The 115,343-nt window shown below is 42.9% G+C and carries 142 protein-coding genes and 1 pseudogene (2 of these 143 cut by a window edge); 8 read left to right on the top strand and 135 right to left on the bottom strand.

Features of this window, described 5'->3' with window-relative positions; genetic code table 11:
• The 4 genes from PXY01_RS00495 to PXY01_RS00510 all read right to left on the bottom strand — a co-directional run.
• On the bottom strand, positions 1-924 hold the 5' portion of the coding sequence (locus PXY01_RS00495) for an amino acid permease (RefSeq protein ID WP_127566181.1). Its footprint begins 735 nt before the window's first position; 924 of the gene's 1,659 nt are visible here — the first part of the coding sequence; it begins with the start codon at positions 922-924; its stop codon lies off the left edge, out of view.
• Between the two features lie 194 nt (positions 925-1,118).
• Positions 1,119-1,742 carry a response regulator gene (locus PXY01_RS00500; RefSeq protein WP_164744252.1) on the bottom strand — a complete coding sequence of 208 codons (624 nt, stop codon included), beginning with the start codon at positions 1,740-1,742 and terminating at the stop codon, positions 1,119-1,121.
• A gap of 86 nt (positions 1,743-1,828) precedes the next feature.
• Positions 1,829-2,440 (bottom strand): DUF3298 and DUF4163 domain-containing protein, encoded by a 612-nt coding sequence (locus PXY01_RS00505; protein WP_127566185.1) that lies wholly within the window; start codon positions 2,438-2,440, stop codon positions 1,829-1,831.
• A gap of 128 nt (positions 2,441-2,568) precedes the next feature.
• Complete coding sequence (locus PXY01_RS00510) at positions 2,569-3,294, bottom strand: phosphonate ABC transporter ATP-binding protein (RefSeq protein WP_127566187.1); 726 nt, start codon at positions 3,292-3,294, stop codon at positions 2,569-2,571.
• Between the two features lie 224 nt (positions 3,295-3,518).
• Between PXY01_RS00510 and PXY01_RS00515 the strand changes: the two genes are divergently transcribed.
• Positions 3,519-3,740 carry a hypothetical protein gene (locus PXY01_RS00515; protein ID WP_127566189.1) on the top strand — a complete coding sequence of 74 codons (222 nt, stop codon included), beginning with the start codon at positions 3,519-3,521 and terminating at the stop codon, positions 3,738-3,740.
• Between the two features lie 67 nt (positions 3,741-3,807).
• Here PXY01_RS00515 and PXY01_RS22165 read toward each other — a convergent pair whose 3' ends face one another.
• Entirely contained in the window at positions 3,808-3,945 is a 138-nt protein-coding gene (locus PXY01_RS22165; RefSeq protein WP_164744253.1) for a hypothetical protein, read from the bottom strand.
• A 139-nt stretch (positions 3,946-4,084) separates the two neighbouring features.
• On the opposite strand from PXY01_RS22165, the gene PXY01_RS00520 reads away from it, so the two are divergent.
• The gene (locus PXY01_RS00520; RefSeq protein WP_174721786.1) at positions 4,085-4,828 is read left to right on the top strand and encodes an HAD family hydrolase; all 744 of its coding nucleotides are present in this window, start codon (positions 4,085-4,087) and stop codon (positions 4,826-4,828) included.
• A gap of 96 nt (positions 4,829-4,924) precedes the next feature.
• Here the strand turns inward: PXY01_RS00520 and PXY01_RS00525 are convergent, their stop codons facing one another.
• From PXY01_RS00525 to pdhA, 11 genes are all read right to left on the bottom strand, one after another.
• Complete coding sequence (locus PXY01_RS00525; protein ID WP_127566193.1) at positions 4,925-7,264, bottom strand: type IA DNA topoisomerase; 2,340 nt, start codon at positions 7,262-7,264, stop codon at positions 4,925-4,927.
• A gap of 71 nt (positions 7,265-7,335) precedes the next feature.
• Positions 7,336-8,490: a hypothetical protein gene (locus tag PXY01_RS00530; RefSeq protein ID WP_127566195.1), complete on the bottom strand. Its 1,155-nt coding sequence runs from the start codon at positions 8,488-8,490 to the stop codon at positions 7,336-7,338.
• A gap of 69 nt (positions 8,491-8,559) precedes the next feature.
• A complete protein-coding gene (locus PXY01_RS00535; RefSeq protein ID WP_127566197.1) occupies positions 8,560-8,880 on the bottom strand; it encodes a hypothetical protein in 321 nt (106 codons plus the stop codon).
• Between the two features lie 146 nt (positions 8,881-9,026).
• Positions 9,027-10,514, bottom strand: a complete 1,488-nt coding sequence (locus PXY01_RS00540) for a glutamate synthase subunit beta (protein ID WP_127566199.1) — start codon at positions 10,512-10,514, stop codon at positions 9,027-9,029.
• 233 nt (positions 10,515-10,747) lie between these two features.
• Positions 10,748-11,236, bottom strand: coding sequence for a dihydrofolate reductase (locus tag PXY01_RS00545; protein ID WP_127566201.1), 489 nt, complete (start codon positions 11,234-11,236; stop codon positions 10,748-10,750).
• A 38-nt stretch (positions 11,237-11,274) separates the two neighbouring features.
• Complete coding sequence (locus PXY01_RS00550; RefSeq protein ID WP_127566203.1) at positions 11,275-12,231, bottom strand: thymidylate synthase; 957 nt, start codon at positions 12,229-12,231, stop codon at positions 11,275-11,277.
• A 96-nt stretch (positions 12,232-12,327) separates the two neighbouring features.
• Positions 12,328-12,834 (bottom strand): acyl-CoA thioesterase, encoded by a 507-nt coding sequence (locus PXY01_RS00555; protein WP_246027746.1) that lies wholly within the window; start codon positions 12,832-12,834, stop codon positions 12,328-12,330.
• 114 nt (positions 12,835-12,948) lie between these two features.
• Positions 12,949-14,364, bottom strand: coding sequence for a dihydrolipoyl dehydrogenase (gene lpdA / locus PXY01_RS00560; protein WP_127566205.1), 1,416 nt, complete (start codon positions 14,362-14,364; stop codon positions 12,949-12,951).
• Positions 14,365-14,368: 4 nt separating this feature from the next.
• Positions 14,369-15,676 (bottom strand): dihydrolipoamide acetyltransferase family protein, encoded by a 1,308-nt coding sequence (locus PXY01_RS00565; protein WP_127566207.1) that lies wholly within the window; start codon positions 15,674-15,676, stop codon positions 14,369-14,371.
• A gap of 49 nt (positions 15,677-15,725) precedes the next feature.
• On the bottom strand, positions 15,726-16,703 hold the full coding sequence (locus PXY01_RS00570; RefSeq protein WP_127566209.1) for an alpha-ketoacid dehydrogenase subunit beta: 978 nt from the start codon (positions 16,701-16,703) through the stop codon (positions 15,726-15,728).
• A 36-nt stretch (positions 16,704-16,739) separates the two neighbouring features.
• Complete coding sequence (gene pdhA, locus PXY01_RS00575; RefSeq protein ID WP_373864267.1) at positions 16,740-17,810, bottom strand: pyruvate dehydrogenase (acetyl-transferring) E1 component subunit alpha; 1,071 nt, start codon at positions 17,808-17,810, stop codon at positions 16,740-16,742.
• A 292-nt stretch (positions 17,811-18,102) separates the two neighbouring features.
• Here pdhA and PXY01_RS00580 point away from each other — a divergent pair, with 292 nt between their 5' ends.
• Positions 18,103-18,834: an alpha/beta hydrolase gene (locus tag PXY01_RS00580; protein ID WP_127566213.1), complete on the top strand. Its 732-nt coding sequence runs from the start codon at positions 18,103-18,105 to the stop codon at positions 18,832-18,834.
• A 192-nt stretch (positions 18,835-19,026) separates the two neighbouring features.
• Here PXY01_RS00580 and PXY01_RS00585 read toward each other — a convergent pair whose 3' ends face one another.
• The 7 genes from PXY01_RS00585 to PXY01_RS00615 all read right to left on the bottom strand — a co-directional run bounded on the left by PXY01_RS00585 (position 19,027) and on the right by PXY01_RS00615 (position 26,816).
• A complete protein-coding gene (locus PXY01_RS00585; RefSeq protein ID WP_246027747.1) occupies positions 19,027-19,851 on the bottom strand; it encodes an ATP-binding cassette domain-containing protein in 825 nt (274 codons plus the stop codon).
• Positions 19,827-22,322, bottom strand: a complete 2,496-nt coding sequence (locus PXY01_RS00590) for a hypothetical protein (protein ID WP_127566220.1) — start codon at positions 22,320-22,322, stop codon at positions 19,827-19,829. Before PXY01_RS00590 ends, PXY01_RS00585 begins: the two co-directional genes overlap by 25 nt.
• A gap of 24 nt (positions 22,323-22,346) precedes the next feature.
• A complete protein-coding gene (locus tag PXY01_RS00595; protein WP_127566222.1) occupies positions 22,347-23,546 on the bottom strand; it encodes a TolB-like translocation protein in 1,200 nt (399 codons plus the stop codon).
• A gap of 134 nt (positions 23,547-23,680) precedes the next feature.
• Positions 23,681-24,073, bottom strand: a complete 393-nt coding sequence (locus PXY01_RS00600; protein WP_164744254.1) for a hypothetical protein — start codon at positions 24,071-24,073, stop codon at positions 23,681-23,683.
• 570 nt (positions 24,074-24,643) lie between these two features.
• Entirely contained in the window at positions 24,644-25,129 is a 486-nt protein-coding gene (locus PXY01_RS00605) for a low molecular weight protein-tyrosine-phosphatase (RefSeq protein ID WP_127566226.1), read from the bottom strand.
• Positions 25,126-25,911 (bottom strand): trimeric intracellular cation channel family protein, encoded by a 786-nt coding sequence (locus tag PXY01_RS00610; RefSeq protein WP_307719359.1) that lies wholly within the window; start codon positions 25,909-25,911, stop codon positions 25,126-25,128. Before PXY01_RS00610 ends, PXY01_RS00605 begins: the two co-directional genes overlap by 4 nt.
• Before the next feature lie 128 nt (positions 25,912-26,039).
• Positions 26,040-26,816 carry an MBL fold metallo-hydrolase gene (locus PXY01_RS00615; RefSeq protein ID WP_174721787.1) on the bottom strand — a complete coding sequence of 259 codons (777 nt, stop codon included), beginning with the start codon at positions 26,814-26,816 and terminating at the stop codon, positions 26,040-26,042.
• A 187-nt stretch (positions 26,817-27,003) separates the two neighbouring features.
• Between PXY01_RS00615 and PXY01_RS00620 the strand changes: the two genes are divergently transcribed.
• Positions 27,004-27,495, top strand: coding sequence for a C40 family peptidase (locus PXY01_RS00620; protein WP_127566660.1), 492 nt, complete (start codon positions 27,004-27,006; stop codon positions 27,493-27,495).
• A 142-nt stretch (positions 27,496-27,637) separates the two neighbouring features.
• Here PXY01_RS00620 and PXY01_RS00625 read toward each other — a convergent pair whose 3' ends face one another.
• The 13 genes from PXY01_RS00625 to PXY01_RS00685 all read right to left on the bottom strand — a co-directional run bounded on the left by PXY01_RS00625 (position 27,638) and on the right by PXY01_RS00685 (position 43,319).
• A complete protein-coding gene (locus tag PXY01_RS00625; RefSeq protein ID WP_127566228.1) occupies positions 27,638-28,996 on the bottom strand; it encodes a HAMP domain-containing sensor histidine kinase in 1,359 nt (452 codons plus the stop codon).
• The gene (locus PXY01_RS00630) at positions 28,993-29,691 is read right to left on the bottom strand and encodes a response regulator transcription factor (RefSeq protein ID WP_127566662.1); all 699 of its coding nucleotides are present in this window, start codon (positions 29,689-29,691) and stop codon (positions 28,993-28,995) included. Before PXY01_RS00630 ends, PXY01_RS00625 begins: the two co-directional genes overlap by 4 nt.
• Positions 29,692-30,111: 420 nt before the next feature.
• The gene (locus PXY01_RS00635) at positions 30,112-31,665 is read right to left on the bottom strand and encodes an ABC-F family ATP-binding cassette domain-containing protein (protein ID WP_127566230.1); all 1,554 of its coding nucleotides are present in this window, start codon (positions 31,663-31,665) and stop codon (positions 30,112-30,114) included.
• 112 nt (positions 31,666-31,777) lie between these two features.
• Positions 31,778-33,376, bottom strand: coding sequence for a serine/threonine-protein kinase (locus PXY01_RS00640; RefSeq protein ID WP_127566232.1), 1,599 nt, complete (start codon positions 33,374-33,376; stop codon positions 31,778-31,780).
• 211 nt (positions 33,377-33,587) lie between these two features.
• Positions 33,588-34,625: an SAM-dependent methyltransferase gene (locus PXY01_RS00645; protein ID WP_127566234.1), complete on the bottom strand. Its 1,038-nt coding sequence runs from the start codon at positions 34,623-34,625 to the stop codon at positions 33,588-33,590.
• Positions 34,622-35,410: an ABC transporter ATP-binding protein gene (locus tag PXY01_RS00650; RefSeq protein WP_127566236.1), complete on the bottom strand. Its 789-nt coding sequence runs from the start codon at positions 35,408-35,410 to the stop codon at positions 34,622-34,624. Before PXY01_RS00650 ends, PXY01_RS00645 begins: the two co-directional genes overlap by 4 nt.
• 27 nt (positions 35,411-35,437) lie before the next feature.
• On the bottom strand, positions 35,438-35,812 hold the full coding sequence (locus tag PXY01_RS00655) for a cyclic-phosphate processing receiver domain-containing protein (RefSeq protein ID WP_127566238.1): 375 nt from the start codon (positions 35,810-35,812) through the stop codon (positions 35,438-35,440).
• Positions 35,794-36,630 (bottom strand): deoxyribonuclease IV, encoded by an 837-nt coding sequence (locus PXY01_RS00660; RefSeq protein WP_127566240.1) that lies wholly within the window; start codon positions 36,628-36,630, stop codon positions 35,794-35,796. The genes PXY01_RS00655 and PXY01_RS00660 overlap by 19 nt, the downstream gene beginning before the upstream one ends.
• A gap of 1 nt (position 36,631) precedes the next feature.
• On the bottom strand, positions 36,632-37,447 hold the full coding sequence (locus PXY01_RS00665; protein ID WP_127566242.1) for an Fpg/Nei family DNA glycosylase: 816 nt from the start codon (positions 37,445-37,447) through the stop codon (positions 36,632-36,634).
• Positions 37,448-37,486: 39 nt separating this feature from the next.
• Complete coding sequence (locus tag PXY01_RS00670; protein ID WP_127566244.1) at positions 37,487-38,296, bottom strand: HAD-IIA family hydrolase; 810 nt, start codon at positions 38,294-38,296, stop codon at positions 37,487-37,489.
• The gene (locus PXY01_RS00675) at positions 38,293-39,387 is read right to left on the bottom strand and encodes a Gfo/Idh/MocA family protein (protein ID WP_127566246.1); all 1,095 of its coding nucleotides are present in this window, start codon (positions 39,385-39,387) and stop codon (positions 38,293-38,295) included. The genes PXY01_RS00670 and PXY01_RS00675 overlap by 4 nt, the downstream gene beginning before the upstream one ends.
• A gap of 249 nt (positions 39,388-39,636) precedes the next feature.
• On the bottom strand, positions 39,637-41,037 hold the full coding sequence (locus PXY01_RS00680) for a ribonuclease H-like domain-containing protein (RefSeq protein ID WP_127566248.1): 1,401 nt from the start codon (positions 41,035-41,037) through the stop codon (positions 39,637-39,639).
• Positions 41,034-43,319 carry a DEAD/DEAH box helicase gene (locus PXY01_RS00685; protein WP_127566250.1) on the bottom strand — a complete coding sequence of 762 codons (2,286 nt, stop codon included), beginning with the start codon at positions 43,317-43,319 and terminating at the stop codon, positions 41,034-41,036. The genes PXY01_RS00680 and PXY01_RS00685 overlap by 4 nt, the downstream gene beginning before the upstream one ends.
• Before the next feature lie 207 nt (positions 43,320-43,526).
• Here PXY01_RS00685 and tlp point away from each other — a divergent pair, with 207 nt between their 5' ends.
• Positions 43,527-43,748, top strand: coding sequence for a small acid-soluble spore protein Tlp (gene tlp / locus PXY01_RS00690; protein WP_127566252.1), 222 nt, complete (start codon positions 43,527-43,529; stop codon positions 43,746-43,748).
• Positions 43,749-43,844: 96 nt separating this feature from the next.
• On the opposite strand, the gene rnz is transcribed toward tlp, so the two are convergent.
• The gene (gene rnz / locus PXY01_RS00695; protein ID WP_127566254.1) at positions 43,845-44,771 is read right to left on the bottom strand and encodes a ribonuclease Z; all 927 of its coding nucleotides are present in this window, start codon (positions 44,769-44,771) and stop codon (positions 43,845-43,847) included.
• 181 nt (positions 44,772-44,952) lie between these two features.
• A complete protein-coding gene (metH, locus tag PXY01_RS00700; protein WP_127566256.1) occupies positions 44,953-48,393 on the bottom strand; it encodes a methionine synthase in 3,441 nt (1,146 codons plus the stop codon).
• A gap of 159 nt (positions 48,394-48,552) precedes the next feature.
• Here metH and mtnD point away from each other — a divergent pair, with 159 nt between their 5' ends.
• On the top strand, positions 48,553-49,095 hold the full coding sequence (mtnD, locus tag PXY01_RS00705; RefSeq protein WP_127566258.1) for an acireductone dioxygenase: 543 nt from the start codon (positions 48,553-48,555) through the stop codon (positions 49,093-49,095).
• Between the two features lie 75 nt (positions 49,096-49,170).
• On the opposite strand, the gene PXY01_RS00710 is transcribed toward mtnD, so the two are convergent.
• The 5 genes from PXY01_RS00710 to PXY01_RS22680 all read right to left on the bottom strand — a co-directional run bounded on the left by PXY01_RS00710 (position 49,171) and on the right by PXY01_RS22680 (position 52,567).
• Positions 49,171-49,956: an HAD family hydrolase gene (locus PXY01_RS00710; RefSeq protein WP_127566260.1), complete on the bottom strand. Its 786-nt coding sequence runs from the start codon at positions 49,954-49,956 to the stop codon at positions 49,171-49,173.
• A 50-nt stretch (positions 49,957-50,006) separates the two neighbouring features.
• Entirely contained in the window at positions 50,007-50,510 is a 504-nt protein-coding gene (locus PXY01_RS00715; protein ID WP_127566262.1) for a hypothetical protein, read from the bottom strand.
• Positions 50,511-50,562: 52 nt separating this feature from the next.
• The gene (locus PXY01_RS00720; RefSeq protein WP_127566264.1) at positions 50,563-51,555 is read right to left on the bottom strand and encodes an aldo/keto reductase; all 993 of its coding nucleotides are present in this window, start codon (positions 51,553-51,555) and stop codon (positions 50,563-50,565) included.
• A gap of 87 nt (positions 51,556-51,642) precedes the next feature.
• Positions 51,643-51,843, bottom strand: a complete 201-nt coding sequence (locus PXY01_RS00725) for a DUF896 domain-containing protein (RefSeq protein WP_127566265.1) — start codon at positions 51,841-51,843, stop codon at positions 51,643-51,645.
• Positions 51,844-52,171: 328 nt separating this feature from the next.
• Entirely contained in the window at positions 52,172-52,567 is a 396-nt protein-coding gene (locus PXY01_RS22680) for a LysM peptidoglycan-binding domain-containing protein (protein WP_246027748.1), read from the bottom strand.
• 188 nt (positions 52,568-52,755) lie between these two features.
• Here PXY01_RS22680 and lexA point away from each other — a divergent pair, with 188 nt between their 5' ends.
• Positions 52,756-53,379 carry a transcriptional repressor LexA gene (lexA, locus tag PXY01_RS00735; RefSeq protein ID WP_127566666.1) on the top strand — a complete coding sequence of 208 codons (624 nt, stop codon included), beginning with the start codon at positions 52,756-52,758 and terminating at the stop codon, positions 53,377-53,379.
• A gap of 225 nt (positions 53,380-53,604) precedes the next feature.
• On the opposite strand, the gene glnA is transcribed toward lexA, so the two are convergent.
• The 86 genes and pseudogenes from glnA to PXY01_RS22515 all read right to left on the bottom strand — a co-directional run bounded on the left by glnA (position 53,605) and on the right by PXY01_RS22515 (position 110,994).
• Complete coding sequence (gene glnA, locus PXY01_RS00740; RefSeq protein ID WP_127566267.1) at positions 53,605-54,933, bottom strand: type I glutamate--ammonia ligase; 1,329 nt, start codon at positions 54,931-54,933, stop codon at positions 53,605-53,607.
• A gap of 99 nt (positions 54,934-55,032) precedes the next feature.
• Positions 55,033-55,443 carry a MerR family transcriptional regulator gene (locus tag PXY01_RS00745; RefSeq protein ID WP_127566269.1) on the bottom strand — a complete coding sequence of 137 codons (411 nt, stop codon included), beginning with the start codon at positions 55,441-55,443 and terminating at the stop codon, positions 55,033-55,035.
• Positions 55,444-55,506: 63 nt separating this feature from the next.
• Entirely contained in the window at positions 55,507-56,790 is a 1,284-nt protein-coding gene (locus tag PXY01_RS00750; protein ID WP_127566271.1) for a methionine gamma-lyase family protein, read from the bottom strand.
• 5 nt (positions 56,791-56,795) lie between these two features.
• A complete protein-coding gene (gene hflX / locus PXY01_RS00755) occupies positions 56,796-58,106 on the bottom strand; it encodes a GTPase HflX (protein WP_127566273.1) in 1,311 nt (436 codons plus the stop codon).
• A gap of 25 nt (positions 58,107-58,131) precedes the next feature.
• A pseudogene (locus tag PXY01_RS00760) lies at positions 58,132-58,584 on the bottom strand (AAA family ATPase); the annotation flags it as partial.
• Complete coding sequence (locus tag PXY01_RS00765; RefSeq protein WP_127566275.1) at positions 58,511-60,223, bottom strand: recombinase family protein; 1,713 nt, start codon at positions 60,221-60,223, stop codon at positions 58,511-58,513. The gene PXY01_RS00765 and the pseudogene PXY01_RS00760, both read right to left, overlap by 74 nt.
• A 212-nt stretch (positions 60,224-60,435) precedes the next feature.
• Positions 60,436-61,089 (bottom strand): hypothetical protein, encoded by a 654-nt coding sequence (locus PXY01_RS00770; protein WP_127566277.1) that lies wholly within the window; start codon positions 61,087-61,089, stop codon positions 60,436-60,438.
• Complete coding sequence (locus PXY01_RS00775; RefSeq protein WP_127566279.1) at positions 61,086-61,301, bottom strand: hypothetical protein; 216 nt, start codon at positions 61,299-61,301, stop codon at positions 61,086-61,088. Before PXY01_RS00775 ends, PXY01_RS00770 begins: the two co-directional genes overlap by 4 nt.
• Complete coding sequence (locus PXY01_RS00780; protein WP_127566281.1) at positions 61,302-61,559, bottom strand: hypothetical protein; 258 nt, start codon at positions 61,557-61,559, stop codon at positions 61,302-61,304.
• 12 nt (positions 61,560-61,571) lie between these two features.
• The gene (locus PXY01_RS00785) at positions 61,572-63,857 is read right to left on the bottom strand and encodes a DNA polymerase (RefSeq protein WP_127566283.1); all 2,286 of its coding nucleotides are present in this window, start codon (positions 63,855-63,857) and stop codon (positions 61,572-61,574) included.
• A 90-nt stretch (positions 63,858-63,947) separates the two neighbouring features.
• The gene (locus PXY01_RS00790) at positions 63,948-65,276 is read right to left on the bottom strand and encodes an ISL3 family transposase (protein ID WP_164744255.1); all 1,329 of its coding nucleotides are present in this window, start codon (positions 65,274-65,276) and stop codon (positions 63,948-63,950) included.
• Between the two features lie 90 nt (positions 65,277-65,366).
• The gene (locus PXY01_RS00795) at positions 65,367-65,678 is read right to left on the bottom strand and encodes a DUF5634 family protein (RefSeq protein WP_127566287.1); all 312 of its coding nucleotides are present in this window, start codon (positions 65,676-65,678) and stop codon (positions 65,367-65,369) included.
• Between the two features lie 54 nt (positions 65,679-65,732).
• Positions 65,733-66,677 carry a DNA cytosine methyltransferase gene (locus tag PXY01_RS00800; protein WP_164744256.1) on the bottom strand — a complete coding sequence of 315 codons (945 nt, stop codon included), beginning with the start codon at positions 66,675-66,677 and terminating at the stop codon, positions 65,733-65,735.
• A 93-nt stretch (positions 66,678-66,770) separates the two neighbouring features.
• A complete protein-coding gene (locus PXY01_RS00805; RefSeq protein WP_127566292.1) occupies positions 66,771-66,968 on the bottom strand; it encodes an IDEAL domain-containing protein in 198 nt (65 codons plus the stop codon).
• Between the two features lie 205 nt (positions 66,969-67,173).
• Entirely contained in the window at positions 67,174-67,440 is a 267-nt protein-coding gene (locus tag PXY01_RS00810) for a hypothetical protein (protein WP_127566294.1), read from the bottom strand.
• Positions 67,431-68,375, bottom strand: a complete 945-nt coding sequence (locus tag PXY01_RS00815) for a ParM/StbA family protein (RefSeq protein ID WP_127566296.1) — start codon at positions 68,373-68,375, stop codon at positions 67,431-67,433. The genes PXY01_RS00810 and PXY01_RS00815 overlap by 10 nt, the downstream gene beginning before the upstream one ends.
• Before the next feature lie 149 nt (positions 68,376-68,524).
• Positions 68,525-68,785, bottom strand: coding sequence for a DUF6440 family protein (locus PXY01_RS00820; protein WP_127566298.1), 261 nt, complete (start codon positions 68,783-68,785; stop codon positions 68,525-68,527).
• An 81-nt stretch (positions 68,786-68,866) separates the two neighbouring features.
• Positions 68,867-69,463, bottom strand: coding sequence for a Gabija anti-defense Gad2 family protein (locus PXY01_RS00825; protein ID WP_127566300.1), 597 nt, complete (start codon positions 69,461-69,463; stop codon positions 68,867-68,869).
• A gap of 251 nt (positions 69,464-69,714) precedes the next feature.
• Complete coding sequence (locus PXY01_RS00830) at positions 69,715-70,044, bottom strand: hypothetical protein (RefSeq protein ID WP_127566302.1); 330 nt, start codon at positions 70,042-70,044, stop codon at positions 69,715-69,717.
• A gap of 41 nt (positions 70,045-70,085) precedes the next feature.
• Positions 70,086-70,463 (bottom strand): hypothetical protein, encoded by a 378-nt coding sequence (locus PXY01_RS00835; protein WP_246027749.1) that lies wholly within the window; start codon positions 70,461-70,463, stop codon positions 70,086-70,088.
• Between the two features lie 3 nt (positions 70,464-70,466).
• A complete protein-coding gene (locus PXY01_RS00840; protein ID WP_127566304.1) occupies positions 70,467-70,793 on the bottom strand; it encodes a hypothetical protein in 327 nt (108 codons plus the stop codon).
• A gap of 318 nt (positions 70,794-71,111) precedes the next feature.
• Complete coding sequence (locus tag PXY01_RS00845) at positions 71,112-71,336, bottom strand: hypothetical protein (protein ID WP_127566306.1); 225 nt, start codon at positions 71,334-71,336, stop codon at positions 71,112-71,114.
• 33 nt (positions 71,337-71,369) lie between these two features.
• Positions 71,370-71,642 (bottom strand): hypothetical protein, encoded by a 273-nt coding sequence (locus PXY01_RS00850; RefSeq protein ID WP_127566308.1) that lies wholly within the window; start codon positions 71,640-71,642, stop codon positions 71,370-71,372.
• Positions 71,643-71,990: 348 nt separating this feature from the next.
• Entirely contained in the window at positions 71,991-72,236 is a 246-nt protein-coding gene (locus tag PXY01_RS00855) for a hypothetical protein (protein WP_127566310.1), read from the bottom strand.
• Positions 72,237-72,320: 84 nt separating this feature from the next.
• Positions 72,321-72,560, bottom strand: a complete 240-nt coding sequence (locus PXY01_RS23210) for a DUF1653 domain-containing protein (RefSeq protein WP_127566312.1) — start codon at positions 72,558-72,560, stop codon at positions 72,321-72,323.
• 203 nt (positions 72,561-72,763) lie between these two features.
• The gene (locus tag PXY01_RS00865) at positions 72,764-72,973 is read right to left on the bottom strand and encodes a hypothetical protein (RefSeq protein ID WP_127566314.1); all 210 of its coding nucleotides are present in this window, start codon (positions 72,971-72,973) and stop codon (positions 72,764-72,766) included.
• A gap of 16 nt (positions 72,974-72,989) precedes the next feature.
• Entirely contained in the window at positions 72,990-73,319 is a 330-nt protein-coding gene (locus PXY01_RS00870) for a hypothetical protein (protein WP_127566316.1), read from the bottom strand.
• Between the two features lie 226 nt (positions 73,320-73,545).
• Positions 73,546-73,788, bottom strand: a complete 243-nt coding sequence (locus PXY01_RS00875) for a hypothetical protein (protein WP_127566317.1) — start codon at positions 73,786-73,788, stop codon at positions 73,546-73,548.
• A gap of 150 nt (positions 73,789-73,938) precedes the next feature.
• Entirely contained in the window at positions 73,939-74,253 is a 315-nt protein-coding gene (locus PXY01_RS00880) for a hypothetical protein (protein WP_127566319.1), read from the bottom strand.
• A gap of 983 nt (positions 74,254-75,236) precedes the next feature.
• Positions 75,237-75,455: a hypothetical protein gene (locus tag PXY01_RS00885; RefSeq protein WP_127566321.1), complete on the bottom strand. Its 219-nt coding sequence runs from the start codon at positions 75,453-75,455 to the stop codon at positions 75,237-75,239.
• Complete coding sequence (locus PXY01_RS23215; protein ID WP_373864262.1) at positions 75,452-75,901, bottom strand: CPBP family intramembrane glutamic endopeptidase; 450 nt, start codon at positions 75,899-75,901, stop codon at positions 75,452-75,454. The genes PXY01_RS00885 and PXY01_RS23215 overlap by 4 nt, the downstream gene beginning before the upstream one ends.
• A gap of 560 nt (positions 75,902-76,461) precedes the next feature.
• On the bottom strand, positions 76,462-76,962 hold the full coding sequence (locus PXY01_RS00895; protein WP_246027763.1) for a dihydrofolate reductase: 501 nt from the start codon (positions 76,960-76,962) through the stop codon (positions 76,462-76,464).
• Between the two features lie 5 nt (positions 76,963-76,967).
• Positions 76,968-77,801: a thymidylate synthase gene (gene thyA, locus PXY01_RS00900; protein WP_127566325.1), complete on the bottom strand. Its 834-nt coding sequence runs from the start codon at positions 77,799-77,801 to the stop codon at positions 76,968-76,970.
• A gap of 193 nt (positions 77,802-77,994) precedes the next feature.
• Complete coding sequence (locus tag PXY01_RS00905) at positions 77,995-78,498, bottom strand: pyrophosphohydrolase domain-containing protein (protein ID WP_127566327.1); 504 nt, start codon at positions 78,496-78,498, stop codon at positions 77,995-77,997.
• Positions 78,499-78,588: 90 nt separating this feature from the next.
• Complete coding sequence (locus PXY01_RS00910; RefSeq protein ID WP_127566329.1) at positions 78,589-80,259, bottom strand: ribonucleoside-diphosphate reductase subunit alpha; 1,671 nt, start codon at positions 80,257-80,259, stop codon at positions 78,589-78,591.
• Between the two features lie 27 nt (positions 80,260-80,286).
• Positions 80,287-81,546 (bottom strand): ribonucleotide-diphosphate reductase subunit beta, encoded by a 1,260-nt coding sequence (locus PXY01_RS00915; RefSeq protein WP_127566331.1) that lies wholly within the window; start codon positions 81,544-81,546, stop codon positions 80,287-80,289.
• Between the two features lie 42 nt (positions 81,547-81,588).
• Entirely contained in the window at positions 81,589-81,981 is a 393-nt protein-coding gene (locus PXY01_RS00920; protein WP_127566333.1) for a hypothetical protein, read from the bottom strand.
• A 109-nt stretch (positions 81,982-82,090) separates the two neighbouring features.
• The gene (locus tag PXY01_RS00925; protein WP_127566334.1) at positions 82,091-82,555 is read right to left on the bottom strand and encodes a hypothetical protein; all 465 of its coding nucleotides are present in this window, start codon (positions 82,553-82,555) and stop codon (positions 82,091-82,093) included.
• A gap of 12 nt (positions 82,556-82,567) precedes the next feature.
• Positions 82,568-82,801: a hypothetical protein gene (locus PXY01_RS00930; protein ID WP_127566336.1), complete on the bottom strand. Its 234-nt coding sequence runs from the start codon at positions 82,799-82,801 to the stop codon at positions 82,568-82,570.
• Between the two features lie 193 nt (positions 82,802-82,994).
• Entirely contained in the window at positions 82,995-83,231 is a 237-nt protein-coding gene (locus PXY01_RS00935) for a hypothetical protein (protein ID WP_127566338.1), read from the bottom strand.
• Positions 83,210-83,359, bottom strand: a complete 150-nt coding sequence (locus tag PXY01_RS22175) for a hypothetical protein (RefSeq protein WP_164744258.1) — start codon at positions 83,357-83,359, stop codon at positions 83,210-83,212. The genes PXY01_RS00935 and PXY01_RS22175 overlap by 22 nt, the downstream gene beginning before the upstream one ends.
• 346 nt (positions 83,360-83,705) lie before the next feature.
• Positions 83,706-83,930, bottom strand: coding sequence for a hypothetical protein (locus PXY01_RS00940; RefSeq protein WP_127566340.1), 225 nt, complete (start codon positions 83,928-83,930; stop codon positions 83,706-83,708).
• Positions 83,920-84,375 (bottom strand): hypothetical protein, encoded by a 456-nt coding sequence (locus tag PXY01_RS00945; RefSeq protein WP_127566342.1) that lies wholly within the window; start codon positions 84,373-84,375, stop codon positions 83,920-83,922. The genes PXY01_RS00940 and PXY01_RS00945 overlap by 11 nt, the downstream gene beginning before the upstream one ends.
• A 102-nt stretch (positions 84,376-84,477) precedes the next feature.
• A complete protein-coding gene (locus PXY01_RS00950; RefSeq protein WP_127566344.1) occupies positions 84,478-84,693 on the bottom strand; it encodes a hypothetical protein in 216 nt (71 codons plus the stop codon).
• A gap of 41 nt (positions 84,694-84,734) precedes the next feature.
• Positions 84,735-86,423: a single-stranded-DNA-specific exonuclease RecJ gene (locus PXY01_RS00955; RefSeq protein ID WP_127566346.1), complete on the bottom strand. Its 1,689-nt coding sequence runs from the start codon at positions 86,421-86,423 to the stop codon at positions 84,735-84,737.
• Between the two features lie 71 nt (positions 86,424-86,494).
• Positions 86,495-86,917, bottom strand: a complete 423-nt coding sequence (locus PXY01_RS00960) for a hypothetical protein (protein ID WP_127566348.1) — start codon at positions 86,915-86,917, stop codon at positions 86,495-86,497.
• Between the two features lie 427 nt (positions 86,918-87,344).
• Positions 87,345-87,539 (bottom strand): hypothetical protein, encoded by a 195-nt coding sequence (locus tag PXY01_RS00965; RefSeq protein WP_127566350.1) that lies wholly within the window; start codon positions 87,537-87,539, stop codon positions 87,345-87,347.
• Positions 87,540-87,609: 70 nt separating this feature from the next.
• Positions 87,610-88,836: a nicotinate phosphoribosyltransferase gene (locus PXY01_RS00970; protein ID WP_246027750.1), complete on the bottom strand. Its 1,227-nt coding sequence runs from the start codon at positions 88,834-88,836 to the stop codon at positions 87,610-87,612.
• Between the two features lie 8 nt (positions 88,837-88,844).
• Positions 88,845-89,021: a hypothetical protein gene (locus tag PXY01_RS22180; RefSeq protein ID WP_164744259.1), complete on the bottom strand. Its 177-nt coding sequence runs from the start codon at positions 89,019-89,021 to the stop codon at positions 88,845-88,847.
• A 3-nt stretch (positions 89,022-89,024) separates the two neighbouring features.
• Complete coding sequence (locus PXY01_RS00975; protein ID WP_246027751.1) at positions 89,025-89,690, bottom strand: macro domain-containing protein; 666 nt, start codon at positions 89,688-89,690, stop codon at positions 89,025-89,027.
• A 183-nt stretch (positions 89,691-89,873) separates the two neighbouring features.
• The gene (locus PXY01_RS00980; RefSeq protein WP_127566354.1) at positions 89,874-90,623 is read right to left on the bottom strand and encodes a DNA-methyltransferase; all 750 of its coding nucleotides are present in this window, start codon (positions 90,621-90,623) and stop codon (positions 89,874-89,876) included.
• 316 nt (positions 90,624-90,939) lie between these two features.
• Positions 90,940-91,509 (bottom strand): hypothetical protein, encoded by a 570-nt coding sequence (locus PXY01_RS00990; protein WP_127566358.1) that lies wholly within the window; start codon positions 91,507-91,509, stop codon positions 90,940-90,942.
• Positions 91,510-91,897: 388 nt separating this feature from the next.
• Entirely contained in the window at positions 91,898-92,290 is a 393-nt protein-coding gene (locus tag PXY01_RS00995) for a beta-sandwich lipoprotein (RefSeq protein ID WP_127566360.1), read from the bottom strand.
• A gap of 229 nt (positions 92,291-92,519) precedes the next feature.
• Positions 92,520-92,897, bottom strand: a complete 378-nt coding sequence (locus PXY01_RS01000) for a hypothetical protein (RefSeq protein WP_127566362.1) — start codon at positions 92,895-92,897, stop codon at positions 92,520-92,522.
• Positions 92,894-93,448, bottom strand: coding sequence for a hypothetical protein (locus PXY01_RS01005; RefSeq protein WP_127566364.1), 555 nt, complete (start codon positions 93,446-93,448; stop codon positions 92,894-92,896). Before PXY01_RS01005 ends, PXY01_RS01000 begins: the two co-directional genes overlap by 4 nt.
• Before the next feature lie 61 nt (positions 93,449-93,509).
• The gene (locus PXY01_RS01010) at positions 93,510-93,824 is read right to left on the bottom strand and encodes a hypothetical protein (RefSeq protein ID WP_127566366.1); all 315 of its coding nucleotides are present in this window, start codon (positions 93,822-93,824) and stop codon (positions 93,510-93,512) included.
• Between the two features lie 103 nt (positions 93,825-93,927).
• Positions 93,928-94,419 (bottom strand): hypothetical protein, encoded by a 492-nt coding sequence (locus PXY01_RS01015; protein ID WP_127566368.1) that lies wholly within the window; start codon positions 94,417-94,419, stop codon positions 93,928-93,930.
• 42 nt (positions 94,420-94,461) lie between these two features.
• Complete coding sequence (locus PXY01_RS01020; protein WP_127566370.1) at positions 94,462-94,857, bottom strand: beta-sandwich lipoprotein; 396 nt, start codon at positions 94,855-94,857, stop codon at positions 94,462-94,464.
• 15 nt (positions 94,858-94,872) lie between these two features.
• Positions 94,873-95,103 (bottom strand): hypothetical protein, encoded by a 231-nt coding sequence (locus PXY01_RS01025; RefSeq protein WP_127566372.1) that lies wholly within the window; start codon positions 95,101-95,103, stop codon positions 94,873-94,875.
• A gap of 22 nt (positions 95,104-95,125) precedes the next feature.
• A complete protein-coding gene (yyaC, locus tag PXY01_RS01030; RefSeq protein WP_127566374.1) occupies positions 95,126-95,686 on the bottom strand; it encodes a spore protease YyaC in 561 nt (186 codons plus the stop codon).
• Between the two features lie 102 nt (positions 95,687-95,788).
• Complete coding sequence (locus PXY01_RS01035; RefSeq protein ID WP_127566376.1) at positions 95,789-96,010, bottom strand: hypothetical protein; 222 nt, start codon at positions 96,008-96,010, stop codon at positions 95,789-95,791.
• Positions 96,011-96,041: 31 nt separating this feature from the next.
• The gene (locus PXY01_RS01040; RefSeq protein ID WP_127566378.1) at positions 96,042-96,338 is read right to left on the bottom strand and encodes a hypothetical protein; all 297 of its coding nucleotides are present in this window, start codon (positions 96,336-96,338) and stop codon (positions 96,042-96,044) included.
• Positions 96,339-96,560: 222 nt separating this feature from the next.
• Entirely contained in the window at positions 96,561-97,640 is a 1,080-nt protein-coding gene (locus tag PXY01_RS01045) for a DNA primase (RefSeq protein ID WP_127566380.1), read from the bottom strand.
• A 17-nt stretch (positions 97,641-97,657) separates the two neighbouring features.
• Positions 97,658-99,172, bottom strand: a complete 1,515-nt coding sequence (locus PXY01_RS01050) for a DnaB-like helicase C-terminal domain-containing protein (RefSeq protein WP_127566383.1) — start codon at positions 99,170-99,172, stop codon at positions 97,658-97,660.
• A 14-nt stretch (positions 99,173-99,186) separates the two neighbouring features.
• Positions 99,187-99,759 carry a YorH family phage-derived protein gene (locus PXY01_RS01055; protein ID WP_127566385.1) on the bottom strand — a complete coding sequence of 191 codons (573 nt, stop codon included), beginning with the start codon at positions 99,757-99,759 and terminating at the stop codon, positions 99,187-99,189.
• Positions 99,760-99,768: 9 nt separating this feature from the next.
• Positions 99,769-101,748, bottom strand: coding sequence for an ATP-dependent helicase (locus PXY01_RS01060; protein ID WP_127566387.1), 1,980 nt, complete (start codon positions 101,746-101,748; stop codon positions 99,769-99,771).
• Between the two features lie 37 nt (positions 101,749-101,785).
• Positions 101,786-102,001, bottom strand: a complete 216-nt coding sequence (locus tag PXY01_RS01065) for a hypothetical protein (RefSeq protein WP_127566389.1) — start codon at positions 101,999-102,001, stop codon at positions 101,786-101,788.
• A gap of 240 nt (positions 102,002-102,241) precedes the next feature.
• Positions 102,242-102,601 (bottom strand): hypothetical protein, encoded by a 360-nt coding sequence (locus tag PXY01_RS01070; protein ID WP_127566391.1) that lies wholly within the window; start codon positions 102,599-102,601, stop codon positions 102,242-102,244.
• Between the two features lie 671 nt (positions 102,602-103,272).
• Complete coding sequence (locus PXY01_RS01075; protein ID WP_127566393.1) at positions 103,273-103,896, bottom strand: host-nuclease inhibitor Gam family protein; 624 nt, start codon at positions 103,894-103,896, stop codon at positions 103,273-103,275.
• A 36-nt stretch (positions 103,897-103,932) separates the two neighbouring features.
• Positions 103,933-104,457 carry a hypothetical protein gene (locus tag PXY01_RS01080; protein ID WP_246027752.1) on the bottom strand — a complete coding sequence of 175 codons (525 nt, stop codon included), beginning with the start codon at positions 104,455-104,457 and terminating at the stop codon, positions 103,933-103,935.
• A 56-nt stretch (positions 104,458-104,513) separates the two neighbouring features.
• Positions 104,514-104,834: a hypothetical protein gene (locus tag PXY01_RS01085; protein WP_127566395.1), complete on the bottom strand. Its 321-nt coding sequence runs from the start codon at positions 104,832-104,834 to the stop codon at positions 104,514-104,516.
• 5 nt (positions 104,835-104,839) lie between these two features.
• Complete coding sequence (locus PXY01_RS01090; protein WP_127566397.1) at positions 104,840-105,526, bottom strand: hypothetical protein; 687 nt, start codon at positions 105,524-105,526, stop codon at positions 104,840-104,842.
• A gap of 249 nt (positions 105,527-105,775) precedes the next feature.
• The gene (locus PXY01_RS01095; RefSeq protein ID WP_127566399.1) at positions 105,776-106,099 is read right to left on the bottom strand and encodes a DUF4230 domain-containing protein; all 324 of its coding nucleotides are present in this window, start codon (positions 106,097-106,099) and stop codon (positions 105,776-105,778) included.
• Between the two features lie 5 nt (positions 106,100-106,104).
• A complete protein-coding gene (locus tag PXY01_RS01100) occupies positions 106,105-106,305 on the bottom strand; it encodes a hypothetical protein (RefSeq protein ID WP_127566401.1) in 201 nt (66 codons plus the stop codon).
• Positions 106,306-106,336: 31 nt separating this feature from the next.
• Positions 106,337-106,483, bottom strand: a complete 147-nt coding sequence (locus PXY01_RS22185; RefSeq protein WP_164744260.1) for a hypothetical protein — start codon at positions 106,481-106,483, stop codon at positions 106,337-106,339.
• Positions 106,484-106,910: 427 nt separating this feature from the next.
• Complete coding sequence (locus PXY01_RS01105) at positions 106,911-107,162, bottom strand: hypothetical protein (RefSeq protein WP_127566403.1); 252 nt, start codon at positions 107,160-107,162, stop codon at positions 106,911-106,913.
• Between the two features lie 94 nt (positions 107,163-107,256).
• On the bottom strand, positions 107,257-107,559 hold the full coding sequence (locus PXY01_RS01110) for a hypothetical protein (protein WP_127566406.1): 303 nt from the start codon (positions 107,557-107,559) through the stop codon (positions 107,257-107,259).
• 17 nt (positions 107,560-107,576) lie between these two features.
• Entirely contained in the window at positions 107,577-107,852 is a 276-nt protein-coding gene (locus tag PXY01_RS01115) for a PQ-loop domain-containing transporter (RefSeq protein WP_127566408.1), read from the bottom strand.
• A 45-nt stretch (positions 107,853-107,897) separates the two neighbouring features.
• Positions 107,898-108,260 (bottom strand): hypothetical protein, encoded by a 363-nt coding sequence (locus tag PXY01_RS01120; protein WP_127566410.1) that lies wholly within the window; start codon positions 108,258-108,260, stop codon positions 107,898-107,900.
• 10 nt (positions 108,261-108,270) lie between these two features.
• Complete coding sequence (locus PXY01_RS01125; protein ID WP_127566411.1) at positions 108,271-108,465, bottom strand: hypothetical protein; 195 nt, start codon at positions 108,463-108,465, stop codon at positions 108,271-108,273.
• A gap of 30 nt (positions 108,466-108,495) precedes the next feature.
• Positions 108,496-108,873, bottom strand: a complete 378-nt coding sequence (locus PXY01_RS01130) for a hypothetical protein (protein ID WP_246027753.1) — start codon at positions 108,871-108,873, stop codon at positions 108,496-108,498.
• Positions 108,874-108,898: 25 nt separating this feature from the next.
• Entirely contained in the window at positions 108,899-109,162 is a 264-nt protein-coding gene (locus PXY01_RS01135) for a hypothetical protein (RefSeq protein WP_127566413.1), read from the bottom strand.
• A 213-nt stretch (positions 109,163-109,375) separates the two neighbouring features.
• Complete coding sequence (locus tag PXY01_RS01140) at positions 109,376-109,828, bottom strand: hypothetical protein (protein ID WP_127566415.1); 453 nt, start codon at positions 109,826-109,828, stop codon at positions 109,376-109,378.
• 46 nt (positions 109,829-109,874) lie between these two features.
• Complete coding sequence (locus PXY01_RS23220) at positions 109,875-110,216, bottom strand: Lar family restriction alleviation protein (RefSeq protein WP_127566417.1); 342 nt, start codon at positions 110,214-110,216, stop codon at positions 109,875-109,877.
• Positions 110,217-110,415: 199 nt separating this feature from the next.
• Positions 110,416-110,541, bottom strand: coding sequence for a hypothetical protein (locus tag PXY01_RS23005; RefSeq protein ID WP_262385108.1), 126 nt, complete (start codon positions 110,539-110,541; stop codon positions 110,416-110,418).
• Between the two features lie 3 nt (positions 110,542-110,544).
• Positions 110,545-110,994 carry a hypothetical protein gene (locus PXY01_RS22515; protein WP_174721789.1) on the bottom strand — a complete coding sequence of 150 codons (450 nt, stop codon included), beginning with the start codon at positions 110,992-110,994 and terminating at the stop codon, positions 110,545-110,547.
• 341 nt (positions 110,995-111,335) lie between these two features.
• On the opposite strand from PXY01_RS22515, the gene PXY01_RS01155 reads away from it, so the two are divergent.
• Positions 111,336-111,557 (top strand): hypothetical protein, encoded by a 222-nt coding sequence (locus PXY01_RS01155; RefSeq protein ID WP_127566419.1) that lies wholly within the window; start codon positions 111,336-111,338, stop codon positions 111,555-111,557.
• A 66-nt stretch (positions 111,558-111,623) separates the two neighbouring features.
• Here the strand turns inward: PXY01_RS01155 and PXY01_RS22190 are convergent, their stop codons facing one another.
• The 6 genes from PXY01_RS22190 to PXY01_RS01180 form a co-directional block, all read right to left on the bottom strand.
• The gene (locus tag PXY01_RS22190) at positions 111,624-111,776 is read right to left on the bottom strand and encodes a hypothetical protein (RefSeq protein WP_164744261.1); all 153 of its coding nucleotides are present in this window, start codon (positions 111,774-111,776) and stop codon (positions 111,624-111,626) included.
• Positions 111,777-111,833: 57 nt separating this feature from the next.
• Entirely contained in the window at positions 111,834-113,177 is a 1,344-nt protein-coding gene (locus PXY01_RS01160; RefSeq protein WP_127566421.1) for an ISL3 family transposase, read from the bottom strand.
• A 94-nt stretch (positions 113,178-113,271) separates the two neighbouring features.
• A complete protein-coding gene (locus tag PXY01_RS01165; RefSeq protein ID WP_127566423.1) occupies positions 113,272-113,625 on the bottom strand; it encodes a hypothetical protein in 354 nt (117 codons plus the stop codon).
• 6 nt (positions 113,626-113,631) lie between these two features.
• Positions 113,632-114,255: a Mom family adenine methylcarbamoylation protein gene (locus tag PXY01_RS01170; protein WP_127566425.1), complete on the bottom strand. Its 624-nt coding sequence runs from the start codon at positions 114,253-114,255 to the stop codon at positions 113,632-113,634.
• 236 nt (positions 114,256-114,491) lie between these two features.
• Positions 114,492-115,097, bottom strand: coding sequence for a phosphoadenosine phosphosulfate reductase family protein (locus PXY01_RS01175; protein WP_164744262.1), 606 nt, complete (start codon positions 115,095-115,097; stop codon positions 114,492-114,494).
• 169 nt (positions 115,098-115,266) lie between these two features.
• Positions 115,267-115,343, bottom strand: the 3' portion of a protein-coding gene (locus tag PXY01_RS01180) for a DUF5662 family protein (protein WP_218028196.1). Its footprint extends 430 nt past the window's final position; only the last 77 of its 507 coding nucleotides appear in the window; its start codon lies off the right edge, out of view; its stop codon occupies positions 115,267-115,269.

Genomic DNA, 115,343 nt, shown 5'->3' on the forward strand with positions numbered 1-115,343 from the left:
TGGAGCTAGAAAAACAGACCATGCGCTGCGCACTCGCGGATCAGCCGTCTCTTCAGCGCCAGAGGCGGCCCCTTCGCTGCCAATAAACATCCGTTGAAGCAGCAGCATGCCAATTATCCAGTCCGTCCACGATGAAGACATGGTGTCGGTGCTGCCCGTCAGTTTAATGCTGTTATCAAAAATAGACTGCGCCGGTACAACACCTGGCCAAGTCGCCCATGCTAGACAAGCAATAAGAGCGGCAGCGCCGCCTATACCAATCCAAACACCAACGGACTGCAGCATTCCGCTGCCCCGTGATCGAGCAATATTGAACCACCACTGTATTAAATAGAATAACGCCATCCACACGATAGTCGTCCATTCAGCTTGCTTATAACGGAGTAATGAGGACAAATAGTCATCTATCATTTGCGCACCAAAAAAATTCATCAGCATCAGCATCGCAGCACTGCCGAGTATGTACAGCCAACCAGCAACCCAGCTCCACCTAACCCCGCCTAGCGCAAGTGACCAGTGATAAGGACCACCCGCAGTCGGAAAGGCGGAGCACAACTCCGCCATCGCAGCCCCAGCAGCGATGCCGAACAAGCCGAGCACAAGCCACCCCCAGCCAGCGACCGTCATACCTCCATATTGGACAGCCAATCCATATAATGCTGCAGTACCGCCAAGCAACCCTAGCTGATTAAAAGAAAGACCGAACGAGGAGACACCGCCCCATCTTCTCCTTAATAACTGCGGATAACCCATCCGGTTCAGCTCATCCTTGTCATACACGAATTGAGCATAGTTAGAATTTCCATATGATTGATGTCTCGAAGCCCGAATGGCAAGATTCGCTCTTACTGCACCGCCTAAAGCCAACAAGCACAAGATTCCGAACGCTGCCAACGCCATTAATCCGACGATCAAGCTGTTCACCTCGACTTCTTAAGTTCGTTGTCGTACGAACCTCATTGCTTCCATTGTATGTAGCGGAAGGTGTAATCAGCACATAAGTCAAGTCTTCTTCAGGGACACTGATTGCACCATATAACAAAAAAGCTGTCCGCATCGGCCGGTTCTCCAGCAAATATGCGAACAGCTTCTATACCTATTTCTTCCTCACTAAAATACTAATGCCTTATCTGTAGTTCGTCCAAGACATAATCTCGAACGTTAAATATATCGAACGGCTTAACTATAAATTTGGTTACACCCAGTTCTATCGCTTCACGTTCCTTATTCGGATCATCTAATGCAGAGATAATCGCGCACGAGACATCCGCATTGGGATTACCGTCCTGCTTCCGCCATCTACGCAATAGCTCGACGCCGTCCATACCGGGCATCTTCATATCTAATAACATCAGGTCTACAACGCGACTGCCGGCAAGCTCCAGCGCTTCTTCGCCACTTGCAGCCTCGTATACGTTCAACCCGGACGCTTCAAGCACTTCCCTCAGCATCAACCGAAGCATCGGTTGATCATCCACAATAAGGACGTTACACCCATCTGTACTTCCGGCATCGCGGCGAACAGACAAGGTCTTATCAGCTGTCGTACATTCTGGTTCTGTCTCTGCTTCAAGCAAACGCGAAGCTGGAACCTCATAGCTCGACTGATGAGCTTCGGTACTCCCCAATTCTGCAACTAAAGCCGTACTTCCTCCAACGATTGAACTCTTCCGCCGCCGATGAATGACGAAGAGAGCGAAGAGCGCAACCGCTGTAGCTACAACTAATATAATGGGCAGCATGCTGCATGATTCCCCTTCTGCGTCGATAAGGTAACATGTACCCTTATGAAACGAATTGTTGTTCTGCCGCCTCATCGGGTTATGTATTAGTCATTGACTACCATTGGACCAAGCGGTCCATCCTCGTTTATGATATCCTGCAGCTCATACACGGATATCGGAAAATAGGCAAAGCCGTAAACATAAGCTGTAAGCTCATACAGTTGAAAGTAAATAACTAATGATCGATCCGCAATATAATAGTCTTGATCCGGGCGTATTGACTTGAACGGCTCAAGCGTATCGATTCTACGCTCCTTGATTTGCTTCGCTACGATATCAGACAACCGCTTTACGTAATTCGAACCTGGCTTGAACAGCTGAGCCAGCGTATAAGCTTGCCCGTTGTCGGTATTAAACGTCAGCGACTTTTGCAGCGTCAGTCCGTGTGCTCCACCCGTGTACGCATAGTTATACAATGATAAGCTGAGCACGCCCTTCTCGTTCGTCTTCGTCTCGAACCAGCCGATCATCTCCGATCGTGGATCCTCGAGTGAACCTTGCTCCGAGATGAGCTGCTGTACACCTTTTCGAATATCTGTGTTAATGAAATGGTCGACAGCTTGAGTGGCGGCACCAGACACGACAGGGATGTCCAGCGTAACCTTCTCATGCTGGGAATGATAGGTTTGAATGACTAACGGACGCTTAAACGCCATATGGAAGCCACCTTTCGATAGGTTGGGATGGTCCATTGTATGCGTCTAACGAATCCGATCATGACATCCTGTATATACCGCCGCTAATAATGCCCATTCAAGCCATACGATGTACACTCCGGTTATTGTTACAGCTGTCGGCGCTCCTGCTCCGTAAGCCGTCTGCCTTTCACATCGAACAGCAGCTTCCCGCCGCTTAATCCAAAGATACGGTCAGCGAAACGTTCCGCATAATCGCCGCCGTGAAGCGCTGCAATTACGACTAATCCCTGTTCCTTACACAATCGCTTCAAATCAGAGAGAACGCGATCGGCAGAATGCGGGTCGAGACCCGTCACCGGTTCATCCGCTAATATTACCTTCGCACCGTGAACAAGTGCCCTCGCGATGGCGATCCGCTGCTTCTCGCCGCCGCTCAAATGAGTTGCTTTCGTATGCGCTTTGTCGAGCAGTCCAAGATTCTCGATCGTATCCATCGCACCCATATAATCATCGCCGCGAACCATTCCGGTCCACCGTCTCCACAGCGGTGTCTGATTAACCGAGCCGATAATAACGTTGCGAAGAGCGGTCTTATCTTTATATAGCACTGGCGATTCTTCAAGGTATGCCGCTTCACGCCGAACCTTAATCCGTCCGCTAAGCGGATTGGCCGTAATGTTCTTACCGTCAAAATGGTAGGTGCCTTTAGTCCACGATTCCCGCATCGCCAGGCAACGAAGCAGCATTGACTTGCCGCTGCCGCTCGCACCTTTTAACGCAATGAACTCACCGGACTCAATCTCGAAGCTAATGTCGTCCAAAGCTTTGGGTCCGCCAGGGATTTGCTTCGTTAGATGCGAAACTGAAATCATAGCTTAATCTCCTTTATACCACTGCGAATGTCTGCTTCTCCACACACTAAGTTGAATCCCAGCTTTACATTCAATGAATGAGAAAAGAAGCGATTAGTTTATCTATTAATCTAGTTTAAAGTAAACAAAAAACAGTTTCCATCCGAACAAATGTTTGGTATAATGAAAATAAGAACAAACGTTCGAACCCAACCATATTATGCACTTAAAGGAGGCGTATCATCATGAAGCGCTGCATGAATTATCGTTATGTGGAGAAGTTAAGCCCGTTCCGGGATTTAACGTTCAAGTTTTATACGGACGGCAAGCTAACAATCATTGACAACGGGACTGGCGCTTCGGTTGCGCCGAATGAATTGCGAAGAGACAGCTTTGACTTCTATGTACGGAAACGTATCGAATATATTAAGAACGACCTTACAGCCAAGATGCTGAAATATGCTTAAACCTTATGCGGCATGCCGATGTACCAAGCATGCCGCTTCTTCTTTACCGTCTGGTATCTAATTCATGCTATATCGTTTCTTTGTTAATGCCATTAAGGCTTGGTGGACGTTCCGCTTGCTTTCTCTCCTTCGGAGTACGTTCTTCTTCCTTCAGACTCGCCTCGTTATGCTGATTGTTTATTTTTCTGCTTTTGTTATAAGGCACCTCGTTCACCTCCGCATGTTAGCATTCGCTCCGCTAAGTATCATTATTCCGTTTGACGAATGACCTTCCAATAGGGTAGATTGTTGACAGGAGGAAAGTGCAGCTACGCGGTCTTTCTGATAAAGGAGTCGTGCCCAAGATGAAACAGAACATTTTCTTCGATCTGGACGATACACTAGTCTATTGCAACAAATATTTCCACCTGATTCTAGAACAGTTCAGCGACTCCATGCTGACATGGTTCAAGGGATACCCGGAAATAACAGAACAAGCCGTAAAGGACAAGCAGACCGAGATCGATATCGCTGGCGTTCAGGTGCTCGGATTTAAGAGCGACCATTTTCCTCAGTCGCTTATTGATACGTACAGATATTTCTCTAATCTGACAGGCCGCAAACGTTCCGCTGTTGAGGAAGATTTCTTATGGAAGCTTGGCCAAAGTGTATATGAACAAGAAGTGGAGCCGTACCCATTCATGGAGGAAACGCTGAATAATCTAGCCGAGGCTGGACACAAGCTTCATCTATATACAGGCGGCGAGATGCTTATTCAACAACGGAAGATCGATCAGCTGCAGCTAGCGCGGTATTTTGATTCCCGTATATTTATTCGTCGGCATAAGAATAATGAAGCGCTTGAATCCATCCTGAGTGAAGGCAATTTTGACCGCGATCATACGTGGATGATCGGCAATTCAATTCGTACCGATGTGGTGCCTGCACTAACCGCCGGGATTCATGCCATTCATATGAAGGTCGATACGGAATGGGCCTACAACAATGTTGACATTGCTGTTCAGCCTCGCGGTGCATTTTTAACCTTGCAGCACTTACCCGAAGTACCTCCTGCAATCTATCGTTACGTAGAACAACGTCATTCATGAAATACGATGAGGCTTGCTGCCGTCAAGCGGACGCGTGACGTGCAGCAAGCCTTATTGATGATCAATCATACAGTAATTAACATAATATCCATTATGTTAATTATCAATTGCAAGCTCTCCTGTATCCCGATTAACAAGCACAATGCGACCTTCAAATGCTTCACCGTTCGCCAGCGCCAGCTTCAGCTTAGTTGTCTTCCCCTTCTCAATTAACGCTTTGACTTGTGAATCCGTTAAAGATCGCCCGAAGCTTTCCTTCCAGATGACAAATTTACATCCTTCTCGATAATGAGAGCATCCATATCCTTTGCGCCCCATAAATATCGTACCGCCGCAACCAGTGCGTGGACAAGTGCCGATAACGCCTGACGTGCTCTTGCTTCCAGCCCTTTCTCGATCCGCACCTCCACGCTTTCGATTGCCTGAAGGTTCGCTCGTCTTCAAGGAGCGGCTTCGCTGAACCGTTCTGCCGCCCGCCTCTTCTGATAACGATCGCGCTTCAGATGAGCTTCCTCCGCGCCCCGTCTTGTTAACCCTTGCTCCTTTACGCCCCTTGACGGTACCAGGCGATGAAGCTTCGTCGCTTTCGAAAGACGTTCTCGCCGCTCTTGCTTGACGCCGTACCTGCTCGACGATCTTCGAAGCGAATTGCTTTACTCGCTCCATAAATTGCTCGTCCGATGCCGTACCGCGTGCAATCTCATTCAATCGTCGTTCCCATTGCCCGGTCATCTCCGGCGAAGTTAACAGTTCGACGCCAGCTCCGCGAATCAGTTCAATTGCGGTGCGGCCTTTTTGCGTGATCATAATTTTCTTGCCTTGCATCACAATATAACCAACCTGCTTCAGACGTTCAATCGTTGCTGCTCGAGTTGCAGGCGTACCAAGACCGGAATCCTTCATCGCATCGCGCAGCTCTTCGTCCTCAATCTGCTTGCCTGCGCTTTCCATCGCCTTGAGAAGCGTTCCTTCCGTATAATGCTTCGGCGGCTGCGTATCCTTCTCTTTCACGATCGCATCCGAGCAAGTGACTAAGGAACTGCGATCGATCGAGAACGGCTCGTCGACCTCAACCTCCTCGTCTTCTCCCTCTTCCTTCTCTTTGCCTTTGGCCGACTTCGTCTTCTCCTTCTGCATACCGGCATAGATTAATTTCCATCCGATCTCAAGCAACTGCTTCACCGTCGTCTTAAACATCTCACCTTCAACCTCAGTCAGCACCGTATGCACCTTATACTCAGCAGGCGGATAGAACTGCGATAGAAAACGACGAACGATCAAATCGTACAGCTTCTTCTCATCTGGATTTAAGCCCGATGCTTTGCGAAGTGTTGGCAAAATGGCATGGTGGTCCTCAACCTTGGCCGGATTGCAAATAAACTTGTTCCCTTTATGCACCAGACTGCGGTTAGCGCCATGAGCGAGCTCTTCATATTCCGTGCCTTGCAGCATGGACAGTGCTTTATGCATATCCGGAATATTTTGTTCATTTACATAGTTTGAGTTTGTCCGCGGATAGGAGATAACTTTATGCTTTTCATACAGCGACTGCGCCGTATCGAGCGTTTTCTTCGCTGAGAAGCCATAACGACTGTTTGCTTCACGCTGCAGCAGTGTCAGATCGTAAAGCTTGTTCGGATAATCCTTCGTATCCTTCACTTCATACGAAGCGATCCGGGCGGGCTTGCCCTTTACCTTCGCGGCGAGCGCATCCGCTTTCGCCTTATCGGTCATTCGGTCTCCCTGCCACATCCCTTTGTAAGTCATCAAGCTCTGGGCGAAATGACCTTCAAGCTCATAATATTTTAATGAAGTGAACGCTTCGATCTGTTTCTGCCGATCATAGATTAGCGCAAGAACTGGTGTCTGTACTCGACCAACGGATAGCAGCACGTTATGCTTCGTCGTAAATGCACGCGAGCCGTTCATGCCGATCAACCAGTCAGCTTCACTGCGCGCACGAGCTGCTTTCGTTAAGTTGTCATATTCCGAGCCATCCTTCAACTCCTCGAATCCACGTCGGATCGTCTCTGGTGTCAGATCGGAAATCCATAGACGCTTAACGGGCTGCTGCAGCTTCAAGTGCCTCTGAATAAGTGAAAAAATATGCTGTCCCTCACGCCCCGCATCACAAGAATTAACAAGTAAGCTGCTTCTCTTGGCGAGCTCTGCAATAACCTTCAGCTGATCGATCGTCCGAGGATTCGGTACAAGCTTGAAATTATCGGGAATGATCGGAAGATCGTCAATTCTCCACTTCTTATATTTATCGTCATAGGCCTCTGGTTCAGCAAGACCAATGAGATGACCGATTGCCCATGTAATAATATACTGTTCGCCTTCTAGGTAAGTACGGTAGTTTTTTGCTTTTGGATCGATTGCGGCCGCAATATTACGTCCCATATCTGGTTTCTCCGCAATGATAAGTGTCTTCAAATAATCGCCCCTTCACTAATCGCCTCATGCAAAATAGGCTGCATTGCAGCAGCCCTAATTCGTTCTTCGAATTATTGAACGTGAACGTATTTAGTTATAGTCTTCCATATAGAGCGTACGCCATCCGACCAATGCGGGTCCTCCGCATACTCACGGTTAATCCACGTGAAAGGGTCTGTTCCTGTTGGCCGATTCTTACTTAACCGCGCGATCGTTCTCGCTGCTATTTCAGCCGATTTGTGAAGCGTCGTGTTATATTCTTGCCAGCTGTGAAACACGTTGAATGGATTGTTAATGATTTCATTTGCACGTTTATGACTGCGTGGGACAAATGCTTGCTCCTGGCCAGTTATAGCGAACAGCAAGATCGGGTCAATGTCAAACTGCTTAGCAGCGTCAAATATGGATTCCATATGTTCAGGCTCAGATAATAACGAATTCTTTCCATTGAGGTATTGCGCAAGCCGCTTTCGGTCTACCTCGTGATACTGCAGCTCCTCAGGAAGCTCATTCAAGCTCAGTTGCGGCTCACTTATTTCTGTTACTTCAGCAGGTGCCGGTACAGCCTCTTCTGACTGTGTAAGCGACCACCCATACATGAGCGTCGCTGCGACAAGTACCGTGCTGAGCAAGCCGTAAACTATCCACCTTCGATTGCGTCCAGCAGGATGCCCCGTATCTAAAGCCTCTGATTTAACGTCAGAATCGTCTTCAGCTACCGGGTCGGGCCGTGTGAATGGCAATACAACAGCTTGTCCTTCCGACATCGACTCTAACGGCGCCGCCGCCTTCATCAACTGCTCAGCCATCGAAGGCCAGGCCGCATACTCACCGCTAGATTCCTTCATTCCAGCATGAGCGTCGCGAATAGCTTCACGGAGCGAATCCGGCTGAACGGTTGCGTTCAGTTGCTGCTCCACCCATGTGTGAAACGGCCCAAACAACGAATCGTCCTGCAGCTCCAGCCTCAAGCACGCCTCGACGATATCGTCTGTTCGGACAGGACCAGCACGCTCGACGAGTGCGGTTCGGATGAGGTCCGTTGTCAATCGCTGCCGAACATCATCCGCGAATTCAGGCAATCGCTTGAATACAATCCTTCTTACCGCATCTGCAACAATATCCGCATGCTTGTCCTGCGGCAAGTCCGAAAACTTCTGCTGGACGTATCGTTTAATATTCCGTACTTCAGCCTGCGTTAATATAAGTGCGCTATTGGCGGACATCGTAACCTACCTCCGCTACAATCGGATCATGGCTGATAAGCGATTACTCCGATTTTAGCATATCTTCCTTCATGTTGGGGAGGGGAGATTTCGTATACGCTCTTGAATTTCTTCCGACAAAATATATGCGCTGATTTGCTCCTTCTCCGACATGGTGAATTGAAACTCACAATCGGTACCTTCATCATAGGGCACAATCTGCGCGATTTGCCCTCCTATCGTCGTCACCACATACACCGTAAGCTCTTGGATTCCGGGAGGGACCGGCGTTCCTGGCCATAGCGTAGGGATAAGCTCTATATCGACCCATTGCGAATCGCGCCTTTCTATACGCGGCGAGAATCCGACAAATTTCAGCTCAGTTATAACATCGTTACCGTACTGAATCATTACGATTTCCTCCTAAGCAGCATACACCTGAATACATCTTGTCTCCTAATAGCTTATCACATTTGTAGTGAAGTCGATAATAAAAATAAGCACAAACGTTCTTCTGAACGCTTGTGCTTCAAGCCTGAGCTCTCCACTGCAACCTATTAAGGAAGCATCGATGAGCCCATCAAATATTTATCTACCTCGCGAGCAACCTCGCGGCCTTCATTGATTGCCCATACAACAAGACTTTGACCACGGCGCATGTCGCCTGCTGCGAACACTTTATCGACGTTCGTGGTGTACTTGCCATATTGAGCTTTCACATTCGAACGACGGTCTTGCTCCAGACCAAGCTCGTTAATAATCGTGTTTTCAGGTCCTTCAAAGCCGACAGCGATCAAGACGAGATCCGCCTTCCACACCTTCTCTGTACCTGGAATATCCGTATAAATTCTGCGTCCCGTCTCGTCAACCTTCCGCTCGATTTGAACCGTGTGGAGCTCTTTCAGGTTGCCGTTCTCGTCGCCGACGAACTTCTTCGTCAACACTGAGAATGCACGAGGATCTTCGCCATAGAGCGCCTTCGCTTCTTCATGCGCATAATCCAACGTATAGACGTTCGGGAATTGAGGCCATGGATTGTTCACGATATCGCGCTCCAGCGGCGCCTTGCCAACTGTACCGAATTGCGTAACCGAGCGGCAGCCATGACGCAAAGCCGTTGCAACACAGTCCGTTCCCGTATCGCCGCCGCCAATAACGATAACGTCCTTGTCCTTCGCCGATATATAATTGCCGTCTTCAAGATTGGAATCCAGGTAGCTTTTGATCGTACCATTCAAGTAATCCATGGCCTGGTAAATACCCTTCAGCTCACGACCTTCAATCTGTACGTCGCGCGGTTTCGTAGCACCGCCGCACAATACGACTGCATCGAACTCGTCAACCAACTTCTTGGCAGGAATATCTTTGCCGATTTCTGTATTCGTTACGAACGTAATACCTTCCGCCGCAAGCAGATCAACACGACGTTGTACAACTGCCTTGTCTAGCTTCATCGTAGGAATGCCATACGTCAACAATCCGCCGATCCGATCCGCACGCTCATATACGGTCACAAGATGTCCGGCTTTATTCAATTGAGCTGCTGCCGCAAGACCAGCAGGACCAGAGCCGACCACCGCAACGCGCTTGCCTGTACGATTCTTCGGCGGTTGAGGTACGACCCAGCCTTCCTCAAAACCGCGGTCGATAATTGCCTGCTCTATCGTCTTGATCGTAACAGGCTGTCCAATCAAACCAACTGTGCATGAGCCTTCGCAAGGTGCAGGACATACACGCCCTGTGAACTCAGGGAAGTTATTCGTTTTATGAAGCCGATCGAGCGCCTCACGCCACAGACCACGATAAATTAAGTTATTCCACTCTGGAATCAAGTTGTTGACTGGGCATCCTGAGGCATTGCCTGCCAGCTCCATACCTGTGTGGCAATATGGCGTTCCGCAATCCATACAGCGTGCGCCTTGCGTACGAAGCGCATCTTCGCTCATGTGAAGATGGAATTCTTCCCAATCTTTAATCCGCTCTATTGGATCGCGATCTGCCGGCAGTTCGCGTTTATACTCCATAAATCCCGTAGGTGTAGACATGATCGCAACTCCCCCATAAATATTTTCCCGATTCATTACCATTGAACAACTAGACTATAGCGGGAATCGAACAATTGTTCAATAACAATCTTTGCATAAGAGCGACTGTTTCAATATTTGATAGGGAAAATATTATCATTAGAATACAGGCTTTACAAATGGATTATCCGTACAATCATTTGTACTATTATGCTCTTGCAGTTAAACAGAATGCTTCTAGCAATGTTCGTGATTTACTGTCTTACCAAGGTTAAGAATCGATAATTGTACGGGTTTTTCTCATCCGTCACGCCTACTTTAATGTCTACAATCTTCCATTTTGATTCATCATATTCTGGAAAAAAAGCATCTGTGCCCTCGAATATATGATCAATCTCCGTGACAAGCAGTTTGTCTGCATAGGGAAGAAATTGGTCGTAAATCTCAGCCCCACCTATGACGACTAATTCCTCTTCAGATCCGTATTTGTTCAGCGCTTCTTCCACTGATCCGACCGTTTCTGCCCCTTCGAATGCAAGTCCCTCCGAACGGGTCAGTACGACGTTTCGACGGTTCGGCAGCGCTTTCGGGAACGACTGGAACGTCTTACGGCCCATCACGACAGTTTTGCCTGTCGTATATGCTTTGAAATAAGCCATGTCGGCTGGCAGCCGCCACGGAATTTTATTGTCAATACCGATACCCCGCTGCCGGTCCATCGCCCAAATCATGCTGATCGTCATTGCTGTTTCTCACTCTCCTGTCTCCAGTCAGACCCGCTTTAAACCGCGATAGGTGCTTTAATTGCCGGGTGAGCCTCATAGCCTTCCAATCGAATATCCGACACCTCAACGTCGAAGACGGATTGCCAATCACCTTGCAAAACAAGCTTCGGCAACGGCTTCGGTTCGCGTGTGAGCTGCTCTTGAATTGCATCTAGATGGTTAATATATATATGGGCATCTCCCAGCGTATGAATGAACTCTCCCACTTCCAATCCGCATTCTCGCGCAATGAGGTGCGTCAACAGCGCATAGGAAGCAATATTAAACGGAATACCGAGGAATATATCTGCGCTCCGCTGATACAGCTGACACGACAGCTTACCTTCCGCTACGTAGAATTGGAACAGCGTATGGCAAGGTGGGAGCGCCATCGACGGTACATCCTCTGGATTCCACGCCGAGACAATAAGACGGCGCGAGTCTGGGTTCGTCTTAATCGATTGAATGACGTCCTTCAACTGATCGATCGTTTCACCCTTCGTCGTCTGCCAAGCGCGCCATTGCTTGCCGTATACGTCGCCCAACTCCCCATATTTAGCGGCAAACTGATCGTCTTCCAGCATAAGCTTCGTATACCGCGCCATTTGCTCCTCATATTGGATGGCGAACTCCTTGTCTGTCTGCGAACGCAGCCCAAAATTCGTCATGTCTGGGCCGTCATACGCATCGCTTTCAACCCATCGCTTAAAGGCCCATTCATTCCATATCGTATTGTTATGCTGCAGCAAATAACGGATGTTCGTATCGCCCTTCATGAACCAGAGCAGTTCGCTCTTTACAAGTCCGAAGGGCACCTTCTTCGTCGTTAGAATCGGAAAGCCTTCATTCAGATCAAACCGCATCTGGTAACCAAACGTCGAGATCGTCCCCGTACCTGTACGGTCGTCCTTGCGAGTCCCGTTATTCAGTACATAACGTAACAGCTGCAAATACTGCTCCTCATTATGACTCATCTGTCTCATTCTCCGTAATCAATTTATTCAAAGGATAACTTAATTGTATCATAATCGCCCATCTAGGGCGACTGACCGAAAAATATGACGCTAGATCTAAGAATGCCCTTTACGCTCATCAATCCTTTTCCGTCTGAGAAGATAACGATCACGGCCGGTTATGTACAGCTCCTGCTCCTCCTCGGTCTCGGGTATAACGCCTGGCACCACCGTCGGACGGCCATCATCGCCAAGTGCCACAAAGACGAAAAAGGCTGTTACTGCCGTATTGCGGACACCTGTCTTCAAATTTTCAGTTACAGCCTTCACGTATACCTCAATCGAGCTTCGATGCGTCCAGGTCACGAACGACTCGACGATAATCGCATCACCGACCCGGATCGGAGCGACAAAATCTATACTGTCAGTCGATACCGTAACGACTGCTGTTCGAGAGTGCCGCATTGCCGAGATCGCCGCTACCTTATCCATATATTCCATCACAATGCCGCCGAACATCGTCTGGAGATGATTCGTATCCGAAGGAAAAACGATCTCTGTCAAAATAGCACGTGATTCAGAAGCACGTTTCTTATTCCCCGTTGATGCCATTTCGTTGGTCATGCACAAGCCACCTTTTCATAAAAATAGACTGTGATGCGCTGACCTTATTATATGTAGCTTTACATTAAAAAGAGGCCTGCGGCATTCATACCGCAGACCTCTCAATCACTTCAATTACTTCGTGAATACGTGGATTGGGTGGCCAAGTGCCACTTCCGCTGCATCGAGAACGATCTCACCAAGCGTAGGGTGAGCGTGGATCGTCAATGCAATATCTTCGAGCGTAGCACCCATCTCAATCGCAAGACCAAGCTCAGCAATCATGTTCGAAGCTTCAATACCGACGATTTGTGCGCCGAGCACAAGGCCGTTATCCGCATCGGATACGATCTTCACAAAGCCTTCCGTACCGTTAAGCGACAGAGCACGACCATTCGCTGCGAATGGGAATTTGCCCACTTTCACGTTGTGGCCTTTTTCTTTCGCTTCTTTCTCCGTGTAACCAACTGCCGCGCACTCTGGATCGGAGAACGCAACTGCAGGAATGCACTTGTAGTCAACGACGCTAGGCAGTCCAGCGATCGCTTCAGCAGCTACGCGGCCTTCATACATTGCTTTGTGAGCAAGAGCTGCACCCGGAACGATGTCGCCAATTGCAAAGATGTGCGGAATGTTCGTACGGCCTTGGTGGTCGACCTTCACAAGACCACGGTCGGTCAGTTCGATGCCGATCAGGTCAAGACCAAGCTCACCATCCGTATTCGGACGACGGCCTACCGTTACGAGCAGATAGTCTGCTTCCACAACTTCTTCTTTGTCGCCAACCGTATACGTTACTTTCACGCTGTCTGCTGTTTGTTCAGCCGATTTAGCGGAAGCTCCCGTTACGATGTTAACATCTTTCGTTTTGAGCTTCTTCGCAACGATGTTGGACATATCTTTGTCGAAGCCAGGCATAATCGCGTCTGCGCCTTCGATGATCGTCACTTTCGTTCCGAATTTGCTGTACATTTGACCCAGCTCGATACCGATGTAGCCGCCGCCGATAACGACTAGGCTCTTCGGAATTTCTGGCAGCGACAGTGCTTCTGTCGAGGACAGAATGCGACCGCCATAAGGGAATGCTTTCAGTTCGATTGGGCGGGAGCCCGTCGCGATAATGCAGTTTTTGAAACGGTAGCGCGGTGCTTCTTGATCGTTGAATACACGCGCTTCGTTCGCATTGATGAACATAACTTCGCCGTTGAAATATTCAACTTTGTTCGCTTTGAGCAGCGATGCAACGCCGCCCGTCAGCTTTTTCGTTACGCCGTTTTTGAACTCTTGCACTTTGCTCCAGTCAACATTAACATCGCCAACCGTAATGCCGAACGCTGCGCCGTGCGTAGCTGCTTCGTATTGGTGAGCAGCCGAGATGAGAGCTTTAGAAGGAATACAACCAACGTTCAAGCATACGCCACCTACGTTTGCTTTATCTACGCAAAGTACGGATTGACCAAGCTGTGCTGCACGAATTGCCGCGACGTAACCGCCAGGGCCAGCACCAATGACTAAAGTATCGATATCAAGAGACGCGTCTCCTACTACCATTACGTTACACCTCCATGATGAACAGTTCAGGCTGTGCCAGTAACTGTTTGATGTAGTTCAAGAAGTTTTGAGCTGTTGCTCCGTCGATGAGACGGTGGTCGAAGCTGAGCGACAATGCCATAACAGGCGCAGCTACGACTTCGCCGTTCTTCACAACGGCTTTTTCAGAGATACGGCCCGTGCCGAGAATCGCAACTTCAGGGAAGTTGATGACAGGCGTGAAGAACATGCCGCCAGCGGAACCGATATTCGTAATCGTAATCGTGCTGCCTTTCAGTTCGTTAGGACCGAGCTTGCCTTCGCGGCCGCGAACGGCCAGATCACTGATCGTGCTTGCAACAGTGTAAATATTTTTACGGTCAGCATCCTCGATAACTGGAACGATCAAGCCGTTCTCCGTATCGGTTGCGATGCCGATGTTGTAATATTTGCGCAGTACAATTTCTTGTGCAGCCTCGTCCAGCGTTGCATTCATGATCGGGAATTCGCGGCATGCTGCTACGAGCGCCTTCACGATGAACGGCAGGTAAGTTAGCTTAATGCCTTTCTTCTCTGCGAATGGTTTATACTTCGCACGAAGAGCGACGAGCTCCGTTACATCGACTTCGTCCATCAGCGTAACATGCGGCGCCGTGTACATCGATTTAACCATTGCGTTCGAGATCGCTTTGCGAATGCCTTTGAACGGAATGCGCTCTTCTGGACGATAAGCAGTTCCAGCTGCTACCGGAGCTGCCGCTACGGCCTCTTTCTCTTCAGCTGCTTGTGCTGGTGCTGCTGCCGCTTCGACAGAAGCAGCTGCCGCCGGCGTAGCACCGCCGGATTTGAATGCGTCGATATCCTCACGCGTTACTTTACCATTCTTGCCAGTGCCCGTCACCGCCGTGATGTCTACGCCTTGTTCGCGGGCATATTTGCGCACGCTTGGCGTTGCCAACACGAGTGCGCCGCCAGCCTGCGGTGCAGGAGCAGGTGCTGCTGCTTGCGCTGGTGCCTCTGCCGGAGCTTGTGCTTCAGCCGCAGGAGCAGTTGCGCTGTCTGCCGCAACCGTAGCGCCTTCTGGCAGCTCGCCGGTTACATCGATAATGGCAACTACTTCGCCGACATGGCATACTTGGCCATCCTTCGCGAACACTTCAAGAACTTTACCTTCTACCGGACAAGGCACTTCTACGATTGCCTTATCGTTCTGAACTTCCATCAAGATGCTCTCATCATTAACCTCGTCGCCTGGCTTGATGTGCATTTTGACGATTTCGCCCTCATGCAAACCTTCGCCGAGCTCCGGGAACCGATATTCGAACTTAGCCATCCGAATGTTCCTCCCTCATGTATCTATAACATACCCGATAAATAGGTCATTAAAAGTTCAATACTTGTTTTGCTGCTTTTACGACGCGTTCAGGCGACGGCAGCCATGCATCTTCGATCTGTGCAAAAGGATATACCGTATCAGGACCCGCAACACGAAGTACTGGAGCTTCGAGGTGCAAAATAGCTTTTTCGTTGATTTGTGCAATAACCTCTGCAGCTACGCCGGAAGTTTTCTGTGCTTCTTGTACGACGATCGCGCGGTTCGTCTTCTGGATCGATTTCACCAGCGTATCGATGTCAAGCGGCAGCAGCGTACGAAGGTCGATAACTTCTGCCTCGATGCCTTCTTTCGCCAGCTCATCAGCAGCTTTCTTCGCCGTATGAACCATCATGCCGTAAGCAATAATCGTAACGTCTTTACCTTCACGAACGACGTTCGCTTTACCGATCTCAACCGTGTAGTCGCCTTCAGGAACTTCTTCACGGAATGCACGGTACAGATTCAAATGCTCCATGAAAAATACAGGGTCATTGTCACGGATAGCGGAAATCATCAAGCCTTTCGCATCATACGGATTCGAAGGCACGATAACTTTGATACCTGGCGTTTGCACTGCAAGACCTTCAAGTGAGTCCGTATGCAGCTCAGCCGCTTTAACGCCGCCGCCGAATGGCGTACGGAATACGATTGGCGAGTTGTAACGGCCGCCGGAACGGTAACGCATACGGGCAGCTTGTACAAACATTTGGTCCATAGCCTCATAAATAAAGCCAACGAACTGGATTTCTGCAATTGGGCGGAAGCCCTGCGTGCCTAAGCCGACCGCCATGCCGGCGATTGCGGATTCAGCCAGGGGCGTATCGAATACGCGCTCTTCGCCGAATTCCTCTTGCAGCCCTTCCGTTACTCGGAATACGCCGCCCACCTTACCAACGTCCTCACCGAAAATAAGAACGTTAGGATCCTGCTTCAATTCAATGCGCATCGCATCGCGCAGCGCTTCTAACATATTCATTTGAGCCATGATCGATGGAATCCTCCTTCTGCAGTTTAGTCGTTATTATTGAAAGTCAGCCTTTTGCTCTTCAAGCTGCTGGAATGGTTTCTCGAACATCGAATCGATCAGACCAGGAATCGTCATCTTCTCCGTCTGCTCGGCTTTCTTGATGTGCTCATTCACCGTAGCTTTCGCCTCATCTTTAACACGGTTCGTGTCTTCTTCCGTCCAGAGACCTTTCGCTTCCAGGTATTTGCCAAAGCGTACGAGAGGATCGCGCGTTGCCCAATCGTTCTCTTCATCCTTCGTGCGATATTTCGTCGTGTCGTCTGCCATCGAGTGCGGACGATAACGGTACGTAATCAGCTCGATCAGCGTTGCGCCTTCGCCATTGCGGCCACGCTCTGCAGCTTCGGATACTGCTTTGTATACCGCGAGTGGGTCCATACCGTCGACTTGAACACCTTTAATACCTGCTGCTACTGCTTTATGAGCAACAGACAGCGCCGCTGTTTGCTTCGCATACGGAGTCGTAATCGCATAGCCGTTGTTTTGTACGACGAAAATAACTGGGAGCTTGAACACGCCAGCGTAGTTCAGTGCTTCGTAGAAATCGCCTTCAGACGAACCGCCGTCGCCCGTATACGTGATCGCAACGCGCTTCTCACCTTTTTTCTTAAATGCCATCGCCACGCCCATTGCATGAAGCACTTGCGCGCCGATAATGATTTGCGGCATCAGTACGTTAACGTCCTGCGGAATTTGACCGCCATGCTGATGGCCACGGGAATATAGGAAAGCTTGGTACAGCGGAAGGCCATGCCATACGAGCTGCGGCATATCGCGGTAACCAGGGCAAATAAAGTCTTCTTTATTCAATGCATATTCGCTGCACACCATCGAAGCCTCTTGACCGGACACCGGCGCGTAGAAGCCGAGACGGCCTTGGCGTCCAAGGTTAACGGCGCGCTCATCCCAAGTACGGGTGAACACCATCCGGTACATGATTTCTTTCAGCTGCTCGTCGGACAGAGCCGGAACCAAATCCGGTGCCACGATTTCGCCTTCCGGCGACAAAATGGACAACGGTTGAACAGGTTCGGACTGAACTTCGTAAGACGGTTGTTTAGTCACCACTTTGCTCATCGTAAACGCTCACCTCATATTAATATTTGAATATCGCATGCGTCTGTTATAGAATTATTATAAACCTGTTTTGAGAATATGGTCAAAACAAAAAACATAAAAACCGCGGTTTTTTAATGTTTCAGGCGGTTTTTTAATGAAATTGTATATGTAACAGAACTTCTTTATTAGTGATACAGAATAGTACACCGAAGCGATCATTCACTGCAGAACGCCATTGTTTCTCTCTATTGTTTGCCCACTAACAGAGGTTCTCATGCAGAAGAAAGGAGTCATATCCATGGATGATAAATATTTAAAACGTACAGTGAACAAGGAGACGGTTCCAAGCCGTTATTTGCCTGAAGGGGAACGCAAGCTTCGTGTATTTCTGCCGCCTGGTTATAATGAAGTATTAAGTTATCCGGTTGTTTTCTGCCAAGATGGCGAAGATTTCTTCAACTTCGGTCGGGTGGCGACAATCGCAAACCAGCTTATATTAGATGAGGGAGTAGAACCTTTCATCATTGTCGGCGTTGATGTCGACAAAAGCGTAAGGACGGAGGAATATTCGCCGGACGGTAACCGATATGCGAATTACGTCCGTTTCTTTGCAGAGGAGCTTCTACCTTTCATCGAAAGCAAATATCCTGTTCGCCGCGAACGTTCTGAACGACTGCTTGCCGGTGACTCGCTAGGCGGAACGGTATCGCTGCATATTGCGCTTGAGCATCCGGAGCTTTTCAACCGCGTCCTCTCTCTGTCTGGCGCATTCTATCCTGCATCCCGGAATCTAATTGCTGCAACGAGCGATTTATCTTGGCTTGATATCTACATGACCGTCGGACTGCAAGAGAATGCATATGAAACCGACCGCGGGATTTACGATTTCGTTGCACTTAACCGAAACGCGCGGATATTATTTGAGGAACGTGGAGCGAAGACGACTTACTTCGAACGCGACGGCAAGCATACTTGGGGCTTCTGGCAGAAGGATTTGCCTGCGGCGTTAGCTTATTTCTTGGATCGATAGAATCGAGAGGTGTATCTCCTTACATCATTGCTGTCGAGATCGCGTAGTATCAAGTTCATGAAACGATATAACCGCTGTAAGGCATTGATTCACTCTTCTGGAGATACACCCCCCCGTACAAAGAAGTAAAGCAGCTAACTTTTGAAGCCCAAACGAGCTCCAAATAGTCACTGCTTTACAGACATGAAAAACTTATTCAAAGAAGTACAAATACACATCTTCTAGATTAGGTCTCACAGCCTCCATATATCGTCCAATTGGTTGTGGAGGCTCTGAGCCTGCTGAGCCAACAATACGCACCGTAACGCCCGATGCATCACCAGAAATATTGCTTATTTTATATTGCCTCTGAATGACTTCAAGTTCCTCTGCCTTAACCTGCACTTCAAATACTTTTCCATTAACTTGTTCAATCGCCTGCGTTGGCTTTCCTTGAAAGATAAGCTTGCCTTTTCTAAGCAGCAGCACCTCTTTTGCTACATACTCGATATCTGTTACTACATGTGTAGCCAACAATACGATTTTGTTCTGAGCAATTTCTGAAATAAAATTCCGAATCCGTATTCGCTCTCTCGGGTCAAGTCCAGCCGTCGGCTCATCAAGGATTAGAATATCCGGATCATTAAGAAGGGCCTGAGCAATCAAAATACGCTGCTTCATTCCGCCCGAATAAGAGCCCAGTTTCTTATTTCGAGACTCGGATAAATTAACTACCTCCAGTAATTGTTCAATCTTGTCTCTCGCAGTCTTTTTCGTTAATCCTTTCAACGCCGCCATATACCAGAGAAATCTGTGACCTGTAAAATCATCGTAAAGCCCCTGCTGTTGTGGCATATATCCGATTCGCGAACGGTAAGCAGCTCCCAAATCTGATACTCTTTCACCGTTAAACAATACTTCTCCCGAATCAGGCTTCAGATTATCTACTATGATGTTCATAAGTGTAGATTTACCTGCGCCGTTAGGGCCAAGCAATCCATAAATTCCAGGACTCAACTCCGATGTGAATCGGTCCAACGCCTGGTGCTTCCCTTTATTGTAACTTTTGCTGATCGAATTAATCGATAGAAGCACGAGATCACTCCCTTGCTATTCAGATTCGTATAGCGCAGCCAACTCATAAATAGCGCTAGCGCTGACACGCAAAGCATAAGACCTGAATATATGCCGAGCGATGCAAAGGATTGAGCATCGGCAAGACGATCGAAGAGCGTAAAGAAACCTGAAAAGGTATAATTGTTTATTTCCTCGAAGCCAGCTAATGAAACAAGAAACGGAATAATGAAAATGCTCGATATAAGCAGCAGAGCAGGCGCTCTATTCTTCATAATGTTGGTAACGTATAGCATACAAATGCAGACAATCAAAGAACCGAATAGCTGTAGGGCGAACACTCCACATACGAAGGCTTTGATTGTCATCACAGCTTTCAGCTGCCCATAAACGTTAATACTTTGTACCGGAGCATTCCAGTCAATCGCCGGGTAATTGATTATAAGGTTATAAATCGAAGGTGCGTACAGAATAATACCAATCGTAACCGTTGCTGCGAAGGCGATCATATGCTTAATCACAAATAACGTCATCCGGCCGCGCTGCGTGCCTCGTATTATGTTTATCATTCCATTACGGTAATCGAGTGGGAATATCGCGCTGAGCGCTCCTGCTAACAAGATCGTAAAGATACAGCCATTCACGAGATCCCGAAATGAATTTCGAAACAAATAGTTGGTTGTAAGCTCATTGAGCATACTTCCGGTAATCCCTCTTGTATCCTTTATATCCTTTAAATATAAATATTGATTGTATACCCGATTAAAAGCTTTTTCCTTGAGCGCGATAAGATCCAGCTTCTCTTTCTCCTCGATATATTGCGCAGCTGAAAGGTCCCCATCCCTATATTGCTTCAATATGAGTTCATATTGCAGAGGCAGTTCATCAAAACGCTGTTTTTCATCAAGAATCATTTGCTCATTAGACGTTTCTAGCGTACCCGTTAAATCAGTCAAATAGCTGTTATAATAGGCATCCTCTTCATTAAAATTGAGTTCTTTCTTATCCAAGTCGAGATATCCAAGCAGCAAAGCTGCTAGTAGTACTACAAACGCTTTTCCAGTAAAAATAAATTTATACCATTCATGACGAAACAATTGCACCGAGGCTATCGGTCTCCGTAATTTGTGAAACGGCTGTGCAAGCCTGTGCAGGATGTGAGAGGTTGAAGCCGACGGCATTCGGAGCGAAAATAGCATAACGCAAACAGTAAATAACATCACAATTATTGCCACAAATACGAAAGCAGCGATTCCCGGATACCAAATAGGATATCCCGCCACATTCAAATTTCGATATACAGCAAGCAGATCGTAAGCATTATAAAAGGCCAACACATTTATGTACTTAAAAAACTGAAAGTTGGATAATGGATGAATAAAGCGGTAGGTTAAATATTCAAACGCAAAAAAACCAAAGAGACTAACATATACAGAGAGAATATTGCCAAGTCCTATGAATAACATCGCAATAATTATGGCCACAACAAGATTGACAATCACCTTGCAAGCGATGAATAGAGCTAGATACTGCCCTACGGTAAGCGGTAAATTGCAATAGCGAAATGACTCCATCGACTGCACATACCGTGATAAATCGCCAAATCCGTACAGATGCTGTGCGAGCAGCAGTAACTCTCCATAGTAGATGACTGACAGAAATACCGACATAGTGAGCAGCGCTATAAGCTTTGAAACGGCTAGTGGCAGCCTCCCCCTGGCAGTCGACCGTGCAAGCTTAATGAGTCCCAAATCCTTGTCCTGTTGAAATAGATAAATACATAATAGAAAAAGCAGTACAACAATTAGCAAATCGGTGATTGAAAATGTTGTCGCAGACACAATACCCCATTCTCGACCCAACTGCAAAGGAAGTTCCTTCAGTTCGGCGAAGTCCTTCGGAGTCTTTACAATATTGCGGTAAGAGAATGAATGTTCATTCTGAAATATGGAAACGCTTAATAAATTGTCTGCCTGTTGTTTAATTCCGTCTAAATAGACGGTATAGTCACGCATAGCCTCGAATTGCTTGACCAATTGCTCGGTTATTATAGTATCCCGCTGCAGTTGATCCAAACGTTCGTTATAGCCTCTGCTATAGAACAAATCCATGATAGATGGCGACTCACTCTTTATTCGCGCCAGTTCCGCCGCCATCGCCTCATTATCCGGATTCCGGGCAGCCATCGTAATCGCTTGAAATAGGAGCAACTCCGAATATTGCTGTTTAATCCGCGCATACCCCTGCTCCACAGGCATTGCGGTATACTCCCTCTCTGCCCGGTCGTATGCTTCTTTATTAGCAATGATAAACCCGTTTTTATTGTACTGATCCGTAATATAGAGGTAGCCATTGCCAATCAGGAGTATCGGAATTAGAGCAACCAGAAGCCGCTTATGGAGCCATTTCAGATACTCATATCCAATAAGCTTCATCTGATACCTCCTAGATACAGGCATTTAAAAAACCGGATTTTCCAATAATGGCTTAAAAACAGCTTTACCCGTTCCGATTTCCGTTTTATCTAAATATTCCATGACCTTCTTGCCGTCCTTCGTATACTGTATAAACATATAGCGGTCATCTCCGATCATGAATGAATGATCAATCGGAAGGAACGACATATCGATCTTGTCTACAATCTCATACTGTTTGTTATACACCGTCAATTCATGTGGAACGTCTTTTAGCTGATCTTTTAAATCATCCATGAACAAATACGGGAAAACAGGTCTAGCATAGAAATAATCGCCGCTTACATAATAAAACGAGAAAAAATCTCTCTGAATCGGAAGCTCGCTTGAGTCCCCGCCTTCCAAATTTGACGCGAATACAGTCCGATGCTGTTTGTCCTTTAACAGTTCTACTGTAGGAGGAACGTTCGCATTAACCGTAATATTATACAGTAGATTTTGATTATAAATCCCTTCTAACTTAGCCATATGACTATCGTCGCTGGTAAACATTCTTGTTGTCGTCTGCTTCTCAATGTCATACCTCATCAAACGAATCGAGAGTCCAGACAATTCATAGAAATAAATGTTTTTCCCATATGGCAATATATCGGCTATCACGCTATCCGAGCTTCCTGAATAAATTGGCGTTGGTTTTTTGGAGCTATTCAGGCTTACTTGCATCAATTGCGAGCTTCCGTTTGATTCTTTATTGAAGCTTCTCAAGGAGTAATAAAGCATCCCCCTGTGAATTGCCACAGATTTCGGTACAGCATCGAACACCCTTTTCACCTTGCGGGTCGAGCCGTCTTTGGAAATTTCAATAAGCATGGTTTTGAACTGGTTCTCGGCATCTTTTTCCCATACTTCTCCGCTTTCCAAGGTATAAAGCTTTTCGTTGTAATAGCCTAGAAAATTGTTGCGAAACGCAGGGTCATGCTTTACATAGGCAAAGCAATTTCGAACCTCGCCTTGATTAGATGGATGTAAGCAATCGTTCTCCGGGCGGTTATCGAGCAATACCGGTTGCATATTATTCTTATCCGCGTAGTAGAGCAGGGAATCATTTAGAAAATAATATCCATTCTCTGTTGGGGTTACAAATATACCATCGCCCTGCATATGAAACAAATAAGGAAAATCAGTCGAACTATTATAGTCGTTACTATAATTTCGAGTTTCTTTCTGGCATGCCGTCATAACCAATCCAATTGACAACAATATACTCATTATTCGTAAAGCCCTTCCAAGCATTATTCACACCTTCAGTCATCTTGTTTTCATTGAAAATAAACCGAAAGAAGTTGTGAAACTTCTTTCGGTTGCACGGTGCATTAGATTTATAAATCTGTTAACGCTGCCCAATTGTAGTTCTGGTAGCTTACTTTGTGAGTACCTGATGCGTACCTCGGAATAGCTGGTACATGTTTTGCATTTGCTGTGGCTGCCACGAAAGAAGTGCCAGGTTTTTCAATAGCCCAAGAAACAGCATCTACTTGATAATTATTATAGTAATAAGAGAAAGCAACAGTTGCAGCTAATCTGGCTGTCGTGCCGAAATTAGTGATGGCAGTAGCACTATTGCTGCCATAATTAAGAGACCCGGTTGCAAGATAGCCTCCAATATTTCCGTATTGAGTCGAACCCGCCGCCGAAGCACCACTGGTAAAACTCAAGGACGCGCAAAGCAATGCACCAATTCCTAACATCAATCTTTTCTTTAAGCTTTTCATCATATTCCTCCTATTCTATTATTGGGATACGAGCATATATTAACATTTAGTTTCTTATTTGTAAACACCTTCCTTTTTTGTTTTGCCAAAAAATCGAAATCGTTTTCGTTAAGCTCATTTAAAGTGTATGTTAACCGATCTTCAAGTTTGTTTTTACTTCCACCTATTATGCTACCATTTTTATGTCAAAAATCAACATGATTCCAGGTTTGAGTCATTCAATTAATCTATAACAGACATTCTTAATTCTACAATCACTATTCTATTTTTCTTTTTTTATTATTCCTGTTTTTACCTTAAAAAGATGATCTGATCACGATATTTTCATTGCATCCACTAATAAATATATATTTGTAATAAAAGCATATCTAAATCTTATATGTAAATATATAGATATTCCTGAAAATAAAAGTTGGATGCAAATCAATATACGTGTCTTCTATCAAGCTGGTCCAGTGTTCCAGCAATCTCCTATTGCTTCGGTACACACGAGCTTGAACTGGAAGAAAGGGGCGGTCTAGAAAGTCAGCGATATAACTGACTTTCTAGACCGCCCCAATGATATAGCTACTACATCGCTTTCTCTTGGCGAATCTTCGCTAGAAGTCGATCTGTGCCTGTCGAGACGAGCTCGTACACTTCTTCGAAATTGCCGGTATAATAAGGGTCCGGCACATCGCTCATTCCGGCTTCCGGAACAAGGTCCAGCAGCTTGATCAACTTTGCTCCACCAATTCCCTGCTCAGGCAGCGAACGACGAATGTCGTTCATGTTGCGCTCGTTGCTCGTATCCATGCACACGATATAATCGAACGTCGAGAAGTCGCTTCCTGATACTTGCCTAGCGCGAATCCCTTCATACGATATTCCGCGTTGATCCAGCAGCTTGCGCGTCCCTTCATGCGGAAGCTTGCCAATATGCCAATCTCCCGTTCCGGCCGAGTCGATCTGAATCATCTCCGCCAATCCCGCTTCCTGCACTTTGCGTCGAAATACCGCTTCCGCCATTGGCGAACGGCAAATGTTACCCAAACATACGAATAATACCCGAGTCATCGATGCCACCAGCCTTTCTTTACCGAACCGGCGCCTGCCTCTCCTGCTGCTGCGAGAGTTGCACTAGACTCATGAGGTACCCGTGCAGCCTGATCTTTTGCAGCCTGCCTCTCCTGCTTCTGATGATGCTCAGCACGATCATACACCGATTGAGAGAACGCGTGCTTAAGCGATCGTTTCGGTAAGCTCCATTTGTAGTATACGGACAGCATCCGCATCACGATTATAATGACGAACAACAGCAGCAGCTCGACGGTCGTTTCGAACCACTTGTAATAAATACATAAGCCTGCAGCCATCGCCCATACGGCATAAATCTCATCCCGCAGCACAAGCGGCTTCCTGCCAGCAAGCACATCGCGAATCATTCCGCCGCCAATACCTGTCAGCATAGCCGCTACCAGCACCGCGCTTACCGGATGATTCATGTGCGTCGCATATAGAGCACCTTGGATCGCAAATGCCGACAAGCCAATCGCGTCGAAGAACGCCTCGCTTCTTCTCCACTTCTTCAGCCAGGATACCGGCATCACGAATGCAATAATCATCGAGATCATCGCAATTTTGAGTAAATCACTTTGATTCCAAAGTGTCGACACCGGAATTCCGATTAACAGATTGCGTACAACCCCGCCCCCGAATGCCGTTACAAGGCCGAGCACGAATACACCCAAAATATCGTACTCTTCCTCCATTGCTACAATCGCTCCGCTGACCGCGAAGGCGATCGTACCAATAATACTGAACACGCCGAAAATATCCATGTCCACTTGCTCTATCATTGCCTCCGATTCTGTTCGACCGGCGAATGGGCGCCGGTATCGTCCAACAATCATTGTAATCGCGCGCGATCATTCGCGCAAGACGACAAATTTCGCAACATCTATATCCCTTCCCAGTTACTAATCGGTTATAAAATAACGCTCATTCCCGTCGTTGCGAAATCAACACCTTCCGGGAGCGAGTAACTGCTGCGCAGATCAATATCATGAGAAATGTGTGTAAACAAGGTTCGGCCTGGACGAAGCTCTTCAATTAATACAAGCGCTTCTTTAACATCATAGACCGAACGCGTTTCAAACGGATATGGCTCTTCATAAAAGCTCGTACCTAGAATTAGCAGATCCAGACCATAAAGCGGCTCTAGCTGTTCTTCGGTTAGTGCGATGGCGTCTGAGCAATATGCCCATGATATGCCCCTTGAAGCATGATCAAATCGAAAGGCATACGAATAGCCGTTCTTACCGTGATTCACACGCCAAGTTCGAATATGCCAACCGCCGATCGTTAAGCCCGCATCCGCTGAATCAAAATGAATTTGCCTTTGCAGCCAAGGGAATCTCGCTAATATTTCACTGATCGTCACCGTCGGAGCGAATGCCTCTCCTTGCCGATTCGTCCAGCGGCAAGCATCTGCCCACTCCACCAGTCCCCCAATATGATCAAAATGGGCGTGAGTAATAAGCATCCGGTCGAGTTCACGCAATCCGGATGCTTCCATCTGCTTACCCCAATCCGGACCGCAATCAATCCACATATGGCCGAGCTCCTCATCTTCAATTTGAAGCGTGGAGCGATAACGCCGATTAATACCTGTATTCCTGGCCTCCTCGCATACAATGCAATTGCAGTAAACACGAGGAACTCCCATCGAATCACCCGTACCGCGGAACGTTAATTTCGTCACTGGATGCCGCTCCTTCCAATGTTCTCATGATTTTCATATCTTAATGAGAATTTTCTCACTGAAATCTCAGAAAGACGCTTAACCCCTGTAATACCGTGTTTTTCATTTTCTTTGGTAAACTTTAGGGGAGGCGCGATATGTTATAGTTATCCCAACAATTGCTGAACTTAAGCTACGGAGGGATATGATGAACTTGCACACGAAACCATGGCTCAAACGTATTGTCGGCGTCATGCTCAGCACGACCATCGGATTAACGGCGCTTGCCTTCGGATACTCCGACGAGGCTAAGGCCGCGACGCCTGAGGCCGAGCAGCTATTGTCCACAGGCCATATGTACTTAGGCGTTCCATATCGATTCGGAGCACCAAGCGGCATATCATCCGCTTTTGACTGCTCCTCTTTCACCCAATACATATTCAAGGAGATCGGAATTCATATTCCAAGAACAACAACTGAGCAAGCTACTAAAGGAACGAAGGTTGATAAAGCGTATTTAAGTAAGGGTGATCTTGTCTTCTTCAAAACGACGGGCACAGGCAAAATTTCTCATGTTGCGGTCTATGCCGGCAACAACAAAATATTGCATGCAGCTAGCAGCAGCGGCGTAACGGTTTCAAACCTTGGTTCAGCCTACTGGTCCAAGCATTATGTCACGGCACGCCGCATAATAAAATAATGATTAACAGCCATTTAGCGAACGACGATTCCACCTTATAGGTAGGAAACGTCGTTTTTTATTCCCTCATTTGCGCAAGCAAAAAGGCTCCGCGTCAAACAGAGCCTTCATCACTTCATCCAGCACCTCTCGAACGGCTCACTCATGCTCGCCTGAAAGGAAACTGCAGCATAATCGTCGTACCTTGCTCAGGCTTGCTGATAACCTCGATCTGGCCCTCATGCAAATCAACGATCCGTTTCGCAATCGAAAGGCCGAGACCAACACCGCCAGTTGATCGGGTTCTTGCACCGTCTACCCGGTAAAACCGTTCAAACAAGTACGGGATCTCGTTCTCAGGGATGCCAATACCTTTATCTGTCACATACAGCCGTACAGACTGCTTCACAGCACTTATTTTAACGTCGATCGAATCTTTACTGTACTTGATAGCATTATCAATTAGGATAACCAGCAGCTGCCGGATTTTATCCCGGTCGCCCTTCATCTTCACGCTGCCGCTCGCTGCATTAACCCGAACCGTTCTGCCGAACGTCACATGCATCATCTCTGCCAGCTCGTCAACAATCGGAACGAGATCGAACGTCTCGACATTAAGCCAGTCTTCCTGTTCCGCATCGGCTAGAGTCAGCATCGACTTTGTTAGGTTCTGCAATCGCTCGACTTCACGCGCGATCGCTTCGATCGCCTCGTCGCGTACCGCTGCGTCATCACGGCCCCATCGCTTGAGCATGCCCGCATAGCTACTAATGACCGTTAGAGGCGTCTTAAGCTCGTGAGAGGCGTCAGCGACGAACTGCTTCTGACGCGCGAAGGTACGATCCAGCCGGTCAATCATCTGATTGAAAGCTCTAACGAGTTGCTGCATCTCAGCGGAATCATCCTCTGGCTTTGCTTCAATCTTGCGCAGCTTACCGCTACGATCGATCTCACGCATCGTCGACACCATCTGCTGGATAGGTGACGTCAGCCTGGAGGTAAACCAATACGTACCGAATATAGCGAACAAAATCGCACCTGCACTCGTCACAGCCAACGCCACGACTAATATTTGCAAATACGTATCAAGCGAGTTTAGCTTTCGCATAATTTCGAGACTGGCAACTTGCGTTGGACCGTCATAGAGCGGAACACGCATGAACAGCACTCTTTTACCGCCGATCGTCATTTGACCCGAATCATGAGCCGTATAGTATTCCGCCTTCTGATCCATCAGCTCCTTATCAGAGCCTTCTTCATTCAATATGACGCCCGTTGGCGATACGATCCGAATAAGCTCGTTCACATTGTAAAAGTCATTAAGCAAATTCGGATTGTCATACATCGCTGCCGTCTGGGGGTGGACATTCTCAATTAATAGCTTGACCTTATCGGTCAACGACTGCTCCTCACTTCGAGTCGTAATATTGATGACGAACAAATAAACGAAGATATTAAACAGCAGCAGTATAAAAATAATCCAAAATATTGTAAACAGTGTGTATCGTTTACGAAGCGTCATCCATTCGGCTCCTTCAACATATAACCGACTCCGCGGACCGTATGGATCAGCTTATATCGGAACCCTTTGTCCACCTTCTGCCGCAAATACCGGATATAAACATCAACAAGGTTCGTTTCCCCAATAAAATCGTAGCCCCATACTTCGGACAATATATCCTCGCGTGATTTCTCTTCATTCTTATGCTCTGCCAAATAGACGAGCAGTTCAAACTCGCGCGGCGTCAAATCAACCGCCAGCTCCTTGCGGAACACTTTACGCGTCCGAAGCTCAATCGTCAAATCGCCAACCTTGAGTACATCCGAGCCTTCCGCTTCCTTCGCATGCTGAGCGAAGATCCGAAGAATATTCCGAACACGCGCCAACAGCTCTTCCATAGCGAATGGTTTCGTTACATAATCGCTCGCTCCATGCTCGAAGCCGCTCACTTTATCCGGAACTGTATCTCTTGCCGTCAATAATATGATAGGAACCGTATTGCCGCTTTGTCTCAGCCTGCGAAGCACTTCAATGCCATTCAAGCCGGGAAGCATCACATCGAGCAGCACCAGATCCCATTCACCCGATTGTGCCATCTCAAGCCCTGTTCGCCCATCAGAAGCGACACCGACCGTATAGCTTTCGTGCTCCAACTCAAGCTGCAACACGCGCGAGATGCCTTCTTCGTCTTCGATAACCAATATCCGTTCGTTCAATGAAGTTTCACCTGCTTTCTGCTGTCTGGTTAATCGACTCATCCAGATCCGTCCGACTATAATAACGCTACGACAAGCTTACTAAGTCGGCGGCGGCAGCTAGACGATATACCCGCCGCCCCGCGAACATAGGCACTACCCATCCAATAGCTTGTATGGGTAGAGGATGCTGGGGCGATCTCGTCTGGCTTGTCCGTCATGGAATCGGTACTTAGCAGCCCGAACCGGAGTATTCATCCGAATTGGCTGCTCGTATACCGCTTCTTTATTAACCTTATTGCTCACAGTTCGAAACAGTACGACGCCGATCAAGCCATATCGCCAGCGAGTAGCCTCTTAGAATTCGAGCATAATCTTGTCTAAAGTGGAGCACCCTTCAACTATTATGCCACCTGCGCTAACTTTACCCCAATAAATGGCTTATTGCAGCTGCATTGACCACTGTTCGACGTCCCACGTCTTCGTAACCCAATCCTCGTAAAATTCAGGCTCATGGGAAACGAGGATAACCGTCCCTTTATACTCTTTAAGCGCTCTTTTCAGCTCAGCCTTCGCCACGATGTCCAAGTGGTTCGTCGGTTCGTCGAACAGAATCCAGTTGCTTTCGCGCATCATGAGCTTGCACAGCCGTACTTTCGCCTGTTCGCCACCACTCAATTGATTTAGCGCACGCGTAATATGCTCATTCTTCAGCCCACAACGAGCAAGTGCAGCTCGTACCTCGTGCTGGTTCAGGTTCGAGAACTCGTTCCAAACATCATCCAGCGGAGTAATCGACGGCGCCTTAACCTCTTGAGCGAAATATGCCGGATGAAGAAAATCACCGCGATAGGTTTTGCCTTCGAGCGGTTCAATGATGCCCAGAATCGTCTTCAGCAGAGTCGATTTACCGACACCGTTACAGCCGACGATTGCGACTTTATCCCCACGTTCAATCAAGACGTCCATCTTCGGCAGCAACGGGCGATCATAGCCGATGACAAGACCTTTGGCCTCGAATACGGTCTTGCCGCTTGTTCGTGCTTCTTTAAATCCAAAGACTGGCTTCTGCGCTTCCTCCGGACGATCGATCCGCTCCAGTCGTTCGAGCTGCTTCTCGCGGCTCTTCGCACGGCCTGATGTCGAATATCTCGCTTTATTGCGCTGGATGAAGTCCTCTTGCTTCTTAATAAACTCCTGCTGCTTCTCGTAAGCCTCGATATGCTGAGTCTTATTAATATCGGCCAGCTGCAGAAACTTCTCATAGTTACCTGAATAACGTGTCAACCGTGCGAACTCTAGATGATAGACCACGTTGACAACTTGGTTCATAAAGCTGGTTTCGTGAGAGATGAGAATGAACGCGTACGGGTAATCCTTCAAATAGTTAGTCAGCCACGTAATATGCTCTTCATCCAAGTAGTTGGTCGGCTCGTCAAGCAGCAGAACAGTTGGCTTCTCCAGCAGCAGCTTGGCAAGCAGCACCTTCGTCCGCTGTCCGCCGCTCAGCGCTGCAACGTCCCGGTCCAGACCGATCGCGTTCAGGCCGAGACCGTTTGCCATCTCTTCGACCTTTACATCCAGCATATAGAAATCGCCAATTTCCAGCGCTTCTTGAATTTCTCCCATTCGTTCCAGCAGCTGCTCCAGTGTATCCAGGTCCGCATCTGCCATTTGTGCAGTGATCTCATTCAGTTCCTGTTCCAATTGCAGCAGCGGCAAAAAAGCATCCTTAAGAACATCGCGAATCGTCTTGCCCGGTTCCAGCTTCGTATGCTGATCCAAATAACCGTAACGGACCTTCGGCATCCATTCTACTCGACCACTGTCCTTAAGCAGCGATCCGGTCAAAATATTCATCAATGTCGATTTGCCCGTACCATTCGCTCCTACCAAACCGACATGCTCCCCGGCAAGCAGCCGGAACGACACATCCTTGAACAGCGTACGGTCGCCGAAGTTGTGCGTCAAATTCTCGACAGTCAATAAACTCATGTATATAACTACTCCGTTTCTTCAGTCAAATGTAGAATTAGTGCGGATTTTGTATCATCACGCCGGAATCATTGTACCATAACGGAGCAGCATTGTGGATAATCAAATGACGCTACACATTGCGCACGTCCGCTCTTATTTCATTCAGTACTGGCATGAGAGACCGTTCAAGCGTCTTGCGGAATGCTGAACGTGCGGTCGGCCACTGTCCGGACCAAATGAGACTGACCAACTCTGAGTATTCGATAAACGGTACGTGAGCCGACGGTGCTTCGGGAAACAGGGAAAGCCACTCCTTTCGATGCTTGAACGAAGTGTCTTTGTTCGCGATCCACAACACCTTCGCCCCTTCCTCTCTTGCAATCGCCAGCTCATCATGAAGCTTCCGAAGTCTGGCGGCAGACCACTTCGCCGGATAAGGGTCCGCTACAACGACAATTACAGCAGCACGGCGCAGCCAATCCAGACCTGACTTCTCGTCCCACGAGGAAGAAAGATCGAGCAGAGCTGTTCGACCTGCTAGCGCCGTTTTCTCTACCGCTTTACGAATCGCAATCTCTCCTCCCGGCTTTTGGAACAAGCCAGCATCACGCATGCAATACCATTCGAGCGATGATTCTCTATGCTTAATGAATATTTCATCCTCAACACGATTAGCGCCGCTGCTGATAAAGCTATCTCTCTCCACTCCATGCAATGCGGCCCATTCAGACGAATAACCTCCGAGCTCAAATGCTGCCATCGGCGTTCCCCTACTCGCAAGCAGCCGCGCGACAGTGAGGGCTACGAAAGTTGCCCCCGACCCTGGCGATACGGACAGCACCGCTGTCAGCGATGCTAATCGTGCGTCTCCCGTTCGGCTGCCTGTAAGCCGATTCACAACTCTTCCGCCTGGAATAGCCGCCGTTAACGCCTCCTCAGCTTGCCGCATAGTCTGATAACGCAGCTCTGCATTCGTCTGGATCATCCGGGCAACGGCGGAAAAGAACGGTGCAGGCACCTCATTACGAATGATAGGCGGACCTGCTGGAAACATCTCGAATCCAACCCCTCCGCTAATGAGATAATAGAGTACAGCGCCCAGTCCATAAATATCTGTCCTGGCATCGCTCTGAGTGCCCATTATCTGCTCCGGAGCAGCAAAGCCCGGTGTGCCGAGCAGCAGCGTATCTTCCAGTTGTCCAGCCTTGTAGTAACGGGCGATACCGAAATCTATGAGCCGAACGTGGCCGCTCTCATCAATCATAATATTCGAAGGCTTCAAATCCCGGTGAATAATTGGGGGAGACTGCTCATGCAAATATGCGAGTGCGCCGCATAGCGAAATGGCAATCGACGCGATCTCATCGAAAGACATGCTGCCGCCGCATCGCTCCAGCCTCTTCTCGACTGTCTCACCATGTACATAATCCATCACGACATATTCCAACCCGTTCGCATCCGGCTGTATATAATCAACGATTTGCGGCAGGTTCGGATGATTCAACCGCATAAGAAGACGTGCTTCCTCCGCCGACAGCTCGAATTCCGAGAACGAACGGCGCAGCTCCTTCACCGCACGCACCTTGCCTGGAAGTCTTACGTCCTCCGCCGCATATACAGTACTCATCCCACCTCGGCCAATTTCACCAATAATGCGATATCGTCCTCCGATTAATCGCTCTTCATCCGCCTGGCCCATTGGCTGCGTATATGGCTGCTCCATGTTCATCTGTATCACCCTTCATTTCCTTCAATTCATGAACCCTATCTCAAAAGCACAAAAAAATCCCGGTATAAGCGTCTTCACGCTGTATACCGGGATGCTTTCCCTGTGTCCTAGAATATATATGTTGATTCTATAACAGAAATCCATTTTGGACAAGTCCTTTTTCCCTCAGGAACGAAATGACTCGAATGAACTCCTGCAGTCTAGACCGAGTCTATCGCTTCGTCATGAACATCGTAATTTCCTCGCGGTTATGGAACAGCTGCTTAGCTCGGTGCACGATGAACGCCTCCTCCAGCTTCGCGATAACATCGCGGATCGTCTGCAGCGGCTTGCGGTGCATCAGCTTAATTGTAACGACTGCTGTCGCACCGTGCACGAGTGAGTCGGTTAACTCAAGCACGAGCTTCACCATTTGCATCGGGCTCCAGCTCATGTCACATACGAGCAGATCGAAAGTTCCCGGCTTGAACTTCACATCGGATGCGTTTCGTTTTAATATTTTTAAGTTCGGATGACGCTTTAAGGAAGGATGCATCTCACCCGGATCGACTGCCGTTACCTTCACACCGCGCTCGAGCAGGAGCGACGTCCAGCCGCCCGGTGCTGCACCGATATCAAGCGCCTCCCGGTATTGACTATACTGAAGGCCGAATGTGCGCTCCGCTTCGATCAGTTTGAACTTAGCACGCGAGATTTGACCTTCCTCACGATGAAATCGGATCGCTCCACCGGGCCAGTCCGACATAAGCTCCTCTGGCGTGCCGATTCCGTACATTAGCTGCTCCTTCACCGCATAAATCGACACGATCTGCTCTGGACTCCGTTGGTCCGGCTCCGCACCTATATCACGAAGCGCCGCATCGACCGACGTCTTCGTCTCAAGCACAGACCGATCGAAGACGCTCCCATCGGCCCGTCTAATATGAACCGCTGTCTGTTTATTCCCTAACACCGGCCTTGCTTGCCGTACCTGCTCGATCAGCCAATGGAGCGGGTCTTGATCGCCTGTCAGCAGCAGGGTACCGTCTATCGGCTGAATGTGACGAAGGAACACAGGCGGACTGTCACCGAGCATCCGCAGCGTCTCTTGCCGATCATACGGACTTTCAATAACGAACGTTTCGCCCGGGGCCAATACTTTCACTGCGGCTCCGGCGATCGTACGCCGTACTTCCTCCATGGCAAGCGGCGCGTAGCCTTGATTCGAGGTTCCGATCCATGCGGTTACCGATGGCGTATCTATACTCAATTGACGACTCCTTCCTGCTGAGGCAGCACTCGAATCCAAGGTCTGCCGTGCTGCCAATCCACTTCAATCGGAAGCTCATACGTGCTCGACAGCACAGAAGGCTGAAGCACGTCCTCCTTCGTTCCAGAGGCGGCAATGCGCCCTTCGTGTACGAGCGCAACATGCGTGAATAATGGGACGATTTCTTCAATATGGTGCGTTACGTAGATGACCGTAATATCCCGGTTTTTCAGCAGCTCAAGGTCGGCCAGCAGCTTCTCCCGTTCATACAAGTCGAGTCCGGCGCATGGCTCGTCCATTATGAGCAGCTTCGGCTCCTGCATCAGTGCACGCGCAAGCAGCACCTTCTTACGCTCGCCTTGCGACAGCGTTCCTAGCGGTTGATCCGCCGTATGCAGCAAGCCAACTTCAGCCAGCAGAGACTTCGCCTTGGCCTGTACCTCCTCCGGAATTTCTTGATAAAACCGAAGAAAAGCGTATTCCCCTGTCGCTACGACCTCCCAGACCGGATCGCGCAGTGTAAGCTTCTCAATCAGAGTCTGTGAAATATAACCAATTCTCTTGCGTACCTCGCGGATATCGACCGTACCGTACCGGTTGCCGAGCACGTCCACCGTACCGCTCGTCGGAAACTGGTACCCTGTAATGAACTCAAGCAGCGTCGTTTTGCCGGAGCCGTTCCGTCCGAGAATGACCCATTGCTCGCCTTTGTTCACATCAAGATTAACCCCTTGTAAAATCAATCGCTGATCGCGCTGGAATGTAATATCCTTCAAATGAATCAATCCAAGCTCCCCCTTCGCAACAAAACATTAGCAGCCCGAGCCGGTGTCCGAAGCCTCGTTCCTAGCCGCCCTCTCCCGCACTTCCTCAGGCATTGCCCGATAATGCAGCGTCATGCTCTTTGGCGCATGCTGCGCCAGTAAGTGATACATTTGCATCCGACCCGCTTCGCTGGACGTGTGCAAATAGACCTCTTGCGGATACACGCCATTCTCGACCATGTACCTTACGACCTCAAGACCTGTCGGCTGCCCGTACCCTAAATCATAATCAAGCGACAAAATGCCCACAGGCAAATTCGCCAGCAGCATGATACACTCCTCCGCATTGCGCGCAAGCACGAAGCCAGCAGGACATTTCCGATAATCGTCCAAAAAAATATGTTTTAACGTCCCGTCGCCCATAATACCATCGTCTCCAGCTGTTGTTGATGCGAGCCTGCTCCATCAGTTGGCGTCTCCAATACGAACGGCACCTTCGAAAACTCTGGCGCTTGAAGCAGCCATCGCAGCCCTTGCTCTCCAATCTTCCCCATACCGATCGCGGCATGACGATCCTTACGCTGTGCGGAGTCGTATCGACTGTCGTTAAAATGGATGGCAGCAATATGCGGCAGCACGCCGGTATTGGCCGCCTTCGCCAGCCACGACGCATCAGGCTCGCCGTTCCATACGCCGCTGGCGAACAAATGACACGTATCCAAGCAGAAGCCTATCTGCTGCGGCTGCATGCATAAGCTGCGTATCGTCGCCAGCTCCTCGAACGTCGTCCCCATAAACGCATGATCGCCTGCTTGGTTCTCAATAAGCAGCTTCGCCCGACCATCCCAGCGCGCTGTCACTTCGTTCAATGTGCGAATGATGCTCTGGTAGCCAGCAAGCGGCTCAGATCCCTTATAAATGCCGAAGTGAACAACTACGCCGATAGAGCCGCATGCCTCCGCAATTTGCAGATCGTTCAGGAGCGAGATGACGTTGCGGCTGCGCTGCTCCTCATCCTGTGCGGCCAAGTTCGTCGGATATGGAGTGTGCGCGATCGATTGCAGCCCATGTTCAGCGCAATATGCCGCACACCGGCTTGCATCGGTGCGATCGAACGCTTTGACGGAGAGTGCTCGCGGATTTTTCGAAAAAAATTGAAACGACCTTGCTCCTTGAGCTGCCGCTCTCTTGGCAGCCGCCAAATAACCGCCCCGCGTACTCACATGGCAGCCATAAAGCATCTTACTGCTCCGGCTGGCAGGAAGGGCAGAAGAACATTTTCTTCGACGCGGCTTCCGATTGCTGAATAGGTGTACCGCATTTGAAGCAAGGCTGGCCCCCGCGATCGTAAACACGACAGCGTTCATTGTAACCGCCCGTCAGTGTGTCGCCGCGGAACAGCGGTGAATCCATATAGCCGCCTGCGGCAATCGCATCGCGAAGCACCGATTGCGTCGCGCGAAACAGCCGCTCCCAGTCTTCGTCGCGAAGCGATGAAATTCGCGTGTTAGGCCGAATCGATGCGGTATAACAGATTTCATCCGAATAGCAGTTTCCGATGCCGGCAATTGTATGCTGGTCGACGAGCGCCGATTTCAGCATCCCCCGTTTGCCTTGGAACAGCTTCTTGAACGACTCTGCCGTCATTCGTTGATCAAGCGGCTCAGGGCCAAGCTCCCGGAACTGCTCGACAACTTCCTTCGCTGTCAACAGATGAACATATCCTAGCCGCAATCCAATTCCGAACAGCTTGTGGTTACCGAATGACAGTTCCACCTGTACTGTCCGGTCAGGACGGTCCTCATCATCCCCATAATAGAGCGAGCCACCGAGCATTAAATGGATCACAAGCCTGCGTCCATCGTCCAGATGGAACAACAGATGCTTGCCCCGTCTCTCGACGTAATATACCGTTCTGCCAATGACGGCTGAGACGAATGCGTCAGGGGTCATATTAATTGTTTTATCGCGTGTTACGGCAGCACCGGTAATCTGCTTGCCGGCAATTCGTTCCGACAGCATGCTGCGATACGTTTCCATTTCCGGTAGTTCCGGCATCCGTCCTCTTCCTTCCTGTCCGTACGTTTCCTTCTCTTATTACCTGATTCGCTCTGATATATACGATATAAGTGCGTCTAAGTCCGCACATACGACGTCCGCTCGGCAGCCAGCTTGCGCGGCATAATGCTCTAAATTATCGGCCGTCGTCAATCCGGTCAGTACAAGCGCCGTCGCACACCCTGCTGCAATACCAGCTCCGATATCCGTAGCAAGATTATCGCCGACGACCAGCGTATCAGCGGCTTCAACTCCTAGACGCTCCAGCGCATAGTTCATCAGAATCGGAGATGGCTTACCGATAACCGTTGGCACCTTGCCGCTCGCCGCTTGGAGCATAGCACCGATCGAGCCCGCTCCCGGAATCAAGCCGTGCTCGGAAGGCAGCAGCAGATCTGGATTCGTCATAACTGACTCGGCGCCGTTTAGCAGTTGCTCGACGGCACAGGCTATTTTGGTATAGGTAAGCTCCCGGTCAATTCCTTGCAGTACGACGTCAGCACCGCTGTCCACCAGCTGCAGTCCTGCATTCAACGCCGCTTCACGTAATCCGCTCTCGCCTATAATAAAAACTTTGGCTCCCGGACGCCGCCCCGCGACATATTCGGCAGCAGCTCCTGCTGACGTACAGACGTCCTCAGCCCTCGCAGGAAGCCCCATCCCCCGCAGCCTTGCTGCGAATGCTTCCGGCGACAGCGAGGAGTTATTCGTGACATAGCGATAAGGAATGTCGTTAGCTGTCAGCATTTCCATCAGCCGATCTGCCCCTGGAATCATTCTCGTTCCATGATACAGAGTACCGTCTAGATCTAGGAGAACGCCTTTAATCATACGTTGTGAGTTCGTCATACGCGTCCTTCCTCCGCTTGCGCAAGTACACGATCGATCCAGTACTCGGCGATAACGCCATCCTTGAGCGTCGGCACAATATCTGCCCAGCGATTATCACCTGTAAGACGAAGCACGAAATGATGTAATGCGCCGAAATGAGTATCCACCGCAAAGCCCATCGTCGACTTCTCGTCTGGTATAAGCGCAAGGGAAGAAGGTTCTGGCAGCGTACCTGCCATCCCCTTCAGAAGATGAACGGCCGGGACTGCGTCTCGTTCCAAATCGCAGGTGATCGCTCCTTGTGATCCGACGATCTGGATATCGAACGCCTCGGAGCCGAGTGCAACACGGGATACTTCCGCCATACCATTGACACCGGATTCAGTAGTCAAATGAATAACAGCCCAATCGTCAATCGACATCTCGACTAATTCGGTACTGCCGGCAGCTGCAGGACGGCGTTTCACATGAGTAGAAACGCGTCCGTTGGCGTTTGCAATCTCACCGAACCAATAACGGAATAAATCAAGGGCATGAACACCCAAATCGCTTATGGCGCCGCCGCCGGACATGCTTGTATCAAGCCGCCAGCTGACCGGACGTTCCGGATTCAGATAACCGGAGCGGCGGTATGCAATTTTACACTGCAGGATATCACCGACAACCCCTTGTGCTACAAGCTCCCGAATGCGCATCGCTGCCGGATGGTAGCGGAACGTGAACGCCAATTGCGAAGTCAAGCCTGAAGCGAGCACAGCTTGTTCAAGCGCGGAGGACGAATCGTACCGATCCGTAATCGGCTTCTCACAATAAATCGCTTTATCGCCCGCAATAGCTGCTCTTACATCGAAGTCGTGGCGATTATTCGGCGTACAAATATCGATAACATCAACTTGATCATCATGCGCTGCTTCCTCAGCGCTAGCTACGACACGTCTGAAGCCGATCGCTTCCGCCTGTGCGCGGTTACGTTCCGGATCACGTGTAATAAGCGTGTCGAGAACCGGGACAGCGGGTACCTTCTTCACAATCGGCAGCGCACGGAGCGCCGTCATATGAGTTCTGGCTATATTTCCGAAGCCACTGAAAGCAAATCGGATTGTCTTCATCTATGTATTATTCCCCCTGCTCTCTATCCTATCGGCTTACAATGCATAAAGCATATGTATAGCCTTCTTGCCACAATAACATAGCTGCCGCTATGTTGCCAAGCTGTACCGATGAAGCGTGCAGTCGAATTGGCAAGCCGTACGTTAGTTACCAGCAGTGCCGTTGAGCACACAGGAAGAAGCCTCCCGTGAAAGACGCTTCTTCCTATACATGCCCTTCAGCTGCAAGTGGGAAATAACCCGTCTGCTTCAACGGCCAGCCTTGCGGAGCAGCCTGTCAATGCGATGCTTTAGCGCGTCGATCTCTTTGCGGCGTTTACGGTCTGCCCGCCCCGATAGCGGATGGCTTAACGCAAGCTCCAGCGCGGCTCGGCTGTAATCCAGCGCTCGAGGAATATCTTTTACTCGATGCTCATAGTACATCGACAGCTCGACATGAGCATCCCAATTCAAGGAAACGGAGGATTGCTCGGCAGCCTCAACCGATTTCTCCCACAGAGCAATAGCATTCGACCAGTGCCCAAGACGTTTGTCACGTTCCGCTAACCGGTTCCACACGAGCGGCGTGCCGCGATCCGATGTACGGACGAGCTCAAGCAGCGGAAGTGCCGATTCGTGACAGCCCATACGTTCCAGCCACAGTCCGGTGCGGACAAGCTCCTCCGGCTCCGTCGGAACCGGGAACGCTTCACCAATTCGACCCGCCAGCAAATGTCCGAAGCGAATTGCGAGCGCGGCAAGCGACAGCATATCAATCTCATTATGTCGAAACACATCAAGCAGCGGCTTAGGATCACCATCAGCCAAATAAGCAAAATAACGTCCTGGAGCTTCTGATCCAGGCAGGTCATCCTCGCGAAAGACGCCCAACCGCTCTTCCTCCACGTGGCTGAGCTTGCAGGATACGAGTGTATTGCGCCAAATGCTGCGGGAAGGGTGCAAAAAATCAAGATGCAGCGGCTCCCACACCTTGCTGCCGAATCCGTTCATTATAAACCGGCTTTGCATTACCGGCCAGTCGAACGTCCGGCCATTATAAGTAACAAGATAACGGAAGCTCGGTAGACGTTCTGCCAGATCAGCCAGCATTGCACGCTCTTCTGCCGGATGACGAATGAGCGATTGCCGAACAACATATTCGCCATTATCGAAGAAGGCGATCCCCATCATGAACGGCACATTACCCGCGCCCGCCCCTAAGCCCGTCGTCTCCAAATCGAGAAACAGCACCTCGCTGCCATCGATCGGTCCCCCATTACCTTGAACAGAAGCGTCCGCCCCCATCACTTCCTCAATGCCATGAAATGCGGACAATGCCGGTGAGGCTGATTCCCATTCGGCAAAGGCGTGTATGCCATGACGGTATTCTATCGAATAACGCGTCTCCTTCAGTAGAAACTCACCTGACGCATTGCGTACAAGCCGTACGCCGTAGGGCTCCCATTCGGGTACAATTTCGGTTGATGCTTCTGACAGGCTCTTACAATCATCTAGATTCGCTTGTACTGTCGTAGAGCCCATAGCCGTATCCGTTGGATTATCGATGAGATCTCCGGTATTCGGTGCTGCCGCAGGCTCTGTTGAAGCACCTGCTCCCTGCACGGCGCTTGTACCTCTCAGCCGGTTAAACCGGTCACGAAACGCGTTCATCGTCCCGCACCCGCTTCCTCAAGCAGCGATAGCGCCTGCGTCTTGCCGAGCAGACCGACTTCCTCGATCGGACCGACGCATGCCGGACAGCCGCTCAAGCAGGTGCATTGCGAAATCAGCTTGTGCGCCCGCTCAAGCAGCTCATCATGTACGTCGAACAGCCGCTCGCTTAGGCCAATCCCTCCAGGATAACGGTCATAGAAATAAATCGTCGGCCGCTCTGTATGAACCGCCTTCACCTGCGGTACGACACGGATGTCGAGCGGATCGCACATCAGATAGACGGGCGCAATATGAACCAGGACGTTCGCAAGGCCAAGCAGCGCGCACTGCATCTCGTTCGTTCCTTTGCCAGCAGCCGCCTCCTCACTGAACGAAAACCAATAGCCGCTCGTATGCAGCTCCTCCTCAGGCAGATGAATCGGACCAGAACCGATATTCTCATGCGTACGAAGCCTAATTTTTTTGAATATGGTTGCCTTCGCATTGACGGTCACTTCACCATACGTCCGAACAATTCCGCCGCTCACACGCTCCTTGTCGGCGTGCAGCACCTTCAGCTCAACCGCCATATTCGCATCAGTGTAATAGTCAACATCAACCTGCCGCACATAGGCTTTCTTCTCATGATAATCTAGCTTCTCCACCTGATACTGAACGCCCTCATGAATATAAATCGCTTCTTCATGAATGAGCGTAGGCGCGCTAAACCGGTCTACTTCTCCCAGCACCCTGCTGCCCTCACTCATATCGATGATGATGAAGTTCTCCTGTGCGGCCGAGCGGAGCGAAATACCGTGCGCCGGGAACGACTGCTCCATCCAATACCAGCGGTTGCCTGCACGGTGCAGCACCTTCTCCTCGACAAGAAATTCGAGCATATCCTCAAGCGTCTCCGAGCCGAACGTCTCCCCCATCTCGAACGGCAGTTCATAGGCGGCGCATTTCACATGGTCAATCAAAATAAGCAAATTGTCCGGATGTATTAGCGCCCTCTCCGGAGGACGGTTAAAGAAATAATCCGGATTCTGAATAATGTATTGATCCAGCGGGTTACTGCTGGCTACCATGAACGTAACCGAGCTCGTCTGCCGGCGCCCTGCACGACCGGATTGCTGCCAGGTACTGGCTACTGTGCCTGGGTATCCGTTCAGCACGCAAGCCTGCAGCTGCCCGATATCGATCCCAAGCTCTAGTGCATTCGTGCTGACGACGCCTCGAATCTCACCGCTGCGCAGCCCCCGCTCAATCTCGCGCCGCAGCTTCGGCAAATAACCTCCTCGGTACCCGCGAATGGACTTGTCATTCACTTTGTCCTTAATAAGCTCCTGCAGATAAGTCAGCAGCAGCTCGACTCGTACGCGGCTGCGTGCGAATACGATTGTCTGCACGCCTTGACGCAGCAGCATGCCCGCCAGCTTACGTGTCTCCAGCACGCTGCTGCGGCGAATGCCCAGCTGCTGATTCACGACAGGAGGATTGTAAAATATAAAATGCTTCTCGCCCATTGGCGCTCCATTATCATCTACAAGTGTCACCTGCTCACCGATGAGCCGCTCCGCATGCTCCTGCGGATTGTCAATCGTCGCGGAAGCGCATATAAATTGCGGCGAGGAGCCGTAAAACCTGCATATCCGCTTCAATCGGCGAATAACATTCGCAACATGGCTGCCGAATACGCCTCGATAAGCATGCAGCTCGTCAATAACGATATAACGAATGTTCTCGAACAGCTTCACCCACTTCGTGTGATGAGGCAGTATTGCGGAGTGTAGCATATCTGGATTCGTCACAACGATATGCCCTGCGTTCCGTATCGCGGTTCGAACCGTCGGAGGCGTATCTCCATCATAGGTATGCGTCTTGATGTCGACCTCCATAATATCAGCAAGCTTCTGAAGCTCGGCGACCTGATCCTGCGCAAGCGCCTTCGTCGGGAACATATACAGCGCTCGCCCATCATCATTCTCAAGCAGCGACTGTAGCACCGGTAAGTTGTAGCACATCGTCTTACCCGATGCGGTAGGTGTAACGGCCACAACATGCCGTCCTTCCCTCACCGCCTGATATGCCTTCGCTTGATGCACATACAGCTCATGAATGTCACGCTCTGCAAGCGCTGCCTTCAGCTTCGGGTCCAGATCGGCTGGAAGCGGCGACGTACGTGCTTCGCGGGGCGGTATCGTATGCCAATGCGTTACATTTGCCATCAGCTCCGGGTCCTGCTTCAACTGCTCCAGCCATTCATCCAAATCGTTGGCTCGGCCCGTCCATCGGTTCATCCTTCATCCTCCCGTTATCCGTACAAGTAGTCTAGCTTTTATTGTACAGAATGCATGTTCGGCTGGCAATGGAAACGATGGACAGCACCTGAGTGACGTATATTTCCCCGCCTGCTACCGCATCTTATATCAAGGAATTACAAGAGGAGCTGCTCCGCTTGTTCCAATTAACCATTCCAACAATAATAACAGGAGGTTTCGTTCATAATGGCTAAACCAGATGACCGCAGCAACAACGCTTCCCGCATTCGGAATGCAATTGAGAATACGGAAGAGAATTTGCGTGAGGCGCAATCGTATCTAGACGAGCATGCCGACGAAATTTCACCGAAAGAGCTTAGCGATATTAAGCGCAAGAACAAAGGCCGCCATGCGGCAATCGAAGGCTTCCAAAACGAGCTTCAAGACGAGGAACCGCTCGAATCTTAATTGGACCGACGTCTATATGTACAAAGGGCGGCAGCCATCCGTGTTGGTACACGAGATGACTACCGCCCTTTCCCTATATCCCGACTCAATCCCGCCTCAACAGCGGCATTCCACTGAAAATTGTGCGCCGTCATAGGCTGCGAACGACGCCGGAAACCTTGTACGCGCTTCCTCTTCAAGCCGTGCTGCTTCATCTAGATCATAACGGGAGCTGAAATGAGTCATGACAAGCTTATGCGCGCCAGCTTCTCTGGCGATTTCAGCCGCTTGAACCGTCGTCGCATGACCGTACGCCTCCGCTTTTTCTTCCAAGCCGGCCTCGAACGTCGCTTCATGTACGAGCAAATCAGCTCCGCGGGCAAGGCGAAGTGCTCCGCTGCACGGCTTTGTATCCCCCAATATCGTAACGACCCGACCAGGGATACAAGGACCGGTTACGTCCGCGGAGCAAACGATTAGTCCGTCATCGAGCACAATATCGTCTCCGGCCTTCAGCCTGCCATACAGCGGGCCTGCAGGCACACCCGCCTCCTTCAGCTTGGCCGCGTCTAGCCGCCCTAGCCGGTCGCGCTCTACAATCCGATAACCGAAGCAAGGAACCCGATGCTCAAGTGCTGCCGCCTCCACGCTGAACTGCCCATCATCATAGATAATACCTTCCTCGACTTCGACATAATGAATGTCATACGTTATGCGCGTTCCGCTCCAATCCAACATCGATTGGAGCATTTCACGCAGCCCCTTCGGGCCGTACACCGTAACGGGATCAACACCGCCGTCATAGGCGCGTGTGCTGAGAAGACCGGCAAGTCCAAAAGTATGATCACCATGCATATGCGTAATAAAAATACGGTCGATCCGATTCAGCTTAATCGACGTTTCGAGCAGCTTATGCTGCGTCCCTTCGCCCGCATCGAACAGCCAGACTGAATTCGACGGCGAAGGAAGCCGAAGCGCAGCCGAGGTCACATTGCGCTGCCGGCTCGGTCTGCCTGCACCTGTTCCGAGAAATGTTAGCTCCAACCAAGCGCCTCCATCCTGTACTTGATGATCGCAAATCGCTGTAGGTGAATCTTCTACGTGCATTATTGGTTACAAACTCGCACTGCATACACCGAAGACCTTCCCGTTCCATACCCCTTAGGTGAGAAAAACCTCCGGACACCCGCCTCGTTGTGGCAGTGCCCGGAGGCTAATGTTTCGATTATGCTTTATCAACGTTAAAGTAACGGGCTTCCGGATGCGCGAACACCATCGCGGAGACGGAGGCTTCCGGCTCCATCATGAACTCTTCGGTCAGCTGTACACCGATATCCTCCGGTTTCATGAGCGTGAACAGAGGACCTTGATCCTCCAGATTTGGACATGCCGGATAGCCGAACGATACCCGAATACCGCGATAGCGGGCACCGTGGCGCTGCGCCATCGTCATGTCTACGGGATCTGGAATGCCCCAAATGTCGCGCATAATATGGTGCACGCGCTCCGCAAGACCTTCCGCGAGCTCGATCGCCGTCGCTTGGATGGCGTGAGAGAGCAAATAGTCGCCGTTCTCCTTGTACTGCTCCGCACGTTCGCGAATACCATGGCCAGCTGTCACAACGAGGAAGCCGACATAATCCATTTCTCCGCTGTCCACCGAACGTAGGAAATCAGCCAAGCATAGGAACGGCTCGACGTTCTGGCGAGGGAACGTGAATCGATGCAGCACTTTCGTCTGATCTGCTGGATCGTACACGATAATGTCGTTGCCGGACGATTGCGCCGGGAAGAACCGATACATCGCATGGGCCTTAATCGAGCCCGTTGTCGTCGCCTCATGGAAAATGCCATCAACCGTCCCCTTCAGCTGTAAAGCCTTCGGATCGCCTTCCGCAATCAGCTTGTCGAAGTTACCCTTTAAGCCCAGATGATGACCGATCAACGTCTGCATGTTGACATAAGGTACAATCTGCGGAATTGGAATATTACGCAGGACGTGGCGCTCCATATCTGGAGGAACCATGACCGGCACGTCCGTCGCCACATTCGAACGAACGGCGCGCGACAGCTCCGGCATTGCCTTCGGTTCTTCCGTAATACCGAAGCCTGCCGCACGTAGCTCTTCATGCTCCTGCTCAAGAATAGCCCTTTGCTCTGGGTTCACGAGCTTGTTCGCAATATCCAATCCGTCCATTGCATCCTTCGCGTAGAGCACAAGTCCATCATATTCCGGCGCGATCCGCGTCTTCGTGAACTTACGCGTCAACGCTGCGCCACCGACCAGAATCGGTGCATCGATGCCGGCATTGCGCAAGTCCTGTGCCGTGACGACCATTTGGGCAGCTGATTTGACAAGTAGACCGGACAGACCGATCGCATCCGCCTTCTCTTTGCGGTAGGCTTCAATCAGCTGCTCAGGCGGAACCTTAATGCCAAGGTTAATGATCTGATATCCGTTATTAGACAAAATAATTTCGACGAGGTTTTTGCCGATATCGTGTACATCGCCCTTAACCGTTGCAAGAATAATTTTGCCCTTAACGGACGATTCGGTTTTCTCCATATACGGCTCCAAGTATGCGACGGAGGCTTTCATCACTTCCGCGCTTTGCAGCACCTCTGCGACGATTAGCTCGTTCGCATTAAACAGCCGGCCAACCTCTTCCATACCTGCCATCAGCGGCCCGTTAATGATTGCAAGCGGTGCATATTTCTTCAGTGCCTCATCCAGATCGGCGATCAAGCCTTCCTTCGTACCTTCGACGATGTAGGAGGCAAGCCGCTCTTCCAATGTCAGATTCGTTGCCTTCTCCTTCTTCACGACCGTCTTATCACGGAACGCTGCAACGAACGCCGCAAGTGTCTCGTCGTTCGTATTGAAGATGAGATCCTCCGCCAGCTTCCGCTCTTCAGCCGGAATGGAAGCATATCGCTCCAGCTTCTCCGAGTTGACGATCGCATAGTCAAGACCAGCTTTCGTACACTCGTACAAGTAGACAGAATTCAACACCTCGCGGCCTGCCGGCGGCAAGCCGAACGATATGTTGCTAAGGCCGAGAATCGTCTTCACCCGAGGATACTTCTGTTTGATCAACCGAATACCTTCGATCGTCTCGACGGCGGAGCCAATGTACTGTGGGTCGCCAGAGCCGACAGGGAACATATTCGGGTCAAAAATAATATCCTCCGGCGTGACGCCATATTTGTTCACGAGCAGGTCGTAAGCACGGTCAGCTACTTCCAGCTTCGCTTGACGGGATACCGCTTGTCCGCGTTCATCGATCAGAATACACACGACGGCTGCGCCGTATTTATGAATGAGCGGAACGATTTTCTCAAACTTCGACTCGCCGTCTTCTAAGTTAATCGAGTTGATGATTGCTTTACCCTGCGAGTATTTCAATCCAAGCTCAATAATGTGATCGTATGTCGAGTCCAGCATAAGTGGAGCCTTAATCTTCTTCACGACCTGCGGGATGAACTGGTGAACGGCATACTCCTCATCCACGTCCGTATCCTGCAGGTTAATGTCGATAATTTGAGCCCCGTTCTTCACTTGAGAGCGGGCGATCTCTGACGCTTCGTCGAAGGAGCCTTCCTTAATCAGCCGCTTGAAGCGAAGCGAGCCCGAAATGTTGGTCCGTTCACCGACAAGGATCGGCCGGTTCGCATCCTCGATGTAGACTGTTTCAATACCTGTAACAGCCGGAAGGTGCTCGCCTTCCTTGCGGCGCGGCTCATAGTTAGCTAGCGTATCAGCCATCGCTTTAATGTGTGCTGGAGTCGTGCCGCAGCAGCCGCCCGCAATATTCAGCCAGCCGCTCTCTGCGAAGCCGGACATCTTCGCTGCAAGCGATTCAGGCGTCTCATGATATTGGCCATTCTCATCCGGCAGACCTGCATTCGGATAGCAGCTGATCGCCGCTTTCGAAATTTCGTTCAGCGTACGGATATGATCCCGCATAAACTCCGGCCCCGTCGCACAGTTGAGGCCAATGGAGATCGGCTTTAGATGCTCCAAGGACAGATAGAACGCCTCAATCGTCTGACCTGCGAGCGTCGTGCCCATCGGCTCGATCGTGCCGGAAATCATAATCGGCAGTTCAACGCCAGTCTGCTCGAACGCTTGGCGAATGCCGATGCTTCCAGCCTTAACATTCAGCGTATCTTGGCTCGTCTCAAGCAGAAGCGCATCAACACCGCCCTCGATTAGCGCAACAGCCTGCTCTTGATAGCTCTCAACAAGCTGATCGAAGGTTACGCCACCCGTAACGGATAGCGTCTTCGTCGTAGGGCCCATTGCGCCAGCGACATAACGCGGCTTGTCAGGCGTTGAATATTTTTTCGCCGCCTCAACAGCTAGCTTAGCTGCGACGAGGTTAAGCTCGCGCGCCTTCTCCGGAATATCGTATTCCTGTAGAACGACGCTCGTCGAACCGAACGTATTCGTCTCAAGAATATCAGCACCGGCCTCCAAGTATTGTTCATGAATCGATTGGATAACGTCAGGACGAGTGAGGACGAGCATCTCATTGCAGCCATCCAGCTCCTCTCCGCCGAAATCAGCCGCCGTAAGATTTGCTTGCTGAATCATGGTGCCCATTGCGCCGTCCATTATAAGAATGCGTTCTTGCATCAATTGTTTTAAGCTCGGTTTCGTCATGCATACACCACATCACTTTCGACAAAATCATTACCATTCAGTCTACCAGAAAGGACTAAAAGTGAAAAGGACAATTGGTCGACAGGCGATATATTTTGTTTTATAATATAGCGTATATGTTCGATATTTTAATTCCAATAGGAAAAGAGGGAATGTGTCATGGCTGAAATTCGTATTCGCAACACGAACGAACGCATTCAAGGTGACGCTAACGTCGGCGAGTTTCTGAGCAAGCAAAACGTCCTATTTGAGAAATGGGATATTTCGAAGCTCCCCGCACATTTGAAAGAGAACTTTACGCTTACGGACGAAGAGAAATCTGAAATCCTGAAAACTTTTGATGCGGAAATTAAAGATCTTGCTGCTCGCCGCGGCTACCAGACGTGGGATGTCATTACGCTTTCTGAAGCGACGCCTAATCTGGAAGAGCTGCTGAAAAAGTTTGAAGATGTCCACACGCACACAGAGGACGAAATTCGCGCAATTGTAGGCGGCCGTGGTATTTTTATTATTAAAGGCTCCGATGACATCGGATACTTCGACGTCGAGCTTGAACCAGGCGACATCATCTCTGTTCCAGAGAACACGCCTCACTTCTTCACGCTGATGGACAATAAAAAAATCGTTGCCGTTCGTCTGTTCATTGAGACAGACGGCTGGATCGCTTATCCTTTCGAGGACCCTACATTCATCAAAGCGTAATAGAGCCATTATTACAGCAATGAAAGCCCGCAACCAATTGGTTGCGGGCTTTTCTTCATAATGCGAGTCAGCTCATTATTCGATAATCGGAAGCAGCTGCTCCAGATTCGAGATTTCGTGTGTAGGGACAATTTCGTCTGTGCGCTTTACGCCGTGACGGTTGATCCATACCGATGTCATACCAACCGTGTTAGCACCAAGAATATCAGTCGTCAGCTTGTCTCCAACCATTACGCCTTCTTCCGGCTCGATACCGAGCTTTTCCATCGCATAGCGGAAAATCGACGCAGCCGGTTTGCCTTCGCCGAATGCTCCCGAAATGACGATGTGATCGAAGTAAGATACGAGATCCGGCACACCGTCCAGCTTTTCTTGCTGCAAATCAGGCGAACCGTTCGTCAGCAGCAGAAGCTTGTACTTGCCTTTCAAACGATCCAGCAGACGGAACGTTTCCTCATACACATACGAACGAGCACGGCGCTCCGCCGGGAACATCTCCGCAAGCTCTGCTCCTAGCGCCGCATCATTAACCCCCAATGCTGCCAAGCCGCGAGTCCAGGAATCACGGCGATAGCCTGGAGCGAGCGCCTGCATTTTACGGAACGATTCCAGCTCTCCGCCCGTGAAATTACCCCACAGTCCTTCGAATGGGTTAATGCCGATCATTTTCGTAAATGGGAACGTTTCGTAAGATTCATACAGCGCACGTGCTTCATTGCGTACCGCTTCCTCCAGCTTGACCGCGTCTACACCGGTTTTCTCAGCCGCGTAACGACAGGTCGCCTCGAACGCTTCCTTAACGCTGCGGTCGTCCCACAGCAACGTGTCATCCAAGTCGAATAATACTGCTTTTTTAGCCATCCTCTGTCTCTCCCTGATTGAGCATTCAACAATGATTGAACGATCATTAATTATTTATTATTAAAAGGCAGCTGATGCTGCTTAGCGAAAGCTTGCATACGCTCGGCAATCTGGTCTGTCGGATAACGATTGACGAACTGAGAGAACACCCAGTTGCCGCCGCGGTGACGTTCGATAACGACGTAGCCTTTGGAAACGTTAATCGCTTTAATATCGGACGCTTGCAGCGTTTTGAGTCCGGTGAACTTGCGGGTCTGTATATAGTTCGTTCCAACCTTAATGTGAGGGCGGCGCATGAACAGCATCAATGCAAGAAATAGATACAGACCAATGGTAACCCAATTAATCGATGCAATTGGCTCACTGCTGCTGCTGATCACGATGGTGTACATCGCTGTCAGCATTACAACAAGAAAAGGTCCGATATAGCTGCGGCCCTTGTATGTATCTGTTTTTTCCGCTGATGGTACTACGGACTGAAGGCCTTGCTTTTTACGCTGTTTATTGAGCTGCTTCATGTTATTACGTACTTTGCGTTCCCACGAACGTGACACGAATGATATCCTCCTTCAACCTTCTGCCTATAAGTCAAGCTGCAAATAGTCCTTATTTGAGCCCTCTGCTGAATTTCTTGATGAAACGTTTCGGATATTCGGACGGTAAAGAACTAACCTCGTCAAGCTTATCCCATATTTCCTGCGGCATCTCCCAGCCGATTGCGCCCATATTGTCTTCGAATTGCTCCAATGTACGGGCTCCGAAGATCGGCGACGTAATGCCTTTACGCTGCAGCAGCCAGCGAAGCGCTACTTGCGCAGTCGTACGTCCGAGCTCTCGGGCTGCTTGCTGTACAGCTTCCCGAATAACGAAATTGCGCTCCGTCCCACGAATCGCCCAGGAGCTTTCTCCGCCATTCGGATTCGCAAGCCGGCCTTCCGTAGGATGTTCTTTACCATAACGGTCCGTCAAGAACCCGCCGCCAATCGGCGCCCATGGAATGACCGCAATGTTCTCTTCAAGGCATAGCTCGAGAAGCTCACGATCCATATCACGGCTTACTAAGCTGTATTGCTGCTGAATCGAAACGAACCGGGCGTAATCTCGTGCATCACTTACAGCGAGCGATTTCATCAGATGCCAAGCGTAGAAATTGGAGCAGCCGATGTATCGCACTTTGCCGGAAGCGACAAGATCATCCAAAGCGCGAAGCGTTTCTTCAATCGGCGTTGCATGATCCCAAGTATGCACTTGATATAAATCGATGTAATCCGTTCCGAGCCGGCTTAGACTCGCCTCCACCGACTCAAAAATATGCTTACGGGACAATCCGCCGCCGTTCACATGATTCGCTGTAGGAAAACGTACTTTCGTCGCAAGAATTAGCTCTGGACGGCGCGATTTGATCGCTTTGCCCACAATCTCCTCTGAACGTCCGCCTACATACACATTGGCTGTATCCAGAAAGTTACCGCCGAGCTCAACGAATTGATCAATCATACGAATCGATTGCTGCTCGTCCGTCGTATTACCGAATGTCATCGTACCGAGGCACAGCTCGGATACGGCAATACCGCTATTCCCTAATAAACGATAATTCATAGGTTTCCCTCCTTAATATGTCTTTTCCTTTATCCATTTTATCGGTTACGTTGAATGAATCGTTCGCTCTATTAGTTATCGCATGAATTAATGCTTAATCCGCGGCTTGCCGCCGCTCTCATCTTCGCCTTCCCACTTAATGGAGTCAAGTTGATTGCGGAAATTGCCTTTAAACACTTCGAGGTATTTGCGCCGCAGCTGCGCACGCTCCTCCGTCTCCGCTTCAGTCAAGCCTACCGTTTTATGTTTACGAGACAATTCGTTAATCCGCGCAATGAGCTCTTCCATTATACGATTCTCCTTTCAGATCGGTCATGCAGCACTTCTTATTACTTTGACATTTTCGCTATTCGATTGTCAAGACGCCCACTAACGATTATAGATCGTCGCTGCCCTTGTCGTTCCTATAACAGCCTTTAATGAAATCAGCAATAAAACGAGCGACGGGCATTTATAGTAGAATACGTCTGAACATCCTACAACAAAAAAAGAGCCTGCTGGCTCCTTCGTCAATTGGATTGATTGATGCTAATGCGTATGTCATATCTCTTCACTTATATATCTTGTTTCATTATAGACCATGCTGCGTCATGGCTGCGAGCAGCCATAACTTAAATTAATTCGGAATAATTAGCTTCTGCCCCGACTGCAACATTTCTGACCTCATATTGTTGCGCTTCTTAATCTCGTATACTCTCTCACGTATATCTTTATCGCGTCCGATCGTTCTAGAAGCAATAGTCCAGAGCGTTTCCCCTGGCGCTACATATATAACGAGCTCGCCTTCCATTGGTTCAGCCGGACGCTCTACCGATGCATCTGACATCATGAGCAATAATCCGCTGAACAATAGAATGGCAAACCCGACCGCAACGCCCCATCTCAGAACGCTATAAATCCGTTCTGCTTTCTTCTCATTCGTTCGTCTCCCTTGAACCCGTCCTGTACGGCGGCGCACCGTCCTAGCCGAGCTATTGCCGCTTCTATAGTAGACTGCTGTCATCTCACTCATTCTCATCAACACCCCAAACGTTTGTTCTTATTACCCATAATATACCACGAACAATTGTTCGGGTCAACAATATTGCGGAACGTTTGTTCTCTTTTTGTTTACGAACGAATGTGCCCTCGAACTTATGTTTGTACGAACTCTGGTTCTGTGCTATAATTTGCTATAATCTTACCTTTGGAGTGATGATGGTGTCGAAGCTTTCCAACCGCCAGCAGGCAATTCTTGAATTTATCAAGAACGAAGTCCGGGATAAAGGCTATCCGCCTTCCGTTCGAGAAATCGGCGAAGCGGTCGGTCTCGCCTCCAGCTCCACCGTTCATGGCCACTTGGATCGGTTGGAGAAGAAAGGCTTTATTCGCCGCGACCCGACCAAGCCTCGCGCAATCGAGATTCTAGACGGCGACGTCGAAAGCACGGGCTCCTTCTCGCTTTCCTACGCCAAAGTACCGATCGTCGGTAAAGTAACGGCCGGCGTACCAATCACGGCAACCGAGAACATTGAAGACTACTTTCCGCTTCCGACACATATGGTCGGCGATCATGAAGTATTCATTCTGAACGTTGTTGGCGACTCGATGATCGAGGCCGGAATTCATGACGGCGACTACGTAATCGTGCGCCAGCAGCCTACAGCTACGAACGGCGATATCGTCGTCGCGATGACAGAAGATGATGAAGCGACGGTTAAGACGTTCTATAAAGAGAAGGATCACATTCGGCTGCAGCCACAGAACCCTACGATGGAGCCGCTCCGCTTGAAGCATGTGACGATTCTCGGCAAGGTTATCGGATTGTTCCGCGACATTCATTAAACGTAATACCTGTACTAGCCCGCATCGTTCCATCGGACAAGTCGATGAGAACAATGCGGGCTATTATATTACACCAAACTGACTTCAAGTACCGCTTCATGTAACGTTTATAAGAAATCAGTGTCAGCAATCAAGCAATGTCCATCTCACTGCTCGAGCATGGTGTTGGAGCGCAAGGCCAAATAAAAACACGGACGATGTCGAATCGTCCGTGTCGTATATGCCTTAATAAAGCGTTAAATATTGGTCGCGTTCCCATTGGTGAACTTGCGTCCGATACATATCCCACTCGATCTCTTTCAATTCGTAGAAATGAGCAAGAGCGTGATCGCCAAGAGCATCGCAAATGACTTCATTGCGCAGCATCTCTTGCAGAGCTTCAGCAAGATCGACAGGCAAGCTTGGAATGCCCTCTTCAATCCTCTCTTCTTCGCTCATAATGTATATATTGCGATCTACTGGTGCCGGGAGCGTCATCCGGTTTTTAATACCGTCAAGACCTGCTTTCAGCATAACAGCAAGCGCAAGATAAGGATTGGCAGCCGGGTCCGGATTACGCGCTTCCACACGAGTGCTCAAGCCGCGCGATGCTGGAATGCGAACCATCGGACTACGGTTGCTCGCCGACCATGCTACATAACATGGCGCTTCGTAGCCTGGTACGAGACGTTTGTACGAGTTAACCGTTGGGTTCGTAATCGCAGCATAACCACGAGCATGGTGCAGAATACCGGCCATATAATAGCGAGCTGTTTGACTTAGTCCAAGCTTATCGTTCTCGTCGTAGAACGCATTCTTGTCCCCTTGGAACAAAGACATATGACAGTGCATACCAGAGCCATTAACACCGAACAACGGTTTTGGCATGAACGATGCATGCAGGCCATGCTGACGAGCAACCGTCTTTACAACGAGCTTGAACGTCTGAATTTGGTCTGCCGCTTTAACTGCATCGGCATATTTGAAGTCGATCTCGTGCTGGCCCGGTGCAACCTCGTGGTGGGACGCTTCGATCTCGAAGCCCATCTCCTCCAGCGTCAGCACAATTTCTCGGCGGCAGTTCTCGCCAAGGTCCATAGGAGCAAGGTCAAAATATCCGCCCTGGTCGTTCAGCTCCGTTGTCGGATTACCCTTCTCATCTGTTTTGAACAAGAAGAACTCCGGTTCTGGACCGACGTTCATGGACGTAAAGCCCATTTCTTCCGCTTCCTTCAACGCGCGTTTCAGAATACCGCGCGGATCGCCTGCGAAAGGCGTTCCATCCGGCATATAGATGTCGCATATTAAGCGGGCGACTCTATCCTCTGTTACCCAAGGGAATACAACCCATGTATCAAGGTCCGGATACAGGTACATGTCGGATTCTTCGATCCGGACATAACCCTCAATCGAAGAACCGTCGAACATCATCTTGTTATCCAGAGCTTTCTCCAGCTGACTAACCGGAATTTCGACGTTCTTGATCGTACCGAGCAAGTCGGTGAACTGAAGACGGATAAATCTGACATTCTCTTCTTTCGTAATACGCAGGATGTCCTCTTTCGTATAGCCCACGAGATCAGCTCCTTCTTCGCATCAAAATTGATTATCGTAAAGTCTGTGGTACTCGCAGAAATAAGCACGTAAAACGCATATTCTTGAAATGATAGCGCTTTAATGCTTGTTATAAAAACGGGACAGCTGGCCTTGAATAAGCGAAGCTTTGCCCGGCCGCTTCTCTAACAGCTGCTGCTTCAGCATCCGATGAAGCTGGGCATCTGACAGCTCGCGGCGTTTCACTTCAGATTGCTCGTTCATAACGGTAGCTTCTTCCGATTCCATACTAAGCGGGTTCATCACTTGCTTGATGCCGGCGATATTAACGCCCTTCTCGATGAGTGATTTGATCTCCAACAGACGTTCAACATCATTAAATGAGAACAACCGTTGATTCCCCGACGTGCGAGCTGGAACGATCAGTTCATGCTGCTCATAGTAGCGAATTTGTCGAGCGGTTAAGTCCGTGAGCTTCATGACGATCCCAATAGGAAAAAGCGCCATATTTCTCCGTATTTCGTCACCCATTGTTCGCATCAACCTTCCAATACCCGAGATATGCCTTTATTGTAACGTTCCTAACATGGCACGTCAAGTTGTTGAAGGATTGATTGCAATAATTCCGCTTTCTGCCATACGGCTTAACGCTGTAAGTACACCAAATTTCACATGCCCATACGTCAAGCCGCCTTGCATATAAGCAATATAGGGTTCACGGATCGGTGCATCAGCGGAAAGCTCCAGACTTCCGCCTTGAATGAACGTTCCAGCTGCCATAATTACCGGGTGCTCATATCCAGGCATGTCCCACGGCTCTGGTACGACGTGCGAGTCGACTGCAGCGGCTTGTTGAATGCCTTGAACGAACGTAATAAGATGCTCTGCACTGCCGAAACGAATCGCTTGAATCAGGTCGGTGCGCGGTTCATCCCATGCAGGCTTCGTCTCAAATCCGAGCATTTCGAATAATGCAGCAGCGAATACTGAGCCCTTCAAGGCTTGTCCTACGATATGTGGGGCAAAATAAAACCCTTGGTACATTCCGCGCATCGTGTCGAGCATCGCTCCAACTTCCCCACCAATCCCCGGAGCAGTAAGCCGGTATGCAGCGGCCTCAACCAAATCCGCCCGGCCGGCAATATAACCTCCTGTTGCTGCAATACCGCCTCCCGGATTTTTAATCAGTGAGCCAGCCATCAGATCGACGCCAACCTCTGTCGGCTCTGTCAATTCCGTAAATTCTCCGTAACAATTATCGACGAACACAATGACATCAGGTTTAATAGCCTTGAGCCGGCGTACCATTTCTCCAATTTGCTCGACCGTAAACGACGAACGCCAGTCGTATCCGCGCGACCGTTGAATACCGACGACACGCGTACGTTCATTCATACGTTCCGCTACACCTTCCCAATCAACCGATCCGTCCGGCGTAAGAGCTACCTCTCCGTAACCGACTCCCCAATCCTGAAGCGAACCGGTTCCGTCTCCAGGCTTGCCGATCACCTTGTGCAGTGTATCATATGGTTTGCCCGTAACATACAGCAGCTCATCACCTGGTCGCAGCACGCCGAACAGTGCCGTACCGATTGTATGCGTACCGGAGACAAAATGCGGGCGCACAAGCGCTGCCTCCGCACCGAATACGTCTGCGTATACAAGATCAAGCACCTCGCGCCCACGGTCATTATAACCGTAGCCGGTCGAGCCGTTGAAATGAAAATCGCTTACTTGATGGCGCTGAAACGCTCGAATGACTTTCCACTGATTGCGTTCGGCCGTATAATCCAGCCGCGCAAAAATAGCGGAGACGCGCCGTTCGGCTGCCTCCGCCCAACTTTCCAAGTGTGTCCATACCGCATTATCTTGATGCATAACGATTATTTCTCTCCCTCTCTAAGTAGCCGCTGTTCAAGAAACGGCTCCAGCACTCGAGCATGCTTCTCGAAATCCTGCTTATTGACTTCCACTGTCATCAGGAGCCGTTCCCCGTCGACATCCTGACTCTTCACTTCACCTGTCCGATAGATCAATGCAATTAAATCGCCCCGTTCTGCCGGAATAACGAACGTACGGGTATCTCCTGCAAGCTTATCCTGCAACAGCTGCTTCAGTCTCTGCAGATCTGCTTCCTCATATGCGCTGACAACGATCGCATCGCCGCCATCGGGAAGCGTCATCCGCTCACCTGGTGGGCACAAATCTTTCTTATTGTAGACGACAATTGTCGGTTTGCCTGCTGCTCCGAGTTGATCGAGCACTTCTTCAACGACCATCATATGTTCATTGCGCGTCGGCGATGAGCTGTCTACAACATGCAGCACGAGGTCCGCTTCATTCACCTCTTCCAGCGTAGCGCGGAACGCTGCAACAAGATCATGGGGCAAATTTTGAATAAAGCCTACCGTATCTGTCAACACGATCTCTTTGCCGCTAGGCAGCTCAAGCGTACGCGATGTCGGATCAAGCGTTGCGAACAGTTGATTTTCTACATATACGTCCGCATCCGTCAGCTCACGAAGCAGTGTTGATTTGCCGGCATTCGTATACCCAACAAGTGCAACCTGTATGACACCGGACTTCTTGCGCCGCTCCCTATGCAGCTTGCGGTGGCGGACGACCTCCTCGAGCGAACGCTTTAGATCGGAAATCCGATCCCGGATATGACGACGGTCCGTTTCCAGCTTCGTCTCACCAGGTCCGCGCGTGCCGATGCCGCCGCCTAGACGGGACAAGTTTTTGCCATGTCCAGATAGACGAGGCAATAGATAACTTAGCTGCGCCAGCTCAACCTGCAAAATCCCTTCTCTTGTCTTGGCGCGCTGCGCGAAAATATCGAGAATGAGCTGTGTACGATCGATAATCTTCAGATCGAGTACTTCCTCAAGATTACGGACCTGTGCTCCGGACAGCTCTTGATCGAATATAGCCGTCGTCGCGCCGAGCTCCTCAGATATCGCGCGAAGCTCCTCGACCTTCCCTTTACCAATAAACCACTTCGTATCAACGGATTCTCGATTCTGAGTGATAGTTGTGAGTACTTCTACGCCTGCCGTCTCGGCCAGATTGACGAGCTCGTCAAGCGATTGCTCTGGATTCATGCCACTTCGCTTAACATCCGGCGTTACTAAGCTGATGAGCACCGCACGGTCCTTCATTCCATTATCCACTTCATGTGTAATATGTTTCATAGCTCGAAATCTAAGCTCCTTTATTTTACCCGGTTATACCTTCTCTTCGGCCGCTTCCGCCCGATGGCAGGTCTACTTTAAAATCTTCGGGGCGAATGGACATTAGCTCCAGCTTACCGGGAACACTGTTCGAATATTGGGTCAATAGCCGTACAGCTTGATGTCGGATCGCCTTCTCGATCATATTACGCACATAACGAGCGTTGCTGAAGGAGAATAGACTCATCTGTTTCTCCTGCATCAGATGCTGCCGCAGCTTGAACAGTGATTGCGGCAGCAAGATGTAATCCCGTTCCTTGGCCATAAGCTCAGCGATTTGCAGCAGTTGATCCACCGTATAATCAGGAAAATCGATCTGGATGGGGAACCTGGAAGGAAGACCGGGATTCGTAAGCAGAAAATGGTCAATCTCCGCTGGGTAGCCTGCCAAGATGAGTACGAATTGCGTACGCATATCCTCCATTGCCTTGACCAATGATTAAGTTTTTATGTGTGCCTATACTATTCTCTCCCTCTTCTTCGAACCATCTCAATTTAAGAACTGGTTCGATTGTGTCATCATGCAAAATCACTTTTTCGAAAATAATATTCATGATTTGACGTTTATCAGTTGATGTTAGCTCTTCTGACTTGAGTATCTTTTGATACTTTTCCAGTGTTTTCTGCATCGCATTAATCTTATCAGATTCTGCACTCTCAAACATCAAATGATCTCCAATAATGACTAATTCCCTTTCAATTTCCTCAACCTCTTCACGAACCTTAATTAACTTTTCTTCTAGTGCTTGCTTTGTCTTTATGATCCCTTCAGCATACAGATCGATATATCGTTCTATAGCAGCATTTTTCTCCTTAAGGTCTTTTTCTAAACTGACTTTCTTATTACGGAACTCCACTAACTTTTCCGTAGAGGAATTATCTTCGGAAATTTTCCTCAATAGTTCCTCTGGATTGCTAATGATGTCACACGCCAGATCCCACAATTTTTGGTCAATTTTATCAACACGCCAATTACGACCTCTACACACCTTATTAGACTCGCCATTTTCAAAAGCTTTTTTGGACTTTGCGGTACATGCGTAATACTTAATTAGACCTTCTTTTGTCTTTGAAGTTACGCCTGATGATACAGATGCTCCACAACGTCCACATTTCACAATTCCTTTGAGAAGATAGTCGTCTGAAGGTCTGCCCATTTTCGAACTATTCTTTGAGTTCTTCTTTAATTTAATTAGAATGCGGTTATACGTTTCTTCATCTATATACCGAGGGATGTCAATTTTGTACCATTCTTCTTTTGGTTTTTTTATGGTTGTTTTCTTCCCATGACTTTGTATTGTCTCAGTCTTACCATAAAAATAAGTACCCGTGTATAATGGATTGTTTAATATCCTACTTACCGTTGTTTGATACCATTTACTTTTCTTAGGAGCAGGATGCTTTCTGGACAGTATTCGTGCAATATCAGAACATGTCTTGTCTTGATTAAGTAATAAATCGACCATTTTGAGATACACTGCTTTTTCTTCTTCGTTTACCACTAACGTATCTAAGTCCTTGTCGTAAGTATAGCCATAACACCTATTCATTCCGGGAATTTTATTACTATTGACCATTTTTTTACGTCCGCGCTTGGTATCAGCGAGAATCTTAGCTTTATTATATTGAGCAACAGATCCTTGGATATTAAACATGAACATTTGTTCAGGGTTGTCTTTATCAAAGTCCATTTCAACAAAGTGAAGGTCGCAGCCCATCTCCCACACCCTATGGGCGATATTCTGTTGGAGATGGAGATAGCGACTCAATCTGTTTGGATGCAGGATAATGATACTTTTGCCAATACCCTTTTCAAGTAAAAACATCATATAGTTGAGCATCGGTCTATTGGGATTATCACCTGACTCTCCTTCTTCAATGCAAATAAGAAGTTCATCTTCCTCGATATTTAACTTAGTCTTTGCATGGAATATACAGCGTTCGATCTGAGTGTCAATTGAGTAATTATCGATCTGTCCATCAGAAGATACCCTTGGATAAATAATAGCCTTGATTTTTCCAATCAAGGCTTCAAGTTGTTGCCGATTAAGTTTCTCTTTATCTCGTAATATTATCAAACGATATCACCTTTCCAGTGACTTAGTTTTTATGTATGTATTATAACTTATTAGTCCGATTGTATACCAGTAGAATATTTGTTTAGTATCATCCTAATCCACTGCTCAAGTAAGGTATCGAATTCATTTTTAGATTCGTAGTGAATCTTACTTGAGAAACTAATCTTCATCTCCATATCGTTCTCATCGATCTTTTTTGCCATATGATCACCTCATAATTGACCATATGCAGTATTCAGATTGTCCGATTCATCGGACAAGTCGTCATTATTATACACCTGCCCAAATGATAGATCTGAGTTACTCATTTGTCTATTAATATCTTCCACAAACTTCTCAATATCATATGTATAATTAACTTTCTTGAGTCTGCCTTCAACTTTAACTCCAATCTGTCTACAGATCTCTCGATTAATACTCGACATTTTGCTTATGTTTGCATACTTTAAAAAGTCATCTATATGTACGAAGAAAACTTCATTAGGTTTAGGATTCTTTTTTGACTTATTAACACGATAATTTAGAACAAATCCAGATATAACACCATCCTTTGTTGATTCATGCATTAATGCCTTCACTTGATGAGGCTTAATCATGATGCCACTCAATTTATTTTCTGGGTTCTCATATGGTTTTGTACTATCGCTATACGGAATAAAACTTATGGATTCTTTCTGAGTGCTCTTTAGTTCCAATACAAACAAATGAGGTTTTGCATACAGAAGTGAGTCGTAAGGATTCTCAAGCGTAAACCTTGAAGAGTCATCTTTTTTCCATTTCATTGTGTCTGGCAGTCGATGATAATAGAATGATGTCTTCTCGCAACTTTCTTTCCATGACTGTTCAAATTTTTTTCCTGCGTTCAATCAGTCACCTCCTCTCCTGCAACTTTACGAACCACCTGAAAGTGCTCCATCAATATCTCTTTATCATCCAGTAATGCATCTCCGCTCAAGGTTTCTAAGTAATTGTCACCATGATAGATTTCTGCGTGAGTGACGCTGCAATATGTATATACCTCTTTCTCTTGTGCGTTTGGAACTCCAAATTCAAAGCGACTAAACTCAAATTTATCCATTTAAAATTCCTCCTGTAGTCCATAGCATGATTCAAATAGAGATATTGCACTGTATACAGCAGATTTACTCGGTAGTCCCATCAAGTCTTTGGGGCTTACATATCCTCTATATTTGATTCTATTTTCTGTGATTTTGTTGGCTGAGATGTGATAATTCATTGCATTTTCGTCACGGAATGAAAGTGTGATTTCATCGCCTGAATTGTCTAAATAGGTCAAGTAAATTCGCTTACTTTTCAACGTTTTTTGATTTTTCATTTATATCACTCCTTAACATATTCTTTCAAGATGAACTTCTTTTTTCTCAGCCCAACTCGTTTCAGTAAGTTCTAGATCTACAACTACAGGTACTTGCATCCATTCAACATCCTCCATAATTTGTTTTATATGTGGATAAATCCATTCCTCCCCATCGGCTATTAGAAATTGAATCTCATCGTGAATATTCGCTAATGGCTTCGATTTACAATTATTTTCTCTTAAGAATTTATTGATTTTGATAATAAAGTCTTTAAACATATCGGCACACGAACCTTGAACTAAATAGTTACCAACTTTATATGCTTTGTCAGTGTCAGTAAGATAATACATTCGTTTATACATATTAAGAGCATAATGTTTCTTTTGAATAACTTCTGAAACTTTTCGTTGATAATGCGCTACTTTTGGAAATGTGCTTGACCAGCCTTTAACTAATGCTTCAGCAATGTACATTTCAATTTCTAAGGCTTCTGCCGCTTTACTTGCACCGCCGCCATAATTACGCATAAAGTTGAACATTTTTCCTATGTATCTCCAAAACTTCTTGAAAGACTTTTCATCTACAGGTGCAGCATCGACATGTGTGTAATTCTTATATTTTTCTTCGCACTTATAATTCAAGGTAAGTAACGTATTATGAGAGGTTTCACTATGTACGTCAGTAGGAGTCCAAGGTTCTCCATTCTCTAATAACCAAGCAGAGTTGCCATTTTCGTCTTTTTCATTCCATCTAGCCCTGTTTTCCAATGTATCAAATTTGTACTCCTCACCAGTGTTATAGTGTTTACAATAGATCGGCATATAAGCCCTGCATAAGTTAACATCAGCTTCACCCAGTAAAAGTGTGTAATTGGCCTGCGCTCTTAACTCAATTTGAGATAAATCAAAATAAGCTATCTTTTTGTATATACCGCCCTCAGGAATAAATGCTCTCCTTGGAAAGAATATTTCCATTTCAATTGGAGCAGATCCCACACCGTGCACATCTTCGTATTTTTCTCCTTGCTCAGTTAAAATACGTTCTTTAGGAAACTGTTGCGCATCCGAACCAAGTCTACCTGACACAGTGTTAAATTGTCCGTACTGTGTATAAAAATGTCCATCATATTCCGCAACTTCTAAAATCCTTGATATGTATGTTGATTGCCACTTTTCTAGTCGCCTGAGTCGAGTTATTAACTGTGATACTCTATGTTCTTTTTGCCTCTTTAAAAATTTCTTATCTGTTGTGGCTGTCTCAATGCCCAATTCTTTCATAAAATAATCGGCTATTACTTTTGATTGAGCAACAGTGATGTATTCGCCAACAATCGACCACAATTCCTCATAGAGTCGTTGTATCTCATTATCGCATTTAATAAAAGAACTTCTGAGGTATTCCATATCAACTCTCATACCTACTCGTTCCATCGCAAGCAAATCAATAATTAATTTATTTTCCTGCTCAAGTATTTGTTTTTGATTTCGTTTCATTACTATCGGGTAGCACCTTGCTGCTAATTCTAAAGTGTAAATACCGTCACCAAAAATATATTCTCTCATTACAATCGGATCAACTTCTGCATAAGTTGCAGGAGGGTACTCTATAATCCAATTTTTATAAGTTTCCTCTACTTCTTTAGGAACTTCGACCCAGCGTTGATTTTTTTCTAATGTATATATATCGATTACACCGCGTTTCTTAACCTTGTAAACGTCTTTTAGTTTTCCAATGCCCCATCCTAAAGGTTTGAGTCTATTAATCAACACTTTACGTTTTTCATCATTTATTTTCTTCAATTCTTTCTTGACCGCTTTTTCAAACTCTTCTGCTAAAGGATCGATATATTTTTTAGACACTTCTTTTAGTCCTAATTTATCTCCACCGTCACGTGCTGAAACTGCATCAAACGAAAGTCTACATAGTCCCATTGTGTCCATTATGTTAGTTAATTCGAAAATCCCTTCGGCGTTGCCGTTTAAAGCCATATGTAAATCATATTTTATATTATGTCCAAACAAAATTTTTAGTTTTTTAGATAACTGTATCACTTGATTAAGAAATTTAGGATTGTGGTTAAATGCAAATACTTTACCTTTGAGACTTTCAGTTTGTTTATTCTTAGGCAAAAGGTATCCGAATACCCACATAAACGGCTTATCTTTCTTAATATGCAAGCCTGTTGTCTCAGCGTCCAGTACACCTACTGTCGGAGAATCTTGTTTGAAAGATTGCTCCAATTCTTCAAAATCCTCTATCCAGTGTTTTTCATACTTCGTTGTTATTGCTGTTTCTAATGAAGGTTTTATAAGCAACTGTCCATCACCCTTTATCACCTGTTAAAACTACAATTTGATTATCTATTATTTAATTTGGCTATTCGGATTTTAGTGTGTGAAGAAAGGCTATATAAGCCCCTCTTCAATGAGTCGTACAATTGTGGAAATGTCTGCTCCAAGGTTTCTCGGCTCCTCTGGTTTACCGAATGTGTTCCAATCAATATTAGGTAGCGGAGCGTGGATAAGACGTTTGGGCATTGTGTAGCCTTTATCGTATTTAGGTATCTCAATCCTATCGACACCTTTTGTGAAAATCATTTTTGCTCTCAACGCTTCAAAACTGTATCCACGACCTGTACGGTATGCCACCTTAATCAAGCCATTCAGAGCCTCTGTATAGGCGTTTGTAATGTGTTTGTGAGTGAAGTAGTTGAATATCTCTTTCTCCCAATTTTTGAGACTTGTGAGCAAATCTTTGAAGTATGGTCTCAGTTCATCTGGGAACCTCTCCTTCCACTCGGCATACCACTTGAAGGCATCGATGTAGTCATAATCATACATTTCAAACAAGCCTTCTTTAACCTCATAAGCCTTCGCCAATATTGGAAACTGCTTACTCCAACGCTCCAACTTTTCTTTCTCAAAATCGTTTAGATTGGCTCTGCGTTTCAATAGCACAAACCGTTCGTGCATTAGTTGCTTGCGCTCTTTTGCGCTCAATGTTTTACGATTTTCAAGTCTAACCTTCTCCAAGCCTTCATTCGCTTTCTTTACTACGTGAAACTTGTCAATGACTATCGGAACCTTTGGAATGACAATCTTACAGGCACTCTTATATGGTCGCCACATATCCATTGTGACCAATTCCACTCTTTCGATTTTAGGAAGTGCTTGAAGGCGTTTTACAACGGTTTCTAGAAGTCTGTCGCACACTAGGTCAATCATTGTATTGTTCTCTACGTCAGTCAGTACAAATCGTTCATCATTTAGCAGATGAACCTCGTCCATACCTAGCCAACGTGGTGCTTCTATTACCCTTCCTGCTTCTAAAACGGCAACATAATCATTGAATATGTTGCGTATGGTCTTCTCGTTGACTCCTACTTGCGTTGAAAGCTTTACAAAGGTGGTTTCTAATGATTCTCTTTCAATGTGTTCTACAAGCCTTCTGGTGGCTGTACGTTTGTCGTCCATATCTGGAAGAGGTTCCATAAAGGTTGAAGAGCAACTTTTGCACTTGTAGCGTTGGCGTTTAATCCATATTCCCACACGCTTACCGTGCATTGGTATATCCCAAAACATTTGCTTGATAATACCGTGCTTATGATGCTCGGTAAATCCACATTGAGGGCAACGTAATTCGCTGTCTAAAACGGTTTCAGCGTGTATGCCGTAGTCATATTCGTTCTCTTTAACATCGATTACTCTCAAATGCGGAAGGTTTAGAATATCCAATGGAAATCCTCCTTTAAGGGTAGCTTCGAATAATTCTACCACCATATCACGAGAATTTCCACAGTATATTCCGATTGTAGATAACTTTCCTTATTGATTCTCGTTTATTTTCTTCAATCCTATTATTTCAAATGCCTCACCTAATGTTCTGCATTCATTGTTGATAATTTTCCCGTCCTTTGAGATAGTCCAAACTTTCGTTGTTTGTGAAATTTCTCCACTCTCATTGAAAACGTATGGCATTTTGATTTGAAACTTTTTGTCAATTGCGTATCCAAGCCACAAAGATTCACCTTTTTGTTCCACATAGACTTCGCAAGATTTCGCATTATAATCATTGTTTATAGCCCTTGCAAATCTTTCAATATCATTCATTACAACTTCACGAGAAAAGAAAATCATTACAATCACCTACCATTTAGAGTGTGTTGCTTCTAAATTATACTTGTAAGGCAATCAGGGCTTCAAGTTATCTTTCAGCAGTAAGTTTTCAAAAATGCATTCAAGTACAGATACTGTTACAGAATTGCCACTCATTTTCCCAATCTGTTCTTTTGTAATCCCATTTTTTAACAACTTATCAGCATATTCTTTTTTGAATCCTTGTAACGCCAATAGTTCTCTTGAAGTCATAACCCTGTATCCTTTTTCGTCTTTGACAAAGTTTTGAGGGTTAGATAAATTACCTTGCTTGGTAGTTTGACAAATAATAACATCAGCATTCAATGAACTGTATTTCTTTTTTAGTCGAAATTCAGATATGTATTTCATTTGTTTATCAGTGTTTATGTAATGTTCTTGACTTACTTCATCATCATAATAGTCGCTGGCTTTCTTTATTAGTTGTATTGGATTGGGGAATGCAAAACTTCCATCATCTATGTCTTTTCTAATACTAACGATAAAAAGTCGATTTCTACTATGTGGAATTCCATAATCTTTACTATTTAACACTTTCCAATATGTATTGTATCCAGCATCATCTAGAAGTTCGACCATCATATCAAATTGATGAATTAGATTATTATTAACTAATGCTTTAACATTTTCCGCTATCATATATTTAGGTTGTTTATACTTGGCAATACGTAATGCATCAAAGAACAAGCCGCTTCTTGTTTTAAGACCTTCTGAATTATACAACCCATCTTGTTTACCCAATGCTGAAATATCTTGGCACGGAAATGAATACGTCATTAAATCAAAATCTAAAAGTTTATGTTCTTCAACTTTCGTGATGTCTCCCAAATTTTTCGACTCTTCTACATCGTGAATGATTGCATACGATTTAGATGCTACCTTATCAATTTCACAGTAATTAACTAACTCAAAATCAACTCCAATATTCTTTAACGCTTCTTCATACGCACCGATTCCCGAAAATAAACTAAGCAATTTCAATAACAACACTCCTACATCTATTATTTTTATTTTTTATTTTTTACACAGGATAATCCGAATTTAGATTTCTTGATACATAGTCTCTGTTTTCTATCAAAAATGCTCATTTCCACACGATTTTCCGATTAGCCTTGAATTTTTCACACTCAATTTTGCATTCGTTAGTTCTAAAAACCATTCCCTATCTTTAGTTGATAGCACAATATCGATTAAGTCATCTAATTGGTTCATATCCATACCATCAACATCCAATAACTCAAGATTGTAATTGTAAGCATCTATTTTAGCCATATTTAGATCTTTTATTTTGGGGTAGGTTTGCATGATTGAATATCAAGGAGCAGCAGAGTTATCAAGAATGTAACCAATCTTAACCGTACCGTTACTATAACTTGTTTTTATTTTAACCCAATCACCATTCTTCATCCTACTCTCCTCCTTTATTAAAACGGGACATTTCAATATGTATAGGTAGGCAATTGCCCACCATTTGAAATCATGCTTCATCCAAAAATGAATCTAGATTATTCTCTAGTTCCTCATCACTAATTTCGACTTTCTTTAGTATAGGTTTTACTTGAGTTCCTCGTTCAACTTTAGATGGAATTTCATATTTAACTTTAATCGTTCCATCCAATCCAAAATACATTCGTAATGCTGCTCTAACAATATCGGCAGAATCCATAAACTTAGGAAGGTTATCGAATGCTTCTCTTAAATCATCGTCTTTACCTTTTCTCAATCTCGCTTGCACTATTTCCATGTACGAACACCTAACTTCTCATAACCTCTTATCTGTGACAATTGATCAGCAAGAAGTTTATTAGGTAAGTCTAAATGTTCGTATATCGCGTGTGCAGCACCACCTCCGATAAGGTAATAGTCGAAGTGAAGATTTAAACTGTCGATCTCATTTTGAATTTGCATAGCTAATCCTTTAAACGCTCTCTGGATAAGTGGTGTAATATCTACTCCCTCATATATTCCACTTATCACATATTGGTCTAATTCATATCGAGCTGGTGACTTACCAAATTGATTTTGAATGTATTGTTCGAGTAATTTATAGGCTGAATCAACTCCCAAAAAGGCAGAAGTGGACTCCTTCATAATTTTCATCGTCTCTAGTCCGAGCAAGTTTAATGTGTAAAAACCAAGATCAATGACTAATATACGTTTCTTAGCCACTTCTTTGTTCTTAAGTGATCCATCGTTATTCAATAGGTAATCCATTGCAATGCCGTAACCCTGTGGGACTATTTTAATCTTTTCAATTCTCGGTCTAACTGAAAATGGATTATTGTTCGATAACCTTATTTTATATTTTTCACTTTCATTAATACCGTTTATAACGTTAGCCATATCGTCCTTCTGATTAAAGTAAAACTTAACTGGGAGACCAGTGATCGTATTCACCGCTTCATTCTTACTCAGATAGCCCACAGCAGCCTTCATGAATATTTCACTTACCCATGCATCAGACTTGTTGTTTTTCATAGAGAAGAACTTGAGATTGCTGTGTCGTATTGCTAAGTTACCTACAAAATATTGCTCATCATAGATCAAGTCATTTGCTTCATAATTCTGTTCGAACATTGGAGTCGGCTCCCCAATTATTGACTGTTGTAAGAAGATCCTGTCTTTGAACTTACCTTTAGTCCAGCCGAAGCCTAAATCGAACACGCATATGTTGCTCATTATACAACCTCCCTAGTTTCATTTGTATTCGCGGATCGCTCAGAAGCACACGATAGCATACAATGTATACAAATTCGTCTAAGGAGATTGTACCATAAACTTATGGATATGTATATTGTGATATTTTGCTTTAATAGGTTAATGAGATGTTATCTATTACACATTACGTCACCACTACTGTCTAACCTAGGATGCATTGCTGCTTGATATATATCAGAAAAAATGAGATATTGACAACCTGTTTCAGTGTCTTCAATAATACTTATCCCACTGGATTCAACTTTTTTACTAAAGCCAATTCTAATTAATGGATCATTTTCGCTAACTGTCGAATTGACAGGTGTTGCATCATAACTACTACAAGCAGTTAATATTAATGTGAATATTAGAAACGTAATAGATAATTTCATTTATTCACCTCTTGAAATTGTATATTATCTTATTTCTCGTTTCAAAAAACCCTTATATTTCAAGGTTTTTCAAACGTCTCTTTAGTCAATGTATTGTATTTCCGAACGAACTACATCTGGATTTTCAATAACGGCTTCAAGAATGCTTTGCATTGTGCCAGAACATGCCGTATAACCCTGTTTTGTATATTTTATCATTCGTCTCATTGTGGCTACGCCGTATGTTAATTTATGTAGCGCCAAACGATTACGACCAAGATCCCATAAAGTATAGTCTCCGCAATAAAGGTATTCCCCATCATAAGCAAGTTGCGTGATGGTGAAATCAAACGAGTCTATTAGATCTTCTGGATTCTCATAGAAAGCAATTTTTATCAATTGAATTATGTATGATTTTTTACCAATCTGATATGTGTACGTTTCCTGATGGTCATTTGATGCTGTCTTATTTGCTCCGCTGGCAACTAACTCTTCTCGAAATTTTTTTAATTTCTTTCCCGAAGAGAAGAAAAAGTCAAAGTCAGAATCAAGTTCGTGTGACACCAATGTTCGCCGTAATGCCCCACCACCAAGCCATACACCATCTCCGAGTTCGGGTAACTCATCAAGCACTTTAAACAATTCCATTTCTTCGATGTTAAAGTATCGTTCAAAAAAATCATTCGCATTATATTTCATAATTTTATAATCTCCTTTTTAAAATGACATTTTATCAACTTCGATTAATTCCAACAATATGAATTCCTAAGATGCTTAAAGTCATTTTTTATCGCATTGATCTTATGTAGATAAATGTCTGCATGACTATAATTCCAGAATTTATGTGAAACTGTATTTTTTGATGATATGATTGATATTTTCTAAGAAGTTCATTTCTCTTTCCATTTTCCAACTCCACTTGCTCTATTAAAATCTAGCTTTTAAGATCTTCAATCTTCCTCAGCAATCACGCATGGAAAATCGACGCTATTTTTCTGATTTATTAATTCTTGAATCGATTTATAAAGATAATCATCTAAGTCGGCGCAAGTTTTGCAATAATCTTCATCATAACTGTGACAACGAATATCCTTCCCATCCATCTCCTTTTGAGTAAGTCGACGAATAGTAATTGTATACGTATCATCTTCACCTTCACTTAACTCCAGACCGTTATCAAATGCGTATTCTAGATTATTTTCTTCTTCAAGGAACAGATAGTAAGCCTCATTCTTACTTCTGGCTGCTATGATATATCCATTAACTTCGTATGCGTTCATCTCTTAACAGCTCCTTAAATTTTTAACTTTCATAACATTAATTAATTCCAAGACTCTTTCGGATGAAACAAGCACGATACAATGTATGGCTCAAGCTCTTCACCTTCAGTTTCACTATTCTGAACAAGCATAAACATGCTCTTGATACGATGACGTTGTGGCAGTTCCTTATATAGTGCATCATAGCTGCTCATGTCTGAAGGGATCTCGATGTATTCGCTAGTGTAATATTTGCCGCTAGGTTTAAAATATGTAACTTTGACTATCTTTACTTCGCTATATGGAACATATTTAATCACATCTTTAATTTCATCATTCGTATTATCATCTCGCCACCAGTCATAATCCTCGCCTTTTTGCCATATGTCGTTTGCCGTTCTTTGTGTATACATAATATTTTTCGTTATAATTTGCCACATTATCTACTCCTTAATATTCAATATTACAATCTCAGATCCAAACGCTTGAAATGCAGTCTCGCTAGGTTTTTCAACCTTATATTTAATCTTCTTGTCTTTTGTTATCTCAAATTTCGTTTTACATCCAAGAGTCGTATGCCAGTTAAAATACACATAATAAGTTTTATACGGATCTCCTGCCTTAATAACAATTCCCTTAAGTCTAAATATGTCTTCGACTGCTGTCCCGCTAATTGGAGCAATGTTCCCAATGCCAACTTTATTACTTAATAACTCTTCAATTTCTCCCCAACTTCCGTCATTCCATCTTGCCAATTCAGTAATTTTCATTTTTCACCTCTTAAAATTAACTTTAATGCTCTCATTAAAAATAGAACCTCAAGATTTATCGGTATCTATTTCGTTGCAAATGCGTTCGAATTCATCTTTATCAATAACAACCATCATGACCACCGCGTTTTTCTGAGATGCTTTCAATCCCCATCCACTTTCAACTCTACAAGTCAATTCATCCCATTTCTTTCTAACCTTAAATTCCGTTAGTTGATTAATGTAGACACCTGATTTTCCATTATCTTCTAGTCTTGAAAACACACTTTTAACATCTGACATATTGACTTAGATTTATCATTTCTAATAAAATTAACTTTAATTATCTTCTATTAACATAATTGCCAATCCATCGTCATCGTACTTTCGAAGTACTTTATAGCCCTGAAGTCGTATTTGTTGAATGGTCATTTCCTGAAAGCCTTCGTCTGCAAAGTGGAATTCTGGATCGCATATGTAGGAGTTGAAGCCTTTCTGTTGCATTCGCTTATACATCATAACAAATGAGGTTGCAAAGCTTTCTGCTCGTTCAACTTCTGTCACGATTATTCTCCTTCTCTTGAAACTCACGTTTAGTTATTCATTTATCAATTTTACGTATTTAAGAAACTGCTCAACCTGGATATAGTCATAACATCTAACCGATTTGCCATTATCATCTATCCAGTAATCGATTCGAATTAACATTCCATCTATCTCAATACTATGAAATGTAAAATCATAACTATTATCTTCAAACACCAATTCTCCTATATCTAATTTCTTTCCATGCCACTGATTATTAAGTTGATATTTCATGTTTTCGACTATCTTGTTTAGTCCGTGTATATGACTTAATTGCTCGATCAATGTATTTATCCTCCCATCGCCATTTAAAAATCACATTTTATTCTATTGTAATACCAAAAGACTATCTTCATGACTTCTTCAAATAACGTGTTTTTAGTGGTAATATTCAGGCATAGATCTTTTTAGTGTATCGATGATATAAGGAATTGGATCTTCCGTCGACCTGATATGTGTATCAATTTCTAAAAGAACACTTTCTAGTCTTGTTATCTCCGCCAGTAGAACATTGATATTAATTCGGTCTGTATTGTCCAATGGATAATATGCGTAAGATTCCTTTATTTTTCGCACCTTTGAGTTCAAAATTACCCTCACCTTTTCGCTCTTTATTTATTGTGAAATGGGGTTTTATTGCAATTTACTTTTAAGCTGATTGATCTCATCTTTAGCAAAATGCCTCCACTCTGGAACATATTTATCCATAAGTTTTGAATAATTGAGGAAAAGATTTATATATTGTTCGATAATCTCGATCTTTGCTTCTTTTTGCTTTCCAAGATCATTGGCCACTTCGACAGCCCACTTATTGAGTTCGTGTTGGTCGATTGGAGGAAGTTCGTTATGCTTGATAACGTGCTTAGTTATTTTGTTCATCGTTAAAAGTCTCCTTATCATTATTATACTATGGTATGTTTAAATCTCGCAAACTCTTTATCTAACTCCGAACAGTCTAGCTCTCTACTCATAGTATTCCTCCATTAATTCAAATCGATATCGCTGACCTGTCGGGTTTTTAGCGACTTCCTCTACTTCAGACAGAAACATGTCCATTGGCCGTACAAATGTTTCGTAGTCACCGTATAAAGCGTGGTAAACAACCATCTTTTCTGCTGTTTCGGTGTGCCACGCAAGTGCTATAACGTAGTACAAGTTACCTTTGTAATGTCGGTATACCGAATGTATCTGAACCTCTCTCATCCCTGCTCACCGTCCCTTTATTAGACCATCAATCTCATGTGTTGGTATAAAACTGCTGTAACATGGTACTCCGTCTATAAAGTGACCTATTTTAATCTGCTTATCTAATTTAGTCAGTTCCATCAGGTCTTTACCTACGCGAACAATCGTTGCCGTCTCGCCATATATAGTATGGATTGTATCTCCATTCTTGTATTTCACTCTTATTCACCGTCCCTTGGCAAATTAATAACCGCATAATGGGTAACTCCGTTTATCCTGTAGCCACCTTGTCCGTACCAACGGTATACACCGTCTTGCGCATCTAACTCGTAGATGGCTGTTCTGGCAAACTTGCCGTTAGTCACTAGACACGGGACATTGCGTGGCGGCTGCATATCAAGCGTTTCTCCGTATCGCCTCCATACGATCACTCTTGCTCACCGTCCTTTACTCCAAAGTTCCTTCATTCTCCCACTCTGAATAACAATGATCGCAAAGTTGGTCATTAACGGCGTTCCTAGTCTGACAATCAACGCATATTTGCGGCTCTTCTTTCCCATCCTTTATGCGTTGTGCCCAAGCGATTACTGACAATACCGACGGGTAATCCGATCCCATTTCCTTCAATTTCGTTTCCAGCACCTCATACGCCCTGTTGAGTCGTTCATACTGCTCTTTGCGCTGGCGTATATCATCGATAAGGTCGATAATCATCTGTTTAACCCATCCGTCCGTCATACTTAGAAGTCGTTCAGCTTTCTTTTCTGGTGCGTCCATCTTCTTTATCCTCCCTACGGGGAAGGGTTACTTCCCTGTGTTTATTGCTCTTTCGGATAAAACTCATCACAAGCACTTTCATTTGCCTGACAATATTCAGATACTCCATCAATCCATGCGTACCTATCACACTTTCCGTCATTCCAAGAAACGCACTCGCAACAAGTTAATGGCTCCTCTTTCATCGTTCATCTCCCCCATGTTCCTCAATATTCACGAATGTTCATTATTCTTTTGGATAAATCCGTTCTGGTTCGATATCAAAACACTCACAAATATCGTTTAGTTCTAGGCCGATTGTGCCACCCATTAGCAAATGGACTTCCATGCCACCTTCGCTAAGATAATCGTCACCGAGCAGTTTAGCAAAATCCGTTATGTCGTAAGGGCTAAGCCACATAATCAGTTTTTCGCCGCGCCAATCCATTTCTTTGTCTTCACAAAACCTGTAAAGGTCAAGTTCGTTCATGGCAACCTCCAAGTTCTTCAATATTCATTGAATTACTTAACGATCAAACCTTTTCTGTCGCGATCTATTAATAACGGGTATCCGGATTTTGTGGTGGAAATCACCACTTTGATTTCCAGTTTTCATTGCGCATTATCGTCGTATTGTGCATTAAACTACTTCACCACAAATACAACATTCTGTGTGTGATGGTTCTTTTACATAATCTTCACCAGCTATCGTTGTCCAAACGATATCAGTGATAGGGTGTTTGCATTTGCCGTCACTTATGAACGCTAAAAATCTATGTCTACTTTGTTCTGCTTTGTATTTACACTTAGGACAAATCAAATATTCAAAAGCGAATATTTCACCAAATTCTTTGATTACTCTTCTGTCAATGTGATAAGTTTCACCTTTCGAAAAAGCTTTATTGCAACATGAACATGTGCGTTTTAATTTGCGTGAAGCAACTTTCTTTTTCATATTCTCACTTCCCCCTTACTGCACAATATGTTTCTACTATTCACTTACCATTTACTTGCAATAATGTATTCGGTCAAGTGGCTATTCCACCAAAAAAACCGAAGAGCCTTAATAACTCGTGTAAATGTAATCGGCACAGCCATTTTCCCAAATACTTGATATGTGTTTTCATGCCGCATTTCTCGCATAACCTATCATTGTTCATCCATACTCCCCTATTCATTTTGTTTTCACTATTTTATTATTTTGGGAATTCGGATTTTATGGTGGAAACAGATGATTCAGTTTCCAGTTGATTGCTACACATTTTCGTCGTGATGCGTAACTATTTCTCTTTCCTCTTTGGCTCTGTTAACGGTAAGCACTTGTCACAAACATCATCATATTTACTGTCTTTTGTGCTGTTTTCCCAACATATAGTACAGATTCCTTTAACTCTAATTGGCTCTTTCACCTACTCACCTTCTGTCGATTAGTGGGTCTACTATTCACTTATCCTTGTATCCAATTCTTGAAATAATGGATTACGGCAATCGGTCATTCCACCATAAAATCCGAAGAGCCATTATTTTTAATATCCTAAAATTATTCTTTCATCATCTCAAATGACCATCATATCGTATGTATTATCAGGTAATGCATAATAAATTGCCTTTAGTTTGAATTGCTTCAGATACTTCTGACAGTATTCACAAGGCTTAGAATAAAGAATATTGCCGCCTCGACTCAAGCCACTTGTGTATAGCACACCTCCGCTAATTATTTCTGGATCTAGTCGATGTAGAACATCAAGTTCACTGTGCCAACCCTTCAAGTTGTATCCTCGATATCCTAAGCAGCCCATCCTATTTCTGTTTAAACCTATTGAGATTAATCTTCCCCCTTTCACTAAGACAGAACAATGGCTACATCTTAGTGATACATCGTTTTTTAGTGCTTGCTTTAAACAGTAATTGATCCATCTTCTGTGTCTAGTCCCATGATTACTCACCTACAATCCCCTCAATCATTACTCGTTTATCGTCCCTGTGTCGTATTTTGCATCGACCAGTTGAAAGCATTTCGGTTAAGACTTCTTCGGTAAACTTATATGTATGATTTTTAATATTATACTTTTCACCAAACATCGGACTGATCGTTACTGTCATTCCATCCTTAAAACACTTTGATAAGAATGCCTCTGTTGCATTTGATTTGCTCATAACCCACTCCATGCGATTTGAATTGATTGTGCTAGAATAACTAAAAAGTTGTAAACCATATGTGATATTATCGTAATATATAATTTTTTCGTTTTATGATAGAAGTAACAGAAAACCATTCCCGCTGCAAAGTAACCGAGAAAGCCATATATGCTCATGTGTCCTGCTGCAAATAATAATGAGCTAATAGTAGCTGCTAAGACTGAAAAGTTCTCCATATTGCCTTGTAGGGTTCCGAAAATAATTCTTCGGAACAGATATTCCTCGATGCACGGCGCGAACCACACTGTTGTCAATGAAACGAATGGAATGAAATCTGATTGAATAATCGATGCTTCTGGTTTGCCAAGTAACAATATAGTCACTAAGTTAAGAACACCTTGGGATATTGAGGCATAGAATAGCACTTTGCTTAAGGTTTCATACGTATGCTCATCATTTAACACTTTATTTAAGTCGAATTGTTTGAGTTCATCTTTGTTAAGGTAAGCGATGATGAGTATAAAAACTAATGGAGCGATAATAACTGTGAAATTCGATGGATAAGTTAGAGCTAATAGATTAGTGATGATGTATGACGAAACAATAAATAAATATTTTATATTAATAATTGCTCACCTACACTATACAGGCCATTGCTTTAGCAATTTTCCTTTTGTCGTCTTGTAATTTCTTCAACTCATTTTCTAGTTCAGTTATGTATTCATCAATTGCAATCAACCTTGATTCACATGCGTGTTTTACTGATTTGGATTTAGTTTTATATATTTTATATCTTAATTCTGCCTTTTCAATTGCACATTCTAACCTGATTGAATGTAGTTTTGATTCAAGGGTCTCTTTTCGAATCGCTGACTCATTCTAAGTTTTGCATGAGAACTAAGCTTAATCTTACTAAGATCAATATACGGCGCTTCCAATGTATTTACCTCCTTCTATAATAAAAATGGGATTACCTTAATCTTCTAGGTAATCCCATAATAGCATTTGCATATTATTCTGTCAATTAGATTTTTTGTTTTATTATCCGATCATAGATTTTGAACCTAAGCATATGTTCATTCTCCATCATAGACATATCATACACTGCGCTATACTGATTGGCGTTATACATGGGGAAATAAGCATCCCCTTCAAATTCTGATTCAATATGCGTGATATAAAGACGGTCTGCGTAAGGCAGAAATTGATTATAGACTTCAGATCCGCCAATTATAAACGTTTCTCTGTCTTCAAGCACCCATTCATTTAATACTTCATCGACAGAATGAGCAACATGATATATTTGCTTATCATGTTCAACAGCCTTTAAAGTGCTAGAGGTCAAAATTACGTTTGTACGATTTGGCAAGGGCTTCCCGATTGATTCAAATGTTTTTCTTCCCATAACAACAATCTTATTGGTTGTATGCTGCTTAAACCATTTGAGGTCTGATTTGAAAGTTGTTCCCCAGGGCATCGATCCTTCAAATCCGATTGCTCGGTTTAGATCATGAGCGACGATCATCGATATCAAATAGCCACTTCCATTTCAATTTTAGGATGATGCTTGTAGTTAATGAGTTTAAAATCTTCAATTGTGAAATCATCAAAATTCTTAATATCTGGATTAATCCATAAAGTAGGTGCTTTGTAAGGAGTTAATTTAATCTGTGTTTTCAACGGTTCAATATGGCGTTCATAAATATGTGCGTCATTAATATTAAATGTAAGTGTGCCTATATCAATACCTGTCACCTGACTTACCATTCGTTGTAATACATAATATTGAAATACATTAAAGGGGTTACCGAGCGCGATGTCATTTGATCTGATACCAACGATCAGATGTAACTTTCCTGCTTTAACTAGCCATTGGTTATGCCAAACACAAGGATACAAGGATACATCGTGTAAATCATCAATGTTCCATAATGAAATTACATGTCTACGCGACGCAGGGCTGTGTTTCAATTCGTGTATCAGATTATGAACTTGATTGGTTACGCCTTGTGTTCTTAATATCTGTTTCCCCAATTGATAACCGTATGTTTTTCCAATGGAGTTATCGGATCTTGTCCACTCTTCCCATATCTTCACATTATTCTTGCGTAGATACGACACATCGCTTGTACGCTTCACGTAAAACCAAAGCAGCTCATGAATAGCCGACTTCCATGCAACATACTTAGTCGTTAAAATTGGAACCTCTTTATTATCAAGAATTATTTGCTTCGAGATTAATGATTTTGTATATGCTGGAGTTTCGTCCTTCCATTTAGTTCGTATTTGCTGGTCTTTATCCCAAATGCCGTGTACAATGATTTCCGATACTAAATCATTGTAAATAAGATCGTATTGACTCAAGTATATAATCACCTTTATTTCTTATTCGTAATATTGTACTATTTAGATATATACGTAAATAGGAGGTTACTTTCATACCTAATATGTACAGCAAACAATTTGTCGAAGCATTCAGACCAAAAGGAAGTAAAAATAAGCCTAAAGAAGAACAGGCAGAAATTTGATACTAAAGAGAGGGATTATCCCTCTCTTTTTACTTATTTATTTCAATCTGACGCTGAATCTCTAATTTTAATTTAGGCTCTGGTGCATATTCTAATTCCCACATTGGAGGTTTTATAAATTTACCGTATTCATTGTACCGAGGCTTATTGTCGTGCCACAATTTCCCCATATTAGCTCTATGCACAATATTAAAAGGCTCAGTTGGATCGACACTAATAAGAGTAAAATTCCCTTCATTAAAGTATTTTATATCAATCAGCGCATCTACTTGTGCAGCTAACACATCTTCTGGAATCGACTTATGAAATAGTTTCTCAAAAGAGATTGTCATCCGCTTTAATAACTCGAAATAATTTTTACGGAAATCATCTTGCTCTTTTGAAGTAGCATGAATAAGTTCGATCATTTCTTCTGCAAGGAATCCCATGCGATTCAAAACCATATCAATTCCCATAGGCGTTGGAGAATCTGGCATCTCATGACCAAATGCATTATGGAATTCTTTTACTTGTTCGTAATTTGATTTCTCCATTAGGACGATAAAAACCTCCTTTTATAAGGTGAACCTCATACTTACTTTTGAAATTCTAAACATAATAAGTATGAGGCAAATATTTTACCTTTAAGCCTCACATGAGGAGCATAATTTTTCTTTACTAAATTGTTGTGCTGCGTTTGTTCCATGCTGATAATACAAACTCTTAACACCATTCTCCCAAGCAAACAAGTACAATTCATTAATTTGCTTTGCTGGAGTTTCTGGGTTAATCATAAGGTTAAGAGATTGACTCTGGTCAATGAAAAATTGACGTGTAGCAGCTTGATCTAAGACAACAAATTGATCAATCTCGCTAAATGTCTTAAATACTTCTTTTTCGTGGTCAGTTAAGAAATCAAGATGTTGTACAGAGCCATCGTTTTTACGAATACTATCCCATACTTCTTTTGTGTCTTTACCATAAGACTGCAAAACATTTTTAAGATGAGGATTTTGGACAGTTACTTTAATCTTTGCAAAATCTTTTACATAGCAATTTGAAAAGAATGGCTCGATACTTTGCGATACTTGCCCTAGGATAAATGCCGAAGAAGTTGTTGGAGCAATCGCAGTCAATGTAGTATTACGACGACCATACCCATTTAAGATTTCAGGTTCTCCATAAAGTTTTGCCAATTCTTCAGAAGCTTTGTATGCGCGATTTTTAATGAAATTAAAAATTTGCGCGTTTAGTTTATTTGCTTCTAGGCTTTCAAATGGAATCATCTTAGATTGAAGATATGAGTGCCAACCAAGTACGCCAAGTCCCAATGCGCGATTTGCTTTCGCGAAATTATAAGCACGTTCCATGAAGTTAAATGATAGTTGCTTATCCTTATCTTTTGAATCTCGCATTTCTTCAAGTTTTGTAATGAATTCAGTCATAACAGAATCTAAAAAATATATCATTGTCTCAACTGCATCTGTATTTTTCCATTCGTCATAATGGAGCAAGTTCATAGATGAAAGGTTGCAAACAAATGACCACTTATCATTATTAGGTAAGCAAATTTCGACACACATGTTAGAGTGATTAATTTTCAATCCTTTATCTTTATAAACATCAACAGTGTTTTTATTAACTGTATCGATAAAGATTATGTATGGATAGCCAACATCAACTCGACGTTGAATTAGTTTAGCCCACAATTGGCGTTTTTTTGTGTCACCATTGATCATTTCTTTCATCCATTTATCTGTAACAGTTACTCCGTGTGTTAATTTCTGAATTGGGAACCCCTCAGTTCCGATCTGTAAAAATTCTTCAATGTCGGGATGCTCAATAGGCAAATATGGTGAGAAATGACCTCTGCGCGTGCTACCTTGTGAAACGACATCCATAGCCGACTCAAACAGTTTCATAAAATGTACAGAGCCAGATGATTGTCCATTGTTAGTAATTAACTCTCCACGATGACGTAATTCTCCAAAATACCCAGAAGTACCACCGCCAAATTTGCTCATCATCCCAACTTCAGACAGCGTATATAAAATGCTTCCCATATCGTCAGATACGTGCGATCCAAAACAACTGATCGGCAACCCTTTATTAGTTCCAAAATTGGCCCAAACCGGAGTAGATAAGGAGTAATAGCCCTTCTCCATATATCCATAAAACTTGTCGGCAAATCCTTTAATTTTTAAGATTTTTTCTGCGTTTTCGGCAATATCTCGAATACGCTGTTCTGGGGTAATTCCTTCGGTCAAATATCCTCGTGATAAAAATGTTCTACTATGTTCATTTAGCCATTTCATATAATAACTTTGCCCTCCAGTATATTATTAAAACAGGTCATCTGCTGTGATACTTTTCATTCGCTTGCTGTAATTTACTGAACGCTTTGCAAACAAATCTACATGTTTTGTTGTAAAAAGTTCATCCTCAAACCAACTAGTTTCTTCAATTATTCTCTTATTGACTTTAAATAGAGGATTATAGCCAATACTTTGAAGTGAATTATTCAATCTATTCTTAACAAATTCCTTAACTGTTGCCTTTGGTAGAAATTCCAAATCCCCAGACTCATAAATCCAATCGATAACATTTTCTTCGGATTTATAAGCCTCAGTGCAGGCTTTAATAACATGATTTTCAAATTTCTCATCAAACCATTCAGGATGTTCATTACGAATGATATTAATTAGTTCGATTCCAAAAAGCCCATGAATTTGTTCCTCTTTCGACGTTGCTTCAATTACATTAGACATGCCTTTAAAGATATTTTTATATTTATTAAATGCCATAATAATTAAAAATTGTGAGAATAAAGAAACATGCTCAGTAAATAACGAGAACAAAAGAATTGATAATGCGTAATCTTTATTATCTCCTGTGCGTGATAATGTTGCACTTTTCGTCAGATAATTAATACGTTGATATAAGGCAGGGATGCTTTCAATCTTCTCAAATTCTTCATTCAGTCCTAAGATTTCGAGTAAATGAGAATAGGCGTCGTGATGTCGCACCTCACTTTCAGCAAACGTATAGCCGACAGAACCTACTTCTGGTTTTGGGAGCCGACGGTACAAATCGCCCCAAAAAGATTTGACCGCAACCTCAACTTGTGCAATAGCGAGCATTGCATTTTTAATTATGGTTCTCTCTGCCTCAGAAACATTAATCTTAAAATCTTGGATGTCTGATGTATAATTGAACTCAGTATGTAGCCAATACGAATGTTGAATAGCTTCTTTAAATTTGATTAGTTCTGGATATTCATAAGGCTTTAAATTTAAACGATGTTTGAAAATATCAGGTTTTCTTGCTTGATTTCGTTTTTCACGGTAGATAATATATGCTTTTGCTGTAGTCTTATATTTTGATCTTAGCAGAGCCGTTTCTACTAAATCTTGCACAATCTCAACAGTTAGTTGATCATAATCACTGTTTTCTATTAATTCCAAAACATCTTGAGTCAGCCTCTCTGCTTCGGTAACGTCAAATTCACCTGTTTGAGTCCCTGCTTTCTCAATAGCGTTCGTAATTTTCTCCACATTAAATTCAACTATCGTTCCATTTCGCTTTGTAATTAAGTTTGGCAAGCCTATTTTCTCTTCCCTTCTAATGTTTTCTTTTTGGGAAACTTACACTAACCTACCTCTATATGCATCATTTTGAGGTAGTCGTTTTTGGTGCCGCATCCTTTCAAAGTCTGAAGTTAACATACTTCTAACGTTTGTTAACTTATCTAGAGAAATGAGCATATCACGATACATTCTCGTGTCGGCATTATCGATTGTCTTTTCCATCCCTCTTGAAATCAACACAATCTCATCGGTTAGTTTGACATGTACAGTATTAAAGAAGTTTCCTGCATCTGATTCGCTGTTAATTAAGTGTTTTCTGTGCATTCCTGATAGAATTAATAATGAATCAGATAACGTCTTATAATTAGACATGTCACCTTCCTGCCTAAAGAAACTCATCTTACTTATGACAACCAAAATATCGCTTCTTACTTTTGCTAAAATATCCATACGATCAATCCTCCTTGATGATAGGTCATCACCCATTAAAAACATAATTTCATGATCTTTTCATATCAACATATAGTATATTATCAATCTTCAAATTCTATATGTTGTATCATTGGATGTGTATTTTTATTACATCTCCGTCGTTATTAAAAGGCTCAATTCTAAATAGTATATCATATTCAGCAACTTCAACATTACTCTGTGTCAATTCGATATCATGACGGATCGTTGCATTTGGAACTTCAAACATAAATTCTACATCTTTATTCGTATGTTCCTCGCGGTAATAACCTTTACCAATCAATCTGCATTTTTTATTATTTTTGCGACCTAGAGTAATAGTCGTTGAATATTTAGGGCTTCCAGTCATACGCTCATAATCACTCAACTTATTATCTTCGACTTTACCAATAAACTTGAGCAGATTGGTATCCAGCAGTGCATCTTTAACCAGTACGAACGGATGGTTGGTAAGGTGAATCCCACTATTTTTTAGTGAATTTAAATTGGTAATCAATTTCCCATCCTCGTCAAAAACCATCACTTCTAATACTTCACGCTGACCATATTTCATACGATCACCCTCCTATTCTTCTTCAACTTGGGTTGGTTCAACTTTCGTGAACGTCAACTCATATGTATCGCCAGTCTTATAAAGCGCTGCTTCCTCTGGAGACACATTGCTCCACGAGATTCGAGTATTTGTCCTATTATTCTTCTCGTCCAACTTCACAAGGTTGATAATAGCGATAACCCCATCGCCATTTCCTGTGCCAGTGAGTAACGATTCATTTTTACCTTCGATTTGATATTTTGTCATGTTTACACTCCTTTATTTTTAATGTGGTGCTTAATGTTTTCAATAAATTTTTCGGCGTGGAATGCATTTGATTTCTTTTTATTAATCGCATATTTTATATTGATTGAAATGTCGACAATGAAACAAATTATTCCTGCTACTAAAAATGAATACACTAGAAATTCAAACACTTATGTCTCACCCCCCCCTCTCATTATTTAGATCGCACAAAGCCAGTAATAACAGTAACACCATAATCGATTAATTCTTGAGGATTTACATATTTATCGATTACAGCCATACTTCCATTTTTATCTCTAAAATAATAATCTTTATAAATGTTTTGATAGTCGTGCTTATGTCTTAAAAACTCAACATTTTCAGCGCCACATACTGCAACATCAAAATTATATTCTTTCGCAAATTCAATCAAAGCAGTGGTTTTACCCATTCCCCAATATTCTTTTTAGTGCTCAACAGTTGTCGCTTGATAGCCGCTTGTTCCAGTTGTCTTTTAAACCTTGAAACATTGTCTCTAAATAAATCAGATACATCTACGCTTTCCATTTTTATCTTCATCTTTGAATCACCTCCTCTCCCTGCTATAGTTCGCCAATAATATTTAGAACTACTGCTCCGACAATTCCGAAAACAACAGTTACAACTACACCAATCCAAAAACTCTCCCAATGAATAGATTGAATGAATTCCATAATGTCTTCATCACCTCCTTACCTCATGAAAGAACTGTTTTAATATCTAAATACAATTACTGAATCGCTCTAATATAGCAAGCATTTCGCATTTATCATTAATGGTTACAAGGGTATTTAACTTTCGAGGTGAAAATAGTGGGATTAGCCACTAAAATTTACAACGCTCGAAAATTACGTTTTGTGTGGTCAATAAGGTTACTGGTAAACTTTCAGGGTGAAGGTTCGCCCAATACCTCACGTCTATATAGGTTGACCACAAACTGTTCTTCGACCACGCCAGCACTTATCATCGCATCTACGTCATGTTCGCCCATACCGAACCATTCCTTGGCCTTCTTGATGATCGATGCACAAGCAGGGCACTCTTCGCCTTCTGCATACATGCCGACGTAATCATCAGCCCACGATTTGCAATATCCACGGTCACATATCATGGTTTATCACCTCCAGTACGTCGGACAGAAACTGTCCTCTTTGCAGTGAAATCAGCCGTGGGAACGTCTCTTGTTCAATACCGTCAATGAAGTCATCCCACTTCGATGCAATGAACTCCACGAACGAATCCGCACTGCCACGGTTCCTGTACCTTTGCATATATTCATCCTTCAATGAGCGGTCTGGATACACCAGTGTGTAATTGATTCCTTGCTCCTCCAATGCTTCTCTTACAACGTCATGTGAAGATACGCAGATATAATCAACATTTCCGATATTTTCTTCGATGTGTTGCATGTAGTTGTTCGGAAAGTCAGGATGTCGTATACCTTCACTGATCCATGAAAATGAACTACTGTCTGAGTCAAGCACTTTGATATCTGACCTGATGCACAAAGCGGTTTTACCGACACCAGGGAAGCCTGAAATCACCTTTGTCTGCATTATTTTCACCTCGAATGTTCAAGAAAGTTTTGCATTGCTACTTTATCGATTGGTGATGGTTTCACCCTGAAAGTTCAATAGCCCATTTAAATCAACCCTTTCTTATAATTGGCCTGCGCGACGACGATAATCACGATACTTGGTTAGTGTAGAACCTTCTCGTTTGCTAAGTGGTCGAATATATTTGAATTCTAGCCCAAGACGAACCGCTTCATTTTTTGCTTTACGCATAGCTGCTGCGTGATTTTCTGGAAGGTTCACAATACGAAAACTCTTATTTGTTTTTGAATCAATTGCAATTGCATAGTATTTTGTCATTGCTAATACTCTCCTTTTATTATGTACTTTTATATTTAAATTTAATTGTTGCTGATACGATATGAATCAATAAACACCTGATTTGTCTTCACAACTTCATATCTTGGCTTATAACGTATCCATTCATTAAGGTTAAGTGTACCGACAATATCTATTTTCTGACCAACTTCAACACCTTGAATGAACTCATCATCTGCCTTAAATCTCATTGCAACAAGTTTAGGTTTTATTTTCTCGTAATCTGATTCATCTAAAAACCAAGTTTCTGACTCATCTAAGCAACCAAGTTTTATTGTATTACCACCACCTATAATATTCTTTTGGATCACAACAAGATCTTTAATCAGAAATCTAGGTTCCTCAAAATCTTCACCTGAAACTCTACCGAATTCCATCACTTGCTTAATCAATTTCTCGCTAATGTCACTTGTTTCAAGTTCCAAGTCATATAATAATGATGTTTCAAACTTCACCGATTTTAATTTTTTATTTAATTGTTCTTTAAATCTACTCAGTTCATCTTTTTTAATTGAGACACCTCCAGCGCAAGCGTGTCCTCCACTATTCGTAACAATCCTCATTCCTGAGACTAGAGATAGGAAATCGAAATTGCCATATGACCTGAAACTACCTTGATATTCATCATCCGTCTCCCCAAGAATAACAACTGGACGTTTGTAGATGTTTGCGAGGTCATTTGCAATGAGACCGTTAAATCCTTTTCCTAGACTACCGTCTACAACGACGATACACCTATCATCTTCATTAACGCGTTCTCTTAGACGCTTAACAGATTCCTTTTGAATCCTTTTGCGCTCTTCATTTAGATCAGCCATTTCCTTTGCTATGTCTAATGCTTCTACAGGATCGTCAGTAGTAAGTAATTTTAAAGGTAATTCAATCTTATCCATGCGTGTAGCAGCATTAATAAACGGTGTGATCGAGTATCCTATGTCAGTAGAGGTTAATCTTACATTTTCCTTTTTAATTACTTTTAGAATGGCTCTCAAACCTTCATTATGTACATTGTTTAAGAAATGATTAATTAAAAAACGATTCTCATATTCTAGCATACTCATTAAATCGGAATACAAACCGAACGCCGCCAAATCCACCAAATTATCAGAGTAATTTTCATGAAAGTAATCATCAAGCACTTGACAAACTTTATATGCGATTAGAGAACCAGAGGTATTTTTATTCGGATAGTTACAATCTTTCTGTTGCGGATTAACTAAAATACAATACTCATTCTTCTGTGTGATTGTATGATGATCAAGAATGATAATATCAATGCCTCGTCGTGTGATCAGTTTGCATTCTTCTCTATCATTAGAAGAAGAATCTACGATGATTAGTAATTTAGTTTCCTCTGGGATATTATCAATTCCATACTTGATACCATGCCCATCCGACCTCTGCGAGTGAAAGTATGAAACTTTATCAGTAAAGTTCAATAAGTATCGATATATGATTGCTGTCGAACTCACACCGTCTGTATCAACATCGGCGTAAATTGAAATATTTTGTTTTTGTTCAATTGCTTGAATGATCCTGTTTTTCGCTTCCTCGATATTCTTTAGTAAATACGGATTATGAAGGCTATCTTCCGAAGGGTACATAAATTCAAACACTTCTTCAATACCATTGATTGCTGCCAACTTGTCTATTACGCTAAATGTTTCGTTGTATCCAATCTTAGGCTTTTTCTTTTTCCATTCAAATTTCAATTTTCACTCTCCTCTCTTTCACTTCTCAATACTACCAAATTATCTATTTAAAAGTCAATATTTTTAAAATTTTATTTATTAAAAAGTAATACTTCAGCAAGTTCAATCGCACGTTTAACGCTAACTGCATCGGAGTATAGTATCTGAGTTTCATCTTTATCCATGTTGTCCCATAGCCATTGCTCTTCTTCATCGGTGTATTGCAACCAGCCCTGATTAAAATACCCTTTAGGTGGATGCTGGAACTTGCTTATTAGGCCATATACTTGTTCACTTGAAAAATATAGTCCGTATTGATATGTACAATTATCTCTCTCATTTTCTTCTATTTGTTGCCTTCCGCTGCTTATAAAACATATGTACTCATCTTCAGATAAGACAAATGAGAATGTCATACCATCAAAAAATTGCGAATCATATCCAAAGTCTTGATTTATGTGGAAATCATATAACTGCCCATCTACTCTTCCTGTAACGTTACATCTATTTGTCATACGTTACCTACCTCCGATTTATAGTTAGAAGCGACATTTCGTTTTCTAGTTCAGCACATTACCAGAGTTATGATAATTATTTCCTATAATTCTAATATTAATTCCTTTAGAATACGGCTTAATGATTCTTGGCACTATTCTAACTTCTTCTTAGGGATTTTCTTTGATACTCGTTTATAAGCATCATTGATCAAGCAGTCGAGTGCCTTATTTGCCGATACTGCATCTTTCATAAATGGTAGGGAGTTAGATAATGTTGCGAATCCTTCTTGATCATAGTTTGAAATATATTCAGACAACGACTTTTTAGATTGCTTAATGAAGTTTTGAGCTAGCATGAGTATAAGCGCATCTTTTTCAATCTGTTTAATATTTATCACCTCTTAAAAGAGATCATTCATTTACCTTTTAATTGAGAAAAATCCTTTTATTTATTTGCTTTTCTAATAATCGAATTTTCGTCGAGTATGAATTTATCTACTCTTTCCCCAACCCATCCTCTGATTTCGCCCACGTCAATTTTTTGAAAAACTTCATCAGGACTATGTTGAGAAAGTTTCATTAGTTTATTTCCTTCTTCATCTAGCAACCATGCTTCTTTAATTACAAATTTTTTACTCACTTCTTCACCTCTTAAAACTGTTAATTTATCGGAATATAGGGGGTCAAGAGACCCCTATATTTATAGGATTTTATTTTGGAGCGATTTTCGGATTTCGGACAGATTTTTGCTCTCTCACCAGTTTTCCATCCACAAACACGTCTTGAAGCAAGTCAAGGTACTGATATTGTTCCTGTTGCTCAATTGTCATCCCATCCATCATGATAATCTTGTCAGTATCATAAGGATCATAGGTTACGACTAGACGGCCTGTTGCTGACTTCTTGGTCTTGTTCTTGTCCGTCACAGGATCTTTCTGAATGAATCGCTCTTCGCCGTTAACGACAACGTGAACAGATTTCATCGCAAAACCAAACGTGTCGCGAGTCTGGTACTGGTACGTAAACGATCCGATACCATACACAACGTTCGTGGACGCAAACCCTTTCGCCATCAATCCTTCAGAGATGGCCTTTGCTCGTGCAAGTGTAATCGAATCACCGTAGATTGCTCCAATATGAGGATCAAGCTCTTTGAACCCTTTACCGTTCACTGAGCCGCCAAAGATGTCCCACAGCAGTTCGATAACGCCTTTGCGTTCGTTCTGATTATCTGATTCAGGATCTCCACACAGAATCTTAACTGGGTCGCCGGAATCAGGACGAATAACCACTTTTCCGTCACGGTTCAAGATGTCATCTTTCAGTTTGACGAGTGTGTCGGTAATAACCTTCCAGAGATCCCACGTATCCGAAACAATGGAGAGGATACCTGTAGGATGAACTTTGTTGATTAGTCGGTCATATGTCTCGAATTCGTTCTCTTGACCACCTGCGCACATTACCGAGTGCTCAGTAGCGTTGACAGATGTGCCGACAATCTCGTTTTCAATATTCGCCCCATAGTACCGCTCAAGGAACGGAATTGCAGGAATCGTATCAGAACCAAGGAACGAAGTAAGATGTCCTGCTCCACTCAAAGTTGCTGCATCCGTCACCATACCTCGCTGAGAGAAGTCGTGCCCTTGGAAGTTAACAAACCCCAAATCTCCACCAGTAAGTTTGGCATAGTACGTGAGAAGTTTTTTATACTCAAATGCAATTGTTGCACTTGTCGATGGAAGCCAGTTTTCCGATGACAGTAGGGTTTCAATGTAGTTCGTCACCCAGAAAAACTTGGGGTTTGTATTTTCCACTGTAGCCATGGGAACACGAAGAGGAACGAGTGTTCCTTCTTTTACGGCCTTGATACGTAGAGGTAGATATCCGAGATCGTGAAGGTCTGCAATGTGCTGCCAATCTGGATTCGGAACGAACAACGTATACTTTACGAACCGAATGTATTCTTGAGCAGCATCAACTTAATCAAATCACCGTCATTTTCGTACTTTAGAGTAATTTGATTGTGATGATATGAGATTCGAGAAATCTCATCTCCGTCGATTCGAGTTTCACCATTAGGAAACGTTTCGAAGTTGACTACATTGTCGTTAAGTAGAATCAAGTTTTAGCCTCCAATTTTGAATAGTGAGTATAGTGTCACTTCGTAATCCTCAAACACCTCTTCGATGATCTGACTAACAACTTTCCAGTCACCATTAGCTAGGCCGCAGCCAATATTGTACGGAAGCGCCACTGATAGATTATTGCGTTTCGCGATCACTTTCAATTTGTAAAGGGCTTCTTTAAGGGCGATGTAATCAGTGTATCTGTACTTGGTTCTGCCGTAATTTAGTTGACCAAACAAATGTGCAACAAACTTCCCGTTGCCGATATCGACCAAATGGCATGTCCCAAGCAAGTCATACGGTTCTTTCCCATCACAGTAGTTCATATAACCAACATAGGCAGCCTCATATGTATCCCTAATCGCCCTTGCAACACCTGACCCCATGACCGACTGACAGTTAACCTGATGACCAATGATGTTCTCAGTCGCATTCATTAAGTCACCTTCAACTATCTTAATCACCTGTCCACCTCCATATTGGAATGAAAACATTTCAACTTTCTTTTCGTCAGACAGCAATTGATCCAACTTATCTTCCATTGCTTTTAGTTTTCGTTCTTCTTCTTTTACGTTTAAGAAATCGAGTTTGGCCTTCAGGTCTGCAATCCAATCCTCAATATGATAACCACTCACAATATAACTACCGACTAATAATCCAGCCACAGTTAGTACACATATAGGGTAATTCTTTACGTTCTACTGTAAATCGGTAGAAGTGTTCATTCTGTTCTTGTTTGATAACATTAAATTCTTTTAGATTTAGCATAATCTTCACCTCGAAAGTTCAATAATATGTTTTTATTATAACATTTCGAGTAATCGAATGAACTATCAGGGTGAAAATCATTACTTATAATCTTGTAAATCGTCTTCAAGTTGAATTTGGTCGAGACGCTTATTGATTATCTCTATATACTCTTTTTCGGTCTCGAAACCAATCCACTTTCGATTATTTAACTCACAAGCAACAGCAGTAGTTCCTGAGCCTAAGCAGTTGTCCAACACAATCTCGTTCTCATTGGTGTATGGTTTTATCAGATATTCAAATAATGCAACAGGCTTTTGTGTCGGGTGGTATTTATCTGTATCTAAATTAAATTCTAAGATATTTTTAGGATAACCTGTCTTTTCTTGAAACCACTCAGTGCTATAATTATTCATTGTAGTTTTTGCATTCGAACCTCTGTTTCTCATTTTATTGTAATCTTTTAGACCTTGTGGGTAATAGTTATGTTTATTAAACACGTTTATCTCTTCTATTTGCCTAAGAGGCTGTCTTTTAACATTAAGATAATTACCTGCGTTATTCTTCTTCCAATACCAAGTGTATTTAAAATTTTTAATATTACTGTTAATTAACATTGTAGTGAAAGGTTGGGAAGAGAATAAGACTACCGCTCCTTTCGCTATCCTGTTATACTCCTTCCATAATAAACCGAAGTCAATTATGTTATCCCATTTTGCCCAAGTAGTCCCATAAGGTAAGTCGCACAATATTAAATCTATACTCTTGTCTGGGATTAACTTCATACCTTCCAAGCAATCCATTTGATAGGCACGGTTTAGTTCAAGACTCCCTAAAATCCCTTTAGCCATTTACTCACTCTCCATTTATAATTAGTTAATTTATTTAACGTCCAAAGGTTATCAATCGTATTTATCGTTTTCTCCTAATACCCACTTTAAAACTCCTATTCTCGTATGGCACTTCTGTACTTTTTCACACATTTCATCAAAATAAATTTCCATCTGACTATACGATTTATGATAATTTTTTAATGTCTGTATTGTAGATTCAATCTCTTCTCTGATTTCGGCTTCACTTTTCAAATAAGCACCTCATTTTTACATTTATCTTTTCACCCTCAAAGTTAAAGAAACTACTTGTCTATCAATTTATAAATTTCTTACTCTACCACCCTGAAAGTTGCATACCTTCAAATCGACCAAGATAGACCCATTCTTCTCCATTTCTTGTCTTATATATTCTACCGAGCTGCAAGTCTTTTGACTTGATGTGATTTTTACTGTGTAGAATATCATTTAATTTGGAGAGTTCAAGATAGTCTGGTGAAGCTGTTGGAACCAAAACAAGATCTGAACCACTCCAGCCATATACAAATTCACCCTCAAGTCCCTTGCCCTTAATCGAGTTTGTATTTTCAAGGATATACAGCAAATTGGGAATCGTAATCTCAAATTCAAATCCTCGCGGATCGTAAACCCTTGTGTAAGTCTGTCTATGATTCCACCCTGTACTGTATCCACCTACTTTTTTATTTAACACAAACCCTGAAATCGGTTCATTTGGATAATCAACAGGTTCAATATCTTTATGTCTCCATAAGTTCCAAGAGGTCTCTTTACGTACTTTACCTTTTTCATCGATATAGATTACATAAGCAAGTCTCTGAGTATATGTATCGCTGCGATTCTGAAAACCGACTCTAATGATTTTTGGAATGAATATGTCTGATTTCATTTGATGCCATCTCCTTAACTAAAATATGGTCTACGATACACTTGTTCATTTAATCCTCCAGATTAGAGTAAAATCATTGCTTCATTGTGAATCCACATTATTTCTAATAAGAAAACCTATTACTATTCCAAGCGCCAATCCAATAAAATATACCAACACATTAACTTCAACTTCCAGAGTAAATCCCCCTCATTTTAGATGGATTCTTATCTCATGCTGTAGAATTATGCAGTCAGCATACTTATTAACTCCAATGATATCGTCCAGTGGGACAAATTCATTACCGATCATGTATCCGACTGGTATATCTTTATCTTCTAGATCGCTCAATATTTCAATAAGAGTAGATACTTTCATTCGAGATCAACACCTACTCACATTTCCGAGTTTATTTGCTCGTTTGCAAATCAATGTTAGGGATAATGGATTCAGGACGGAACACTACACGGTAATGGTACGGATCAACATTAGCGGCATCAGTCTGTTCCAAAAGAAAACTTACATTATCACTTAACCCGAGATAATGCTTCTTATATTCATTCTCTCCTACCTTACAAGTTACGCTTAGTCTACCTGCCGTATCAGTGTTCCCAAGAGAACAGAGACCTTCAATGGTCAGAAGATATGTATCCGTAATATCATTGAAAAATACAATCCTGCGCGGGATCTCAAATGAGTCGGCAGACTTAGAGAGATTTTCAGATACAATATCTGCTTCTGTGGAACATCCTGTCAAAAGAATAAGTACAGCAACAATTGCACTAATAAACATCTTTTTCATTTATATCTTCCTCTCATTTATTCGTGCAGTCCTATTCATTAGTCTTTGTTTTACTGATAGGGCTTCTTCAATCGAACTCAATGCTAGTTTGATATATGTGTCCTCAGCATAGTCAACTGACAATCCATTATGAATAGCCTCCAAGATATCTCGTACATCATGTAGCCTACTCCTATCATAATCGCATATATACTTTAGCACTTAAACACATCCCTATGAAATGTTCGTTTTATTGGATTTTGCCATCCCAATTACTCCATTGTTCAAGTGCCATCTGCAATGTTTCTTCTTCCTGTCTCTTTTCGGCTTGAGACTCCTCATATAGTCTCACTTGATTTTTTGCCATATCAACAAAACTTCCCCATTCAGACATCATATAGCGTCCAGAATATTTCCCACCAGACACTGACTTCGATTTTGTTTTACCGTTCTTCTTTGTTTTCTCAATATAGACTTCAACTATGTATATTCCTGAATTGTATGCGTCCTGCGTGATTTCAATTAAATATCGACTGCCTCGATCAGATATGACTGGAAACTTTTCAAGGTAGAAAACACCAAGTTTTTCGCTCGCCCATTTATCAAAACGTAACCATAAACTCTTCACCGACTCTCCTCCTTTTGAGGTTTCCATACCTCATATTTTTTCACTTCAACATACTTCTTAATGTGCCTTTTAAAATGCTCTCCACAAAAACGACACTTTCGACTATTCTTATTGATAATGTAATAACGCTGATTGTAATGATTTTCGAAGTCGTGATGGTTATTATCAAACATGCAGTGCCCAATGCGTGAATATGTATCAAAGAACCAATCGGTTACATCTATCATCTGATTCGGATGGAATGCGCAAAGCGAAAATCTTGTTGGACTGCCTTTTTTAAGACACTCAGGTAGGAAATATCCTGAAATCATTTGTCCGCTTGGATCAATCATAATTTGACTAGGGATGCTGATTTTCTTGTGAATATTTTTGTGAAAATCAATTACAGTGCCATCCCATCTACTCACCATATTAAACCATATTCTTATATTCGAATTTTCATATTTATTATTTCTGATTTTCTTTAGTAAACCGTATAGCTTCTTATTATACTTGCCATTTTCATCACTACCAAACGGTTTAATTTGCGACAAAACTCTATCCAGATCCAATTATTTATCACCTCTCGAATTCGCCGTTATAATAACTGACGTTTCCTATTCTCAATTACACTCAAATAATCATTGTAAAAGAATCAATAGCAACCCAGTCATTATTAATGTAAATATATTTAATTATCGTATCAGCGTCTTTTGACCTAGCATAAGCGGAACTCCATAACACTCGGTATTCGTTTGGGATTAAATCTACGCTATCATGTATATCAATCAATCCATAGTGAAGTTGTGCCGCCTCATACCAGTAATGGATGTGCGATAATTCACCCGATGGAGTTTCATAATATATATCGTCCGCTGTTACAACTACTTCTGCGACGTCAAACATATACCTTGAAACCAATTCGCAAGCATCTTGTACTGTAGTCATTAGCATCAACCTCCGGTTATAGAAACTATTAATTTGTATTGATTAACTTTAACACTAAAGTCTGATTCCGTGCAACGTCTCGATGAAAGTATTCTTTCATTACCTAATTATCAAACCAAAAAACAACCCTAGTTTCATATCCTTCCTGTTCAAAGCAGCGCAGAGAGGCTAGAATTGCCTTATACTCAGCGTTTACGTCATCAAAGGAATTAACACATTTTTCAAACTCATTTGAGGTCAACCATGAGTGGCTATGCCAATCTGGATCAGTAACCCAATGCTCTTCTTCATATTGAGATAAACCATCTCTAACCCATCTTTCCGCATCAGTTCTCTTGACTTGTCTTGAGTCATCTCTTTCCTCATCATCGTTAATTATGAAATATCTGTTCTCATCTTTCGTTTTCCAACCGATATTTTGCGGCAAACCTCTTCGATCAGCAATTGGTTTTATCTCTTCACCATATGCTCGAACGCCAGCCAGTCGAGCAAACATGTAATAATCGCGGCTAAGATTAAACTTACCGCCAAAATTCCACCAATACTCGCTGTCTTTCCCTCTGTACTCAATAAAAAGATGAATGTCGCATCCCATATATATTCTCTCTCCCATCTAATAATCTATTTTTAAACGCCATTATTTACTTGTCTGCAAATCAATATCTGGAATGATTGATTCAGGACGGAATACGATTCGGTAATGGAATGGATCGACACTAACTGCATCTGTTTGTTCAACAAGGAAACTAACATTATCGCTCAAGCCAAGAAAGTGCTTCTTGTATTTGCCCTCGCCAACCTTGCAAGTAACACTCAAGCGACCTTCTTTGTCATTGTTGCCAAGTGAGCAAAGACCTTCGATTGTAAGTAGATACTTATCAGTGATACCATTGAAGAATACCACTCGACGTTGTACTTCAAATGAATCGGCAGCAGTAGATAGGTTGCGAGACACCGTATCTGCTTCGGACGAACATGCTGTTAGAAGAATTGCCATAATACCCAATATAATGATCACAAATTTATTTTTCATTTTTATCTTCCTCTCTTAATTCGCAATTATTGAAATAGTTTGTAGCCACTGATCTTCTAACTTGCTAAACCAATCATCATCCGAATTGATTCGTCCAATCACGTACTGGATGGATTTGACCGTTCTGATCTCTTTCCCATTGTGAAACTCTTTGTTAATAATTTCTGTGATTACTTTTAGTGGAACCTGTTCTTCATATTCCTTACTAATTGTTTCGGCTTCTAAATATGTATACGGCACTCTCATGTGTGCTCACCACCCTTTAAAACTAATATTTTAAGATAAAATTATTCTTTGCTTTTCTCTTTACTGGGAACCTCTTATTTATTGCCCACACGATATCATTTGCCATCCTCATGACTAACGACAGTCTAGTGTTTTGGAGAACGGCGTACTCCATAAAACCTCCTACATTCACAACCCCATGAATTCCGTAATCACCGACTGGCGGCAAATCTTTGTTTACTCCTGCGCCTGCTCTCAAAGATCCTTTGAAAACACTAAGGAGTCCAACACTGTCTACTTTGCCTAAAGCTGCATCAATAGCAATGATTACTTTATCCTTTGGTAAATTATTGATGGTTTCTTGAAGATTCATTGCATGTACTGGATCATCAATTGTTCCTATCACATTCTTATATCCCTTTTTAACAAGTTCGCTTCCTACCAAAGGGGCTAAACTATCGCCTGTACACCTATCAGTCCCTATGCAGACAAAGTAAACATCATCGTTTTTTAATATCCGAGGTATCAGTGATTTCAATCCGATATGTATATCTTCTTTTTTGAATCCTTTATATATATTTTGTTTTGGTACTTTAACTTTCATTTATCAAATCACCTCTATTCTATCAATGTCAGATTGTAATAAAATTTAGTTTTTATATGACCATCGAATCATAATTAGTTCGATACAAACGTTTAGTTCAACCTACGTATCCGATGTTTGTGATATGCCCCATGCAGTAACAGGAGTTTTTGCAGGATGAGCTAAAAATTTCTTCCCTCTGAGACTAGAGAGGCCAAAACCTTTTTCATATACTACTTTTTGAATAAATCTATGATCGATTTCATTTGAGGTAAGAACTGCTTCTCCGTTATAATTAAGAAACTCTTCTACCATCTTTGTAATTCTACCTGTACCAACTCTCATCTTAATCTCTCCTTTTTAATTGGGTTGAAACCTACACAACCATCTTGCTATGTATTATATCGTATTGATATTTTGCTTTTTCACTTACCCATACCATCGGCTTATTTTTGTCTCGTTGTGCATCTACTACCTTATTCTTAGTGATCGTAAAATTAAGATCGAAGTATCGTACAATAACTGTATCACCGCCATCTTTTAGTTCAATTATCTTTCCTAATTCAATGTGTCGGCGAATTTTGTACTCAATGTCGTGATATGACTCACACTTTCTTGAACTAAATCCACATAACTGCGTATACTGTTCTAGCACACGGTTCGTAACCTTCATTTTCTAACACCATCCATTCATATGTATTTGTTTGCCTAATTACCATATTTCTCTTATGTGAGACTAGAATAGCACGTCTACTGAAAAGGTGCAAGCACAATTTTTATATATTTTGCACTTACACCTTCCAAGATGGTTTTATATAATTTTACCGTTTAAAAAACGTTAATATATGAGGCTTTTTTAAAGGCTAAGATCCCGTTGAAAGGGTGGTTTTATCGTCTAAGCAATTCGATATGTAAAGCAGTTTTTGTAGAGTTTTATGAACGTAGCCTCACCCAAATCTACAGGGGAATGCTTCTGTTCCTTAGAAAGTAGATTCTGAGCATCCCAGAGGGCATACACCTGTCTTGTCTGCCCAAACTTCCTTCCCTGTTTCTTGAAGTCTTCAACAGACTTATCTTTATCGAGAGCAATGATGATCTTTATTTCTATTCCAAGATCTTTAATCATTTTCACCTGATAGTCACTCAGATCGTCTCCACCAATAGCTACACAGTTTTGGAAACCAAATTGAGTAGCCCACCAACACGACTTTTCTCCTTCGAATATGATGACCTCTTTCTTCTCTAGAATGTAATACAGAGCATTATGCCAATTATAAAGTTCGATCATTTTATTAAAATTATAAAGATAGAGAAATTTATAGATACCTTTTTGTTTATAGTCTGGATCTATTGTTCTACCTTTGATCGATACAATATCACCAAATTGATTATATATAGGATAAATCACACGTTCACTATGTACATCAAACCCAACCTGAAAATCAACTTGTGTTTTATATGTTAAGCCATCCTGAATGTATGGATAGTATGGGTACATAATGTATTGATTAAGTATTGAATCAGGGTAAATCCGATTTTCGTCAAATTCTCGCAACGCCTTCTTATGTCGCTTTTTCTTTAAGTCTTTTAGCCATTTTAACGGATCTTCTTTCAAAGTGACGTTTGTTCTTCGTGTTAGAAAATCAGTATAACCTAAAGCACTACATATGTACTTTTTGGACTCGTACAAATTGTTTTTAATGTCCTTTTGATCATAACAATCAAATCGAATGTATGAAACAAGTCCAAAGATATCAATATCGGATATGCCTTTTGAACGTATGCGACACGACATGCGTTCGGTTAGATACACTTGAACAGATCTTGGATTATCAGAATTGAATTTACTAGGCAACTGGGCTTCATAGCGGTTGGAAGCGAATCTTACCCTCTGACACTCTAAGGCATTCAGAAGTTCTTCTACACGACCTTCATTAACAATCCTTTGCTTAATTTCCCATAAATCGTTACTCATTAAACCTCCTCTCCTTGTTAGTACGCGGTATTCGACTTACGCTCCATTTGAACCCAAGCAACTTCTTTAAAAGAGTTAATTGAATAATTTACTTCATAAAGAATTTGCTCATCAATCCCACCGTTACGATTCTTCGCCAAAAAAAGTATCATATACGTCTTTTCAGGATCTAGTTCATATTCCTTCTTTGTCCATTTGCCACTAAACTCATCCTTCTCCCAATTATAAGCAAATATTTTGTTCTTACTTCCCTTAGCAACTTCATCTCCATAGAGCAATCTTCCCATCATTACAACTGACGCAACTTCTACAATTTCGAGTGATTTTCCAATTGCGCTCAAATCAAGGTATCGATATTCCTTGCCAATCTTCAACTGGACAGTGGCAAGCATTCCGATATTATTAGCCTCGGGCTTAATGTTGTTAAATATATCTTGCGCAGCATTACTGAAGGCTTCCCATCGAGCTTCTTCTTTTGCAGAAGTGTCAGGTTTGAAAGTGTCAAGCAGAGCATAATTATAATTCAATGGTTTCATTATGTCTAAACGAGTCAGCATATCTTCAACACGATACTTTTTCATGTCATAGAATTTAATCAAATCATTTGGACGTTGATTTATCCACTCTTTTGCTGCTTTCAACTTATTCAATGTCTTTTCATCGAAATTTCCTTCAGATAACTTCTCGCGATTTACTGGATTGTGCAATATTTTTGATGCTACTGTCGCCAGGAGCAAATTTCTTGCTTTCCAAACATTCTCTTCGTTTGTATACATCTGTCCTTTTTCATTATTTTCATAAAGTGATAAAACGAACTTTTCCATTGCCAGCGAACTCTTCCCTACACCAGAACTAAGTACAAGATATATAAGTTCACCTTTCCTCCATCCCTTTATTTTCTTACTGAGTCTCGGAGAATCGTGCAATGGCAACCCCATAGCTTCGCCTTCGTTCATTTTGTTGATGGCTATATCTAAATCATCACCAAGGTTATATTCAACAACTTCACCACAATTTACTTTAGAAAAAATCTTACCGACCTTGTGTTGAAAATATGCTTGAACTTGTTTTAATGTCATTTTACATAACTTATTTACTAAGTTTTGATCATTAACATTAATTAAGTTTTCTTGTTGAAACATCCTTAAGCATTCATACTTTTGAATTTCATTAAAATGATATTCATCGTTTTGCTTATTTTTCTCACACTCGTCCATTAACTCAACAATCGATGCGTAGCCGCCATGCTCATTATATATTTCCATGTAAGATTTTTTATTAACTTCTTTTGGTTTCGAGGAAACGAAAGTGTACGCAGATACATCGTCAAAAGTTCTAATGCCGCTGGCGTACATTTCTCTACCGATATAATAGAAATCAAACCATCTTCTATTTGTGAATGTACTTCTCTCTATGTTATGAGAGCGATACTTTTCATATAGAGATGGCGTTTTCCATAAGTATCCTACAAATAAGGATTCATGCATGCTTGAAGGCGCTACGAATTGCTCTATGTATTTTGTAATAAACAACAACTCCTCTATTTTTACAGTAGGTGAGATATATCCATTTCATCATTGTGTTTTTTTGTTTTGTTAAAAGTAATTAATGATTTATCATCCTCGGTTAATGTTGTTGTTGCTTTTTCTATACGTTCTTGTTGCTTTATTTTGTCTTGTCTGTTCTTCCATGCTGTATTGAGACCATTCAACATAAGCGAGATACACTTATTAATATCACTTGCGTCTTTACCATCATGTAGCACATCACGAATAAACCATCTGATCTTCTCTTCTTGCAACTTATATGCTTCTAACATGAGTGCATAATCTGCACCTTGTTTATACCTTTTGACCTTTTTACCTTCAACAAAGTCATAACCATTCCGTAGTTCATGAAGTCGCTTAATATTTCTTGTTGGAACCTCAATAAGACCATGCAACTCTTTTATGTACTCATACAGATTGCTCCAATCAAGTTTTTCCTTTTTTTTAAGTTCTTCTTGCTGCTCATATATTTCAAGGCATTTCTCAGTATGAACATATCGTCTATTTGGGAGTTGAGTCATTAAATGCTTTTCATCTTTAACGATACATATTTGACATTTTACAGTAGCCAACTAATCACCTCACAAATACTCAAGTATGAACCGACTTGGAGCCATCGGTTTTCCCCTATGTTCGGCCACGTAACTCATATATAGTTTAGATTCTGCCCTTGTAATCAAAACGTACAATAACCTTCGCTCTTCTTCCAAGGCGCTATTGACATCGCACTCTGTATCCGAACATTCTTCCAGAGCAGATATGTGAGGCAATATCCCCTCGTTCATTGTGATCCCGAATACCACAGGGAATTCTAATCCCTTAGATTTATGAATGGTCATCAACTTAACTGTGTCTTGATTGTTCTTGTTTTTATTCTCTTTTTGAATCTTTGCATTTTTAATGACTCGATCAACGAATCTTATATATTCACCAACGTCCTCATATCGCTTACTTGAGTTCTCTAACTCGTCTAGTGTTTCTCTAATGATTTCACGATGCAGAGAGGTTGTTTCATTATCATCCTCGCCTACCAGATACCTCTCATAATCTTCCCGAAGCATTTTCAGAACTTGAATAGGTTTATACTGTACAATTTGAGGAATGATTTTCAATTTTGCCAAGACTTTTCGCTTTTGATAATCGCTCGATATTAAATCTAGAACATGTTCAATCGGTCTTGCAATAGGATTGCGCTGCTGAATAGAACCGATCTCTTTTACCTTGTCTTTTGCAATATATAATGTTGGCAGCATGTCTGAAATTGCATTAAAGTCATAAGGATTAATTGCAAGTCTCAAATAAGCAAGTAAAGATTTCACAGTACCGTTTTCATAAAACACTTCGTCACTGTTAAAAGAAGTAAAAGGGATATCATTTAACAGCAACTCTTCGAATATTGCTCTTGAATTTGAATTATTACGATAAAGAATAGCAAAATCTGAATATTTGTTTTCACCACTCGAAACCATTAGTTTAATATGTTTAACAATATGATCAGCTTCATGGTCACTTGTCGTAAATCGAATAAACTCAGGGTATACTTCAGACTCCTTGGAAGCCAAAGACTCTTTATTAAATCGAAGTTTATTTTTACATATAGAGTGATTAGCAAGGCCGAGAATAGTATCTGTACTACGATAATTAGTGTTCAAAGTAAATATCTTCGCATTAGGATATCTCTTAGGGAAATTCAGGATATTCTCAATTTTCGCTCCAGAGAATGAAAAAATCGCTTGGTCTGAATCACCTACCACAAGAATGTTATTTTTAGGATATGCGATCATTTCAATGATTTCACAACTAATTTTATTTGTATCTTGATACTCATCAACCATTATATATTCAAATCGTTCGCGCAATTCTTCAAGTAGAAGTAGGTTATTTTTTAGTAGATTGTATGTTTTAAGAAGGATATCGTCAAAATCAATTAGCATTTTTGATTCCTTATATTCTTCATACCTGAGCCAAATTCGGTAAATCTCGTCGTTAAAATCTTTAGCATCTTTATATTCTTTTAAGCCGATCATCTGATTTTTATAATGAGAAATTAAAGCAAGGACATCTTCAGCACGATACCTTTTATCTGGGATATTCAATTGCCGGAAGATCGTCTTAATTGTAATTTGCTTGCTCTTATCACTTGCAAGGATTTCTTTTGTCTCGCCACTCTCTCGGAGAATCTTCAGAAAGACTGAATGAAATGTTCCCGCTGTAATTTTCTTAAGTGAAGCTTTATCAGTCATTCCAAGTTTAGAAGCTTTAGAGATCATCTCTTGTGCTCCAGCTTTTGTATATGTAATAAGTAAAACTTTAGACATATCAATCTTATGTATCGATCCTAAATAGGCAAGACGAGAAGCAACAGAACTACTCTTACCTGCTCCTGCACACGCATTCGCTAAAGCTGCTCCATCTTTATGTCGCACTAGTTCTAACTGTCCTTTGTTTAGTTTAACGCCTCTACTCTCAAGTTCTCGGAAAAATAAAGCATCTTCTTCCCAATCACCAACTAGATTAATTGTAGATAACCCATCGGAGAGTTTTGCTTTTGGATACTTCAAATTTATCCATCACCTACCAATTGAAATTTAAGTTTTATTACCTGCTTAACGCCCCTATTGCTCTCTCGATCTTCTCAATATCTTGTTGAAGATTTTGGATTTCATTCAATTTATCTTCTTCCCGAAAATCCCTTCTATAATTAACATCAATCTCTTCGTTTAATTTCGTGAATCTCAAAAATTCTTTTATGAATACTATCTTCGAATTTAATTTATCTCTCTCATACTTCAGAATCAATATCGCGTATTCCAACTGATTATCCTCCTCACATGATAAAAGTATAATTTCATTGCGTCACTACCATAGTCTTGCTTTCATCATAAGTCTTGTGAAGAGGTTATTGGCTGCAATAATCAGCACTTTATCTGGCACACATTTCAAAACAATGTGGCTTTTAGTATGAGGATAAAACGTTATAATATCTCCTCTATCCCATACGCAACCAGTAGAATATATTCCAATCTCACTTCTTAGCATTACTAAAACAACCTCCTATATCAGCTCGTTTTCTATTTGTGGTACTACAGGCTGATTAGACAAATTAATGGAGGCAGCACCACCGTCATTAGTGATATTCAATTCAACCTTCACTGTCCAATTCTCCGTATGCTTTCCTAACCATTCAGATAGTTGTTCTTCGTTCTCTATGTATTTGACATCGATGAGTGACACCTTTTCATCATGATTCCAACTGAACGATTTTACCGATTGGAATTTGATATTTTCCACTTTAGGGGTTTTGCCTATTTCTTTTGCCGAAACTATCTGTTCGCCAGTCTTAATATTTCGTGTAACATATACTGCGTAGTTACTAGGGAATTTTAGCGCCACACCTTCACTCTCCTTATTCATGTCTCAAATGTTCTGCTACTCTATTCTTTGGAAGACGCATCAAAGTTACAATGCCGAAATCAGTTAACGCATCTTCGCCAACAATCGCATCCTCTGGAATCCATACCTCAAACTTCATACGATGATAGCCTTTGCTCTTCCCCTTCCTTGTAGGAGCATATACCGAGGCTTGATTACAGCCATAAGTAGTGTTTGAACCACGTTGCCGTGTTGCGAACAAGTAACCGCTTGTGACACCGCACTTTCTATCGGAGTTCCCCAAACTCTAACGTTATTAATAGTTTGATACAATTCCCCCAACTCCTTTTAAAGAATTTTTTCTTTTTTCTTTTTGCGAACAATAACTTCAACTTCATCTCCGTCACCAGTACGAAACGGATAACTTATTCCCTCAATACCATCCAGAAGATTTCCGGCATAGTAGCGAACTCCGAATGAATCTTCCAGAAGTCATTGAAGTCATTGAACATTATTTTCATCGATAGGCTCAACAACTATCTCCCCTTTAATTTTAAATTCTTGCATTTTCAACACATCCTCCACTATTGAAAAAGTCTAACCTATATCATCTTTTAAAAGAGTTGTGCCACACCTTTCTTTGTAAGTCCAGTATAGCACAACCTTGATTTTCCAGTCAATTTATAACAAGTATAAATTTATATATTTTAGATTTAATTTTCTTTATTTAACTTCCAATCTAGTTTTTCTGAACGCTCTATCAGTTGAATGAATTCAAGAGGCTGCCCTTTTTCATCTATGTAAATCAATTTACCATCGATCTTTTGCGCTTTAAGTGTTTTTTTATAGTCTCCCCAATTAACCTCTTCCTTTAAAAATTCAGGATTGTTTGCTTTTACAAACGCTACAAAATTAGGATCATCTTTAGCTTTGCTAACTTCCTTTCCATTGATCAATATCTCTGGCTGTTGCTTGGTGAATGTCAATGTTCGAAACGGGAGTTTAATTGTCTTACTCAGTTTCTTAGCATTTTGCGCCCTTTCCTCATCCAGAACTCTCATATGATATGCATGTAAATGAACTTTAAAGAACTCGATATCATTAAGATATTTTTTGCTCGCCTGCTCTCTCCACTCATCCATTTTTTTAATGAATGCTTCAACGCGCTCATTATAAATATACTCAATTTCTTCTATTTTTTGTTCTCTCTCATGAACAACAGAATCAGCCCATACCGCACTTCCATAATCTCTAATGCTCCAAGTCTGATCTTGTTGCAATTGTTGTACCTCATCTTCTTCTAGCAGCACGTCTTCTATTTGTTTATATAGTTTCATTCAGCATCCTCCTTAAAATATGGTTTTAAAAACAATTTATACTCGATACCATCCACTACCATACTTCTCATATCCAATATTCATTAATTTTTGATATTTGTTTCGCCAATCATCTCGTTCCTTTTCTAATTCAGCAATTCTTCTATTCATCTTTTCTATGTATTTGGGATCGTTGATTTTATACAATTTCCCAGAATCTCTAGCCAACGATCTTATCATTGAATCCTTTAAGACTTGATCATCTACCAATAGTTCTCGCCTTTTTGCTTTCTTTATTGAGTATCTACCTTCAGCATAAACCCCAACATATTCAGGTATATCGTGCTTAACTTCTTCATACAAACTATGAGGCATTACGAAATAATTAAAGTGTCCTACAAATGTTTTCTTCGCATCGCTATAGAAATCAAATTTTGATGCCTTGATCTCATAGCAGCGCCAAATACCCTTTGTATCGTATGTAAGATAATCTACTCGCTCACTTCCAAACCAACCAATAGTAACCTCAAAGCACCCAAATGTTCCCATTTTACTTGTACTGGCATACAATTGTTTTTCCAAGTGCTCTGTTAATTCAGTCTTTGCGATAAATAATAACCTCCAATATTATATTGAAGTCACGATTTTAAGTTCTTCAAAATTTGATTCTTTTTCTCTTCTTCTTTATTTAATCGATTAAAAATATTACTTATATCCGCATCCTCAAGATAACCATTAAACGCATTTCGAATATCTTCGGAACTTGCATTAATATTCATCTCTTTCAATCTATCACACCATTTATGAAGAACATTGACGACAGTGGCAACACCGAACTTGAAAGATTTGTCGATCAATTTTAATTCAATTGTAGAGTCGATATCTTTTCCTTGTTTTAATATCGACTCAACCATTTTTGAAACTTCATTTTCGTTTATGTATTTTACTATCTTATTCATATTGACTACTCAAACTTTGATTTATATTTATCGTGATTCAACTTTGCTTTATAATATATCTCATAATCATTTAAGTCTTCCCTTTTAAATTCTCTAATCGTTGTTTCTCTCACCTGATAATACGTACAGCGATAGCAATTATCCCATATGTTCAAATCGACTGTTTGTCCTTCTCTGCCTAATGCCCCAAATGGACATTGACAACCTACAGTTCCATCATCATATATAATATGAACTGGATGCTGGCACGTAGGGAATCTAGTTTGATATGCTTCAATCACTTGTGGAGAATAAACGCCATATTCTTCGCATTTTTCATGTGATAAATTTCCTAACTCATAATCGATGTAATCTTGTGGTTCCCAATGGGAATGACTGGCATATCTATTCCAAAATAACTCTCTCCCAGCAGGCTCTAAACTTTTAGCGAATTTAAAAATCTCGTCCTCGTATTTATATGGTGCGCTACCATACCACTCATCGTATTCTTCAATATCCTGATCGGCATCTTTTAATTCCCACCAACTAGGATTAGTTAATTTGTAACATTCATCGCAAAGATTAATCTGAGTTGACCAACTGTCAAATCCACTTCCATATCCTTTAGATGGTATGTATATTTGTTTAACATCCTTCTCTTGAAGACACTTAAAACAGGTGATTTCAGGATTAACAACGGCTATGTTGCTCATAGCATACCTCCTCTTAAAAATGCAAATTCAATACTTTATTTCTTCTTCAAAACCATTTTGTGAACTATAAATCAACTTAATGACTTTAGCTACTTTATTGCATCGAATGCAGTAATACTCTCTCTCATGTACACCGAGTTCAGGAACATTGTGTCTGTCTTGATGTACAAGGAAATGAAACCCTAACAAGCATTTTAATTTCTTATACAAGAATAATAGATATGATATCAATTATACCGTCACCCACCATCAAACTATCTTCGGCTGAATCACAACTCTATCATAATACGGAATATTCTCCAGTAATCTCGTCAACGCTTTAATTGCACCATCATATGTATTTTCCTTAATCTGTTCATTATTCAATATCTCTTGTTCCATAATCGCTCTGAATTGCGTATATAAGCGCTGCTTATCCTCCATCGATAGTCCTGTACGGAAAAATTCCGTCTTCGACCTGAACTCGATAGCGTCGAATGGAATATCAAGCGATATTAATTTCGTATCACTATATGTATATTGCTTCTCCATCCAGCCTTCGTTCGTCACTAATTCTGTTTTAGTCCGCAGCATCTTTATCACAGCAAAAATCTTTTAATCGATGTTCTTCCGTTGCGATATGGATAATTAAAATATATACCCTTATCCTTATTCTTTATTAAGAACTTAATAAATCTTTTTTGAAGAGTTGATAACTGTTCACCATACATTCTTTCAATAAATTCAATCTGCTTGTCAGGATTGCTCAGAGTGTCTGCAACCTCTTTATTAATATCCATCCTTCATCTCCTTCACAATAAATCCCGTATTTTATAAGTTTTCAATTAATCTTGTTGTCAATTCATTTTCAATCATGTAATCAGTTTCTATAGCCAGCACTTCTTCAATATCGGTTAATTCTAGATGTGGAAGTTTGGAATGAATATGCTGTGCCAATACATTCAAATTCAATTCCATTGCCTCTGCACCTCCCCTCCTCTTGAAATCTCCCTTTTAATGCCCCTATTTCTTAATACTTCTTATAACATCTTCTTTAGCCTTAATCATCACTTCGGAAGCACTCTTACATTTCAAATCGTTAGTCTTTAATTTATCAAGCCAGTAACGAGCGCTGCTTAACACTCGATCAGAAATTCCCATAAGCAACCAACGCCTCTTCTCTACTCTTTGTATCAAATAGGTTCTTCATATGTATTTCCAAGATTTTTGCGCTTGTGCTGCTTAAGCCGCAAGCTCTGGCAGCAAGGATCATGTAACCTAAAACTTCGTCTTCTGTATATAGCGTTTTGTTCCCACTTTCCACTAAGAGAAACCAAACCTCCTTAGACTTATCAAATCTTTTCATTTTATCTTCTATGTATAACCCCTCTGTGGAGGGGTGACTCTATGCCCAGTAATGAGCATCGTCATAATCAATTTCAAATTCATCTCCAATTCTACGGTTATTTACCTCATCCCACATTCGCACAGTCATAGTGCGCCCATTGTCAGATACTACGACAAAATGATCATGTTGAAGATCAATTTCTTCAGGGATCTCAACTCCCTCACGTTCCAATACTTTATACATAGTTGCGTTCGATCCAAAGTCACAAACATAATCAGTATAATCCTTCATAGCGCGTTCTGTAGCCATTCTGCATTCCTCCAAAAGTTTTTTGTTTTAATTGACTATATGTTCACACACGTAGTCCTATTTCTATTCGCCTCTTAAAATTTCTCCATTTTATCTAAAAGTAATGAATATGTTCTTGCCAATCCCACTCATCATTATCATTTTTACGAATAAGGCATGGAATTATGCAACAAAGTATGGCTTCATTATCAATATTTACATCGACATAAATCTCATGAGCCTTACAGCCTATTAAATTTTCAGACCATTTAAATACTCTAAAATATTCCGCTCCAGTATCAACAGTATTTTTAGTTCTTTTGAATATATGTTTGCCTGAAATCAACTCACCAAGTTTTCTTTCGGCTTTTGATTGTTCGTTTGCAAAAACTGATATCAATGTTTTCAGTTTATACACCTCTTTAAATCTTCATTTCACTGTATTTCTTTATTGTATTTTAGTTTTAAAATCAGCATAATCAACGCAAGCATTAGTGAGAGTGTGTTAGTCCAAAAGAACATATGAGCCGTATTACGCACAATCAAGTTTACTGCGTATACTTCCATAAACAATACTCCAACAAATACTAGTAACAGATAATTTAAGTTTAAATCCTTAACAGATTTTGTTTTAACAATTTGAACAATCTGGGGAATATATCCGAAAGATAAGATTAATCCTCCAAGTAACTGAAAAATATCAAATACCATTTAATCGTCTCCCAATTGGTGTCCCATCCTAAGACTACTTAGACTTCAACGACTATTTAACTTAATCGCGTACATAATATCCCCATACAATTGACTATTAGCACTCACACAATCGCTAGAAAAATTTCCATACTTTTTCTGGTTAAATAGGTGCTTGTATTCAATTAATAATTCAGGAATATTTTCTAATCCTTTCATGATTAGATATACTGGAGCAAGCAATACTAAATAAATAATTCCAAGCCAGTTTATAAACCTACGAAGAATAACTTCTCTATCATTATAGTAATACTCGTATTTCTCAAAAATTTTCTTCTTTCGGTTTTTAAATAATATGTTGTGTTGCTTGGTCGATAAATTAAATTTCTTATATCCTATACTCACAGGATCGAAATGTGTGCGTCCCACCAAAAGTCACCTACTTAAGATATATTCTTCCGTACAACTGCTTTTTAACATTGCTATAGCCGCCTCTTACATCTTCTTCATTAACTTCATTAGGAAACAATTGCTGCAATTGCTCCTCATCCATCAATTTGACTTTCAAAGTCTTATTCCCATTGCTGTCAAGCAACCGCGCTTCTTTAATTACAAATTTTTCTAGCACGTTCAACTTAAATTCCTCCTCTAATAAAATTCCTTTTCAACGTCCACCAAGCAATGACAAATCATATCCTGCGATGACAAACTCTTTGCAAAGCTTCCTATTACAGTCGTTTCCTAGATATGTATAGATTACATGCATTTGTTCTTCATCAAAGTCTGTGCCTAGTAGTTTGTTGAATCCTGCCCTCACAACCTTTTGCCATTTTGGAGACAAGCCTTTACAGCTTGGCCTTGATACCCAAGAAACAACTTTGCAATTGAAGTCCAAGTTACTTACTATGTCCTCTAACCTAAAATAGATATTGTTCTTTGGTTCGAGGATAAGCTCAAAATTCATATTAATAAATGCATTAGGGAAAGCGCCTCTGATACGATTGAGATTCTTCATTAGGTTAAACTCTTCAGTCAACTCCACTTAATCACCTCTTAAAATTCCAGTTTTAAGACCTGCGCTTAATCTCATTAATCATGTGATTCAATGTATCCCTAAGTGCTTCTGCTTCAGTTGTAGATAACGAAATGGAACTAGCGTCTCTTTTCTTTAAAAGTGACGAGGTGACATACATAAATATCTCTTCGCCACGAGAAATCTCCATACTGTATTCTGGAGTGTCACCATTCCAATAAACTTTTAATTGGTCTTCTCTTGAGTCGCTGCTGATAGTCAAAATACATCCTTCACTGTCCCATTTCTTTTCAATCAATTAAATCACCTCTTAAATGTCAAGTTTAATTGGGTATAATCTGCGGTGTATGATTTGGTGATATTCGCGTGAACGAGAGATTTCTCTGTTTCAGAATATTCATCACATCGTCCCAAGCTGGCGTATTCTCATGGATCATTCCTTGTTTGAAATATTCAATCATATCATCATCAGCAAAAGTTCCGTTCATAGGCGGTGAGAAACTCATCTCTACTACTCCCATCTAAAAATAAGATCTTTTAAATATTGATTGGACTTCAATTTAACCTTATTTGGGTATGTTTCATTTTCAATGTCTTCAATAAACTCATCCCATTTGCTACTGATAAAGTTGATGAACCCTTCGTTATTACCACGATTCTTAAACCGTTCAATGTATTCATCCTTTAAGGACTTATCAGGATAAACTAGTGTATATGCAATTTCGTTTTCTTTTAATGCCGCTCTCACTACGTCATGGCTTGAGACTAGAATAATATCAACTTTACCGATATTGTTTTTTATATGCTCCATATAGTTATTCGGAAAATCGGGATGTCTTGCCCCTTCACTCAACCAAGAAAACTGGCTAGAATCTGAATCAAGAACCTCAAATCCAAGATCCTGATTAAAGAAATAACTCTTACCGACAGCAGGAAACCCTGAAATTACTTTAGTGTTTTTCATTTTATATCTTCTCCCTTGTGGATGATAAATGACAAATTTTATTTCCCTACTTCCAATTGAACCATCTACGTTTCAGTTTCAATTTTATATCTCTACAACAATACTCATCGCAAGTGTAGACATCCATTCCTTCGTTGTAATAGTCACGACCAAGAATATCATCGACCAATTGCTTAAAGTGTTTGCGTAAATTGTCGTACTGTAACAATGAAATACGATCATCCGACTGGTAATCTCTTGTATTCCATACTGCGGTGGCTGCATATTCTCCGTTTTCAATTTGCGTTGTACATCCACATTTCCTGCATTTGATGCTTGTTCCAGTGGAACTACTCCATCGTTTAATAAAAGGCTCACAACCGCAGAACGGACATGGTTTCAACTTCATACAAGCCACCTTCAGTCTTTGAATTTTCTTATTACATCTTCATAAGTCACTCTATTATGTACTTTCAAATCATTACCCTGCTCTCCGCACTTCGAGCAGATCCAAGGCTGCTGAGGAGGATTAGACATTAGGTAGTAATCTGCATAAACCTTTTCGTGACTTCCATCGATACACTTATCAACCATCTTATGTCCTTTCCTTAGCCGCCTTGATACTCACAATAACACTCTTCACACATACCTTTATCCAATGCCCAAGTACCTTTTTCAACAGGCTTTTCTTCGCCACACTCGATGCACTCTATTACCTCGTAATCTTCATTCATTTATTACTTCACCTCTCCTAGTTTTCTTCCGCACACAGGACAAAAATTTATTTTCACTCCGTACAGAGAATGTGGAACACTCCCACCAATCACACTATCCTCTAAGTAATTGCAGTTATTAATAAATACACTATAATCACTCGTCTGACTTTTCATTAATGGCTTTCTGTCGTCTAAAGGTCTTCCATTGCAGTCTTCACACGTTTCTTCTTCCTTGAGTTTTAATTCGCTATCGTCAAACTCAGTATAAGGATAATCTCCGCTAATACAGTCGCTAATACAAGAATACCAAGCGTTAAGCGTACTGTTGAAATAATCTTCGATGCTTTCATAGCCATCGTTTAACTCTCCTCGTTCCCAAGTAACGTCCTGCTGCCAATCTAATTCAATTTTTACAATGCCACCACAGTCATCCTGTGCAAATACAGAGTCAACTTTTCTTGTTAACTTCATTTGTGCCCACCATACTCAGTTGAACTTTTAGGCTCTTTAAAGATCACGATATATTCTCCATTTAACTCCAATTCCCATAAGTAGACCGAGAATGCTCTTTACATCAACTTCGGCAGCACCTGTAATAACTCGGATGTTGATGCTATTTTTAAATTTTCATACAGTCTTCTGAAATGAGGATCACGCATTTGAATCATTAATTCAGCCATATTTTACACCTCTTCATACGTTCGTATTTTCTAAATAAGCACGAACACAGTCTATTTTTCTATTTGACACACACAATATATAGTATTATCATGGTACTGTAATCAAATTCCAGTAGAAAGCGAGGTGAGTAAATGTCCATCGATGTTTCTAGTGAAAGTACGCATGACCTGATTAACAAAATGATGTCGTCGGAATCTTTCAGGCAAGCAGTCGATCTTGAGCAGAAAGTAAGAAAAATGTTTCCGATTGAGAATATTCTGAGAAGACAACAGCAGTTCGAGCAAATGATGAGCAAGGTACAATCACCTGAGTATTTGGTAGCAACTCAGATGGACAGAGAAATCAGGTTTTAATATATCGCCCAGACTTGCAGTCTTAGAGGTCTGGGCTTTTTAATTTGTGATGAAAGATGAGTTTTATTATTCCTTTTCGATAATCTTAGCTTCTTTATGATTAAAGTCCAATTCAACTTTTGACGCGCCGTACAGCATGACAGCTATATCAGAAGCATCATACTGACAGTTCACTTCTTGTAGAAATGTACCGTCACTATTGTATAATTTCCATTCCATATTTATTCACCTAAATAGGGTATGCAACTTTCAGGGTGAAATCAGTGAGAAAACCCACTAGAAATCACCTCGCTCTAAAACCTCTGAAAGTGTGGTTAAATCCACTCCAAGAGATACAAACTTGTTTTCAACCTCGTCATAATAGCGATTGAATTCTTCCTCGCTTTCGAAACTGAAACTCTTGAATTCCATATCGTGGTCATACTTTGGCTTCTTAATCGTCGCTTCCGTACCGTATAATACCTTTGCTCTTAACACGTCGAATGAATACCCCTTTCCTTCCTTTTCTACGGATTTAATTATGTTGTTCATACTTTCCGTGAATGCATTGGTGAATGGATGCTCGAAATAATTGAAAATCTCTTCTTTGTGGTTGTTGAATGTACGTCTGATTGCTTTGAATTCCTTAAACTCCTTGGGTATTTCACTTTCCCATTTGGCAAAGCGTTCAAGGGCTTCTTGCTTGTTTTTTGACTGGTTATAAACGTCCCTAACGCCTTCTTTAAGCCAATACGCTTGTTTTAGTAATGGGAAACGCTCAAATATTTCATTTCGTTTTAGAGCCTCGTTCCAAGAAAGGTTTTCCTTATTGGAGTGGAGAAGCCACCTGTCTTTTGTCAGGAGTTTGCGCTCCTCTTTGGTCAGACCTTTCTTTATCGTCACTCGAATGTCTCTAAGCGCCTCTTGTGCGTACTTAACAACGTGAAACTTATCGATAACGATGAAACATTTCGGAATAAGTTCTTGAATGGCATACTTATAGCCAGCAGCCATATCGATTGTTGCAACTTCAATCTTCTCGTAACCCCGCATTGACTGGATAACTTCTTTAACGGTTTTCTTGGTATTGTCTTTCGAAATCTCTAATAGTTTGAAGTTCTCTGTATCTGTGAATACGCCACGCATCACTTTGTTTAAATGGGCTTCGTCAATGCCTAGAACCCTTGGTGCTTGAATGTATTTGTCATCATCCTTCTCAACAACAAACTCTTCGAAGTAACGTTTAACGCTTGTATGAGAGAGTCCATATTCGTCTGCAACGTTCGTGAATGGTCTTTTAAGTGAAAGCAGTTGGATATGCTCTTTGAATCTCTTGGTGACTTTATCGTTGCGTTCAACGCTATTGAGCCACTCGTAGAACGTCCCACCGCAAGCAGGGCATTTGTAGCGTCTGTGACGTATGACAATGCGTACAGCCTTACCGTGCATTGCTATATCGCTTACGGTGCGTTCTTTGACTTGGTGCGGTCTAAAAGCCATATCTGGGGCATCTTCGTCGCTTCTGTTAATCCAACCGCAACTCGTACACATATATGGTGGTTCTTTACACTCAACCGTAAAGCGATAAAAGTGTTCGTTTTGCTCTTGTTGGATAACGTTGAATTCTGGAATGTTTAACATAGTAGCCTCCACCTTGAAAGTTCATTTAATAGTTTTATTATAACAACTATTATGTGTTGAATGAACTTTCAGGGTGAAGATTATACTGTATTTCTTACAGAATGCTTTTCAACAACCATTTAATACTTTTTTCTACTTTTGCCTTGACTTCAGTTTGGCTCATATTAATGTTCAATTCTTCTAAATCCTGACTTTTGGTTATACAAGAATTCGTGCCGTGATACAGAGTAAATCTTCCCTCACCTTTATTTTTAAGCGATAACCCAAAATCTGCCATACAGTAGTCAATATTCAGATTAACTTTTTGAGCATCATATTCAACAAACTTAAAGTATTCTTTTATTTCAAGTAAATAATCGTCAAAACAAGAAGAAACCATCCGTGTAAAGTGATTTATTTTTTCTCTTTCAATGCTTTTTTCATTTAGGATTTCCTTTATAAGACTCATATATATTTAACCTGCCTTCGTATATTTTTCTAAATATGTATGACATAATTCCAATAATTCTTTTCTGTGCCTTCGGTTGTCTGGCAACAGCCACATATATCTATTTTTTGCTTCTCTCTCAACTTGACTCCATCCCATTTGAGCAGCTGCATCTGGCTTGATATTAACCCCATCCTGTCTCGGATGCCTTAACCTACCGTCTTGGTCAATGTAAAATCTCGCCCTTCCAGTAGATCCTAGTCTATAGGCATTTGTAGCTTTATAAATTGTTCCCTCATGTCCTTCTGTGCTATCAGCAAATGATAGTACAGCCCAAATCTCAGGTTTTACTTTTTTAAGTTCTCTGAAGCAACGAGCAATAAACCAACTTTCCGTATTTTTAGGGGTAATATCAAGTATATGTAACCTATGCAATTCAGTGACGTGATTCTTATGCTCTTCTCCAAACACACTCGCTCTCACTGCTTCACTGCAAGGAGTTGCAAACATCATACTTCCAATTAATTGTTCTCCGTCGAATAAACCAAAACAAGGAGATGCGCCATTGTGACAACCGTGAGAATAGTGATGCTCTTTGATGTAGTCTCTAGATACGGAAAACTTAACTTGTTTCACTTGATAATCTATCAATCACTCACTTCTTTCGTATTTTTTATTATTTTTACTCTTTACCTGATTTCACCTTGATGTTTCAAGAAACTACTTGCTTATCAATTTGCATATTTGGTAATTCGTCACCCTGATAGTTCAATATCCCCTAAATAGCACATACAGTGCAACCTTCTTTATTCTCACCATCGACATCATGTAGCCTTTTAATATCCCATGAATCAATTAGTTTTCGAATATCTCTGTTTTCGACTAATTCAATCATCTCGTCTAACGTATATGTATACTGGCCGCGTTCTCCATTTGTAATAGTCTGGTAATCCTAATCCTGATTCCTCTAGAATCCTGTAGATATGGTCAATTACTAAACCATCTTCTCGAAACGGAAAAACGACAGTAATGTTAGAATTTTTACTTCTTGACGAGTACCCTTCCCTTGTAGGTTCATCCGCACGAATACCTATATAACTAATGCAATGATCATCACCAATCCATTCCTCCATCGTAACAATCTTCAGCACTCGTGTACACCATCTTGCGTTAGGTGATGGAAGGTATCCCTTAAAATATTTCAGGTAATCATCAAATGGAGTTGAGTTATCTTCACCGTCGACCACTTTGTACTTTTTATCGGAGTTCGGATCGGCCTTAATCCGAAGAATTGGCTTACCTAAATATTTCTCCATCTTATCTAAGTAATCGTACACTTCAGGTAACTCAGATCCAGTATCCGTAAAATAAAACTCTAATTTGCCAAAGATTTCTGGACGAGTATTCTTTAAATGTATCGCCAATGCCGAAGAGTCCTTACCTCCACTTATACCACATATGTGTCTTGGGTTCTCTTTTGTACCCCTGTTCAAGCAATCACCTCTCCTGTTTTTCATCCGTTGAAAGTACACTTTCATTATATATTTTGGGTATTCGGATTATTTGGTTGGAATGGGCGTTTTAATTTCCAGTTCATAATGCGAATTTTCGTCGTACTACGCATCAAACAACTTGGCTGTGTTTTTGAATATCTGCTCCAAATCATCTGAATATTTGAATCGTTTTTTTGTTAAACTCAATCGACTTCCTAATGTCTCCGTCAGCATGTCTCATTGTTG

Source organism: Paenibacillus xylaniclasticus (genome assembly GCF_004001065.1).
GTDB lineage: Bacteria > Bacillota > Bacilli > Paenibacillales > Paenibacillaceae > Paenibacillus_T > Paenibacillus_T xylaniclasticus.

Coding starts and splice junctions, on each gene's coding strand:
- PXY01_RS00500 (WP_164744252.1), bottom strand. CDS start 1,742: ATGCTGCCCATTATATTAGTTGTAGCTACAGCGGTTGCGCTCTTCGCT.
- PXY01_RS00505 (WP_127566185.1), bottom strand. CDS start 2,440: ATGGCGTTTAAGCGTCCGTTAGTCATTCAAACCTATCATTCCCAGCAT.
- PXY01_RS00510 (WP_127566187.1), bottom strand. CDS start 3,294: ATGATTTCAGTTTCGCATCTAACGAAGCAAATCCCTGGCGGACCCAAA.
- PXY01_RS00515 (WP_127566189.1), top strand. CDS start 3,519: ATGAAGCGCTGCATGAATTATCGTTATGTGGAGAAGTTAAGCCCGTTC.
- PXY01_RS00520 (WP_174721786.1), top strand. CDS start 4,085: ATGAAACAGAACATTTTCTTCGATCTGGACGATACACTAGTCTATTGC.
- PXY01_RS00530 (WP_127566195.1), bottom strand. CDS start 8,490: ATGTCCGCCAATAGCGCACTTATATTAACGCAGGCTGAAGTACGGAAT.
- PXY01_RS00535 (WP_127566197.1), bottom strand. CDS start 8,880: ATGATTCAGTACGGTAACGATGTTATAACTGAGCTGAAATTTGTCGGA.
- PXY01_RS00540 (WP_127566199.1), bottom strand. CDS start 10,514: ATGTCTACACCTACGGGATTTATGGAGTATAAACGCGAACTGCCGGCA.
- PXY01_RS00545 (WP_127566201.1), bottom strand. CDS start 11,236: ATGACGATCAGCATGATTTGGGCGATGGACCGGCAGCGGGGTATCGGT.
- PXY01_RS00550 (WP_127566203.1), bottom strand. CDS start 12,231: ATGAGTCATAATGAGGAGCAGTATTTGCAGCTGTTACGTTATGTACTG.
- PXY01_RS00555 (WP_246027746.1), bottom strand. CDS start 12,834: ATGACCAACGAAATGGCATCAACGGGGAATAAGAAACGTGCTTCTGAA.
- lpdA (WP_127566205.1), bottom strand. CDS start 14,364: ATGGTAGTAGGAGACGCGTCTCTTGATATCGATACTTTAGTCATTGGT.
- PXY01_RS00565 (WP_127566207.1), bottom strand. CDS start 15,676: ATGGCTAAGTTCGAATATCGGTTCCCGGAGCTCGGCGAAGGTTTGCAT.
- PXY01_RS00570 (WP_127566209.1), bottom strand. CDS start 16,703: ATGGCTCAAATGAATATGTTAGAAGCGCTGCGCGATGCGATGCGCATT.
- PXY01_RS00580 (WP_127566213.1), top strand. CDS start 18,103: ATGGATGATAAATATTTAAAACGTACAGTGAACAAGGAGACGGTTCCA.
- PXY01_RS00590 (WP_127566220.1), bottom strand. CDS start 22,322: ATGAAGCTTATTGGATATGAGTATCTGAAATGGCTCCATAAGCGGCTT.
- PXY01_RS00600 (WP_164744254.1), bottom strand. CDS start 24,073: ATGAAAAGCTTAAAGAAAAGATTGATGTTAGGAATTGGTGCATTGCTT.
- PXY01_RS00605 (WP_127566226.1), bottom strand. CDS start 25,129: ATGACTCGGGTATTATTCGTATGTTTGGGTAACATTTGCCGTTCGCCA.
- PXY01_RS00610 (WP_307719359.1), bottom strand. CDS start 25,911: ATGATAGAGCAAGTGGACATGGATATTTTCGGCGTGTTCAGTATTATT.
- PXY01_RS00620 (WP_127566660.1), top strand. CDS start 27,004: ATGAACTTGCACACGAAACCATGGCTCAAACGTATTGTCGGCGTCATG.
- PXY01_RS00625 (WP_127566228.1), bottom strand. CDS start 28,996: ATGACGCTTCGTAAACGATACACACTGTTTACAATATTTTGGATTATT.
- PXY01_RS00635 (WP_127566230.1), bottom strand. CDS start 31,665: ATGAGTTTATTGACTGTCGAGAATTTGACGCACAACTTCGGCGACCGT.
- PXY01_RS00640 (WP_127566232.1), bottom strand. CDS start 33,376: ATGAACATGGAGCAGCCATATACGCAGCCAATGGGCCAGGCGGATGAA.
- PXY01_RS00655 (WP_127566238.1), bottom strand. CDS start 35,812: ATGGGCGACGGGACGTTAAAACATATTTTTTTGGACGATTATCGGAAA.
- PXY01_RS00660 (WP_127566240.1), bottom strand. CDS start 36,630: ATGCTTTATGGCTGCCATGTGAGTACGCGGGGCGGTTATTTGGCGGCT.
- PXY01_RS00665 (WP_127566242.1), bottom strand. CDS start 37,447: ATGCCGGAACTACCGGAAATGGAAACGTATCGCAGCATGCTGTCGGAA.
- PXY01_RS00670 (WP_127566244.1), bottom strand. CDS start 38,296: ATGACGAACTCACAACGTATGATTAAAGGCGTTCTCCTAGATCTAGAC.
- PXY01_RS00675 (WP_127566246.1), bottom strand. CDS start 39,387: ATGAAGACAATCCGATTTGCTTTCAGTGGCTTCGGAAATATAGCCAGA.
- PXY01_RS00680 (WP_127566248.1), bottom strand. CDS start 41,037: ATGAACGCGTTTCGTGACCGGTTTAACCGGCTGAGAGGTACAAGCGCC.
- PXY01_RS00685 (WP_127566250.1), bottom strand. CDS start 43,319: ATGAACCGATGGACGGGCCGAGCCAACGATTTGGATGAATGGCTGGAG.
- tlp (WP_127566252.1), top strand. CDS start 43,527: ATGGCTAAACCAGATGACCGCAGCAACAACGCTTCCCGCATTCGGAAT.
- metH (WP_127566256.1), bottom strand. CDS start 48,393: ATGACGAAACCGAGCTTAAAACAATTGATGCAAGAACGCATTCTTATA.
- mtnD (WP_127566258.1), top strand. CDS start 48,553: ATGGCTGAAATTCGTATTCGCAACACGAACGAACGCATTCAAGGTGAC.
- PXY01_RS00710 (WP_127566260.1), bottom strand. CDS start 49,956: ATGGCTAAAAAAGCAGTATTATTCGACTTGGATGACACGTTGCTGTGG.
- PXY01_RS00720 (WP_127566264.1), bottom strand. CDS start 51,555: ATGAATTATCGTTTATTAGGGAATAGCGGTATTGCCGTATCCGAGCTG.
- PXY01_RS00725 (WP_127566265.1), bottom strand. CDS start 51,843: ATGGAAGAGCTCATTGCGCGGATTAACGAATTGTCTCGTAAACATAAA.
- PXY01_RS22680 (WP_246027748.1), bottom strand. CDS start 52,567: ATGAGTGAGATGACAGCAGTCTACTATAGAAGCGGCAATAGCTCGGCT.
- PXY01_RS00745 (WP_127566269.1), bottom strand. CDS start 55,443: ATGGGTGACGAAATACGGAGAAATATGGCGCTTTTTCCTATTGGGATC.
- PXY01_RS00750 (WP_127566271.1), bottom strand. CDS start 56,790: ATGCATCAAGATAATGCGGTATGGACACACTTGGAAAGTTGGGCGGAG.
- hflX (WP_127566273.1), bottom strand. CDS start 58,106: ATGAAACATATTACACATGAAGTGGATAATGGAATGAAGGACCGTGCG.
- PXY01_RS00775 (WP_127566279.1), bottom strand. CDS start 61,301: ATGGATAAATTTGAGTTTAGTCGCTTTGAATTTGGAGTTCCAAACGCA.
- PXY01_RS00780 (WP_127566281.1), bottom strand. CDS start 61,559: ATGAAAAATCAAAAAACGTTGAAAAGTAAGCGAATTTACTTGACCTAT.
- PXY01_RS00795 (WP_127566287.1), bottom strand. CDS start 65,678: ATGATTTTCTTTTCTCGTGAAGTTGTAATGAATGATATTGAAAGATTT.
- PXY01_RS00805 (WP_127566292.1), bottom strand. CDS start 66,968: ATGGCTAAAATAGATGCTTACAATTACAATCTTGAGTTATTGGATGTT.
- PXY01_RS00810 (WP_127566294.1), bottom strand. CDS start 67,440: ATGGAAATAGTGCAAGCGAGATTGAGAAAAGGTAAAGACGATGATTTA.
- PXY01_RS00815 (WP_127566296.1), bottom strand. CDS start 68,375: ATGAGCAACATATGCGTGTTCGATTTAGGCTTCGGCTGGACTAAAGGT.
- PXY01_RS00820 (WP_127566298.1), bottom strand. CDS start 68,785: ATGAAATTATCTATTACGTTTCTAATATTCACATTAATATTAACTGCT.
- PXY01_RS00825 (WP_127566300.1), bottom strand. CDS start 69,463: ATGAAATATAATGCGAATGATTTTTTTGAACGATACTTTAACATCGAA.
- PXY01_RS00830 (WP_127566302.1), bottom strand. CDS start 70,044: ATGAACGCATACGAAGTTAATGGATATATCATAGCAGCCAGAAGTAAG.
- PXY01_RS00835 (WP_246027749.1), bottom strand. CDS start 70,463: ATGTGGCAAATTATAACGAAAAATATTATGTATACACAAAGAACGGCA.
- PXY01_RS00840 (WP_127566304.1), bottom strand. CDS start 70,793: ATGAAAATTACTGAATTGGCAAGATGGAATGACGGAAGTTGGGGAGAA.
- PXY01_RS00855 (WP_127566310.1), bottom strand. CDS start 72,236: ATGAACAAAATAACTAAGCACGTTATCAAGCATAACGAACTTCCTCCA.
- PXY01_RS23210 (WP_127566312.1), bottom strand. CDS start 72,560: ATGAGAGAGGTTCAGATACATTCGGTATACCGACATTACAAAGGTAAC.
- PXY01_RS00870 (WP_127566316.1), bottom strand. CDS start 73,319: ATGGACGCACCAGAAAAGAAAGCTGAACGACTTCTAAGTATGACGGAC.
- PXY01_RS00875 (WP_127566317.1), bottom strand. CDS start 73,788: ATGAACGAACTTGACCTTTACAGGTTTTGTGAAGACAAAGAAATGGAT.
- PXY01_RS00880 (WP_127566319.1), bottom strand. CDS start 74,253: ATGAAAAAGAAAGTTGCTTCACGCAAATTAAAACGCACATGTTCATGT.
- PXY01_RS00885 (WP_127566321.1), bottom strand. CDS start 75,455: ATGAGCAAATCAAATGCAACAGAGGCATTCTTATCAAAGTGTTTTAAG.
- PXY01_RS00895 (WP_246027763.1), bottom strand. CDS start 76,962: ATGATCGTCGCTCATGATCTAAACCGAGCAATCGGATTTGAAGGATCG.
- PXY01_RS00905 (WP_127566327.1), bottom strand. CDS start 78,498: ATGGAGAAATCAAATTACGAACAAGTAAAAGAATTCCATAATGCATTT.
- PXY01_RS00910 (WP_127566329.1), bottom strand. CDS start 80,259: ATGAAATGGCTAAATGAACATAGTAGAACATTTTTATCACGAGGATAT.
- PXY01_RS00920 (WP_127566333.1), bottom strand. CDS start 81,981: ATGGATATTTTAGCAAAAGTAAGAAGCGATATTTTGGTTGTCATAAGT.
- PXY01_RS00925 (WP_127566334.1), bottom strand. CDS start 82,555: ATGAAATATGGTCAGCGTGAAGTATTAGAAGTGATGGTTTTTGACGAG.
- PXY01_RS00930 (WP_127566336.1), bottom strand. CDS start 82,801: ATGACAAAATATCAAATCGAAGGTAAAAATGAATCGTTACTCACTGGC.
- PXY01_RS00935 (WP_127566338.1), bottom strand. CDS start 83,231: ATGGGTAAAACCACTGCTTTGATTGAATTTGCGAAAGAATATAATTTT.
- PXY01_RS22175 (WP_164744258.1), bottom strand. CDS start 83,359: ATGAAGATAAAAATGGAAAGCGTAGATGTATCTGATTTATTTAGAGAC.
- PXY01_RS00940 (WP_127566340.1), bottom strand. CDS start 83,930: ATGATATGTGACCGTGGATATTGCAAATCGTGGGCTGATGATTACGTC.
- PXY01_RS00945 (WP_127566342.1), bottom strand. CDS start 84,375: ATGCAGACAAAGGTGATTTCAGGCTTCCCTGGTGTCGGTAAAACCGCT.
- PXY01_RS00950 (WP_127566344.1), bottom strand. CDS start 84,693: ATGACAAAATACTATGCAATTGCAATTGATTCAAAAACAAATAAGAGT.
- PXY01_RS00960 (WP_127566348.1), bottom strand. CDS start 86,917: ATGACAAATAGATGTAACGTTACAGGAAGAGTAGATGGGCAGTTATAT.
- PXY01_RS00980 (WP_127566354.1), bottom strand. CDS start 90,623: ATGGCTAAAGGGATTTTAGGGAGTCTTGAACTAAACCGTGCCTATCAA.
- PXY01_RS00990 (WP_127566358.1), bottom strand. CDS start 91,509: ATGAAATCAGACATATTCATTCCAAAAATCATTAGAGTCGGTTTTCAG.
- PXY01_RS00995 (WP_127566360.1), bottom strand. CDS start 92,290: ATGAAAAAGATGTTTATTAGTGCAATTGTTGCTGTACTTATTCTTTTG.
- PXY01_RS01010 (WP_127566366.1), bottom strand. CDS start 93,824: ATGACTACAGTACAAGATGCTTGCGAATTGGTTTCAAGGTATATGTTT.
- PXY01_RS01015 (WP_127566368.1), bottom strand. CDS start 94,419: ATGGGATGCGACATTCATCTTTTTATTGAGTACAGAGGGAAAGACAGC.
- PXY01_RS01020 (WP_127566370.1), bottom strand. CDS start 94,857: ATGAAAAATAAATTTGTGATCATTATATTGGGTATTATGGCAATTCTT.
- PXY01_RS01025 (WP_127566372.1), bottom strand. CDS start 95,103: ATGAGAGTGCCGTATACATATTTAGAAGCCGAAACAATTAGTAAGGAA.
- yyaC (WP_127566374.1), bottom strand. CDS start 95,686: ATGAAAGTTAAAGTACCAAAACAAAATATATATAAAGGATTCAAAAAA.
- PXY01_RS01035 (WP_127566376.1), bottom strand. CDS start 96,010: ATGAGAGTTGGTACAGGTAGAATTACAAAGATGGTAGAAGAGTTTCTT.
- PXY01_RS01040 (WP_127566378.1), bottom strand. CDS start 96,338: ATGAAGGTTACGAACCGTGTGCTAGAACAGTATACGCAGTTATGTGGA.
- PXY01_RS01045 (WP_127566380.1), bottom strand. CDS start 97,640: ATGAGTAACGATTTATGGGAAATTAAGCAAAGGATTGTTAATGAAGGT.
- PXY01_RS01070 (WP_127566391.1), bottom strand. CDS start 102,601: ATGAATAAGGAGAGTGAAGGTGTGGCGCTAAAATTCCCTAGTAACTAC.
- PXY01_RS01075 (WP_127566393.1), bottom strand. CDS start 103,896: ATGAAACTATATAAACAAATAGAAGACGTGCTGCTAGAAGAAGATGAG.
- PXY01_RS01085 (WP_127566395.1), bottom strand. CDS start 104,834: ATGAATAAGATAGTAAAATACATAAACGAAAATGAAGTTTCAAAAATG.
- PXY01_RS01090 (WP_127566397.1), bottom strand. CDS start 105,526: ATGAGCAACATAGCCGTTGTTAATCCTGAAATCACCTGTTTTAAGTGT.
- PXY01_RS01095 (WP_127566399.1), bottom strand. CDS start 106,099: ATGCTGCGGACTAAAACAGAATTAGTGACGAACGAAGGCTGGATGGAG.
- PXY01_RS01100 (WP_127566401.1), bottom strand. CDS start 106,305: ATGGATATTAATAAAGAGGTTGCAGACACTCTGAGCAATCCTGACAAG.
- PXY01_RS22185 (WP_164744260.1), bottom strand. CDS start 106,483: ATGGAATTGAATTTGAATGTATTGGCACAGCATATTCATTCCAAACTT.
- PXY01_RS01105 (WP_127566403.1), bottom strand. CDS start 107,162: ATGGCTACAGAACGCGCTATGAAGGATTATACTGATTATGTTTGTGAC.
- PXY01_RS01115 (WP_127566408.1), bottom strand. CDS start 107,852: ATGGTATTTGATATTTTTCAGTTACTTGGAGGATTAATCTTATCTTTC.
- PXY01_RS01140 (WP_127566415.1), bottom strand. CDS start 109,828: ATGAAAAACACTAAAGTAATTTCAGGGTTTCCTGCTGTCGGTAAGAGT.
- PXY01_RS23220 (WP_127566417.1), bottom strand. CDS start 110,216: ATGAAGTTGAAACCATGTCCGTTCTGCGGTTGTGAGCCTTTTATTAAA.
- PXY01_RS23005 (WP_262385108.1), bottom strand. CDS start 110,541: ATGAATGAAGATTACGAGGTAATAGAGTGCATCGAGTGTGGCGAAGAA.
- PXY01_RS22515 (WP_174721789.1), bottom strand. CDS start 110,994: ATGAAGTTAACAAGAAAAGTTGACTCTGTATTTGCACAGGATGACTGT.
- PXY01_RS01155 (WP_127566419.1), top strand. CDS start 111,336: ATGTCCATCGATGTTTCTAGTGAAAGTACGCATGACCTGATTAACAAA.
- PXY01_RS22190 (WP_164744261.1), bottom strand. CDS start 111,776: ATGGAATGGAAATTATACAATAGTGACGGTACATTTCTACAAGAAGTG.
- PXY01_RS01160 (WP_127566421.1), bottom strand. CDS start 113,177: ATGTTAAACATTCCAGAATTCAACGTTATCCAACAAGAGCAAAACGAA.
- PXY01_RS01165 (WP_127566423.1), bottom strand. CDS start 113,625: ATGAGTCTTATAAAGGAAATCCTAAATGAAAAAAGCATTGAAAGAGAA.